The organism is Pseudomonas sp. H1_D05 (assembly GCF_054682705.1).
Genome location: NZ_CP162825.1, coordinates 4295045 through 4410076, shown reverse-complemented (window position 1 = coordinate 4410076; position 115032 = coordinate 4295045). Strand labels below are relative to the sequence as shown.

At 59.6% G+C, this 115032-nt stretch carries 103 protein-coding genes and 4 pseudogenes (2 of these 107 only partly in view); 65 read left to right on the top strand and 42 right to left on the bottom strand.

Translation table 11 applies throughout. The features are described from left to right. From AB4O11_RS19915 to AB4O11_RS19905, 3 genes are all read left to right on the top strand, one after another. Window positions 1-1912, top strand: partial view of a DNA topoisomerase III gene (locus AB4O11_RS19915; RefSeq protein WP_460128041.1) — the 3' portion only. It extends 32 nt beyond the left edge of the window; 1912 of the gene's 1944 nt are visible here — the last part of the coding sequence; its start codon lies off the left edge, out of view; its stop codon occupies window positions 1910-1912. Window positions 1913-1960: 48 nt separating this feature from the next. Continuing rightward, window positions 1961-2464 (top strand): GNAT family N-acetyltransferase, encoded by a 504-nt coding sequence (locus tag AB4O11_RS19910; RefSeq protein WP_460128040.1) that lies wholly within the window; start codon window positions 1961-1963, stop codon window positions 2462-2464. Window positions 2465-2974: 510 nt separating this feature from the next. Continuing rightward, window positions 2975-3304, top strand: a complete 330-nt coding sequence (locus AB4O11_RS19905; RefSeq protein ID WP_160039397.1) for a hypothetical protein — start codon at window positions 2975-2977, stop codon at window positions 3302-3304. Window positions 3305-3561: 257 nt separating this feature from the next. Here the strand turns inward: AB4O11_RS19905 and cynR are convergent, their stop codons facing one another. Continuing rightward, entirely contained in the window at window positions 3562-4449 is an 888-nt protein-coding gene (gene cynR / locus AB4O11_RS19900) for a transcriptional regulator CynR (protein WP_460128038.1), read from the bottom strand. Window positions 4450-4569: 120 nt separating this feature from the next. Here cynR and cynS point away from each other — a divergent pair, with 120 nt between their 5' ends. From cynS to AB4O11_RS19885, 3 genes are all read left to right on the top strand, one after another. Then, a complete protein-coding gene (gene cynS / locus AB4O11_RS19895) occupies window positions 4570-5037 on the top strand; it encodes a cyanase (RefSeq protein ID WP_093437115.1) in 468 nt (155 codons plus the stop codon). Window positions 5038-5117: 80 nt separating this feature from the next. Next, window positions 5118-5354, top strand: coding sequence for a DUF2790 domain-containing protein (locus AB4O11_RS19890; RefSeq protein ID WP_093437110.1), 237 nt, complete (start codon window positions 5118-5120; stop codon window positions 5352-5354). Window positions 5355-5366: 12 nt separating this feature from the next. Further along, window positions 5367-6026 carry a carbonic anhydrase gene (locus AB4O11_RS19885; protein WP_460128037.1) on the top strand — a complete coding sequence of 220 codons (660 nt, stop codon included), beginning with the start codon at window positions 5367-5369 and terminating at the stop codon, window positions 6024-6026. A 122-nt stretch (window positions 6027-6148) separates the two neighbouring features. On the opposite strand, the gene AB4O11_RS19880 is transcribed toward AB4O11_RS19885, so the two are convergent. Both AB4O11_RS19880 and glsB read right to left on the bottom strand, forming a co-directional pair. Further along, entirely contained in the window at window positions 6149-7651 is a 1503-nt protein-coding gene (locus AB4O11_RS19880; RefSeq protein WP_460128036.1) for an aldehyde dehydrogenase family protein, read from the bottom strand. A 207-nt stretch (window positions 7652-7858) separates the two neighbouring features. Continuing rightward, a complete protein-coding gene (glsB, locus tag AB4O11_RS19875; protein ID WP_186623487.1) occupies window positions 7859-8767 on the bottom strand; it encodes a glutaminase B in 909 nt (302 codons plus the stop codon). A gap of 138 nt (window positions 8768-8905) precedes the next feature. Between glsB and AB4O11_RS19870 the strand changes: the two genes are divergently transcribed. Beyond that, window positions 8906-9394: a GFA family protein gene (locus AB4O11_RS19870; RefSeq protein ID WP_099758672.1), complete on the top strand. Its 489-nt coding sequence runs from the start codon at window positions 8906-8908 to the stop codon at window positions 9392-9394. Window positions 9395-9576: 182 nt separating this feature from the next. Here the strand turns inward: AB4O11_RS19870 and AB4O11_RS19865 are convergent, their stop codons facing one another. The 3 genes from AB4O11_RS19865 to AB4O11_RS19855 form a co-directional block, all read right to left on the bottom strand. Beyond that, window positions 9577-10863 (bottom strand): ATP-binding protein, encoded by a 1287-nt coding sequence (locus tag AB4O11_RS19865; protein WP_116255393.1) that lies wholly within the window; start codon window positions 10861-10863, stop codon window positions 9577-9579. Beyond that, the gene (locus tag AB4O11_RS19860; protein WP_093437091.1) at window positions 10864-11571 is read right to left on the bottom strand and encodes a winged helix-turn-helix domain-containing protein; all 708 of its coding nucleotides are present in this window, start codon (window positions 11569-11571) and stop codon (window positions 10864-10866) included. A 132-nt stretch (window positions 11572-11703) separates the two neighbouring features. After that, window positions 11704-12315, bottom strand: a complete 612-nt coding sequence (locus tag AB4O11_RS19855; protein WP_093437087.1) for a MiaE family protein — start codon at window positions 12313-12315, stop codon at window positions 11704-11706. A 159-nt stretch (window positions 12316-12474) separates the two neighbouring features. On the opposite strand from AB4O11_RS19855, the gene AB4O11_RS19850 reads away from it, so the two are divergent. After that, window positions 12475-13338 carry a universal stress protein gene (locus tag AB4O11_RS19850; protein WP_093437084.1) on the top strand — a complete coding sequence of 288 codons (864 nt, stop codon included), beginning with the start codon at window positions 12475-12477 and terminating at the stop codon, window positions 13336-13338. A 160-nt stretch (window positions 13339-13498) separates the two neighbouring features. On the opposite strand, the gene AB4O11_RS19845 is transcribed toward AB4O11_RS19850, so the two are convergent. After that, entirely contained in the window at window positions 13499-13969 is a 471-nt protein-coding gene (locus AB4O11_RS19845) for a DUF1289 domain-containing protein (protein WP_064117650.1), read from the bottom strand. Window positions 13970-14437: 468 nt separating this feature from the next. On the opposite strand from AB4O11_RS19845, the gene acnB reads away from it, so the two are divergent. Continuing rightward, complete coding sequence (acnB, locus tag AB4O11_RS19840; protein WP_460131121.1) at window positions 14438-17047, top strand: bifunctional aconitate hydratase 2/2-methylisocitrate dehydratase; 2610 nt, start codon at window positions 14438-14440, stop codon at window positions 17045-17047. Between the two features lie 205 nt (window positions 17048-17252). Here acnB and AB4O11_RS19835 read toward each other — a convergent pair whose 3' ends face one another. The 4 genes from AB4O11_RS19835 to AB4O11_RS19820 all read right to left on the bottom strand — a co-directional run bounded on the left by AB4O11_RS19835 (window position 17253) and on the right by AB4O11_RS19820 (window position 20927). Next, entirely contained in the window at window positions 17253-18899 is a 1647-nt protein-coding gene (locus AB4O11_RS19835; RefSeq protein ID WP_460128032.1) for a SulP family inorganic anion transporter, read from the bottom strand. Window positions 18900-18978: 79 nt separating this feature from the next. After that, window positions 18979-20259: a serine/threonine transporter gene (locus tag AB4O11_RS19830; protein ID WP_460128029.1), complete on the bottom strand. Its 1281-nt coding sequence runs from the start codon at window positions 20257-20259 to the stop codon at window positions 18979-18981. A gap of 253 nt (window positions 20260-20512) precedes the next feature. After that, window positions 20513-20683, bottom strand: coding sequence for a hypothetical protein (locus AB4O11_RS19825; RefSeq protein ID WP_016982944.1), 171 nt, complete (start codon window positions 20681-20683; stop codon window positions 20513-20515). 49 nt (window positions 20684-20732) lie between these two features. Then, a complete protein-coding gene (locus tag AB4O11_RS19820) occupies window positions 20733-20927 on the bottom strand; it encodes a hypothetical protein (RefSeq protein WP_016982943.1) in 195 nt (64 codons plus the stop codon). Between the two features lie 242 nt (window positions 20928-21169). Here AB4O11_RS19820 and AB4O11_RS19815 point away from each other — a divergent pair, with 242 nt between their 5' ends. The 6 genes from AB4O11_RS19815 to AB4O11_RS19790 all read left to right on the top strand — a co-directional run bounded on the left by AB4O11_RS19815 (window position 21170) and on the right by AB4O11_RS19790 (window position 26154). Further along, the gene (locus tag AB4O11_RS19815) at window positions 21170-21553 is read left to right on the top strand and encodes a tautomerase family protein (RefSeq protein ID WP_460128027.1); all 384 of its coding nucleotides are present in this window, start codon (window positions 21170-21172) and stop codon (window positions 21551-21553) included. A gap of 459 nt (window positions 21554-22012) precedes the next feature. Continuing rightward, window positions 22013-22492 (top strand): DUF4822 domain-containing protein, encoded by a 480-nt coding sequence (locus tag AB4O11_RS19810; RefSeq protein WP_460128025.1) that lies wholly within the window; start codon window positions 22013-22015, stop codon window positions 22490-22492. Between the two features lie 15 nt (window positions 22493-22507). Continuing rightward, window positions 22508-22936 (top strand): hypothetical protein, encoded by a 429-nt coding sequence (locus AB4O11_RS19805; RefSeq protein WP_093437066.1) that lies wholly within the window; start codon window positions 22508-22510, stop codon window positions 22934-22936. Window positions 22937-23107: 171 nt separating this feature from the next. Then, window positions 23108-24076, top strand: coding sequence for a 2-hydroxyacid dehydrogenase (locus AB4O11_RS19800; RefSeq protein WP_093437063.1), 969 nt, complete (start codon window positions 23108-23110; stop codon window positions 24074-24076). A 220-nt stretch (window positions 24077-24296) separates the two neighbouring features. After that, window positions 24297-25364: a phosphotransferase family protein gene (locus AB4O11_RS19795; protein ID WP_093437060.1), complete on the top strand. Its 1068-nt coding sequence runs from the start codon at window positions 24297-24299 to the stop codon at window positions 25362-25364. 22 nt (window positions 25365-25386) lie between these two features. Beyond that, a complete protein-coding gene (locus AB4O11_RS19790; RefSeq protein ID WP_034152479.1) occupies window positions 25387-26154 on the top strand; it encodes an SDR family oxidoreductase in 768 nt (255 codons plus the stop codon). Window positions 26155-26280: 126 nt separating this feature from the next. Here AB4O11_RS19790 and AB4O11_RS19785 read toward each other — a convergent pair whose 3' ends face one another. The 6 genes from AB4O11_RS19785 to AB4O11_RS19760 all read right to left on the bottom strand — a co-directional run bounded on the left by AB4O11_RS19785 (window position 26281) and on the right by AB4O11_RS19760 (window position 34420). Continuing rightward, window positions 26281-26934 carry a trimeric intracellular cation channel family protein gene (locus AB4O11_RS19785; RefSeq protein ID WP_257358207.1) on the bottom strand — a complete coding sequence of 218 codons (654 nt, stop codon included), beginning with the start codon at window positions 26932-26934 and terminating at the stop codon, window positions 26281-26283. A gap of 1829 nt (window positions 26935-28763) precedes the next feature. After that, window positions 28764-29021 (bottom strand): DUF1652 domain-containing protein, encoded by a 258-nt coding sequence (locus AB4O11_RS19780; protein ID WP_460090514.1) that lies wholly within the window; start codon window positions 29019-29021, stop codon window positions 28764-28766. Between the two features lie 136 nt (window positions 29022-29157). Then, the gene (locus AB4O11_RS19775) at window positions 29158-30654 is read right to left on the bottom strand and encodes a helix-turn-helix transcriptional regulator (RefSeq protein WP_460128022.1); all 1497 of its coding nucleotides are present in this window, start codon (window positions 30652-30654) and stop codon (window positions 29158-29160) included. A gap of 188 nt (window positions 30655-30842) precedes the next feature. After that, window positions 30843-31736 carry a LysR substrate-binding domain-containing protein gene (locus tag AB4O11_RS19770; protein WP_093438857.1) on the bottom strand — a complete coding sequence of 298 codons (894 nt, stop codon included), beginning with the start codon at window positions 31734-31736 and terminating at the stop codon, window positions 30843-30845. A gap of 6 nt (window positions 31737-31742) precedes the next feature. Further along, on the bottom strand, window positions 31743-33956 hold the full coding sequence (locus AB4O11_RS19765; RefSeq protein WP_460128018.1) for a xanthine dehydrogenase family protein molybdopterin-binding subunit: 2214 nt from the start codon (window positions 33954-33956) through the stop codon (window positions 31743-31745). Next, a complete protein-coding gene (locus AB4O11_RS19760) occupies window positions 33956-34420 on the bottom strand; it encodes a (2Fe-2S)-binding protein (RefSeq protein WP_460128015.1) in 465 nt (154 codons plus the stop codon). Before AB4O11_RS19760 ends, AB4O11_RS19765 begins: the two co-directional genes overlap by 1 nt. 118 nt (window positions 34421-34538) lie before the next feature. On the opposite strand from AB4O11_RS19760, the gene AB4O11_RS19755 reads away from it, so the two are divergent. The 9 genes from AB4O11_RS19755 to AB4O11_RS19715 all read left to right on the top strand — a co-directional run bounded on the left by AB4O11_RS19755 (window position 34539) and on the right by AB4O11_RS19715 (window position 44574). Next, window positions 34539-35477, top strand: coding sequence for a LysR substrate-binding domain-containing protein (locus AB4O11_RS19755; protein WP_460128012.1), 939 nt, complete (start codon window positions 34539-34541; stop codon window positions 35475-35477). 442 nt (window positions 35478-35919) lie between these two features. Continuing rightward, complete coding sequence (locus AB4O11_RS19750; RefSeq protein ID WP_166220831.1) at window positions 35920-36849, top strand: amidohydrolase family protein; 930 nt, start codon at window positions 35920-35922, stop codon at window positions 36847-36849. A 4-nt stretch (window positions 36850-36853) separates the two neighbouring features. Further along, window positions 36854-37759, top strand: a complete 906-nt coding sequence (locus AB4O11_RS19745; RefSeq protein ID WP_460128009.1) for an amidohydrolase family protein — start codon at window positions 36854-36856, stop codon at window positions 37757-37759. A gap of 243 nt (window positions 37760-38002) precedes the next feature. Then, on the top strand, window positions 38003-39388 hold the full coding sequence (locus AB4O11_RS19740) for a UbiD family decarboxylase (protein ID WP_460128006.1): 1386 nt from the start codon (window positions 38003-38005) through the stop codon (window positions 39386-39388). After that, window positions 39385-40014, top strand: a complete 630-nt coding sequence (locus AB4O11_RS19735; RefSeq protein WP_460090509.1) for a UbiX family flavin prenyltransferase — start codon at window positions 39385-39387, stop codon at window positions 40012-40014. Before AB4O11_RS19740 ends, AB4O11_RS19735 begins: the two co-directional genes overlap by 4 nt. 88 nt (window positions 40015-40102) lie before the next feature. Continuing rightward, window positions 40103-41146 (top strand): CobW family GTP-binding protein, encoded by a 1044-nt coding sequence (locus AB4O11_RS19730; protein WP_460128002.1) that lies wholly within the window; start codon window positions 40103-40105, stop codon window positions 41144-41146. A gap of 251 nt (window positions 41147-41397) precedes the next feature. Continuing rightward, window positions 41398-42765 (top strand): nucleobase:cation symporter-2 family protein, encoded by a 1368-nt coding sequence (locus AB4O11_RS19725; protein ID WP_093438891.1) that lies wholly within the window; start codon window positions 41398-41400, stop codon window positions 42763-42765. A 13-nt stretch (window positions 42766-42778) separates the two neighbouring features. Then, entirely contained in the window at window positions 42779-44167 is a 1389-nt protein-coding gene (locus AB4O11_RS19720; RefSeq protein ID WP_460127999.1) for an amidohydrolase family protein, read from the top strand. A 215-nt stretch (window positions 44168-44382) separates the two neighbouring features. Then, the gene (locus AB4O11_RS19715; protein ID WP_095047481.1) at window positions 44383-44574 is read left to right on the top strand and encodes a hypothetical protein; all 192 of its coding nucleotides are present in this window, start codon (window positions 44383-44385) and stop codon (window positions 44572-44574) included. Between the two features lie 122 nt (window positions 44575-44696). Here AB4O11_RS19715 and AB4O11_RS19710 read toward each other — a convergent pair whose 3' ends face one another. Then, complete coding sequence (locus AB4O11_RS19710) at window positions 44697-45329, bottom strand: Vgb family protein (RefSeq protein WP_460127994.1); 633 nt, start codon at window positions 45327-45329, stop codon at window positions 44697-44699. Window positions 45330-45360: 31 nt separating this feature from the next. Next, on the bottom strand, window positions 45361-46572 hold the full coding sequence (locus tag AB4O11_RS19705) for a helix-turn-helix domain-containing protein (RefSeq protein WP_460127991.1): 1212 nt from the start codon (window positions 46570-46572) through the stop codon (window positions 45361-45363). A gap of 130 nt (window positions 46573-46702) precedes the next feature. Here AB4O11_RS19705 and AB4O11_RS19700 point away from each other — a divergent pair, with 130 nt between their 5' ends. From AB4O11_RS19700 to AB4O11_RS19690, 3 genes are read left to right on the top strand one after another with little or no spacing between them, the layout of a single operon-like run. Then, entirely contained in the window at window positions 46703-48946 is a 2244-nt protein-coding gene (locus AB4O11_RS19700) for a type VI secretion system Vgr family protein (RefSeq protein ID WP_460127988.1), read from the top strand. 3 nt (window positions 48947-48949) lie between these two features. Further along, window positions 48950-50236 (top strand): VRR-NUC domain-containing protein, encoded by a 1287-nt coding sequence (locus AB4O11_RS19695; RefSeq protein ID WP_460127986.1) that lies wholly within the window; start codon window positions 48950-48952, stop codon window positions 50234-50236. Window positions 50237-50250: 14 nt separating this feature from the next. After that, a complete protein-coding gene (locus AB4O11_RS19690; protein WP_099758653.1) occupies window positions 50251-51375 on the top strand; it encodes a DUF3396 domain-containing protein in 1125 nt (374 codons plus the stop codon). A 6-nt stretch (window positions 51376-51381) separates the two neighbouring features. On the opposite strand, the gene AB4O11_RS19685 is transcribed toward AB4O11_RS19690, so the two are convergent. After that, the gene (locus tag AB4O11_RS19685) at window positions 51382-51828 is read right to left on the bottom strand and encodes an NUDIX hydrolase (protein WP_099758652.1); all 447 of its coding nucleotides are present in this window, start codon (window positions 51826-51828) and stop codon (window positions 51382-51384) included. A gap of 438 nt (window positions 51829-52266) precedes the next feature. Here AB4O11_RS19685 and AB4O11_RS19680 point away from each other — a divergent pair, with 438 nt between their 5' ends. Then, window positions 52267-52698, top strand: coding sequence for a nuclear transport factor 2 family protein (locus AB4O11_RS19680; RefSeq protein WP_460127982.1), 432 nt, complete (start codon window positions 52267-52269; stop codon window positions 52696-52698). A gap of 164 nt (window positions 52699-52862) precedes the next feature. Here AB4O11_RS19680 and mqo read toward each other — a convergent pair whose 3' ends face one another. Further along, a complete protein-coding gene (gene mqo / locus AB4O11_RS19675) occupies window positions 52863-54509 on the bottom strand; it encodes a malate dehydrogenase (quinone) (RefSeq protein WP_093438917.1) in 1647 nt (548 codons plus the stop codon). A gap of 522 nt (window positions 54510-55031) precedes the next feature. Between mqo and AB4O11_RS19670 the strand changes: the two genes are divergently transcribed. Further along, entirely contained in the window at window positions 55032-55463 is a 432-nt protein-coding gene (locus tag AB4O11_RS19670) for a nuclear transport factor 2 family protein (protein ID WP_093438922.1), read from the top strand. A 175-nt stretch (window positions 55464-55638) separates the two neighbouring features. On the opposite strand, the pseudogene AB4O11_RS19665 reads toward AB4O11_RS19670, so the two are convergent. Then, window positions 55639-56232, bottom strand: a pseudogene (locus AB4O11_RS19665) (methyl-accepting chemotaxis protein); the annotation flags it as partial. Window positions 56233-56544: 312 nt separating this feature from the next. Next, a pseudogene (locus AB4O11_RS19660) lies at window positions 56545-57273 on the bottom strand (MCP four helix bundle domain-containing protein); the annotation flags it as partial. A gap of 226 nt (window positions 57274-57499) precedes the next feature. On the opposite strand from AB4O11_RS19660, the gene sodC reads away from it, so the two are divergent. From sodC to AB4O11_RS19635, 5 genes are all read left to right on the top strand, one after another. Next, window positions 57500-58021, top strand: coding sequence for a superoxide dismutase [Cu-Zn] SodC (gene sodC, locus AB4O11_RS19655; protein WP_460127981.1), 522 nt, complete (start codon window positions 57500-57502; stop codon window positions 58019-58021). Between the two features lie 140 nt (window positions 58022-58161). Continuing rightward, window positions 58162-59409: a hypothetical protein gene (locus tag AB4O11_RS19650; protein ID WP_460127979.1), complete on the top strand. Its 1248-nt coding sequence runs from the start codon at window positions 58162-58164 to the stop codon at window positions 59407-59409. Further along, entirely contained in the window at window positions 59406-59897 is a 492-nt protein-coding gene (locus AB4O11_RS19645; RefSeq protein ID WP_460127977.1) for a hypothetical protein, read from the top strand. The genes AB4O11_RS19650 and AB4O11_RS19645 overlap by 4 nt, the downstream gene beginning before the upstream one ends. Window positions 59898-60015: 118 nt before the next feature. Further along, window positions 60016-60330, top strand: coding sequence for a DUF2388 domain-containing protein (locus AB4O11_RS19640; protein ID WP_093438930.1), 315 nt, complete (start codon window positions 60016-60018; stop codon window positions 60328-60330). An 80-nt stretch (window positions 60331-60410) separates the two neighbouring features. Beyond that, window positions 60411-60812, top strand: coding sequence for a hypothetical protein (locus tag AB4O11_RS19635; protein ID WP_175559657.1), 402 nt, complete (start codon window positions 60411-60413; stop codon window positions 60810-60812). Here the strand turns inward: AB4O11_RS19635 and ligD are convergent, their stop codons facing one another. From ligD to AB4O11_RS19615, 4 genes are all read right to left on the bottom strand, one after another. After that, window positions 60813-63404 (bottom strand): DNA ligase D, encoded by a 2592-nt coding sequence (gene ligD, locus AB4O11_RS19630; protein ID WP_460127976.1) that lies wholly within the window; start codon window positions 63402-63404, stop codon window positions 60813-60815. A 17-nt stretch (window positions 63405-63421) separates the two neighbouring features. After that, window positions 63422-64375 (bottom strand): methyltransferase, encoded by a 954-nt coding sequence (locus tag AB4O11_RS19625; protein ID WP_093438941.1) that lies wholly within the window; start codon window positions 64373-64375, stop codon window positions 63422-63424. A gap of 11 nt (window positions 64376-64386) precedes the next feature. Further along, window positions 64387-65763 (bottom strand): iron-containing redox enzyme family protein, encoded by a 1377-nt coding sequence (locus AB4O11_RS19620; RefSeq protein WP_460127974.1) that lies wholly within the window; start codon window positions 65761-65763, stop codon window positions 64387-64389. 161 nt (window positions 65764-65924) lie between these two features. Further along, complete coding sequence (locus tag AB4O11_RS19615; protein WP_460127973.1) at window positions 65925-66695, bottom strand: tellurite resistance TerB family protein; 771 nt, start codon at window positions 66693-66695, stop codon at window positions 65925-65927. A gap of 259 nt (window positions 66696-66954) precedes the next feature. On the opposite strand from AB4O11_RS19615, the gene pcsA reads away from it, so the two are divergent. Next, entirely contained in the window at window positions 66955-67677 is a 723-nt protein-coding gene (gene pcsA / locus AB4O11_RS19610) for a phosphatidylcholine synthase (protein ID WP_007919592.1), read from the top strand. 148 nt (window positions 67678-67825) lie between these two features. On the opposite strand, the gene AB4O11_RS19605 is transcribed toward pcsA, so the two are convergent. Both AB4O11_RS19605 and AB4O11_RS19600 read right to left on the bottom strand, forming a co-directional pair. Beyond that, window positions 67826-68638: a class I SAM-dependent methyltransferase gene (locus AB4O11_RS19605; RefSeq protein ID WP_093438955.1), complete on the bottom strand. Its 813-nt coding sequence runs from the start codon at window positions 68636-68638 to the stop codon at window positions 67826-67828. A gap of 33 nt (window positions 68639-68671) precedes the next feature. Continuing rightward, window positions 68672-68944: a DUF4242 domain-containing protein gene (locus AB4O11_RS19600; RefSeq protein WP_093438958.1), complete on the bottom strand. Its 273-nt coding sequence runs from the start codon at window positions 68942-68944 to the stop codon at window positions 68672-68674. Window positions 68945-69169: 225 nt separating this feature from the next. On the opposite strand from AB4O11_RS19600, the gene AB4O11_RS19595 reads away from it, so the two are divergent. Continuing rightward, entirely contained in the window at window positions 69170-69631 is a 462-nt protein-coding gene (locus AB4O11_RS19595) for a GNAT family N-acetyltransferase (RefSeq protein ID WP_460127970.1), read from the top strand. A 16-nt stretch (window positions 69632-69647) separates the two neighbouring features. Here the strand turns inward: AB4O11_RS19595 and AB4O11_RS19590 are convergent, their stop codons facing one another. From AB4O11_RS19590 to AB4O11_RS19580, 3 genes are all read right to left on the bottom strand, one after another. Beyond that, window positions 69648-70859, bottom strand: coding sequence for a cytochrome c biogenesis protein DipZ (locus AB4O11_RS19590; protein ID WP_460127968.1), 1212 nt, complete (start codon window positions 70857-70859; stop codon window positions 69648-69650). 37 nt (window positions 70860-70896) lie between these two features. Continuing rightward, window positions 70897-71151, bottom strand: a complete 255-nt coding sequence (locus tag AB4O11_RS19585) for a hypothetical protein (RefSeq protein ID WP_186624848.1) — start codon at window positions 71149-71151, stop codon at window positions 70897-70899. Window positions 71152-71232: 81 nt separating this feature from the next. Next, on the bottom strand, window positions 71233-71496 hold the full coding sequence (locus AB4O11_RS19580) for a DUF2790 domain-containing protein (protein WP_460127965.1): 264 nt from the start codon (window positions 71494-71496) through the stop codon (window positions 71233-71235). Window positions 71497-71792: 296 nt separating this feature from the next. Between AB4O11_RS19580 and AB4O11_RS19575 the strand changes: the two genes are divergently transcribed. From AB4O11_RS19575 to AB4O11_RS19555, 5 genes are all read left to right on the top strand, one after another. Beyond that, window positions 71793-72533 (top strand): response regulator, encoded by a 741-nt coding sequence (locus tag AB4O11_RS19575; protein WP_007919579.1) that lies wholly within the window; start codon window positions 71793-71795, stop codon window positions 72531-72533. Next, on the top strand, window positions 72530-73837 hold the full coding sequence (locus AB4O11_RS19570; protein ID WP_099758642.1) for a sensor histidine kinase: 1308 nt from the start codon (window positions 72530-72532) through the stop codon (window positions 73835-73837). Before AB4O11_RS19575 ends, AB4O11_RS19570 begins: the two co-directional genes overlap by 4 nt. A 241-nt stretch (window positions 73838-74078) precedes the next feature. Then, window positions 74079-75422, top strand: coding sequence for a hypothetical protein (locus AB4O11_RS19565; RefSeq protein WP_460127963.1), 1344 nt, complete (start codon window positions 74079-74081; stop codon window positions 75420-75422). A gap of 7 nt (window positions 75423-75429) precedes the next feature. Continuing rightward, entirely contained in the window at window positions 75430-76260 is an 831-nt protein-coding gene (locus AB4O11_RS19560; protein ID WP_460127961.1) for a hypothetical protein, read from the top strand. After that, window positions 76247-77275: an NAD(P)/FAD-dependent oxidoreductase gene (locus tag AB4O11_RS19555; RefSeq protein ID WP_427119225.1), complete on the top strand. Its 1029-nt coding sequence runs from the start codon at window positions 76247-76249 to the stop codon at window positions 77273-77275. Before AB4O11_RS19560 ends, AB4O11_RS19555 begins: the two co-directional genes overlap by 14 nt. 1 nt (window position 77276) lies before the next feature. Here the strand turns inward: AB4O11_RS19555 and AB4O11_RS19550 are convergent, their stop codons facing one another. After that, window positions 77277-78029 (bottom strand): HvfC family RiPP maturation protein, encoded by a 753-nt coding sequence (locus AB4O11_RS19550; RefSeq protein ID WP_460127959.1) that lies wholly within the window; start codon window positions 78027-78029, stop codon window positions 77277-77279. Then, the gene (locus tag AB4O11_RS19545; RefSeq protein ID WP_460127957.1) at window positions 78022-78861 is read right to left on the bottom strand and encodes an HvfB family MNIO-type RiPP peptide maturase; all 840 of its coding nucleotides are present in this window, start codon (window positions 78859-78861) and stop codon (window positions 78022-78024) included. Before AB4O11_RS19545 ends, AB4O11_RS19550 begins: the two co-directional genes overlap by 8 nt. A gap of 351 nt (window positions 78862-79212) precedes the next feature. On the opposite strand from AB4O11_RS19545, the pseudogene AB4O11_RS19540 reads away from it, so the two are divergent. Together AB4O11_RS19540 and AB4O11_RS19535 are read left to right on the top strand one after the other, a co-directional pair. After that, window positions 79213-80260 (top strand): annotated as a pseudogene (locus AB4O11_RS19540) (class I SAM-dependent methyltransferase). Between the two features lie 54 nt (window positions 80261-80314). Next, window positions 80315-81157: an NAD-dependent protein deacetylase gene (locus tag AB4O11_RS19535; protein WP_460127955.1), complete on the top strand. Its 843-nt coding sequence runs from the start codon at window positions 80315-80317 to the stop codon at window positions 81155-81157. A gap of 324 nt (window positions 81158-81481) precedes the next feature. Here AB4O11_RS19535 and AB4O11_RS19530 read toward each other — a convergent pair whose 3' ends face one another. Next, window positions 81482-82369 carry a LysR family transcriptional regulator gene (locus AB4O11_RS19530; RefSeq protein WP_099758637.1) on the bottom strand — a complete coding sequence of 296 codons (888 nt, stop codon included), beginning with the start codon at window positions 82367-82369 and terminating at the stop codon, window positions 81482-81484. Window positions 82370-82662: 293 nt separating this feature from the next. Between AB4O11_RS19530 and AB4O11_RS19525 the strand changes: the two genes are divergently transcribed. Genes AB4O11_RS19525 through AB4O11_RS19515 form a run of 3 tightly spaced genes read left to right on the top strand, consistent with a single transcriptional unit; the run spans window position 82663 to window position 85244 of the window. Then, entirely contained in the window at window positions 82663-83361 is a 699-nt protein-coding gene (locus tag AB4O11_RS19525) for a CoA transferase subunit A (RefSeq protein WP_016983257.1), read from the top strand. A 24-nt stretch (window positions 83362-83385) separates the two neighbouring features. Continuing rightward, window positions 83386-84051, top strand: coding sequence for a CoA transferase subunit B (locus tag AB4O11_RS19520; protein WP_093439005.1), 666 nt, complete (start codon window positions 83386-83388; stop codon window positions 84049-84051). Between the two features lie 11 nt (window positions 84052-84062). Further along, the gene (locus AB4O11_RS19515; protein WP_186624840.1) at window positions 84063-85244 is read left to right on the top strand and encodes an acetyl-CoA C-acetyltransferase; all 1182 of its coding nucleotides are present in this window, start codon (window positions 84063-84065) and stop codon (window positions 85242-85244) included. A gap of 219 nt (window positions 85245-85463) precedes the next feature. Here the strand turns inward: AB4O11_RS19515 and cobF are convergent, their stop codons facing one another. Together cobF and AB4O11_RS19505 are read right to left on the bottom strand one after the other, a co-directional pair. Next, window positions 85464-86219 carry a precorrin-6A synthase (deacetylating) gene (gene cobF, locus AB4O11_RS19510; protein WP_460090470.1) on the bottom strand — a complete coding sequence of 252 codons (756 nt, stop codon included), beginning with the start codon at window positions 86217-86219 and terminating at the stop codon, window positions 85464-85466. Next, window positions 86219-86773 (bottom strand): histidine phosphatase family protein, encoded by a 555-nt coding sequence (locus AB4O11_RS19505; protein WP_460090467.1) that lies wholly within the window; start codon window positions 86771-86773, stop codon window positions 86219-86221. Before AB4O11_RS19505 ends, cobF begins: the two co-directional genes overlap by 1 nt. A gap of 331 nt (window positions 86774-87104) precedes the next feature. Between AB4O11_RS19505 and AB4O11_RS19500 the strand changes: the two genes are divergently transcribed. From AB4O11_RS19500 to AB4O11_RS19465, 8 genes and pseudogenes are all read left to right on the top strand, one after another. After that, window positions 87105-87959, top strand: a complete 855-nt coding sequence (locus tag AB4O11_RS19500) for a MurR/RpiR family transcriptional regulator (RefSeq protein WP_093439023.1) — start codon at window positions 87105-87107, stop codon at window positions 87957-87959. A 2-nt stretch (window positions 87960-87961) separates the two neighbouring features. Then, window positions 87962-88606 (top strand): cysteine hydrolase family protein, encoded by a 645-nt coding sequence (locus AB4O11_RS19495; RefSeq protein ID WP_460127953.1) that lies wholly within the window; start codon window positions 87962-87964, stop codon window positions 88604-88606. Beyond that, window positions 88603-89934 carry a type I glutamate--ammonia ligase gene (locus AB4O11_RS19490; protein ID WP_460127951.1) on the top strand — a complete coding sequence of 444 codons (1332 nt, stop codon included), beginning with the start codon at window positions 88603-88605 and terminating at the stop codon, window positions 89932-89934. Before AB4O11_RS19495 ends, AB4O11_RS19490 begins: the two co-directional genes overlap by 4 nt. After that, window positions 89918-90670: an N-formylglutamate amidohydrolase gene (locus tag AB4O11_RS19485; RefSeq protein WP_186624836.1), complete on the top strand. Its 753-nt coding sequence runs from the start codon at window positions 89918-89920 to the stop codon at window positions 90668-90670. Before AB4O11_RS19490 ends, AB4O11_RS19485 begins: the two co-directional genes overlap by 17 nt. A gap of 81 nt (window positions 90671-90751) precedes the next feature. Further along, the gene (locus tag AB4O11_RS19480) at window positions 90752-92101 is read left to right on the top strand and encodes an APC family permease (RefSeq protein WP_077572161.1); all 1350 of its coding nucleotides are present in this window, start codon (window positions 90752-90754) and stop codon (window positions 92099-92101) included. A gap of 118 nt (window positions 92102-92219) precedes the next feature. After that, window positions 92220-93237: pseudogene (locus tag AB4O11_RS19475) on the top strand (arginine N-succinyltransferase). A 61-nt stretch (window positions 93238-93298) separates the two neighbouring features. Then, on the top strand, window positions 93299-94333 hold the full coding sequence (gene astA / locus AB4O11_RS19470) for an arginine N-succinyltransferase (protein WP_093439043.1): 1035 nt from the start codon (window positions 93299-93301) through the stop codon (window positions 94331-94333). 167 nt (window positions 94334-94500) lie between these two features. Further along, window positions 94501-95370 carry an isocitrate lyase/PEP mutase family protein gene (locus AB4O11_RS19465; protein ID WP_007919546.1) on the top strand — a complete coding sequence of 290 codons (870 nt, stop codon included), beginning with the start codon at window positions 94501-94503 and terminating at the stop codon, window positions 95368-95370. Window positions 95371-95503: 133 nt separating this feature from the next. Here AB4O11_RS19465 and AB4O11_RS19460 read toward each other — a convergent pair whose 3' ends face one another. The 3 genes from AB4O11_RS19460 to AB4O11_RS19450 form a co-directional block, all read right to left on the bottom strand. Then, on the bottom strand, window positions 95504-95806 hold the full coding sequence (locus AB4O11_RS19460) for a hypothetical protein (protein WP_460127948.1): 303 nt from the start codon (window positions 95804-95806) through the stop codon (window positions 95504-95506). A gap of 404 nt (window positions 95807-96210) precedes the next feature. Further along, complete coding sequence (locus tag AB4O11_RS19455; protein WP_460127946.1) at window positions 96211-97449, bottom strand: M20/M25/M40 family metallo-hydrolase; 1239 nt, start codon at window positions 97447-97449, stop codon at window positions 96211-96213. Window positions 97450-97664: 215 nt separating this feature from the next. Further along, a complete protein-coding gene (locus AB4O11_RS19450) occupies window positions 97665-98738 on the bottom strand; it encodes a diguanylate cyclase (RefSeq protein ID WP_194934642.1) in 1074 nt (357 codons plus the stop codon). Window positions 98739-98915: 177 nt separating this feature from the next. Between AB4O11_RS19450 and AB4O11_RS19445 the strand changes: the two genes are divergently transcribed. The 10 genes from AB4O11_RS19445 to AB4O11_RS19400 all read left to right on the top strand — a co-directional run bounded on the left by AB4O11_RS19445 (window position 98916) and on the right by AB4O11_RS19400 (window position 113129). Further along, entirely contained in the window at window positions 98916-100370 is a 1455-nt protein-coding gene (locus AB4O11_RS19445) for a flavin-containing monooxygenase (RefSeq protein WP_460127944.1), read from the top strand. Between the two features lie 21 nt (window positions 100371-100391). Continuing rightward, on the top strand, window positions 100392-101318 hold the full coding sequence (locus AB4O11_RS19440) for an alpha/beta fold hydrolase (protein ID WP_460127942.1): 927 nt from the start codon (window positions 100392-100394) through the stop codon (window positions 101316-101318). 148 nt (window positions 101319-101466) lie between these two features. Continuing rightward, on the top strand, window positions 101467-102966 hold the full coding sequence (gene glcD / locus AB4O11_RS19435) for a glycolate oxidase subunit GlcD (RefSeq protein WP_460090453.1): 1500 nt from the start codon (window positions 101467-101469) through the stop codon (window positions 102964-102966). Beyond that, window positions 102966-104015 carry a glycolate oxidase subunit GlcE gene (gene glcE, locus AB4O11_RS19430; protein WP_460127940.1) on the top strand — a complete coding sequence of 350 codons (1050 nt, stop codon included), beginning with the start codon at window positions 102966-102968 and terminating at the stop codon, window positions 104013-104015. Before glcD ends, glcE begins: the two co-directional genes overlap by 1 nt. Window positions 104016-104017: 2 nt before the next feature. Then, a complete protein-coding gene (gene glcF / locus AB4O11_RS19425; RefSeq protein ID WP_460127938.1) occupies window positions 104018-105238 on the top strand; it encodes a glycolate oxidase subunit GlcF in 1221 nt (406 codons plus the stop codon). An 88-nt stretch (window positions 105239-105326) separates the two neighbouring features. Further along, window positions 105327-106709, top strand: coding sequence for a 2-oxoadipate dioxygenase/decarboxylase HglS (gene hglS, locus AB4O11_RS19420; protein WP_460127936.1), 1383 nt, complete (start codon window positions 105327-105329; stop codon window positions 106707-106709). 345 nt (window positions 106710-107054) lie between these two features. Continuing rightward, window positions 107055-107570, top strand: coding sequence for an Hcp family type VI secretion system effector (locus AB4O11_RS19415; RefSeq protein ID WP_007919523.1), 516 nt, complete (start codon window positions 107055-107057; stop codon window positions 107568-107570). A gap of 130 nt (window positions 107571-107700) precedes the next feature. Next, window positions 107701-109776: a type VI secretion system Vgr family protein gene (locus tag AB4O11_RS19410; RefSeq protein WP_460127934.1), complete on the top strand. Its 2076-nt coding sequence runs from the start codon at window positions 107701-107703 to the stop codon at window positions 109774-109776. Beyond that, the gene (locus AB4O11_RS19405; protein WP_158561672.1) at window positions 109773-110606 is read left to right on the top strand and encodes a DUF4123 domain-containing protein; all 834 of its coding nucleotides are present in this window, start codon (window positions 109773-109775) and stop codon (window positions 110604-110606) included. The genes AB4O11_RS19410 and AB4O11_RS19405 overlap by 4 nt, the downstream gene beginning before the upstream one ends. An 18-nt stretch (window positions 110607-110624) precedes the next feature. Beyond that, the gene (locus AB4O11_RS19400) at window positions 110625-113129 is read left to right on the top strand and encodes a LysM peptidoglycan-binding domain-containing protein (RefSeq protein ID WP_460127932.1); all 2505 of its coding nucleotides are present in this window, start codon (window positions 110625-110627) and stop codon (window positions 113127-113129) included. A gap of 79 nt (window positions 113130-113208) precedes the next feature. Here the strand turns inward: AB4O11_RS19400 and AB4O11_RS19395 are convergent, their stop codons facing one another. Continuing rightward, window positions 113209-114285 carry a formylglycine-generating enzyme family protein gene (locus tag AB4O11_RS19395; protein WP_460127930.1) on the bottom strand — a complete coding sequence of 359 codons (1077 nt, stop codon included), beginning with the start codon at window positions 114283-114285 and terminating at the stop codon, window positions 113209-113211. Window positions 114286-114531: 246 nt separating this feature from the next. Here AB4O11_RS19395 and AB4O11_RS19390 point away from each other — a divergent pair, with 246 nt between their 5' ends. Then, complete coding sequence (locus AB4O11_RS19390; RefSeq protein WP_460127928.1) at window positions 114532-114753, top strand: hypothetical protein; 222 nt, start codon at window positions 114532-114534, stop codon at window positions 114751-114753. 214 nt (window positions 114754-114967) lie between these two features. Here the strand turns inward: AB4O11_RS19390 and AB4O11_RS19385 are convergent, their stop codons facing one another. Next, a protein-coding gene (locus tag AB4O11_RS19385) for a formylglycine-generating enzyme family protein (protein WP_460127926.1) crosses the window boundary here: on the bottom strand, window positions 114968-115032 show its end. Its footprint extends 928 nt past the window's final position; 65 of the gene's 993 nt are visible here — the last part of the coding sequence; its start codon lies off the right edge, out of view; it ends in the stop codon at window positions 114968-114970.

The window sequence follows — 115032 nt, the reverse complement described above, 5'->3', positions numbered from 1 at the left end:
GGCCAAAGACATTGCGGCCGTGCTCGGCGCCAGGCGTCGGGGCGACGGTTGCTGGTTGGGAACAGACGTCACGGTGACCTGGTGCATCGGCCATTTGCTCGAAACAGCCCCGCCGGACGCCTACGACGCCCGTTACAAGCGCTGGGTCCTGGCCGATCTGCCGATCATTCCGGACAAGTGGAAAATGACCGTCAAGCCGCGCACCGCCAGCCAGTACAAAGCGGTCAAACGCCTGCTCGGCGAGGCCAGCGAGCTGATCATCGCCACCGACGCCGACCGTGAGGGCGAGATGATCGCCCGGGAACTGGTCGAGCACTGTCGCTATCGCGGGCCGATCCGGCGTTTGTGGCTGTCGGCGCTGGACGAAGCTTCGATCCGCAAAGCCTTGGCGACACTGAAGCCGGGGGCCGAAACCTTCAGCCTGTATCACTCGGCGCTGGGCCGCTCGCGGGCGGATTGGCTGATTGGCATGAACATGAGTCGACTGTTTACGCTGCTCGGTCGGCAATCGGGTTATCAAGGCGTGTTGCCGGTAGGCCGGGTGCAGACGCCGACCTTGCGCCTGGTGGTGGATCGCGACCGCAGCATCGCCGATTTCGTGCCAGTGCCGTTCTGGGCGATTGATGTCGATCTGCTGCATAACGGCATACCGTTTACTGCGCAGTGGCGTGCGCCGTCGGATGCCTGTGACGATCAGGATCGCTGCCTGAATCAGGCGTTGGCCCAACAAGCGGCGGCTGCGATCAGCAGCGCTGCCAGTGCCCGGGTGGTCAAGCTGAAAACCGAGCGCATGCGTGAAGTGGCGCCCCTGCCCTTCGATCTCGGCACCTTGCAGGAAGTCTGCTCGAAGAAACTCGGCCTCGGCGCGCAGGAAACCCTCGACATCGCCCGGGCGCTCTACGAAACCTACAAAGTCGTCACGTATCCACGCAGTGATTGCGGTTATTTGCCGCTGAGCCAGCACAGCGAGGCGCCGGGGATTCTCGCCGCGTTGCGGCAGGCCGATCCGGGCCTTGAGGCGCTCAACGGGTTTCTGGAGCCGCAACGCAAATCCCGCGCGTGGAACGACGCCAAGGTCAGCGCGCACCACGGCATCATTCCCACCGCAGCGGCGAAAAATCTTGAACGCCTGACCGGCAAACACCGCGCGGTCTACACGCTGATCCGCGCGCGCTATCTGGCGCAGTTCCTGCCCAATCACGAATACGATCGCACCCAGGCCGATTTCGATTGCGCTGGTGAAGCATTGCGTGCGGTCGGCAAGCAGATCATCGAACCGGGCTGGAAACGCGCACTGCCCGAGGCGCTGGCAGCGGCCAAGGGCCGCGAAGCACCGGTACCGCAAACCTTGCCGGCACTGACGCAAGGCGTTGAGTGCGCGGTGGCTGACGTCAAGTTCAAGGATCTGTGGACGCAACCGCCCAAACCCTACACCGAAGGCGATCTGATCAAGGCGATGAAAAACGTTGCCAAACTGGTGGAAGATCCGCTGCTCAAACAGAAGCTCAAGGACACCACCGGGATCGGCACTGAAGCGACCCGCGCCTCGATCATTCAGGGCTTGCTTGACCGTGGTTATCTGGTGAAAAACGGCAAAGCCCTCGCCGCTACCCCGGCGGCGTTCAGCCTGATCGACGCGGTGCCCCGCGCAATTGCCGACCCCGGCACCACAGCCATCTGGGAGCAGGCGCTGGACATGGTGCAAAGTGGCGAAATGAGTCTGGAAGAGTTCGTCACCAAACAGGCGGCGTGGATGAGCAAACAGGTGACGCGCTGTTCCAGTCTCAGCCTGACCATCAGCGGCCCGCCACCAGCCGGCAAAGCGGCGGCCCCGTGGAAGAAAAAACGCAAATCGACCCGTAGCAAAACCACGGGTACGACAAAACGCACAGCGAAACCGTCAGGCAAATAAAACCCGCTAGTGTTTCTGCAAGGCTCAGCACTTTCAGGAACCCGGCGCATGGCCAATATCGAACTGCACCCCGCTCAGCGCGATGAGCTGGATATCATCGAAAACCTCATGCAGTTCTACATGTACGACTTCAGCGAGTGGCTGCCACTGAAGCTCGCCGAGCACGGCTTTTTCTCGATCCAGCCGAAAATCGACTACTGGCGCCATCCGGCCACCCAACCGTTCCTTATTCGCGTCAATGGCGAACTCGCCGGCTTCGTGACCGTCGATAACGAAATCCACATCGCCGGGGCCGAACACAACATCGGCTATTTCTTCATCGCCCGACGCTTTCGTGGCCAAGGCGTCGCGCAGTTTGTCGTCTCTGCCCTCTTGAGCCAGATCCCCGGTCAGTGGCAGATTTTCCATATCGACGCCAACCTGCCGGCACAACGCTTCTGGGCTGGGCTCATCCCGCAATTGAGCGGCGGCGATTTCACCCGCCAGCAGCGCGAAGTGGACGGTTATCCGTGCACTTTCTACGTGCTGAATACGCCTTTTTCCGTCGCCTGAACGGATTCTTTCTCATTCCAAAACAGCTTTGTCCGACAATATGTAGTGAACAAAAATAATCACTACAAAACCGTTGACGGCGTCGTTTTGCTTTTGCATGATGAAGACGTTCCCCGATCGGGAACATCGGTAACACGCTTGAGCAAACTCGTCTGACCGCCGAGTTGTTTTTTCCGGATACACGCTGCCCACAAGGCAGATTGAAGAAGCTGACCTGGCCTGAACGTCCAGTACAAGGACGAGAAGCGCTGGCGAAAATTCTCAAGACGCTTGTGGCTGACACGGTAAATGTCGTCAAGGAGCCTCCCGGTTTTCGCTGCTTCTCCTCGTTGTGACGCTATTGCGTAGCAGTTATTCAACACGACTACATGCAACAGATGCACGACCCCGTACTTCACACGGGCGAGCGCTGACGTCCTGGTTTCGGTGCCAGGGATCAACTAACCGATGGGCTACCTGTATTAGCGAATCAACTTTGAAAGATCACCAGACTGGTCAAGGGGCAATATCATGAATCTGAACAATCAACCTACTATCGAAGAACTGGCTCGTATGTTCGCTGCGCAGAAAGACAGCCATGACAGCCATATTCTCTGGATCAGCAAGTCGGGTCAGGTGCATATCGACTGCCTGGCTACCCATGCTGACGAAGACGAGTTCGACCGCAACCATCAGAACCTGCTGGCCCGCCTGAAGATGTACCGCCGCGGCCACGGTTATGTTGGCAAGAAAGCCGCGGCCGACAAGGACTTCATCGGTAATGTTCTGCAAACGCTGAAACAGGCGTGGGATTCGATGCAGAACCACAACGAAGTTCGGGTGATTGATCGGTTCTGCTGAGTTAGTCATTAAATAATTGAAAGGCCTGCTTCCTTAAAGGAAGCAGGCCTTTTTTTGTTCGCTCGCATTGATATGGCGTGACTGGAATTGTGGCCCCTCACCCCAGCCCTCTCCCGAGGGAGAGGGAGCCGATCGAGTTGTATAAAATCATCCGTCAACCGGACACACCGAGTTGATTATGGATTCAGCAAAACACTTTCAGGTCGGCGTATTACTCCAACATCTCTCGGTCAGTCCCCTCTCCCTCAGGGAGAGGGTTAGGGTGAGGGGCTTCCCATGTCCAACACCAATTCCACAAACGCCACCGCCGCCGCACTGTGATAATTATTGCGCCGCCGCAACAACGCCGCTCCACGCTGCGGCGCCTCGCTCTCCACGCGCAACCGACGCAATGCCCGATCCTCCGTCGCAATCGCCTGCGGCAGCATCGTCGCCAGCGGCGAATGACGCACCACTTCCAGCAACGTACTCACCGAATTCACCTCGATCCGCACCTGCGGCGTAATCCCATGCTGACGAAAATACTCATCCACCGATAACCGCGTGATGAAGTCCGGCGCCAGCAAGGCAAAATCCAGTGAAGCGATATCCTCCGGTGTCAGCACCGCCACACTGTCATACAGCGGATGCTCCCGCCCGACCATGATCCCCAGCGTTTCGGTAAACGCCGGAATGCATTCGATATCAGCATTGCGCACCGGCGTAAACGCAATCGCAATATCCAGCGAGTCATCTGCCAGCCCCGCCTCGATGTCGTCCATCGACAGCTCGAAAATCTGCAGATGAATCCCCGGATAGCGCGCGGCAAAATCGCGCACCAATGGCCCGACCAGGTAAGCCATGAACGTCGGTGTCATCGCCAGACGCAACGTCCCGCGAGACAAATCCTTCACGTCATGCAACGCGCGCTTGCCCGCCTCCAGCTCCACCAGCACCCGTCGCGCGCATTCGATGTAGGCCTCGCCAGCATCGGTGGGTTTGACCGTTCGCGAGGTGCGATCAAACAGATTGACCCCCAGTGTCTCTTCCAGTTGGCGAATCTGCTGCGACAGGGTTGGCTGTGAAACATGCAACGCCTCGGCGGCACGGGTAAAGCCGCCGTGATCGGCAACGGCCAGCAGGTAACGCAAATGTCGCAGCAGCATGGCAACACCATCTATAGGAAGGACTTATGCGAAGCATTGTATATCGGTCTTGGACGCTATGGATGAATCGGCAGAAGATCAATCCCACACAGCAAGCCAACCCCTGAAAGGAGTGACACCATGCAACAGTCCCACGCCTACAACGACACCAGCCTGGCCCTGACCACCCGCATTCTCGACGCCAAGGCACGCAAAGATCTGTCGTGGCAGGATCTCGCCGATGACACCGGCCTGAGCCTGGCGTACGTCACCGCTGCCCTGCTCGGTCAGCACCCGCTGCCGGAAAACGCCGCCCAAGTGGTCGGTGACAAGCTGGAACTGAGCGCTGAAGACGTCGCGGCGATGCAGATCATCCCGCTGCGTGGCAGCCTCAGCGGTGTGCCGACCGACCCGACCATCTACCGCTTCCACGAGATGATCCAGATCTACGGCACCACCCTCAAAGCCCTGGTTCACGAGCAGTTCGGCGACGGCATCATCAGCGCGATCAACTTCAAGCTCGACATCAAGAAAGTCGAAGACCCGGAAGGCGGCTCCCGCGCGGTGGTCACCCTCGACGGCAAGTTCCTGCCCTTGCGTCCGTTCTGATCCGCACCGGCCCGCACCCTGCGTGCGGGCCAACCCACCCCAAATGGTTACCCGTCACCACTGCGTCTGGAGGCTGCCCCATGCAAAAAATTCTACTGATCCTGGCCCTGCTCGGCGGCTTTTCCGTCCAGGCATCTGCCGCTGACGAAGCCGTCGCCTATCGCTACGGCATGCAACTGGATATCGCCCAAGTGCTGAACATTACTCCGGTCGCCGATGTGTGTGGCGTGGTGCCGGTCGAGATGACGTATCTGGACAGCCACGGCGGCAAGCACATTCTTCAATACAGCGAATTCGGCAGCGGTTGCTCGAACTGAGAGGACAACACCATGAAAAACCTGATTGATGGCTTCCTGAAATTCCAGAACGAAGCGTTTCCGCAACGTACCGAACTGTTCAAACACCTGGCGACCACGCAACAGCCCGGCACGTTGTTCATCACCTGTTCCGACAGCCGTGTAGTGCCGGAACTGCTGACCCAACAAGAGCCCGGCGAGCTGTTCGTCATCCGTAATGCCGGCAATATTGTGCCGTCCTACAGCCCGCATCCGGGCGGGGTTTCGGCGACGGTGGAATACGCGGTGGCGGTGCTCGGCGTGACCGACATTGTGATCTGCGGCCATTCGGACTGCGGTGCGATGACGGCGATCGCCCAGTGCAAATGCATGGATCACCTGCCCGCCGTCAGCGGCTGGCTGCAGCATGCCGAGTCGGCGAAAGTGGTTAACGAATCACGACCGCATGCCAATGACGCGGCGAAATTGAGTTCGATGGTGCGCGAAAACGTGATCGCGCAACTGGCGAATATCCAGACCCACCCAAGTGTGCGTCTGGCTCAGGAAAAAGGCCTGCTGAATCTGCATGGCTGGGTGTATGACATTGAGACCGGTTCGATCGATGCGCTGTCCGCCGACCGCCGCACGTTTGTGCCGCTGGCCGAGCAACCAGCGACTTGCGCGATCCATGCACAAAGTACGCACGCCGCCTGAGCAACTGATCGTTCCCACGCTCTGCGTGGGAATGCCTCCGGGGACGCTCTGCGTCCAGTGACGCGGAGCGTCACGGGCTGCGTTCCCACGCAGGAGCATGGGAACGATCACAGACCACGGGATCAGCGTTTTATTGTGAGGTCGATCTGGGTCATCCGGCTACGAACAGTAAACACACCGTCACCGGAAAGAATCGCACTGCGCGCAAACAAGCGCCCACTCTCCCAGTTCGAAAGCCCCAACTCTGGTTTGTTGAGCGCGTACTGCCCATCGACCCAACGGGTAATGCCGTTGCCCACGAACGGCGCGTTGACCGCGTTGTAAAAGCGCTCCTGAACCTGCGCGTCTTCACTGATCAACGACACAGTGAACTGCGGGCTGTAGCGGTTGAACAGCGCAATCGCCTGATCCAGATCGTCAACGATCATCAGGCTGACTTCCGGGGTTTCTTCCCATTCCCACTCGCGGCCCAACGCCGATTCCGCCAAGGGTTCGGCCAGTGCTTCGGTCTGATAACCCTCGGCGCGATAGACCTCGACCGTCGCGTTCTGCCACTCGCTCGGCAAGCAACTTTCGCTGCCTTCGACGATGTGCAATTTGCAGCTCTGGCCACGCGCGGTGCCGGCCTGTTGCAATGCCTCAAGAAACAACGGCACCAGTTCCGACGCGCGATCACGCTGGATCAGGCAGACGTTCAACGTATTGCAGACTTTGCGATCCAGCGAGTTGCGCACCACGGCGGCGAAACGTGTGGCATCGGCATCACGATCAGCGATCAACCACGCGCCCCCCGTGCCGTGCAGGCTGACAGCGGTGCCAGCCTGCTGGGCGATACTGCCCAACTGACTGACCGCACGACCCGAACCGCGCGCCACCGCCAGCGACAAACGCCGGTCAGCGAACATCGCCCAACCGGCGGCATGATTGACGCTTTCCACCAACGACACCGCGCCGGCCGGCAGACCGGCATCGGCCAGCGCCGGGTTCAACGCATGAGTGACAATGGCCTGCGCGGTGCCCAACGCATCGCTGCCAATGCGCAAAACGGCGGTGTTGCCAGTGCGCAAGACACCCGCCGCGTCGGCGAACACGTTCGGCCGGCCTTCAAAGACAAACGCGACGATGCCCAACGGCGAAACCACTTGCTCGACCTTCCAGCCATCATGCTCAACGCTGCTGATGACTTTGCCGCGCGTGGCTGCGGCATCCCGCCAGGCGCGCAGGCCGGCGATCATGTCGCCACGCATGCGCTCATCGGCGAGCAATCGGGTGGTGGAACGACCGCGCGCCTTGGCCCGTTCGATGTCCGCGCGGTTGGCGGTTTCGATGTGAGCCCAGCACGCAGGGGTTTCCAGACGTTGCGCAAACAGGTCGAAAAACTGGCTGATGGCCTCATCGGACACCGCCGACAACGCCGTGAATGCCGCTGCCGCGCGCTCGATCGCTACCGACGCAGCTTGCTGATCCGCCACGGGAATCAACAGCAACTCGCCACTGACCTGCTCCACCAGCAGATGGTCTCCGGGCTGAAAGCGCGCGGCCAGTTCGGGGCTGACCACGGTGACGCGGTTACCAGCGAAAGGGATCGGCGTGCCAGCGACTAGACGTTCGAGCGCGAGAGACATGAAGCGGATTCACCATGCAGGGAGCGGCCGGAAAATGTATAGGAACACCCTCCCCCCAGGCAACACAAAACCCTTGTGGACAACAACATCCTGTGGGAGCGAGCCTGCTCGCGAAAGCGGTGGATCTGATACATCAATGTTGGCTGACCTGACGCCTTCGCGAGCAAGCTCGCTCCCACAGGGTTTTGTGGTGTTTGTGTGATCGGATCAGAAGACTGACCAGCCAATCCGCGCGCTAAGCATCTCCAACGCCGCCATGCCCGCCAGCGAGTTCCCGGCGGCATTCAACTCCGGCGACCACACGCACACCGTGAACTGCCCCGGCACCACCGCGACAATCCCGCCGCCGACACCGCTCTTGCCCGGCAAGCCAACGCGATAAGCGAAGTTGCCCGCTTCGTCATACAGCCCGCTGGTGGCCATGATCGAGTTGACCTGCTGGGTTTGCCGACGCGTGAGGATCTGTTCGCCGCTGTGTTTGCAGAAACCGTCGTTGGCCAGAAAGCAGAACGCCCGCGCCAGATCAATGCAGTTCATGCGCAACGCGCAGTGGCTGAAATAACTGCGCAGCACCGCTTCGACGTCGTTGTGGAAGTTGCCGAACGACTGCATCAGGTACGCCATCGCCGCATTGCGCGCGCGGTGCTGGTATTCGGAATCGGCGACTTTGCCGTCGATCATGATCTGCGGATTGCCTGACAGACGCCGGACGAAGTCACGCATCGACAGGGTCGGTGCGGCGAAGCGTGACTGGTTGATGTCGCAGATCACCAGCGCGCCGGCATTGATGAACGGATTGCGTGGCCGGCCGCGCTCGAATTCCAGCTGCACCAGCGAGTTGAACGGCTGCCCGGACGGCTCGTGTCCGAGGCGTTCCCAGATCGCTTCGCCGGAATGATCGATCGCCTGCACCAGGCTGAACACCTTGGAAATGCTCTGCACCGAGAACGGCGTATCGGCGTCACCGGCGCAATACATCTCGCCGTCGTTGCCGTACACGGCGATGCCCAGCTGATTGGCCGGCACGGTGCCGAGGGCAGGAATGTAATCAGCCACCTTGCCCTGCCCGATCAACGGGCGGACAGCGTCAAGAATCTCGTTCAACAGCGCTTGCATGCCGGGTTCCGAAGTCTCGCCCCATGGGATTGCGGGGACACTGGGGCTAGACGCTGCGCCCGCCCGTCGAATCACACCGGCCGCCATCGTGGTGAATGTTCTAGGCTCAACCGCACATCCAAAAACGGGAGAGCAACCATGCTACTCGAAGGCTCCTGCCATTGTGGCGAGGTCACATTCAGCCTCACCAGCGCCCATCCCTACCCTTATCAACGCTGCTACTGCTCGATCTGTCGCAAGACTCAGGGCGGTGGCGGTTATGCGATCAACCTTGGCGGCGACGCGACCAGCCTCAAGGTGCGCGGGCGCAAACACATCAGCATTTACCACGCGAAGATGAAAGACGAAGGCGACCAGCGCGCCCATCGCAGCACGGCCGAGCGGCATTTCTGTTCATTGTGCGGCAGCGGCTTGTGGCTGTTCAGCCCGGAATGGCCGGAACTGATCCACCCGTTTGCCTCGGCCATCGACACACCGTTGCCGGTGCCGCCGGAACATACGCATCTGATGCTCGGCTCGAAAGCACCGTGGGTGGAAATCGACGTTAAAGCGAAAGACAAACAGTTTGACGTCTACCCCGAAGAATCCATTGCCCAATGGCATGAACGCCTCGGTTTGACCCGCTGACCGCGTAACTCCAGGCTCCCCCCTGGAGTGAGCCTGCTCGCGATAGCGGTGGGGCAGTAGCAAAAATACGGATTGGACTTACCCCTTCGCGAGCAAGCTCGCTCCCACAATGATCTCTGGCGTTCACAAATCCAATGTGGGAGCGAGCCTGCTCGCGAAGGGGCCGGCACAGGGCAGCGCATTCAATCCAGATGCGCCCAAGTCATCCGGAACGACGCCCCACCCCAAGGCGAATCGCCCACCTCAACCTGCCCGCCATGGGATTGCGACACCCGCCGCACCAGCGCCAGGCCCAAACCAAATCCGCCGGTACGGCGATCGCGGCTGGCATCCAGCCGCGAAAACGGTTCAAAGATTTTCTCGCGCCCATCCACCGGCACGCCCGGCCCGTCGTCGTTGACCCGCACCTGGTAATAATCGCCCGTGCGTTCCAGCGTCACCTCCACGCGCTGCTCGGCATAACGAATCGCGTTGCGCAGCAGATTGATCACCGCCCGCGCCATGAATCGCGGTTCGATGCGCACTGTGTCGATCCGGCAATCCGCGATCAGCAACTGCACGCCCGCCGCCTCTGCTTCAAGCGCCACGCTGCCAACTACGCTATCAAGCCAATTGGCGGCCTGGATGTTTTCGCGCTTGATCACCGTTGCGCCGCGCTCAAGGCTGGCGTAGGTCAGCAGCTCGGACACCATCTCCTCCAGTTCACCAAGGTCGGCGTACATGTCGGCGATCAGCTCGCGGTTCTGACTGGCGTCCGGCTGTTGCTTGAGCTGGTCGAGTTCAAACGACAGCCGTGCGATCGGCGTGCGCAGTTCGTGAGACACGGCATTGGTCAGCTCACGTTGATTGGCGATCAGCCCTTCGATGCGCGCCGCCATCAGATTGAAGTGTTCGGCCAGATCGCGAATGTTCGAGCGTTTCGACAATTGAATGCGCACCGACAGGTCGTTATCGCCGAAACGCTCGGCGGCCAGGCGCAGTTTCTCCAGATCACGCCAGTGCGGACGTACCCAGAAAAACAGCACGATGCCGATCAGCACGGCGATCATCAGGTAGGCTGCGGCGATGTAGAACGGCATCAGGCTCGGCTCGGCCGGCAAGCGGATGCTGAGCAACTGCGGCCCCTCGTCAATCGCAGAAATGTACTGGGTGTACTTGTCGCGGATCACCAACAGCCCTTTGGCCAGCTCGGCTTTTTCCTCGTCGCTCAGGGCCAGTTCAGAGGCGTCGACCAGCGTCAGCCCCAAACCGTAATGCGGGCGGATCGTTTCCAGCTGTTGTTCCCGGGCCGGGCCGTCGAGGTCGCGCAACTGCTGGCCCAACGTCCAGGCCTGGCCGCGCACGGCCTCACGGTTGTAGTCCTGCATCTGATAATCGAGCAAGGCATCAAAAGTGCGCTCGACCGTCTGCAAGGCCAGCACCAGACCCAACGTCATGACCAGAAACAGCCCGAGAAATAACCGCAGCATCTACAGCTCCCACGCGAACGGATTGAACAGATAACCCTTGCCCCACACAGTCTTGATACACATCGGCTCGCGGGGATTGTCTTTGAGCTTGTTGCGCAATTTGCTGATGTACACATCGACGCTGCGATTGAGCCCGTCGAAGGCAATCCCGCGCATGCGATTGAGAATGTCATCCCGCGACAGCACTTTGCCGGCCGCGCTGGCCAGCAACCACAGCAGCTCGAATTCCATGGTGGTCATTTCGATGACCTCGCCCGCCAGCCGCACTTCACGGCAACTGCGGTCGACGCTCAACTGACCGAACTCCATAAAACTCACCACATTGCTGTCCGGCACCTGCCGCCGCTGCAGCGCTCGCAGCCGGGCCAGCAATACCGGTGGCTTGATCGGTTTGATCACGTAGTCATCGGCGCCGGACTCCAGACCGAGGATATGGTCGAGGTCATCTTCCTTGGCCGTCAGAATCACGATCGGTGTGTCCGACACGCTGCGAATCTCCCGGCACACGTGCAGACCGCTCTGCCCCGGCAACATCAGGTCGAGCACCACGACTTTCGGTTTGAATTCGAGAAAGGCAGCCACGGCCAGATCACCGCGATGCACCGTGCGCACCTCGTAGCCGTGTTGTTCGAGAAAGTGGGCGATCAGCGCGGCGAGGCGCTCATCGTCTTCCACCAGCAGGAGTTTGCCAAAACCCAGGTTATCCATAACGACCGTCTGCCGCCCATGTGTGAAGTGGTCGGCATTATGGCGGCAATCGCGATGAAGGCGTTTGCTTCAGGCAGCAAAAACCGGCCGCTGGGGCCGGTTTTCAGTGATGTTTCATACTCTTAAGAGTTTTTAACAATCTTGTGCAGGCACACCGCTGTGGAAGCGGAATTCTTCGTCCGGCGACTCGATCAGTTCCTGCTCGGCGGCGCGGACCTTGTCGATGACCTGAGCAATATCCTTCGCATCGCCGTACTGATAGGCCAGTTTCAGATAACCCTGAAAATGCCGCGCCTCACTTTTCAGCAGGCCAAAGTAGAACTTGCCGAGTTCTTCGTCCAGATGCGGCACCAGTGCTTCGAAACGCTCGCAACTGCGTGCTTCGATAAACGCGCCGACCACCAGCGTATCCACCAGTTTCACCGGCTCGTGGCTGCGCACCACCTTGCGCAAGCCCGAGGCGTAACGACCGGCGTGGAGCTGGCGCAGTTCGATCTTGCGCCGTTTCATGATGCGCATGACCTGCTCGTGGTGCACCAGTTCTTCCCGGGCCAGACGCGACATCATATTGATCAGGTCGACGTGGGAATGGTACTTGGCAATCAGGCTCAGGGCGGTGCTGGCAGCCTTGAACTCACAGTTCTTGTGGTCGATCAGCAGGGTTTCCTGATCGGCCAGGGCGGCCTGAACCCAGGCGTCGGGGGTGCGGCAGCCAAGGAATTCGTGGATTTCGGGAAGGATCATGGGGCTCACGGTAAAAGGTGTTCGAGCGAAGGGCGCCGATTATACCGGCCTGTCCGCAGACCACCAGCGGCTGGCGTTGATATGCATCAAGTCGCGCACGATCGGACAGCAACTATAGTTGTGCAACGCCGTGCCTTTTCTTTGCTGGAGACTCCGCTCATGCAAGCCATTCGCAGCATTCTGGTGGTCATCGAACCCGAACATTCGGAAAGCCTGGCGCTCAAGCGCGCCAAATTGATCGCCGGCGTGACCCAGGCCCATCTGCACCTGCTGGTGTGCGACAAGAAGCACGACCACGCCGGCATGCTTGGCGTACTCAAAGCCGCGCTGATCGCCGACGGCTACAGCGTGACCACCGAACAGGCTTGGAACGAGAGCCTGCATGAAACCATCATCGAGGTGCAGCAGGCCGAGGGCTGCGGTTTGGTGATCAAGCAGCATTTCCCCGACAGCTCACTGAAAAAGGCCCTGCTGACCCCGGCGGACTGGAAGCTCCTGCGCCACTGCCCTACCCCGGTGCTGCTGGTGAAAACCGCCGGTTCGTGGAAGGACAAGGTGATTCTGGCAGCCGTGGACGTGGGCAATGCCGATGGTGAACATCGGCATTTGCACACGACGATCATTGATCATGGCTACGACATCGCCAGCCTGGCCAAGGCGCATCTGCATGTGATCGCTGCTCATCCATCACCGATGCTGTCGGCTGCAGACCCGACGCTGCAACTGAGCGAAACCATCGAGGCGCGTTACCGCGAGCAATGTCGAGCGTTTCAGGCGGAATTCGATGTCGATGATGAGCATCTGCACATCGAGGAAGGCCCGGCGGACGTGTTGATTCCGTTCATGGCGCACAAGCTGCAAGCGGCGGTGACCGTGATTGGCACGGTGGCGCGGACCGGGTTGTCAGGGGCGCTGATTGGCAATACGGCTGAAGTGGTTTTGGATGAACTGGAGAGTGATGTGCTGGTGCTCAAGCCGCAGGAGGTTGAGGATCACCTGGTGGAGTTGGCGGTGAAGCACTAAACAGCTCAAATTGAAATGCGATCCCTGTAGGAGTGAGCCTGCTCGCGATGGCGGTGTGTCATACGACAACAGTGTTGACTGACAGACCGCTATCGCAAGCAGGCTCACTCCTACAGAAAAACGCATTCCAAGTGTGGGAGCGAGCTTGCTCGCGAAGCTTTCAGGCGCCAAAGGCGTCTTTGAGGAATCCGGGGGCGATGTAGCGCTGATAATGCGCTTCCGACAGCAGGAAGAATTCCCGATCAATGGCATCGCGCAATTCCGGCAGGTTCCAGTCGCGAAACTCCGGCAGCAACACCATCCCGTAGGCTTCCAGATTAATGATCACCCGCGCCCCACGGGCAATCAGCTGATACGCCCAGCAATATTCCGACTGATGCGGCACGAAGCGGATCTTGCGCTGTTCCAGTTGCTCGCGCAGGCGCGCCGAATCGAAAATCTCGACCTTCGCCGCCATTACTTGTGACAGCAATTGCTCCAGACGCAACCACACCGCACGTTTTTCTTCCTCGTTGTAGCCATTCCAGTGGATCACTTCGTGGTGGAAACGCTTGCAGCCACGGCACACCAGATCACCGTAAACAGTGGAGCAGAGGCCGACGCAGGGGGTCTTGATGGTCTGATTGGGCATAAGGTAGGTAAAACACTGAAACGCGGAACAGGTCGGCATGTTAGCCCTTTGTCGGGCATTGATCACCCCTCAAACTTCAGGGTCACAGCCACGCGCGGCGTTTGCCCTGGCCACGCGCATTGCCACGAAAGTCCAATAGAGCCCGACTTACCTTTAAATTTTTTTTGCCGTAGAATCAGCCAGCCTTTTAAGGCGCCAATGTCCGTTAGAAGCTGTTTTCAAAGCGTCACGAGCACAGTCGTTCCTTCAGAGCGGTGTTGGCGAGGGATTTTTCCAGCGGGGAAAAATCCAGCGCCAACCCTCATCAGCTCCCCGTTCTGCAGGCGTAAAACTTTGAAAGCAGCTTCTGTAAGGAATTGCCGGTAATTCTGGCCGAACGACCCACAACGTCGTGAGGAGCATGAGTACGGCAATTTCGGGATGAGCGTCCCGGACACCCATTTGGGACCACTGATGAGGGTAATAACTGTGCTTGAAGCCTACCGCAAACATATCGAAGAGCGTGCAGCCCTGGGTATCGTTCCCCAGCCGCTTAACGCCGAACAAACAGCAGGCCTGGTCGAGCTGCTGAAAAACCCTCCGGCTGGCGAAGAAGAATTTCTCGTTGACCTGATCACCAATCGCATTCCACCAGGCGTGGACGAAGCGGCCTATGTCAAAGCCGGCTTCCTGTCTGCACTGGCCAAGGGCGAAGTTTCCTCCCCTCTGCTGGACAAAAAACGCGCTGTAGAACTGCTCGGCACCATGCAGGGCGGCTACAACATCGTCACTCTGGTTGACCTGCTGGACGACGCCGAGCTGGCGCCAGTCGCTGCCGCGCAACTCAAGCACACCCTGCTGATGTTCGATGCGTTCCACGACGTCGCGGAAAAAGCCAAGAACGGTAACGCTCACGCTAAAGCCGTGCTGCAATCCTGGGCTGACGGCGAGTGGTTCAAAAACCGTCCGACCCTGGCCGACAAGATCAGCCTGCGCGTGTTCAAGGTAACCGGCGAAACCAACACCGACGACCTCTCCCCTGCTCCTGATGCCTGGTCGCGTCCAGACATCCCGCTGCACGCCCTGGCCATGCTGAAAATGGCCCGCGACGGCATCGTTCCTGATCAGCAGGGCGCTATTGGCCCGATGAAGCAGATCGAAGAAATGCGCGGTCAAGGCTTCCCGATCGCCTACGTCGGTGACGTGGTCGGTACCGGTTCGTCGCGTAAATCGGCCACCAACTCGGTGCTGTGGTTCTTCGGCGACGACGTTCCTTACGTGCCGAACAAGCGTGCTGGCGGTTTCTGCTTCGGCAGCAAAATCGCTCCGATCTTCTACAACACCATGGAAGATGCCGGCGCACTGCCAATCGAGTTCGACGTTTCCAACATGAACATGGGCGACGTGATCGACCTGTACCCGCATGCTGGCAAAGTCTGCAAACACGGCACCGACGAAGTCCTGACCACCTTCGAAATGAAAACCCCAGTGCTGTTGGACGAAGTCCGTGCCGGCGGCCGTATCCCGCTGATCATCGGCCGTGGCCTGACCGAGAAGGCTCGCGCCGAACTGGGTCTGCCACCGTTCGACCTGTTCAAGAAGCCGGAAGCCCCAGCTGAAAGCACCAAGGGTTTCACCCTGGCGCAGAAGATGGTCGGCAAGGCTTGCGGTCTGGCAGAAGGCCAAGGCGTTCGTCCTGGCACCTACTGCGAACCGAAGATGACCACCGTGGGTTCTCAGGACACCACCGGTCCAATGACCCGTGACGAACTGAAAGACCTGGCGTGCCTGGGCTTCTCCGCTGACCTGGTGATGCAGTCCTTCTGCCACACCGCGGCGTATCCAAAGCCGATCGACGTGACCACCCACCACACCCTGCCTGACTTCATCATGACCCGCGGCGGCGTTTCCCTGCGTCCGGGCGACGGCATCATCCACTCGTGGCTGAACCGCATGCTGCTGCCAGACACCGTGGGTACCGGTGGTGACTCGCACACCCGTTTCCCGATGGGCATCTCGTTCCCGGCCGGTTCCGGTCTGGTTGCGTTTGCCGCAGCCACCGGCGTTATGCCGCTGGACATGCCGGAATCGATCCTGGTGCGCTTCAAAGGCAAAATGAAACCTGGCATCACCCTGCGTGACCTGGTTCATGCCATTCCTTACTTCGCCATCCAGAACGGTCTGCTGACCGTCGAGAAGAAAGGCAAGAAAAACGCCTTCTCCGGCCGCATCCTGGAAATCGAAGGTCTGGAAGGTCTGACCCTGGAGCAGGCGTTCGAACTGTCCGACGCCTCGGCCGAACGTTCGGCTGCCGGTTGCACCATCAAGCTGTCGAAAGAGTCGATCACCGAGTACCTGAACTCCAACATCACCCTGCTGCGCTGGATGATCGGCGAAGGCTACGGCGATGCGCGTACCCTGGAACGTCGCGCCCAAGCGATGGAAGCCTGGGTTGCCAACCCGGAACTGATGGAAGCCGATGCCGACGCCGAATACGCCGAAGTCATCGAAATCGACCTGGCCGACATCAACGAGCCGGTACTGTGCGCGCCGAACGATCCGGACGACGCCCGTCTGCTGTCCAGCGTTGCTGGCGAGAAGATCGACGAAGTGTTCATCGGTTCGTGCATGACCAACATCGGTCACTTCCGCGCTGCCGGTAAACTGCTGGATCAGGTCAAGGGTCAGCTGCCAACCCGTCTGTGGCTGTCGCCGCCGACCAAAATGGACGCTCACCAACTGACCGAAGAAGGCTACTACGGCATCTACGGCAAGGCTGGCGCGCGCATGGAAATGCCAGGCTGCTCGCTGTGCATGGGTAACCAGGCACGCGTTGAGCCGAACAGCACCGTGGTCTCGACTTCGACCCGTAACTTCCCGAACCGTCTGGGCGACGGCGCGAACGTCTACCCGGCTTCGGCCGAGCTGGCGTCCGTGGCTTCGATCCTGGGTCGCCTGCCGACCGTCGAGGAGTACATGGAATACGCTGGCAAGATCGACAGCATGGCGGCTGATATCTACCGCTACCTGTCCTTCGACCAGATCGCCGAGTTCCGTGAAGCTGCTGCGAACGCCAATATCCCGGTCGTTCAAGCCTAACGTTACAACGCACTGAAAAACGCCGCCCATCGTGAGATGAGCGGCGTTTTTTTATGCCTCACACATAGACCCTGTGGGAGCGAGCCTGCTCGCGAAAGCGGTGTGTCAGTCGATGTAACTATTGGACGATGAATCGCTTTCGTGAGCAGGCTCGCTCCCACATTTGATTCTTACCAGACAAGAGACCTGCATTTCCCCGATAGGGTTACGGGTTTAGTGTGAGGGCTTTCTGCACGGCGCCATCAACGCTCAAACCGCTGAGGATCACAGCGTTGGCCTGCACTTCAGGCAACGCCTCCAGCACCGCCAGCGCCTCATGCTTGAGCCGCGCCAGAATCAAACGCTTGCCTTCCTGATGCACCCGCACAAAGAACTCCTGCATCGCCTCAATGCTGGTGCCATCCAGGTCCGGCGTCTCCTCGAGACTCAGAATCACTGTATGCACCGGCATATCTGCATGGCGGATCAGCCGTAACGCTGCGCCCAGAATCCGCTCAACGTTGGCAAAGAACAACGCCTCACTGGGCCGAATGATCAGTACGCCAGGCTCCGTTTGCGCAACGGGATGACGCTGCACATCGACAAAATCGTGCCCGCCATCAATCCGCCCGAGCACTTGAATGTCCGCGGCCGACATCTGCTTGAGCATCAGCAGCACACTGATCGCCACCGAAACCAGCAGACCGTCCAGCACGCCCAATACCAACACGGCCGAAACCGCGCAGATCACCAGCACACGATCCCGGCGCCAGATGAAGTAGCGGCCCAGTGGCTGCAGACTCAAACCGCGACCCAGCGCATGCATGACAATCGCGGCGAGGATCGGCTCCGGGGTCAGGGCAATCCACGGCAACACCGTCAGCACGATGATTAACACCACCAACGCCGCCACACCGCCGGCCCAGCGTGACGTCGCACCTGCTGCTTCATTCGCCGAGGTCGCCGAGTACCCTGCCCCGGCCGGCATACCATGAAACAACCCGGAGAGCAGATTCGATGCGCCTAGCGCCAACAGATCACGGTTTGAGGTGACGCGGTCGCCATGCTTGAGCGCATACGCACTGATCGACCCGTAAGACTCCGCATACAGAATCATCACCAGCGCAAAACCCACCTCCCCCAGCCGTAGCCAGTCGGCGAATGGCAGCACCGGCAGGTTGGGAACTTCCAGGCTCAGGTCGATAATGCCGATCATCTGCACGCCGTACGCCGACAGATTCAACCATTGCCCGGCGGCGATGCCGATCACTACTACCAGCAAGCCACCGGGCACCCGCGGGAATCGTGAAAATACTCCGAGCAATACCAGTGCGAGGGCCGCAACAGCCGCGGCCGGCCAGTTCCATTGCGGCAGCTGTTCAAGTAATTGCGGGGCGAAGCGCACCAGATTGGCGTCGGTCAGATGCACGCCGACCACGCTGGCGACCTGTTTGAGAATGATGGTCAGCGCCAGGCCGAAGGCGAATCCGCGCAAAACCGGTTTGGCGATGAAAGAGGTGACACTGCCCAGACGAAAGAGCCCAGCCAATAGAAACAACCCGCCCGTGACCAACACCAGGCCGACTGCCAGGGTCGAGCGCAATTGCGGGTCACCATTGGCCAGCGTCGCCGTCGCCGCCGCCAGCACAGCCGCCGAAGAAGACGTCGCCGAGACAATCGCAAAGCGACTCGTACCGAATACCCCGTAGCAGAACAGTCCGGCAAACAGGGCGATCACCCCGGCCTGAGGCGCCAACGCGGCAATGGTCGAATACGCCACCGCTTCGGGCAGCAAGAGACCGGCTATCGATAGACCGGCGAGTACATCCCGCCAGCGATTGGGTTGTTCTACAGGTTGCGGGGCGCTCGACAATCCACTGTCTCCAGACGAAAAAAGCCGCTGCATACGTCGTATGCAGCGGCCACTGTAGCTGAGTATCTGGAGTTGTAGCTTACGCGGTCAGCGAATAAATCAACGCCGAAATCGCTACCAGGCCGACAGCCGTTACAAACACGTTCGAGGCCTGGCCGCGATAGCGGGCCATCGCTGGCACTTTACGGATTGCGTACATCGGCATCAGGAACAGAATCGCCGCGATCACCGGGCCGCCGATGGTTTCGATCATGCCCAGAATGCTCGGGTTCAGGGTTGCCACGATCCAGCACACCACCAGCATGAAGGCCGCCACGATGCGATCCAGCGCCTTGGCGCCCGGGCGCTTGCCGCTCTTGATAATCAGGCCTTTGAGACCTTCGCTGGCACCGATGTAGTGACCGAGGAACGATTTGGAGATCGCCACAAACGCAATCAACGGCGCTGCGAAAGCGATGGTCGGATTGCTGAAGTGGTTGGCCAGGTACGACAGGATCGACAGATTCTGCGCCTTGGCCTCGGCCAGTTGCTCCGGCGAAAGGGTCAACACGCAACTGAAGACGAAGAACAGCACCATCGCCACCATCAACAGGTGTGCGCGGGACAGGATCTGCGAGCTGCGCTCTTCAGCGTGGACACCATAACGACGCTTCTGATCGACCGCAAACGCCGAAATGATTGGCGAGTGGTTGAACGAGAACACCATCACCGGAATCGCCAGCCACAGTGTATGCAGCAACGCCGACGGTGCCGGCACGTGCGAAGCCGTGGCGAGAATGCCGCCGTTCCAGTGTGGAATCAGGTAAACGGCGAGGAACAGCAGCGCGACGATAAACGGATACACCATCAGGCTCATCGCTTTGACGATCGCCTGCTCACCGCAACGCACCACGGCCAACAGACCGAGGATCAGCAAGAACGACAGCAGCGCGCGCGGTGGCGGCGTGATGTGCAATTGATGCTCAAGGAAACTGGCGACCGTGTTGGTCAGACCGACGCTGTAGATCAGCAGAATCGGGAAGATCGCGAAGAAGTACAGCAAGGTGATCAGCGCGCCGGCCTTGATGCCGAAATGCTGCTCGACCACTTCAGTGATGTCGGCGCCTTCACGACCGGAAAGCACAAAGCGGGTCAGGCCACGGTGCGCGTAGAACGTCATCGGGAAGGCCAGCAGCGCAAGGACCACCAGCGGCCAGAAGCCACCCAGTCCTGCGTTGATCGGCAAAAACAGGGTACCGGCGCCGATGGCCGTCCCAAACAGTCCCAACATCCAGGTGGTGTCCTGGCGATTCCAGCTCGAAAGTTCAGCAGGTGCTGCTGCATCAAAGCGCTCTTCGACGCTATTGGCCTGATCATTCATCCGGTCGGATCTCCGCATTCCGGTCACTTGCCACTCGGTCAGACGCGTCGGAAAAAACCGACAGACATGCTCCGGCCGAAACAGGGGCGCGATTCTCCGCGATAAATGAGCAGAAGCAAAGACTTAGCTGAGGAATGGTTATGCGGAGCAGTTTAGAGGTGTGTCGTTTTTGAGAAAATAACTGTCGGCTTCAGGTAGGCGCCGTGTCGTTTTCTGGCAAGCTCCAACGTTTGATGCAGTCGCGAGGAATCGATCAGATTGATCGTGCCAGGATGAATCCGAGCGACATACAAAAAATGCCGAACGCCAGCATCCCCCAGATTGGATACATATCGTCCTTGTCCTTGATACGCATTCTTTCGACCGACTCATCGTACTCACGATCCGATAGTTCAATCATAGCCTTGCGGTCAAATGTGCTCATCTTGATTTCCTTTTGGGTCATGGGTCTGATTGTTGTGAAGCGTGAACACTCAAACCTTGAAAAAAACGCCTACTACTGCAGTGATTGCGGTCACCACTCCAGCCAATACCGCGAGTGGATAAAAACTCGTCTCTCTCTTTAGCTTTTTTGCTTCAGCCAGAAGCTTTTGTCTTTCCGCCACGAGTTTCCGTGTTTCATTCAGGAGCCTTTGGAGCTCCAGGTTTTCGCGATCGTCCTGAAGCATGCGCCTTCCTTGGCTATTGGCAGTGACTGGCGGGACTGCTTTGTGCCCTCATGATTTCCTAAATCATCTCGCGCCAGATAGCGGATGAATCCGGCGTTTTCGTAGGCAAAATCCGCGATTCAGGTAGGCAGCCTCATACAGAGACCTTTCAGAAAACACCTCGCGATCAAGTACCTGTGCCTTTCAATTTGGCCCACATGATCTAGCGTGAAATGAGTCCCCCTGCCCTGCGGAGCCTTCCCATGCCATTGGTTCGCGTCGACATCAGACAAAACCCCGACCCCAATTTCGCCAAACGCATCGGCGAGCAGATCTACGCCGCCCTGCGCAGTTGTATAGATGTGCCCGAGCACGACAACTTTCAGATCCTGACCGAGCACGATGGCCAGCACCTGGTCTACGATCCGCAATATCTGGGGATCCAGCGCAGCGACGGCGTGGTATTCATTCAGATCACCATCAGCGAAGGGCGCACAGTGGAGAAAAAACAGTTGCTGTTCAAAACCATCGCCGAGCGCCTGCACGCGCAGTTGGCGGTGCGCCCGGAAGACGTGTTCATCAATCTGGTCGAGGTGAAAAAAGAGAACTGGTCATTCGGCAATGGCATTGCCCAGTACGTCACCTGACCCCTAGCCAGCTAGCGGCCGAAGCGATCATCAAACATCACAAAGCAACCCTCGGCGCTGCCTTCGCACGAGTAATCGACAGTGCGGATGTCAGGTTTTAAAAGAAACGCTCCTTGGAATTGAGGCAACTTCGCTGGCTGCGGTTGCGTCAATCACGAATTTGTAACCTTATCCTCCGTCCTACAACTGCGTGTACTTCTCTAATGTCATCTGCGCTATGAATTACAGAAAGCACCAATAAAAAGCCCTTCGCTTATCGATACTTCAGAATACTCCTACAACCAAAAACACCTAATAAAACCACGACGAAATATTACCGAAATCCGAATAACAGTCATTTGTTACAAGCAACTACGCAGCCATTGAACAATCCTCTTTTTCAGGCCTATATTTTTCACGCCCTGAATGACGAAAGACCAATCGCAAACGACCTTCGAAGTTTGATAAAGAGGAAAAAGCATGCAAAAGCGCACGATCACCGGCCTGCTGTTGACCGGACTGCTTTTCACCCCGCTTGCCAGCGCTGATGTCCGCGAGCTGGCTTCTTCGCCGCGATGGCTGACTACCAAGGTCTACATCGATGGCGCTCCTGAAACAGACGTCAAGGCGAAGTATCCCGGCGTCGTAGGTATATCGACCTGGGATCCCGAGAGTAATCGATACGAGTTCTTTTACACCGACACAGGCGAGTCAAAGTACAACAAAGGCGGAGGCGGTTATTTCTTTGTCACCGGCAACCAGAAACAGCACATTCTGGTATCCGATATCGGTCCGACCAAAACAATTGTCAGGCGCCTGGAAACACTGAACAACAGTGAATTCACTTACTCTCGGGAAGTCCCCCGCGACATGATCGACAACAATCCACTTGTACGTATTCATGTCGTTCACGCGCCGTATACCGGCACCGTAGAAACCAAATCCGCCATCAAACAATAAAACCAGGAGTTCAACATGCAAAAGACAGTTAAAACCCTGCTGATGTCGACGTTGCTGGCCTCCACGGTGTATTGCGCCGGAGTCAGTGCGCAAGCTGCCACCCAACCCGCCACAAATACTGTTGCCACCGCCGACAATGCAATGATGCTGACCGTGTTTCTGAAACATGATCAGACCCGCCCGCTGAGCGAACTCAAGGCCCAGCTCACACAACAAGGCTTCTACAAGACCTTCCCCCCCGCCGGGGTCGAAGTGGTGAGCTGGAACATCATGATGGGCATTGGCCAAGTGGTGACCGTACGCTTCCCCGCCTCACGGCTGGCAGAAGTGAACCTCGCCCTGGAAAACACCGCATGGGGCAGTTACCGAACCGAGTTTTATCCAACCTATGATTTCAAGCCGATTGCCCTCGCAGAACAAACCAAAGCCCAAGCAGCCCAATGATGCCGACAGCACACCGGATCACCGGTGTGCTGCCTACCCTTGCTTCTTGCCCGAAGCCGTCCAGAATCAAAGCACCACTGCGTGAATGACAACGATTGCCAAGCCGCTGCGGATTCAGCACTCTGAAACGACTTTCGCGACCGACCCGCCGACGTTCACAGGAGCCGCGCAATGCCCGCAACCGTTCTGGTACTGGTTGAAACCATCAATGACTATTTGCCGATCCTCGAACATCAGGGTTTTCACCTGATCCTCGCCCCCACGCCGGCCGAGCGTGCGCAAGCCATCGCCACTCACGGCAGCCGCATCGACGCGGTGCTGACTCGCGGGCCGCTGGGCCTGACCGCCGATGAAATCACCGCCCTGCCCGCACTGAAAATCATCACGGTGATCGGCGCCGGTTACGAGCAGGTCGACCTGCAAGCCGCCAGTAACCGTGGCATTACCGTCACCAACGGCGCCGGGGTCAATGCCTCGTCGGTGGCCGACCATGCGATGGCGATGCTGCTGGCGCTGGTCCGGGATATCCCTCGTTGCGACGCTGCGGTACGCCGCGGTGAATGGCCGAAGATCATGCGCCCGTCGCTGGCCGGCAAACGCCTGGGGATTCTCGGGCTGGGCGCCGTGGGCATGGCGATAGCCAAACGCGCCCACTTTGGCTTCGACATGGAGATCAGCTATCACAGCCGCCAGGTGCGCAGCGATGTGCCTTACACGTTCTGCTCGACGCCGACCGAACTGGCACGGGCCTCGGATTTCCTGATCATCGCCACGCCTGGCGGCATCGGTACACAGCATCTGGTGACTCGCCCGGTGCTCGATGCGCTGGGGCCGAAAGGCTTTGTCGTCAATATCGCCCGCGCCAGTGTGATCGCCACGGCGGATCTGATCACAGCGCTTGAGCAACGCAAAATTGCCGGCGCCGCACTGGATGTGTTCGACCACGAGCCGCAAGTGCCGGATGCGCTGAAAACCCTGAGCAACGTGCTACTGACGCCACACGTCGCCGGTCTGTCACCGGAAGCCACTCAAGGCACGGTGGAGTTGGTGGGCAAAAATCTCGTGGCGTTTTTTTCGGGCGAACCGGTACTGACGCCCATTGCCTTGCCTCCGAAACTCAACAATCAGCGCGTGCACTGAAGCACACCGGACGACGTGTCGAGCGCTCGTCCCAGCCCTCCTTTTCGGTCACGGCATATCCGCAAAACCCTGGTTCACCGCGACTTTTCGCGCACATTCCCAAAGGTGATTATCGGGCAACACGCTAGCCTATAAGACCGACTCGCGCTTGTGGCGCCCCGAGCGCGCCATTAGATTAGCCAATGATGTCTGGCCTCCAAAATAAGCAGAAGGGATAAGCATGGCGCTTACTGACCAGTCCACCCGTATCCGCTCTGGCGAAGAACTCGATGCCAGCCTGATCGATCCGTACCTCAAGGCGCACATTCCAGGCCTGAGCGGCACACCTGCGATCAGCCAGTTTCCTGGCGGTGCGTCGAACCTGACCTACCTGCTGGAATACCCGGAACAGGAATTCGTCCTGCGCCGTCCGCCGTTCGGCCACAAGGCCAAGTCCGCCCACGACATGGGCCGTGAATTCCGCATCCTCAATCAATTGCGCGACGGTTTTCCGTATTGCCCGAAGGCCTACGTGCACTGCACCGACGAATCGGTGATCGGCGCCGAGTTCTACGTCATGGAGCGGGTCAAAGGGATCATCCTGCGCTCGGAGCTGCCGCCGGAGCTGGGCCTTGATTCGGCAAAGACCGAAGCCCTGTGCAAAAGCTTTATCGACCGCTTCGTCGAACTGCACCGCGTCGACTACAACGCCTGCGGCCTGGGCGATCTGGGCAAACCGGAAGGCTACGTCGCCCGTCAGATCAAAGGCTGGAGCGAGCGCTACGAAAAAGCCCTGACCCCGGATGCGCCGCATTGGGAAGCAGTGAAAGCCTGGCTCAACGACAAGATGCCGGCCGACCACCCGACCTCAAGTATCGTCCACAACGACTACCGCTTCGACAACGTCATCCTCGACCCGCACAACCCGATGCAGATCATCGGCGTACTCGACTGGGAACTGACCACCCTCGGCGACCCGTTAATGGATCTGGGCAACACCCTCGCCTATTGGATTCAGGCGGACGATCCGGCGCCGGTGCAACTGATGCGCCGCCAGCCAAGCCACGCGCCGGGCATGCTCACCCGCCGCGAGTTCGTCGATTACTACGCCGAACGTTCGGGCATCCAGATCGACAATTTCGACTTTTACTACACCTACGGCCTGTTCCGTCTGGCCGGCATCGTGCAGCAGATCTACTACCGCTTCTACCACGGCCAGACCCAGGACAAACGCTTCGCGCAGTTCATTCACATGAACAAACTGCTGGAGCAGATGAGCTTGCAGGTCATTGCGAAATCGAGCCTCTGACGGCCCACACCCAGGAACCCTTATGTCCAAGACTCAGTTGTTCGACCTCGACGGTAAAATTGCTTTCGTTTCCGGCGCCAGCCGTGGCATCGGTGAAGCCATCGCCAAACTGCTGGCCCAGCAAGGCGCCCATGTGATCGTGTCGAGCCGCAAGCTCGACGGCTGCCAGCATGTCGCCGACGCGATCATCGCCGCCGGCGGCAAAGCCACGGCCGTGGCCTGCCACATCGGTGAAATGGAACAGATCAGCCAGGTGTTCGCCGGGATCAAGGAACAGTTCGGCCGCCTCGATATTCTGGTCAACAACGCCGCGACCAACCCGCAATTCTGCAATGTGCTGGACACCGATCTGAGTGCGTTCCAGAAAACCGTTGACGTGAACATCCGTGGCTACTTCTTCATGTCGGTCGAAGCCGGCAAGCTGATGCGCGAAAACGGTGGCGGCAGCATCATCAACGTCGCGTCGATCAACGGCATTTCGCCGGGGATCTTCCAGGGCATCTACTCGGTGACCAAAGCGGCGGTGATCAACATGACCAAGGTCTTCGCCAAGGAGTGCGCGCAGTTCGGCATTCGCTGCAACGCGCTGCTGCCGGGTTTGACCGACACCAAATTTGCCTCGGCGCTGGTGAAGAATGATGCGATTCTCAAGCAAGCGCTGACGCAGATCCCGCTCAAGCGTGTGGCTGATCCGAGCGAAATGGCCGGCGCGGTGCTGTACCTGGCGAGCGATGCGTCGAGCTACACCACCGGGGTTGCGCTGAATGTGGACGGTGGGTTTCTGTCCTGATTTAAACGGCAAATGATTAACCCTGTGGAAGCGAGCTTGCTCGCGAAGGCGTAGTGTCAATCGACAATGATTTGGTTGACACACCGCATTCGCGAGCAAGCTCGCTCCCACAGGTCACTGCTTGAATCAGGCATCGAGGACTTTCGGTAACTGCCAGCCGAAATGCACCGACAGCAAACGCAACAGCAAACACGCCGCCCCCGCCAGCAACGCCGCCGCTACCGGCGAAACGCCCAGCCTGCGGCCGATGATCAACACCGCCGCACCGACAAACGCCGAACTCGCATACAAATCCGCCTGCAACACCACCGGTATCCGCGCCAGCACAATGTCGCGTATCACCCCGCCACCGACGCCGGTGATGGTGCCCATCAGCATCGCCACAAACGGCGTGATCCCGAAATTCAACGCTTTCTGCGCACCGGCCACGGCAAACAGCGCCAAGCCTGCTGCATCCAGCACAATCAGGGTTGAACCGGACCAGCCCAGCACCTGCTCATGAAAGGCAAACGCCAGCCCGCCCATGAAAAACGCCAGCGCCGGGTAGCGCCAATCGGCCACGGCATTGGGTGGCGTCGCACCGATCAACAAATCACGAGTCACCCCGCCACCGAGGGCGACGATAAACGCAATCACCATCACACCGAGCAAGTCGAGCTGACTGCGCATCGCCGCAATAGCGCCTTCCACGGCAAACACCGCAGTGCCGGCCAGGTCGGCCACCAGCACAATCCGCTCAACCCGGGACTGCCGCCCCGCCGGCGCTATTGCGTGACGCAACGGGTGGTCGTGATGTGTCGAGTAACCTGCCCGTCGGCGTACACGTCACCGGCGACCTCAGTGTTTTCGAGCACCTGACACGTGCGCTCCGGCGGTGGCGGCGGCGCTGCCGGTGGAGGGGGTGGAGGACTGGCGCAACCCGCCAACAACACTGTAAAGAAAGCCAACGGCAACACGCGTTTCCCAAGATTGTTCATAGGACGACCCGCGACAAATGGAAGAGCAACTCCCGCGACCGAACCGACCACGGAAGACCTGACCACTCATTCTTTATAGCCGAGCCCCCCGCAAGCGCCAGTGAATCGGCCGGATCGGGAGGAAGTGGCTGTCGATTTTGCGTTCGGATTCGAGAGGATTGGCAAATTGAAATGTGCTTTGCCTGATAGAGCCTCATCGCGAGCAGGCTCACTCCTACAATTGAACAGAGTACATCTGGCAGAGATTAGTCGGCTGGCTGGCCGCCTTCGCGAGCAGGCTCGCTCCCACAGTTGAACAGAGTACATCTGGCAGAGATTGGTCGGCTGTCAGGCCGCCTTCGCGAGCAGGCTCGCTCCCACAGTTGAAAAGAGTACATCTGGCAGAGATTGGTCGGCTGTCAGGCCGCCTTCGCGAGCAAGCTCGCTCCCACAGTTGGAACGAGTACATCTGGCAGAAATTGGTCGGCTGTCAGGCCGCCTTCGCGAGCAAGCTCGCTCCCACAGTTGAAAAGAGTACATCTGGCAGAAATTGGTCGGCTGTCAGGCCGCCTTCGCGAGCAAGCTCGCTCCCACAGTTGAAAAGAGTACATCTGGCAGAGATTAGTCGGCTGGCTGGCCGCCTTCGCGAGCAGGCTCGCTCCCACAGTTGAACAGAGTACATCTGGCAGAGATTGGTCGGCTGTCAGGCCGCCTTCGCGAGCAGGCTCACTCCTACAATTGAACAGAGTACATCTGGCAGAGATTGGTCGGCTGTCAGGCCGCCTTCGCGAGCAGGCTCGCTCCCACAGTTGAAAAGAGTACATCTGGCAGAGATTGGTCGGCTGTCAGGCCGCCTTCGCGAGCAAGCTCGCTCCCACAGTTGGAACGAGTACATCTGGCAGAAATTGGTCGGCTGTCAGGCCGCCTTCGCGAGCAAGCTCGCTCCCACAGTTGGAACGAGTACATCTGGCAGAAATTGGTCGGCTGTCAGGCCGCCTTCGCGAGCAGGCTCGCTCCCACAGTTGAAAAGAGTACATCTGGCAGAGATTGGTCGGCTGTCAGGCCGCCTTCGCGAGCAGGCTCGCTCCCACAGTTGGAACGAGTACATCTGGCAGAAATTGGTCGGCTGGCAGGCCGCCTTCGCGAGCAAGCTCGCTCCCACAGTTGGAACGAGTACATCTGGCAGAAATTGGTCGGCTGTCAGGCCGCCTTCGCGAGCAAGCTCGCTCCCACAGAACAGCCAAAGCAAAACAGCACAAATCGCGCATCGCTTGTGCTTCTCACCACTCAACAGGATGAGCGTTAGCTCGGCTGCAGCTCTTGATCTTGCCGTGCTGGCCCCTTCGGCAGGCTGAGTGGAGGGATTGATCCGGGGGTGGGAGCGCAGCGACCGTTTGGCGAAGCCAAACACAGCGAGAGGAGGTGCAGCGAAGCAAACCGTAGGCGCTGCGCCCGGATCGATCCCGGAGCGAAGGAACCCCGAGCCCCAGCGAGCGGGCCGAACGCCGGGGCCCAGCCTTTTGCTTACTTTTCGGCGTCTGGAAAAGTGAGTCGCTGTAAGAGCGAAACCGCCAGCCGCAGCACCCAAAGAAACGGATATCCACCCACCCCCCAAGAGCATGGTCTGCCCAAAGGCCGCCAAGCCTAAAAGCCCTAAGCCAAATCAGGATCCCGAAAAGAACGCAAAGTGTTGCTCTCCAACTCATACCGCAATTCTTCAATCAAAGCCTCAACCGACTCCCGCGTCCGCAGCGCATCAAGCTTCAACCCACTGATCACCAGATCCACCTGCCCCGACACCGGGTGATAAAGCTTCACCGTCAGCGAATGATCGCCGTCCACCAGACACTCACACGCCAGCGGCGAAAAACTGTGTTCAAGCTGCGTGCGCAACTGCGCAAGATTCATCATCAGACTGTTCCTATAACGACTGCGAAGGGCCGCGATCCCGAGCCAGAAAAAACTCGTATCGCACCCCGCCAGACTAAGAACAGCCGTCGACCGCCAACACCTCAATATGCACCTGATGAACTAGTGCATTTGCACCTCAGCGCTGGCCCTTGGCGCTCCACCCCCCGGAAAACAATCCACGCTCGCGCGCCCAGACAATCGCCTCACTGCGACTGTGCACATCGAGCTTGGAATACACCGTGGCGACATGATTACGCACCGTGTTCGGTGCCAGTTTCAGCCGCACCGCGATCTCCTTGTCCGCCAGCCCTTCACAGATCAACCCCAGCACATCACGCTCACGCGCCGTCAGATCGGTGAACGAAACGCTAGGCAGTTGCGGCGAGTTGACCTTTTTCACATTGGCCAGTTTCTCGATCAACGTACGGCTAAACCAGGAAGCGTCTTTCATCACCTCCTCAATCGCCGCCACCAACTCAAGCTCGGTACGCTTGCGCTCGGTAATGTCCATCAGCACCAGCAAATAGCACGGTGTGTCCTGAATATTCACAGTGTCGGCGGACAGCGCGCACTCGAGCAGATCCGCATCCTTCTTGCGCACCCGCACATCCACCCGATCGACTCGCCCGTTTTTCGCCAGCGCCGCCAGCAACCGCGTGCACGCGCCGCTGTCATCGATAAAGTCCAGCTGCGGCACGGTTTTGCCGAGCACGTCGTCGCTGTCATAAGCCAGGGTTTCGAGGAACGCCTGATTGACGTCGATCACCTGCTGTTCGTCAGCACTGCAAATCAGGATCGGCACCGGCGTCAGGCGAAACGCCTTGGCAAAACGCTCCTCACTCTGCCGCAACGCCACCTCGGCCTTGTGCCGCAGCTCCATGTCGACAAAGGAGAACAGCATGCAATCCTCATCGTTGAGCGTCAGCGGCTGGCCGGCCACGATCACCTGCTTGCTGCTGCCATCGGGCAGGCGCAGCTCGGCTTGCATCTGCGGGATGGTCGCGACGTCGCGCAGGCGCTGAATAGCCAGGTCCCGGTGTTCGGCCTGCTCGAAAATGTCGATTTCATAAGAGGACGTGCCAATCACCTGCTCGCGGGTGTACCCGGTCATTTCCAGAAACCCCGGATTGACCTTGATGTAACGCAGATCACTGAGCCGGCAGATCACTGCCGGTGCCGGGTTGGCGTTAAACGTCCTTTCGAAGCGCTGCTCGGCATTGGCCCAATCGGTGACATCGCTCATGATCAGCACCAGCGACTCGGGCTGCCCTTCGCGGTCCGTGAGAATCATGCTGCGCACGCTGTGCACCCAGATTCGCTCCGGGTCGTCGCTCGGCGACACTTCGATCAGCACGTCATTGAAACTCTCACAGCGCGCTACCCGGCTGATCGGGTAGTTTTCGGCGGTGATCGAGTGATTATTGCGATAGCGCAGGTTGAATTTCTTGGCGTATTCGTCGGCATTGTGGCCCAGATCGGTGATCCGTTTGACACCGTGCATGGCCAGCGCAGCTTCGTTGGCCCAGAGAATGCTCTGATCCAGCTCCAACAGGATCACCCCGTCGGACAGCCCGGCGATGATCTGCTGCAACTGGCGGCGGTTGGTTTCGGTGGTCAGGACTTCCTGGCTCATTGGATCTCCACAAGTGATACGGCCATGTGAAGAGTACGACCGCACGCGCTTGCGATCGTGCCAGCGTTAAATTCTTGCAACAACGCAAATCCCCTGTGGGAGCGAGCTTGCTCGCGAATGCGGTACTTCATTCAAAACATTTTTCGACTGTCACTATGCCTTCGCGAGCAAGCTCGCTCCCACAGGATTCAGTGTTGGCTTGAGGTTTCGACCAACTCGCGCAGCGTATCGAGAAACAGCTTGAGCACCGGCGAAGCATCGTCCGCCCGATAAGTGGCATACAGCGGCACCTCCGGCAACGCCGGGGTCAGGCGCCGGAACACCAACCCCGCCGGGGCCAGTTGCTCAATGGACGCCGGCAACAGCGCCACGCCAAACCCGGCGCGCACCAGACTCAGCAAGGTCTGCACCTCGATCACTTGTTGACGAATCTGCGGCGTGAACCCGGCCTGAATGCAGCACTGAAACAGAAAATGGGCGAACCGCGACTGCTTCAATTCCAGCGCCACAAACGGCTCCTGTGCCAGATCCGCCGGCGCCAGCACCGCGCGGCCAGCCAGCGGATGATCCGCCGGCATCACCACGTTGATCGGCTCGTAGATCAGCAGTTCATTGCGCAACTGTGGATCGTCATAGCCGACGCGAAACACACAAGCGTCGATGCGTTTCTCCTTCAACGCCTTGACCTGCGCCGCCGGGGTCATTTCATGCAAACGCCAGTTGACCTGCGGATAACGCTGGCGAAACAGGTGCAAGGCCTTGGGCAGCACGCCGACCATCACCGAACTGATCATGCCGATTTCCAGCTCACCAAGTTGTCCGCGCCCGGTCTGCCGCGTCAGGTCCAACGCCCGCTCAAGCTGTTCGAACACCAGCGGCGCCTGCTCCTTAAGCATCTGCCCCGCCGCCGTGAGTTCGACCCGATGATGGCTGCGCTCGAACAACGGCGTGCCGAGTTCCTCTTCCAGCAAACGAATCTGCTGGCTCAGCGGCGGCTGGCAGATATGCAGGCGCTCGGCGGCGCGACCGAAGTGCAGCTCATCGGCCAACGCCATGAAGTACCGCAGCAGACGCAGATCCATGACGGCTTACCCCAGACTCAGCGGCGTCGAACGCTGGCGTACGCCGGTCAGCGCGAACAAGGCATTGGCGATGGCCGGCACTACCGAAGGGCTGCCCAACTCGCCGACGCCACCGGGCTTACTCGGCTCGCCATTCAACACGACGATGTCGGTGGCCGGCATGTCGGACATGCGCATCACCCGGTAATCGTGGAAATTGCTCTGCACCACCCGGCCCTGTTTGATGTCGAGCCGATCGAACAACGCATGGCCAAGTCCCCACATCAGACCGCCGTAGATCTGTTCCTCGACACCGCCCGGCGAAACCGCCAGACCGCAATCGACCACACAGGTCAGCTTATCGACCTGGGCCTTGCCATCAACCGTTGCCACTCTCGCAACCACCGCAATAAAACTGGTGTAACCCTGGTTGGTGGCGATCCCCAGCGCCGTGCCCGGCGGCAACGTTTTGCCCCAACCGGCGCGCTCGGCAGCCTGCTTGAGCACGGCCACATGCCGTGGCCGCTCCTGCATATTGGCCAGCCGGAACGCCAATGGATCTTCGCCAGCGGCGTGGGCCAGCTCATCCATGAAGCTTTCCACGGCGAACACGTTGGGGATGAAGCTCACCGAGCGATACCAACCGCTGGGCACGTGGCTTTCATGCTTGACCCAGTTCAGTTCCAGGTGCGGTGGTCGATAGGCGAAGTCCCACGCGGTGATCGCCTCGGTGGTACTGTAATCCATATGGTCCGGCCGTTCGAAGTAACCCGGCTCCCACTGCTCCGGCGAGGCCGGCGACACCGCGTGCAGTTGCAGCGCGGTGAGTTTGCCCTGGGCGTCGAGCGCGCCTTTGACTCGATGCAAGGTCGCGGGGTGATTGAACAGCGCGTGCATTTCGTCCTCGCGACTGTTGAGCAGTTTCACCGGCACGCCGGTTTTCTGCGCCAGATACGCGACTTCGAACAACCAGTATTTAGCCTCCCGCGCGCCGAAGCTGCCGCCGGAGACCAATTCATGAATGGTCACGTTGGCCTTGTCGATGCCACACACGGTTTGCGCCGCTTCCAGTGCCGAGGACGGCACCTGCACACCGCCCCAGTAAGTGATCGCTTTGTCCTTGACGTGGGCGGTGATGCAGATCGGTTCCAGCGGGTTTTGCACCTTGTAGGGCACGGTGTAATCGGCTTCGATCAGCTTCGCCGCGCCTGACCATTGCCCGGCGACATCACCCTGGGCCATGGCTTTGACGGTTTGTGCTTGCGGATCGCCGATGGCCTTGACCTGCGCGCTGGAGAGTTGCTCGCTGTCGAACCCGGCCAAGGGCGAATCGCTCCATTTGATCGCCAGCAGATTGCGCCCCTGCTGTGCGGCCCAGAACGTATCCGCCAACACAGCGACACCTTCCTGATTGCCGCCGAGCACATCAGGGCGCCCCGCAATCGCCAGCACTTTGCGCACGCCCGGCACCTGCAACGCGGCCGCTGAGTCGACGCTGAGCACTGTCGATCCAACCACCGGCGCGCGCTGAATCACGGCGACCAGCATGTCTGGCAATTGCACGTCGATGCTGTACTTGAATTGCCCGCAGACCTTGGCTGCCGCATCACGTTTGTGGCGCAGTTTGCCAATGTATTTGAACTGCGCCGGATCCTTCAGCTTGACGTTTGTCGGGGCTGGCAGATTCGCCGCGACGCCGACCAGTTCGCCGTAACCGAGGCTGCGTTTGTTCGCAATGTGAACGACCCGACCTTCTTCGGTGGTGCAACTGTCAGGGCTGACTTTCCACTGCTTGGCGGCTGCCGTGATCAGTAGTGCCCGCGCCATGGCTCCGGCCATGCGCAGGCGCTCGTATTCCAGGGAAACACTGGTGCTGCCGCCAGTGGAAAAGACCTTCCAGACCGGATGAATGTAAGTCTCGAAAAACGGATCTTCCGGGGTGATGACCTGCACGGTCATCGGGTTGACGTCCAGTTCTTCCGCCACGCACGCGGCCAGCGCTGTTTGCGTGCCGGTGCCGGAGTCGTGCTTGTGCACCACCAGTTTCACCGTGCCGTCGGGAAAGATGCGCACCCAGGCATTGGGTTCGAATTCACTCGCCGGGGCCGGCGCTTTTGGGTCAGTCGCCGCCATGCCACCCGGCAGATAAAGGGCAATCGCCAAGCCCGAAGCAAACGTCGCCGCTTGCTTGAGAAACACTCGCCGCGGCAATTCTATGCGGCTGTCGTCGATAAGGCTCATCACGCCTCCTTCGGCGCATTCGCCGCGCGTTTGATCGCTTTGTTGATGCGCCCGTAAGTGCCGCAGCGGCAGATATTCCCGGACATCGCGTTGCGGATCGAATCATCGGTCACCGCCGCACCGGTGTTGAGCAACGCGGCGGCGGACATGATCTGCCCGGATTGACAGTAACCGCATTGCGGCACATCTTCGGCGATCCAGGCCAGTTGCAACGGGTGGTTTTGCGTCGGTGACAAACCTTCGATGGTGGTGATGCGGTGGCCCGCGACGGCCGCCGCCGGCAATTGGCAGGAACGCACCGCGACGCCGTTCAGGTGCACGGTGCAGGCACCGCACAGGCCCATGCCGCAACCGAACTTGGTGCCGGTGAGTTTCAGTTGATCACGCAGTACCCATAACAAGGGCATGGAGGAGGATGCTTCATCCAGCTCGCGTCGTTCGCCGTTAACCGTGAATGCAATCATTGTCAGGCTCCAAAAGAGCGGCCCGTCTTTGTGCGGGCCTGGTGGCCGATTATTGGAACCCCGGGCAAAACGCGGCCAGCGACGATTTCTGCCAACCGCTGTAAGCAGGACTAACAACATGTACAAGCGATACCCGTCGGTGCAGTCCATGAGCGCGTTTATCCACGCGGCGCGCAGCGGCAGTTTCTCTAGCGCTGCGCGCAAACTTGACCTGACCCACAGTGCGATCAGCCAGCAGATTCGTGCACTGGAAGATTTCATCGGCCAGCCGCTGTTCGTCCGTGAAGGTGGCGGCAGCAACCTGACCGATGCCGGGCAGTTGTTTGCCAGTGTGTTGTCGGATGGTCTGGCGCAAATCGACCGGGCGATTTCCTCGGTGAAGAACCGCAGCGTGGCGCAACGTTTGACCCTGGATGTCGACAGTGAACTGGCGCAAAGCTGGCTCAATCCGCGCCTGCCGCAGTTGCTTGATGGCTTGCCGGATTACGAGGTGACGCTGCTGTCGATGCCGCGCAGTGATCGCAGTACGTTTGAGCGAGTGGATCTGGCGTTGCGTTATGGCTATGGCGATTGGGACGACTGCGAGATGACGCAGATTTGTGGCGATCGGGTATTGGCGGTGGCTTCGCCAGAGTTGCTTGAACGCTATGGTTTGCAAGTGCCGCTTAGCCCGGCGCAGATCCTGCAGTTGCCGCTATTGGGGTATACGCGGCGGTCGTGGATTCCATGGCTGGATGCGGCTGGGATGACACCGACCGAACCGCCGGCGCGGGTGATTTTTGATAATGCGGCGAATCTGATTTCGGCGGCTGAGGCCGGCGTTGGCGCAGGGTTGGTGCGTGGATTACTGGCGGCTGATGCGTTGCGCAGTGGGCGATTGGTGGCGTTGAACGAGGCGCAGATTGCGGCGCATTACAACCTTTACGCGGTGTGGCCGCATGGGCAGGTTGAGCGTGTGGCGCCGGTGGTTGATGCGGTTAGGCAGTTAGTCCTGTGTACGCTTGAGAACCCTGCCCTCACCCTAGCCCTCCCGAAACGTCGGACCGCCCAGAGGTAGAGGGGACCGATCGGGGAATATTGGCGAATGACACCGACGTGCACCTCCTGCTGTGAATCCATAATCGATTCCATCTGACAGGGGAATGCTTCAGAAAATCGTCGACCTGAACCAGCCTCGCCGAATCCATAATCGCGTCGGTTTCTCAGGTCGATGCATCGCGAAAGACACCTCGGTCGGCCCCCTCTCCCTCCGGGAGAGGGCTGGGGTGAGGGTCGCTTTTGACCTGCCCATATCGAACAAGTATCACCACCGCGCCCAATTAATATTGTACGAACCCAACCCCGCCTTCCAATACTCGCCCTCAGCAACCACCCACCCGGGCCGGATGCGAACAGGCGAGGGAATGCGCGTGTCTTGCGCATAGCAACGGCCGATTGCCCGGGACGTGGATGCCGAGAGCCGCAAGGCTCCCTTCCCCGCTATCAGGAGATCGACTGCAATGATCATCGATATCAGCTGCTATCCCACGGATCTCGTGGACCTCGCCTGGAGGCATGACGGTGACCCGTTCACCGGCGAGCGTCTGCTGGAGATGATGGATGGCCCGTACATGGTCAACGGCAAGCCGCGCCGTATCGACAAAGCCTTCATCCAGCCACCGCAGGGCAACACGATTTACACCTGGACCGACGGCGAACTCTCGGGCCGCGAATCCATCGACGCCTACATGGCCTACACCCTGAAAATGGTCCAGACCTACCCGGACCGCTTCATCGGCTGCTTCGTCTACAACCCGCGCTGCGGTGTGGAAAACGGCGTCGAGGCGATTGAGCGCTACGTCAAGGAACACGGTTTCGGCATGGTGCAGATGCAGGCCAACATGCACGCCTACCGTCCTGACCGTGCCCTCGATTGGGTTCGCCCATGCTTCGAGAAATGCGCCGAACTGGGCATTCCGGTCAAGCTGCACACCGGCGACGGGCCTTACAGCATCCCGTCGGAATGGGTGCCGATGATCAAGGAGTTTCCCAACGTCAATTTCATCATGGCCCACTTCGGCGTGCAGACCGGCGGCGTCTATGTGTTCGAACCGATGCAATGGGCGATGGAGTTGCCCAACGTCTACTGCGAATCCGGCTGGTGCCTGCAATCGCGGATCGTCGAATTCGCCAAGGTCTTGCCGACGCACAAGATCCTCTTCGGCACCGACACGCCACCGAACGAACCGGGCATGTGGCTGCGCCTGCTCGAAGTGCTCTGCCACGAGCCGCCGCAAGGCCTGAACCTCGACGAGGACACCCTCGAAGACTACTTGGGCAACAACACCGCGCGAATGATCGGCCTCGAACCGACCCCGCCACCCCGTTCCGTTTCCGAAGCAGAGGCGCAACTCAAGCGTCCCGTCACCACTCAACTGGCCAGGAGCTGAACCGATGATCATCGACACCCATCTGCACCCTACCAACCTGGTCGACGAGGCCTGGCGCCACACCGGCGAACCGTTCACTGGCGAGCGCATGCTCAAGTTGATGGACGGCCCGTACATGATCAACGGCAAACCGCGCCGCATCGACATGGGTTTCATCCAGCCGCCACCGGGCAACACCGGTTATCGCGACGGCAACCGCCGGGGCCGCAAGGGCGTGCGCGATTACATGTCGTACATCGCCGAACTGTGCATGAAGTACCCGGATCGCTTTATCGGCAACTTCAACTTCAACCCGCGCTGGGGGCCGGAAAACGGTGCGGCGGAGCTGGAATTCCACATCAAGGAATACGGCTTCAAGATGCTCAAGCTGCACGCCAACATGCACGGCTATCGCCCGGATCGCGCACTCGACTGGTTGCGCCCGGCGATGAAGGTCTGCGCCAAGTACAACATCGTCGTGCTGATCCACACCGGCGATGGCCCGTACACGATTCCAACGATGTTCTACCCGATCATCCGCGAGTTCCCGATGGTCAATTTCATCATCGGCCACTTCGGTATCCAGACTGGTGGCAACTACTCATTCGAAGCGTTCTGGATGGCCATGGACACGCCGAACGTTTACTGCGAATCGGGCTGGTGCTTCCAGTCGCGGATCGTCGAATTCGCCAAGGAGCTGCCGCGCAACAAGATCGTCTTTGGCACCGATTCACCGCCGAACGAACCGGGCATGTGGCTGCGCGAACTTGAGGTGTTGTGCTCACCGGCGCCGCAAGGTCTGGGTATCGATGAGGATCATCTCGAAGACTACCTGGGCAACAACATCGCCCGGTTGTGCGGGATCGAACCGACGCCACCGCCCAAGGATCTGGTCGAGGCCGACATACGCCTGACCACCACCTATCTGTAGCCATACACAAAACCTGTGGGAGCGAGCTTGCTCGCGAATGCGGTGTGTCATTCAACAACGATGGTGACTGAATCAATGCCTTCGCGAGCAAGCTCGCTCCCACAGGGTTCGTTGCCAGAATTTAAAAGCACAGCGACTTTACAGGCACGAAGATGACCCGGCGTTCGCTCGACCGGCAGGCCAACGGCTGGCCGCGCGATCGCCCTCTCACCCCTGCGTGCCTGCTTTTTACGAGGTGACACCATGACCCGTTCGACGCTCGGCGATTCTCAGGACTTTCACGTGTTCATCGACGCCTATCGCCGTGAGTACCCGGACGATGTGCTGACTGTCACCCCAGCGATTTCCGCCGATCAGGACGTCACCGCCCTGGTCGATGCCCTCGCCGCCCAAGGTCGCGATCCACTGCTGATCTGCGAACACGTCGGCAACCTCGGTGTGCCGGTGGCGACCAATCTGTTTGCCTCCCGAACCCGCATTGCCCGGCTGTTCGGCGTCACTGCGGCGCAACTGCACGAAACCTTCCAGACCCGCGCCAACCAGCCCATCGCACCACGCTATGTGGAGAGCGGTCCGATCCTCGATGAGGTCTTCGAAGGCGAAGCGCTGGACCTGGCGCTGCTGCCGATGCTCAAGCATTTCGCCAGCGATCGCGGCCCATACATCACCAACGCAATCATCATCGCCGAAGACCCGCTGACCGGCATCGCCAACATGAGCTATCACCGCTCGATGCGCCACGCCCGGCAAGCGCTTGCGACCAGCCTGCATTCCCGTGGGCACTTGTGGCGGATGTTGCAGACCGCTCGCGAGCGTGGCGAAGAACTGCGCGTGGCGATGGTCGTCGGTGCGCATCCGTTGTTCATGCTCGCCGCTGCTGCGCGCTTGCCTTATGGCGCCGATGAACGTGCCGTCGCTGGCGGGCTGTTCGGCGCGCCGCTGGAGCTGGTGAAAACCCCACGCTACGGCATCGGTGTGCCGGCGTATGCCGAGTTCGTGCTGGAAGGTGCGATCGACCCGGCGGCATACGCCGAGGAAGGCCCGTTCGGTGAGTTCAGCGGTTACTCCTCGGATCGTTCGACCAACAACGTGCTGCGCGTGGATACGCTGTTAAAGCGCAAAGACGCCTGGCTGGTCGACGTCATGGGCGGCCGCTACGCCGAGCACCTGACCCTCGCCCGCCTGCCGCGCGAAGCGGAAATGAGCGAGAAACTGAAAGCGCGTTTCCCCGCCGTCACCGCCGTGCATTACCCCAATTCCGGCACGCACTTTCACTGCTACGTGGCGCTGGATCAGAGTCGCGACGGCGAGGCGCGGCAGATCATGCTGGCGCTGCTCGGCTGGGATCCGTACCTGAAAACCGTGATCGCGGTGGACAGCGACATCGACATCTGCGACGACAGCCAGGTGCTGTGGGCGCTGGCCACGCATTTCCAGCCGCATCTGGATATTTTTACCATTGATGGCTTGCCGGGCAGTCCGCTCGATCCATCGTCCTCAGTGAATGGCACCACCTCGCGGATGGGCCTCGATGCAACTCGCGGTTCCGGGTTTGACGGAATCAAGGCGCAGCTCGATCAAGAGGTACTCGAACGTGCGCGGGTTCTGCTCAAAGGACTTGAATCATGAACCGCCAGCGGATGGTGGTCGGTATCAGCGGCGCGTCCGGCTTCATCTATGGCGTGCGACTCCTGCAACTGCTCGCCGAGCTGAACATCGAAAGCCACCTGATCATCAGCCGTGCCGCGCTGCTGACCATGGCCCACGAAACCGACTACAAATTGGCCGACGTGACCGCGCTGGCCAGCCATTATCACCGCGCCGATGACGTCGCTGCCGGAATTGCCAGTGGCTCGTTTCGTTGCCTGGGCATGGTCGTCGCGCCGTGTTCGATGCGTACCTTGGCGGAAATCGCCACCGGCACGTCATCAGGACTGATCGGCCGCGCCGCCGACGTCACGCTCAAGGAACGTCGCACGCTGGTGTTGATGGCCCGCGAAACGCCGCTGACCCTCGCCCACCTGCGCAACATGACTGCCGTTACCGAGATGGGCGGGATCATCGCCCCGCCGGTGCCCGCCTTCTATGCCCGCCCGGAGAACCTGGCGCAAATGGTCGACCACAGCCTCGGCCGCGTGCTCGACCTGTTTGGTCTCGACTCTGGCACCGCACAACGATGGCGAGAACACCAGGGATCCTGTGGGAGCGAGCTTGCTCGCGAAAGCGTTGGAACAGTCGCCATCACTGCTGAATGACACACCGCCATCGCGAGCAGGCTCACTCCTACAGAAAAGCAGCATCACCCGAATTCAGTGTGCACCGGTCAATCAAAGGAGCCTCACCATGAACACCCCATTCAACGCCCCAACCCGCAACACCAAAATCCCCGTGACCATCCTCACCGGCTTCCTCGGCGCGGGTAAAACCACCCTGCTCAATTACATCCTCAAGGAAAACCACGGCCGCAAAATCGCCGTGATCGAAAACGAGTTCGGCGAAGTCGGTATCGACGGCGACCTCGTCCTCAGTTCCGAGACCGAAGAAATCTACGAGATGGTCAACGGCTGCGTGTGCTGCACTGCCGAGGTTCGCGAGGACCTGGTGCGCATCGTCCGCGAACTGGTGGCGCGGCCGGTGCGACTCGATCACATCCTCATCGAAACCAGTGGCCTGGCCGATCCGTATCCAGTGGCGCAGAGCTTCTTCATCAATGACCCGATCGCCGAAGAAGTAGAACTCGACGCGATCGTCACCATGGTCGACGCCAAACACATCGCTCAGCATCTGGAGGATCTGCAACTCGATGGCGTCGACAATCAGGCGGTGGATCAGATTGTCTGCGCCGACCGGATCGTCATCAACAAGGTTGATCTGGTCAGCAGCGACGAAGTGGAAATTCTGCGCGGCAAGATCCGTGGCTTGAACGCTACAGCGGATCTGGTGACCTCGACCCATGCGCAAATCGACCTGACGAAAATCCTCGGCATCGGCGCATTCGAATGCACGCAGAAGCTCATGGAAATCGGTGCTGAACCTGAGCACCACGACCACCACGCTCATCATCACGATGCGCCCGATCACGAACACGATCCAAGCGTGTCATCGGTGGGCATCGCCGTGGACGGCGCGGTCAACCTGATGGCCTTCCACCGCTGGATCAGCGAACTACGTTCCTCCCAGGCCGACAATCTGTACCGCATGAAAGGCGTGCTGGCGGTGGCCAACGAGGACCAGCGCTACGTGCTGCAAGGCGTGCACAGTCTGGTGGAATTCCGCGCCTCGACCGCGTGGGGCACGGAGCCCCGCTCGAGCAAGATCGTATTCATCGGCCGCGACCTCGACCGCGCGGCGCTGAACCAGGGCTTCGCCGCCTGCCTGGCAGGCTGAAACAAGGCATCGAAGCCGGTGGATGGCGGCTTCGCAGCACGAATGACTGATGTTCGCCACTTGGGGCTGCACAAGTCCCTGTGGGAGCGAGCTTGCTCGCGAAGAGGCCGTCACATTCAACCTCTCAGTTGACTGATATATCGCCTTCGCGAGCAAGCTCGCTCCCACAGGGTTCCACTGTGTCCTTGAGCTGATCAGCATCAGACGAATACCCCTCTCTACCGCATAAAAACAGCCAGAGGTGTTTCCCCATGTCGTCAGCCCCATCTCCAACGCAATCCGCCGCCACCGTGCACCCCGTCGACCGCATTTTACCGGTGCGACAGATGCTCACCCTCGGCCTGCAACACATGGCCGTGTCGTACATCGGCGCCATCGCCGTGCCGTTGATTGTCGCCAGTGCCTTGAAAATGTCCCATGCCGACACGGTGGTGCTGATCAGCACCACGCTGTTCTGCTCGGGCATCGCCACCCTGTTGCAAACCGTTGGTTTCTGGAAATTCGGCGTGCGCCTGCCAATTCTGCAAGGCGTGGCGTTCAGTAGCGTCGGCCCGGTGATCGCCATCGGCAGCAACCCGGAGGTGGGCTTTGCCGGAGTCTGCGGGGCGGTGATCGGAGCCGGGTTGTTCACCATGCTGATGGCGCCATTCGTGGGTCGATTGCGGCGATTTTTTCCGCCGGTGGTGACCGGTTGCATCGTCACCGTGATCGGCTTGCAGCTGTTCCCGATTGCCTATGAATGGGTCGGCGGCGGGCGCAACGCGAGCAACTTCGGCGCCCCGGCGTTTCTCGGTGTGGCGGTGGTGGTGTTGCTGACGATTCTGCTGGTCAACCGCTACGGCAGCCCGCTACTGCGCAACATGGCGGTGCTGATCGGTATGCTGATCGGTGCAGGCCTCGCGTATGGCCTCGGCATGGGCAGTTTCCACAGCGTCGAAGAAGCGCCGTGGCTGACCGTACCCTACCCGTTCTATTTCGGTCTGCCGACTTTCAGCCTGATCCCCATCGCGACCATGGTGGTGGTGATGATCGTGCAGATGGTCGAGTCGATGGGGCTGTTCGTGGCCATCGGCGACATCGTCGAAAAACCGGTGGAAGACAAACAGGTGATCAACGGCCTGCGCGCCAACGGCCTGGCCAGCACCATCGCCGGGATGTTCGCCGCGTTTCCCTTTATCGCCTTCATGGAAAACGTCGGCCTGGTGATTCTGACCGGCGTGCGCAGCCGTTGGGTGGTCGCAGTCAGCGGCCTGCTGATGTGCTCGATTGCCCTGGTGCCGAAGGCCGGCGCAATAATCGCCTCGATGCCGACCGCTGCCCTCGGTGGCGCTGGCATTGCGATGTTCGGCGTGGTCGCGGCGGCGGGAATTCAGACCCTCGCCAAAGTCGACTACGAGCGCAATCGCTACAACGTGCTGATCGTCGGTTTCACCATCGCCGCCGCGCTGGTACCGGTGCTCGCGCCAACCTTGTTCAAACAACTCCCCGAGTGGTCGCAGCCGTTCCTGCACAGCAGCGTGGTCATCGCCTGTCTGGTGTCGGTGCTGCTCAACGCCGCGCTGAATGGCGTCAGTGTGGCGGAAACCACCGCCAGCAAATCCGCCTCGCACATCCTTTAGTTTGGAGCTGCCCATGACTCGACTTCAGAACATCCTGATCAAGCACCCGGTCGCGGTGATGACCGGCCTGCGCGGCCCCCGCGCGCGGGCCGGTGCCGTGGACATCCGCGTGGTCAATGGCCGTATTGCCGAAATGGCTGCGAACCTTGAGCCACAACCCGGCGAACGGGTGATCGACGCGCGCAACTGCGTGGTCTATCCGGGCTGGATCAACACCCACCACCACCTGTTCCAGAACCTGCTCAAAGCCGTGCCCGAAGGTTTGAATCAAGACCTGCAAGGCTGGCTGGCCAGCGTGCCCTACCCGCGCCTCAACCGCTTTACCCCGCAACTGGCGCGGATCGCCGCGCGGTTGGGCATGGTCGAATTGCTGCTGTCCGGCGTCACCACCTGCGCCGATCACCATTATCTCTACCACGCCCACGGCAGCACCGAGACCGGTGATCTGCTGTTCGATCTGGCGGATGAGTTTGGCCTGCGCCTTGTCCTGTGCCGTGGCGGCGCGCTGGAGTCGGCGAGCGCCCATCCGGGCTTCTCGAAAACCGCGCTGCAACCGGAAAGCCTTGAGCAAATGGTCGGCGATATCGAACGGTTGAAATCGCGGTACCACCAGGACACCCCGGACGCGATGCGCCGCGTGGTGGTCGCCCCGACCACGCCAACGTTCTCGCTGCCGCCAACCCTGTTGCGCGAACTCGCGCACACCGCTCGTGGCCTCGGCTTACGCCTGCACACGCACTTGTCGGAGACACAGAACTACGTGAATTTCTGCCGCGAAAAATACAATTGCCTGCCGGTGGAATTCGTCGCCGAACACGAATGGCTCGGCCCGGACGTCTGGTTCGCCCATGCCGTGCATCTACAACCCGGTGAAATCCGTATGCTCGCGCAGACCGGCACCGGCGTCTCCCACTGCCCGGTGAGTAACGCTCGGCTGGGCAGCGGCGTGGCGCCTGTGCCGCAGATGTATGAGGCCGGCGTGCCGATTTCCCCGGGAGTGGATGGCGTAGCCTCCAATGAGTCCGGGAGCATGGTCGGCGAAGCCAACACTGCATGGCTGATCCACCGCGCAGAACAAGGCGCCTCGGCGACCACGGTGGAAGATGTCATTCACTGGGGCACGGCGGGCGGCGCGCAAGTGCTGGGCCTCGGCGCCGTTGGCACACTTGAAGTCGGTCAGGCGGCGGATCTGGTGATCTACAGCCTCGACCATCCACGCTTCTATGGCTTCCACGACAGCGCCGTCGCGCCCGTGGTAGCGGGTGAACCGATTACGGTGAAATACAGTTTGGTGGGCGGCCGCGTGGTCGTGGAGAACGGCGTGATTCCGGGCCTGGACATTGAACGCATGCGCGCCGAAGCATGGGAAGGTGTGCAGCAACTGATGGACGTCGACGACTGATTCCAATCCACCACAACTTCAATGTGGGAGCGAGCCTGCTCGCGAAGGCATATTGTCAGCCACTGCAACATTGACTGATCCAACGCTTTCGCGAGCAGGCTCGCTCCCACATAAAGCCGTCGCATTCGCGCCTTTCGGCTTTCTCGACTAACGTTATTACCTCATCGGACAGAGCCCCTGCCCGCAATACAGGGCTCTTTTTCAAGGAGAGACTGATGACGTCGCGTCGCAACATCGAACAGACCTACCGCACCTGGTCCAGCCCGATTCTGCTGGAGCTGAAAAAACGTGAACACCAAATGGCGCCGGTCGAGCGTCAGGCCCTTGAGAATGTCCTGGTGGAAAGAAGGTTGCTGGACATCGGCGGCCCGGAGGGTATTGAACGTCGTCGCAACAGCGGTGGCTGACGCTGCGCTTTCGCGAGCAGGCTCGCTCCCACAGGGTTTGAAGTCGTTCACAACATTTGTGTTCATCCGCAATCACTGTGGGAGCGAGCCTGCTCGCGAAGAGGCCCGTGTAGGCGTCTCCATCATTTGGGCCGACGCACCGCCCTCACCCGCCCAGTGTCTCCGCCGCCGCAATAGAAGCGATCAGCTCCGTCGGCCTCCAGCCCCGAAACACCCGAGCCCTTTGGCATCTTCAGCGACTCGATAACCTTGCCATCCTGCGAATCGATCCGCCGCAGCTCACTCTCATCATCCTCCCAAGTGCCATGCCACAACGCACCCTCCACCCAGGTCACCCCGGTGACAAACCGGTTCGACTCCAACGTACGCAGGATCTCGCCGGTCTGCGGATCAATCTGATGAATCTTGCGCTCGCGATACTGCCCGACCCATAACGAGCCATCCGCCCAGGCCATGCCTGAGTCGCCGCCATTCCCCGGGGCCGGGATGGTGTGGAGCACGCGCCCCGTGGCCGGATCGATCTTGTGGATGCGGCGGTCGGCAATCTGGTACAGGTGCTGGCCGTCGAACGCAGTGCCGCCGTCGGCGCCAACCTTGATCGTGCGCACGGTTTCGCCACTGGCCGGATCCAGTGCATTGAGCTGGCCGTCGCTGGCGAACCAGACCTGCTGGCCATCGAATGTCACGCCGTGAATGCCTTTGATGTCATCAAAAGGACCGTACTCGCGAAGGACTTCTGCATTTGAGTGTTTCATGGCAACTTCCTCGTGGATGTGTGGCTCCAGCCTAGCCATTGCCCAGTGACACCGGGAGTAACAAGATCGTCGCGAAACCCGGTAGCGGTGGCGTCATCCAACGCCGCGCCCGGCCGACACCGAACGCCTGCACTTTGTCCGCCCGCGCCAGAGCCTCCAAGGCGCGTTGCACCTGGCGCTGGCTGTTGCCCAAAGCCAATGCCAGCGCTGAACTCGACCAGGCCTCGCCGTCGGCAAGCAAGGCCAGCAACGCCGCGTATTTGTCTTCAACCGGCAACGTCAGCAACGCCACGTCCTCGGCCACCAGCGCAAAGCCCCTTGGCGTTGCGGCGATATTCGCCAGTGGCTTCAGTGCCGCACGCAAGCGGCCAATTTCGACCCGCAGGCGAGCACGGTGCGATTCATCCGTGAGGGGCAAACGAAAAGCCTTGGCGAACAGCGTTTCGCGCGCCACATCGTCCGGCCAGGCTTGCGCAAGTAATCGAGCAAGATTGAACAGCACCGGCCGCGTGGCCAGCGCCACCGTCATGCCGGCACCGCGCACGCTGTATCGGCAGGCATCGACGATCAGTGTCGACGAGTTGAACAAAGCTTCAACCTGCGCCAGATTCACCCGTTGCGCCTGACCGGCAACGATCAGCCGCGCTGCCGGCGCAGCGAGCATGTGACTGGCGTGATCGACCTCGGCGCTCAGTGCGGTGATCCCGGCCTGTTGCGCCGCAGCCTGCGCCCGAGCCAGCGCCGCACTGGCCTTGTGTGCCTGGACCCGACGCACGGCGATTCCGGCGGCGATCAACTCATGAGCAGTACGCAGCGCCGGCGGCAACGGCGCCGGGTCAGTTTCACCCAGCAACGTTTCGGCCTCATCCAGTTCGCCGATCAACAGCAACCGGCGAATCTGCAAATAGCGCGCGTGCGCCGCGTTCACGCCGTCACCGTGCTCCTGCAAGACGCGCCGCGCCGCCTCCAGCGCCTTCACCGGCCAGCCCAGATCCCGCGCTGCCAGCGCCACCTCGGCCTCGGCGACCACACAACGCGCCCGCGACAGCGGTTCATTGCTGCCGAACGCCTTTATCGCCCGTTGCAACAACGCCTTGGCGCGGGGCAGATCACCGAGCTGAGCCATGGCAATTGCGCGCAGGGCCAGCGCCGGCGGATCCTCACGCAGAGCGACGTAGTTCAACGCGCCTAGCGGGTCACCAGCAGACAGCGCGCGGCCGGCGGCGTTGATCAGCGAATCCATGGCTCGTCCGTCCCTCGGTGGCTGAATCGTGAGCTGAGTCTGATCGCTGATTATGGCGCGTTTGGACGCTTGATCGGCTGTTTCAGTTGTTGCAACATCGGCACAGCTTTTCCAATGGATGGAGTCGAGCATGCTGGATGCAAACGCTAGCCACATTACCTTCACTGTCGAAGGCGCCAACGCCGACCTGCAAGTCCTCAGCTTCACCGGTAGCGAAGCCCTCAACCAACCGTTCCGTTTCGACCTCGAACTCGTCAGCGCCCGCCCCGACCTCAATCTCGAAGAGCTGCTGCACAAGCCCGGCGTCCTGACTTTCGGTCCGACCGGCGAAGGCAAGATCCACGGTCTGGTCTATCGCATCGAGCAAGGCGACTCCGGCAAAACCCTGACCCGTTACAGCCTCAGCCTGGTGCCACAACTGGCCTACCTGCGGCATAACCACGATCAGCAGATTTTCCAGCAACTGACCGTGCCGAAGATCATCGCTCAGGTGCTGGAAGATCGCGGCATTCTTGCCGACGCCTACAGCTTCCAGCTCGGCGCCGAATACCCGGAACGCGACTACTGCGTGCAGTACGACGAATCCGACCTGCATTTCATCCAGCGCCTGTGCGAAGAAGAAGGCATTCACTTCCACTTCCAGCACAGCAGCAGCGGCCACAAACTGGTGTTCGGCGACGACCAGACGGTGTTCCGCAAACTGAAACCGGTGAGCTACCAGCAAGACTCCGGCATGGCCGCCGACAAACCGGTGATCAAGCGCTTCAACCTGCGCCCGGAAACCCGCACCACCCGCGTCAGCCGCCGCGATTACGACTTCGAGAAACCGAAGATCCTCCCCGAAGGCGCGGTCAAAACCGAGTTCGCCCCGGACCTTGAGGACTACGACTACCCCGGCCGCTTCACCACCCGCGAGCGCGGCAAATTCCTTTCCACCCGCGCGCTGGAACGCCATCGCAGCGACTACAAACTCGCCGAAGGCAAAGGTGACGAACCAACCCTCACCAGCGGCCACTTCCTCACCCTCGCCGAACACCCGCGCGCCGAATGGAACGACCTGTGGCTGCTGCTGGAAGTCTTCCACGAAGGCAAACAACCGCAAGTACTCGGCGAAAACGTCACCAGCGACGTCACCGACCACAAAAGCGATTTCCACCAGGGCTACCGCAACAGCTTCCTCGCCACCCCGTGGGACGCGCACTACCGCCCTGCCCTCGAGCACCCGAAACCGAAAGTCCTCGGCAGCCAGACCGCCGTCGTCACCGGCCCGGCAGGCGAAGAAATCCACTGCGACCAATACGGCCGCATCAAAGTGCAATTCCACTGGGACCGCGACGGCCAGTCCAACGACAAAACCACCTGCTGGATGCGCGTCGCCAGCGGCTGGGCCGGCGCCGCGTACGGCGGCATCGCCATCCCGCGCATTGGCATGGAAGTCCTCGTCACCTTCCTCGAAGGCGATCCCGACCAGCCATTGGTCACCGGTTGCCTGTACCACAAGGAAAACGTCGTCCCCTACGACCTGCCGGCCAACAAGACCCGCAGCACCTTCAAGACCCTGAGTTCACCGGGCGGCAAGGGCTACAACGAATTCCGCATCGAAGACAAGAAAGGCGTCGAGCAGATCTACATCCACGCCCAGCGCGACTGGGATGAGAACATCGAGCACGATCAGAAGATTCGCGTCGGTAACGAACGGCACGACACCGTTGAAGCCAACACGCTGAGTGAGTTCAAAGTTGAAGAACACCGGATTACGCATCTGGATCGGGTTAGCGAAATGCGTGCGGATGATCACCTGACGGTGGGTGTGACGCAGCATCTGAAGGTGGGGACTGCGCAGTTTGTTGAGGCTGGGTCAGAAATCCATTACTACGCCGGCCAGAAGGTTGTGGTCGAAGGCGCAATGGAGCTCACGGCCAAGGCTGGCGGCAATTTCGTGAAAGTCGACGCTGGTGGCGTAACCATCAGCGGCGCCGAGGTGAAGGTCAACACTGGCGGCTCGCCTGGGGTGGGCAGCGGCATCGGGATTTTGGTGCCGTTGACTCCCGGCGCAGTTGACACCGATAAATTCGGCCAATTGCCTGACAGCGCGCCGCGCAGTCACAAGGCGCGCTACCTGTTGCTGGATGAGAAAACCGGTGAACCTCTGGTGGGCACCCCATATACGTTGAAGCTCGCTGATGGCACCCGAATTGCCGGTTATACCAACGAAGAAGGAAAAACCTTTCAGGCACTCAGCAGCAGCCCGGCAGAGGTCGAACTGCTGACACCTGTTCGCAAACCCGAGCCTGAAGAACCGTTGATCAGGGCCGGGGAAAGCGCACCCAAGGAAATGACCCTGGACTTCAAAAACGCCAACTCGGAGGGCTGAATCATGCCGGTCATGCAACCACCTCAAACGCCACAAGGCTGCACGAACACCAGTATCGAAGGTACGGTCAAACAAGCACCGCTGCCCAATCCTGATAACAAACCTTATCTGATGGAAAAAGCCAATTACGCATCGCGGTTTCCCAGATTAACGATAAAAAAAGCCAAAGATGGTGACTTCACCGGCATGGAGCTTAAACAGCTGGTAATGAGTGGATTGATTCGGGCAGATGAATACCGCTGGGATTTCAAATGGGATTACAAAGCTGAAGTCTGCTTCGACATGGCGTCCCTCCCCCCCAAACCATTCCTGAGTTCCTCATGGCTGGGCGATGACGTGAAGCCAGATCCCACGCGACGCCATTCACTCTTTCCATTCCCTAAAGGTTCAGTCAAAGGATTATTACGGCGTCCCGACGTTATCATCGTCAAGACACGCAGCTTACGTTGGCCGGGACAAGCTGGAACGGATCATCAAGGTGTTGCGCACCCGGATAATCTGGAGAGGCTAGTGGAAGTGAAGTTTCCCGGGGACGTCCTCGGTATGGCACAGCGAGAGGCTTATCTGGATATAGCAGGTGGCCCAAACCGTTTTTCTGTACTCGAAATCAATGATTGTCGAGATGACGGCGAGCGTGAACGCGACCGCGAATACAACAGACAACATAAGCCGACTGGTGAGTTCAACCCACAGCAATGGCCTGTTTTGCTGCCCCCGGCCGGAGGCCCGGGGCAAGCCCCAAGACCCGCTCCGGTACCTGTTCCCGCGTACGGCCCAACAGCGACACCCAGACCGGCGCGGGTCGAAAGCTGGACGCAACTTCAAGAGGCCGTTGAAGGGCTCTTGGAGCAAGGTGCTCAGGGCATTCGAAGGCTATCGCAAGAAATGCAACAACACCTCGAAGACGCCGCTACGTGGCTCGGAATCAAGGGTCAATGGATTAGACGTGAGTCTCAAAAAGCCTGGGAATGGGTCAGTGAAACAGGTGCGAAGATCGTTCGCTGGACGGATGAGCAACTCAGGGCTGCGTGGAAGGAAATTCAGCATTTCACCGACCTGACCTTGGAAAAGCTCAAGGAAATCGACTGGATGCAAGTATTGATTGACGTAGGAACAGTCGTTGCCACCGTTGTGGTGGCTTTTGCTATTGGAGCGGCACTGGTTGCTGCCGGTGTGCCTGCTGCTATCGTCGCAGCAATTTTGGTTATCGTTCGACTGGCTCAGCTTTCATGGGCCGTGCTGGTCACCATTTTGGGCGGCGCTGCTATCACTGCTGCGGCGACAGCCTGATAAAAGAGAGCTTTATGAATACATTGGAAAAACTGAGCGAACAAGCTCCAGACCTGACGTTTGAGCTACCCGATAACACCCCCGTTGTACGACTCGGGTTGATCGCAACCCTCTACTTCAAGGAAGGCTACTCGCTGCAAAGCAAGCGCAATGTCATGCAGTGCTTCACCCGATTCAAGGAAGAGTTCGGCCAGCATCTGAAGGGACAGTTCGACGACCGCTACAAGAAACTGACAGATTCCGGATTCAGCAAAACCCAGGAAAAAATCCGCGAGTCAGGGCCGAACGAACAATACGAATGGCACATCAGCAGCGCCGCAACCGCGAACGAAGCTGCTGCGTACAGCCTGTCCGCACTGAACTCGTTCGAGGTGCATGGCGATCAAAAACGCTCATACCTGAAGATGACATTGCCCTGGAGTTTCCTGAAAGAGCCCGATGGCGTCGCGCGCTTTCAAGAATGGCTGGTTTACTTGTGCGATCAGGTTGAAGCCGAACATGGCTACGGCGGACTTTCGAGCATACTGCCCTACGACTTCGATCGTTACATGCCCATGGAATTTCAACTGGCGCAGCAATATGTCGGTCTGGAAGTTGACTCAATGGTGCACAACTTCAAACGAGAACTGCTTGATCACATCAAAGGTGTCAACTGGTACACCATTGTTGGCACTCGATTTACCGAGCAACTGGGAGGCAAAGACGGATTACGCCACGCCTTCAGCGGACGTGGCGACGTCGAGATGCTGGATTATCAGGGCGGAGTGATCATTCGCGCCGGCGCTTTACCCGAACTGGGCGCTATCCATGAACCTCTACCCGTCACCTATGTAGCGGTGAACCGTGTTTTGAAACAGCTTCGTAATCCAAAACCCGATCAACTGCACACTTATTCACCCTACGGTAACTGCTTCGAACAAGACAGTACCGCGCGCTGGTACGCGCGATTCGACCAAGACGATGCGCATTCGAAAACTCCAGCACGAATAGAGGCCGGTCAGCCTTGTAGCGCCGCGGGTTATTGGTTCAGCCCTGCACAGGCAAACTCCCGACGTTACTTCGACTTGGGGGAAACCATGCCTGGGTTCAGTGGCTCGAATTGGGGCGATACGCTTTGGTATTGGTCGGGGGAAGCGTGAGTGAATTCATCCGAGCAATCCGGCGCTTTTCAGCAGCTCCTGCAAGCCATTCGGCACCAAAGGCGCCTGCTCGCTGAAGCTTGAGCTGTCATGCCAGCGTGCAGTGAAGGGCGCGCCGTCGCTTTCATGGCCATCGATCTGTGCGTTGTCGTAGACGCCCTGATCGACGAACGTCGCGTCGTATACCTGGACAATTTCGTGACCCGGTTCGCCGTTGTAGACGAAGAGGCTTTCGAGTGTGCCGAGCAGACGCACGTCACTCATGGACAGGCCCAACTCCTCCTGCACTTCGCGCACGATTGCTTCGGCGCTGGTCTCGCCAAATTCAATACCGCCGCCAATAGGCCGAAAGCAGGTTTGCTGGCTGCCCGGGTCGCGAAATTCGTTAACCAGAATTTTGCCGTTGTGATGAAAAACGCAAAGTGCGAGCGCGCGAATGCGGTGTTCGGCCATGACTGAAGTCCATTTACAGGTGTGGGGGCGCGGCATTTAAACATGCTTTGCGCGACACACCCGTGGACGTCACTGGAAAAGGGTCGCTTCAGACCGGAGAAATCGTTGCGAGCAGGCCGATCAGAATGGTCAGTGTCAGAAAGCCACCCAGAAAAAACGCCATCTTGTTCATGTTGCTCTCCTCAATGCTGAGCTTGCGGTGCACTGGGCGCTTCGGGATGAAGGACTACCGCGAGTGCCGAACCGTGGGGCTATTTTGAGCGGATGACTGAGCTGGTAACAGAGGCAGATCCAGTGAAAAAATACGGATCAGATGCGCATCTGATCCGCATGGGCCATGGGCCGATATTCAGATCGCGGCACAAGGGTTCAATTTCGGCGAGGTTGATCTAGAGTCATTGCCGTCGCGACAACAACAAGAAAAATCCTGGAGTGAACATGACCGACCTGAACCTGCAACCCAACGTCGCCGCATCACTGGGCAAATGGCACGAAATGATCCGCACCGGCGACCTCAGCGCCTTGCCCGGCCTGCTCGACCCGCAAGCCGTGTTCCGCTCGCCGATGGCGCACACGCCTTATCCGGGCGCGCCAGTGGTGTCGATGATCCTCAATACCGTGTTCGAGGTGTTTGAAGAGTTCACCTATCACCGTGAGCTGGCGACTGCCGATGGCTTGAATGTGATTCTGGAGTTCAGCGCCAAGGTGGGTTCGAAGGAGCTGAAAGGCATCGATATGATTCGCTTTGATGAGGGCGGGAAGATTGTCGAGTTCGAGGTGATGGTTCGCCCGTTGAGCGGATTGCAGGCGTTGGGTGAGGAGATGGGACGGCGGCTCGGTGCTTATCTGGCGTCCGCCAAAGCCCTGTAGGAGCTGCCGCAGGCTGCGATCTTTTGATCTTGATCTTTCAAAAGCAAGATCAAGATCAAAAGATCGCAGCCTCGTTTCACTCGACAGCTCCTACAAAACTATTTGCCATAAAAAAGCCCACTGACCGTCGCCGGTTCAGTGGGCTTTGTGTGTCAGGCGTTTAGTTACAGCGCCATGTCACGTGCAGCGTTTTCCTTCGGAGCTTCAGCTTTTTCAGCTGCAGGTGCGGCCGGGGCAGCAGCCTGACCGATCACTGGAGGTGTCGGCAGTTCGAGGATCTTGGCGGTGTAAGCCCACTCTGCAGCCACTTTGGCTGGATCGTTGTTCAGCTGAGTGCCGTAGCTTGGAACGATCTGGTGCAGCTTGGTTTGCCACTCTGGGGTCGCGACTTTGTCTTTGAAGACTTTCTGCAGCACGCTCAGCATGATCGGTGCAGCGGTCGACGCGCCTGGCGATGCGCCCAGCAGGCCGGCGATGGAACCGTCTTGTGCAGCAACGATTTCGGTGCCCAGTTTCAGCACGCCGCCAGCGGCTTCATCACGCTTGATGATTTGCACGCGTTGGCCGGCTTGCCACAGGCGCCAGTCTTCGGCTTTGGCGTTCGGGAAGTATTCCTTCAGCGCGTTCAGACGGTCTTCATCCGACAGCATCAGTTGGCCAGCCAGGTACTCGACCAGCGGGTATTCCTTGATGCCGACCTTGGTCATAGGCCAGATGTTGTGGGTGGTGGTGCTGGTCAGCAGATCCAGGTACGAGCCTTCTTTCAGGAACTTGGTGCTGAAGGTCGCGAATGGGCCAAACAGGATGACGCGCTTGCCGTCCAGAACACGGGTGTCCAGGTGCGGAACGGACATCGGTGGTGCGCCAACCGACGCTTTACCGTAGGCCTTGGCCAGGTGCTGTTCAGCGATGGCCGGGTTATCGGTCACCAGGAACGAACCGCCAACCGGGAAGCCAGCGTATTCCTTGGCTTCAGGAATGCCCGACTTCTGCAGCAGGTGCAGTGCACCGCCGCCAGCGCCGATGAAGACGAACTTGGCATCGGTTTCGGTTTTAGTGCCGTCTTTCAGGTTTTTGTAGCTGACGCGCCAAGTGCCATCGGCATTCTTGGTGATGTCCTGGACTTCGCTCGACAGTTTCAGATCGAAGTTAGGCTTGGTTTGCAGGTACGCAGCGAACTGGCGGGTGATTTCGCCGAAGTTCATGTCGGTACCCAGCGGGCTCCAGGTGGCCGCGATTTTCTGGTTCGGGTCACGCCCTTCCATCATCAGCGGGACCCACTTCTTGATCACAGCCGGGTCTTCGGAGTACTGCATGCCGGCGAACAGCGGGCTCGCTTGCAGGGCTTCGTAGCGCTTTTTCAGGAACTTGATGTTGTCATCGCCCCACACGAAGCTCATGTGCGGCGTGGTGTTGATGAACGAGCGAGGGTTCTTCAGAACGCCTTGCTGAACCTGCCAGGCCCAGAACTGACGGGAGACCTGGAACGCTTCGTTGATCTCGACGGCTTTCGGGATCGTCACGTTGCCTTTGTCGTCTTCCGGGGTGTAGTTCAGCTCAGCGAGCGCCGAGTGACCGGTACCGGCGTTGTTCCAGCCGTTGGAGCTTTCCAGGGCGACGCCGTCGAGGCGCTCGACCATTTCCATCGACCAGCTTGGCTCCAGCTCATTGATCCACACACCGAGGGTGGTGCTCATGATGCCGCCGCCGATCAGCAGGACGTCGACTTTCTTTGCTTCGTCAGCATTGGCGGATGTCATCCCCATCGCCAAAGCCAGACCCAGCAGGGCTGTGTTCACTTTCTTAAACATCTGTTGCACCTATGATAAAACGCCTTCCGCCCGCCGCTGTTATCTGTATGCGATCCGCTTTGATGACGCTCAGGCTCGCGTCGCAGATTCCGGCACACTTCAATTTTGACGGGTGGGCACACAAGGCCGACATGCTGCATCGACCTCAGTTAATGTCCCTTCTGAACTGACTTCTTATCATTATTGGCTCAGCTACTTGAGCGACAGGGATTCCGTCAGCCCGCCCGAAGGCAAGCAAACTGAATAAGGTCAAACCAAGTTGGCGCGAAGAATATCACGTCAGGGCAAACCCGCGCGTCTGTTCCCGACTTGAGAGTCTTTTTCCGCTCAGGGACTTATCGGCCGCCAGTCGCTGAACATGACCCTCTGATGAGTGCGTCGACGCAAACCATCCTGCATTCAAGTGTAGTTGCCCAGACATTGAGTACTTTTGGGCAGTGCCTTGCTCAAGCATTATCTGCTACGTTGTACGACGACTGACAAATCAGTCGTCAACCCCATAACAACAAGGAAACAACCTCAATGACCAAGACCCGACTCCTGATCGGCTTTCTCTGTGCCTTCAACGGTTACGCCATGGCCGCCTCTGCCCCGGCGGAAAAAGACGTTGCCCAAGCGGTGGATCATCTGACCCAGGCGATGCTGCACAAGGACATTGCCGAACTGAACGCGCTCACCGCACCCAACCTGACTTATGGCCATTCCAGCGGCAAGATCCAGGATAAGAAGGAGTTCATCGCCGACATCGAAACCGGCAAGAGCGCGTTCAAGACCCTGGAAATGCAGCACCAGACCATCACCCTGTCCGGCGACACCGCGCTGGTCCGCCACCACTTTTCCGCACAGGCGTTGAAGGGGACCGAGGTGGTGCCGACGGAGATCGAGAACTTTCAGATCTGGCAGAAGCAGCATGGCAAGTGGTTGCTGGTGGGGCGGCAGGCGTTCAAGTTCTGATTGTGGTGAATTTATCCAGCATTAGTGTTGGCTGAATTGACCTCTTCGCGAGCAAGCTCGCTCCCACTGTGTTCGGTGGCGCAGCGAATATTGCATTTACACCACGAAACCTGTGGGAGCGAGCTTGCTCGCGAAAGCGCTAGCCCGGCCAACACAAATACGATGGATTTCACCACTACAGCCGAAACCGATCCACCGACTGCGCCAACTGCCCCGCCAGACTCGACAACTCATCGGTGGTATTCGCCGTTTGCCCGATCACCCGGCTGTTGCCTTCGGACATCCCGGCAATCATTTCCACCTGATGGGCGATCTCGTTACTGGCCTGGCTTTGCTCGCCAATCGTGCGAGTGATGTCGTTGACCAGTTGCGTCGTGCTCAACGTCGCATCGAGAATTTCGCGGATGGCCCGCTCGACATCCGCCGTCACCGCCATGCCCTTGTCGACCTGCGCGACACCCGCCTCCATGCTGCTGACCGCCTCGCGGGTGCTGTGTTGAATGCGCGCGACCATTGCCGCGATTTCCTGGGTTGAGGCACTGGTGCGCGCCGCCAGACTACGCACTTCGTCCGCGACCACCGCAAAACCCCGACCCTGCTCACCGGCACGGGCCGCTTCAATGGCGGCATTGAGCGCCAGCAGATTGGTCTGGTCGGCAATGCTCTTGATCACCTGAATGATGTTGAAAATGGCTTCGGATTCCTGATCCAGCGTGCGGATCACCTGCGCCGACTGTTGTGCTGATCGGGCGATATCGTCCATGTCGCTGACCACTTGATGAATGACACCGCCGCCCTCCTTGGCCAGGGTTTCGGCCTGACTGGCCATGCTCAGTGCCCGTTCGGCGTGGCGGGTGATTTCCTCGATGCTCGCGGTCATCTGGCTGGCGGCGGCGGCCATGGTGCCGGCGGCGACGCTTTGTTGCTGGCTGCTGTCGGCGACCTGATGGCAGCCGTGGCTGAGTTGCTCGCTCATGCCACTGACGCCGTGAGCATTGCGCCGCACCACGTCGATCATGTTGCGCAAGTCGCGCTGCATGGTTGCCAGTGTGCGTATCAGAGTACTGGCTTCGTCCTTGCCGGATGGCTCGGTGATCGGCTCGCTGAGGTTGCCGTGGGCGATGCTTTCGGCGATGCGACTGGCGGTCTTCAACGGCCCCATGATGCTCAGAATCACCCAGCGTCCCTGAATCAACAGCAGCACAAGACTGGCGATCAACACCACACCGAGCGCAACGTTGGCGCTGTGGATGGCTGATTCGGTTGCAGCGCTGGTCTGCCGCGTATTGGACTCGATCAACTCGCTCAACGCGGCCATTTGTTCTTCAAGCTGGCCAAACGCCGTGTTGAAGGTGTCCAGTTCCTGTTGAGCCGCATCAGGGTTGTCCAGCGCCAGCCCGACAATCCGTTCGCCCGCGTTGATGTAGGTATCGAGGCTCGGTTTGATCTGCTCCAGCGCCGTGCGCAATGCCGGATTGATCGGTAACTTGAGGTTTTCCTCGAGCACCTCACGAAAATGCCCGGCATGCTCGTTGATCGAATCGCGCACCTCGCTTGCCGTGCTGGTGCTTTTGCCCAGCCCGACCAGCATCGCCGAGTAGACATCGGCGCGCAGGGCGTCGTGCATCATGTCGGCTTCCATGTGGTTGCGCAGCGCGCTCATGCTGACCGCGTTATCGCTGACCGCCGAGGCCATCCGCTGATTGCCGACGTAACTGACCAGACTCACGATCAAGGCTGTCAGCAGACTTGTCACAATCAGCAACACTAAACGCAGTTTGATCGACACCTTGGTTTTCTCCTTGGCCATGCGCCGCAAGCGCCTGTCAGACCTTCAGTTAAGCCTATTTGTGCAGGTCTGTCGGGCCAGAGCGTGTCAGCAGCTGTCGGCACGAAGCCTGAATGCCACAAAACTTTCGGATTGCGCGGCAAGTCTCACTTTTCAACGCGCCCGGCCAACGCCTTCACCGCCAGTTAATGCCGGCAGGCTATTGAGTCCGTCGCTTTGAACACTCATGCAGCAAAAGGAGACGCCTATGAAACGCGCAATGTGGTTGGGTTTGCTTGGCACTTTGGCCATCGGCAGCGCCCAGGCGGCGACAGAAAAAGTCGCCATCAACCTGGTCAGCGCCGACGGTGCACCACAAGCGATCGGTTCGGTCACCATCAGCGAAACCGCGTATGGCTTGTTGTTCACCCCGGATCTGAAGTCCCTGCCGGCCGGCATCCATGGCTTCCACGTGCATGAGAACGGCAGTTGCGAAGCCGGGATGAAGGATGGCGTGAAAGGTGCTGCACTGGCCGCTGGCGGGCATTTCGATCCGCAGAAAACCGGCAAGCACCTCGGCCCCTACGCCGACGGCCATCTGGGTGACTTGCCAGCGGTTTACGTGACGGCAGACGGCATCGCTAATTATCCGGTACTGGCGCCGCGTCTGAAAAAGATCTCCGAGATCACGGGCCACGCGCTGATGATCCACGCCGGCGGCGACAACCACGCCGACATGCCCAAACCACTGGGCGGTGGCGGTGATCGCATGGCTTGCGGGGTGATCTGAATAGCTCGTACTCAGAGCACTAGATATCTGGGCGGCATCACCGCCCGGATTTACTCTCTAACGCTTACCTCTCCACTTTCTCCCTCTGCCTGATATGCTGCTGCGCATTACGTAAAGGCACATCTATCTGGGAGTATTCGATGACCCGACTACGCGTCAAGCATTTTGGACCTATCCGAGAAGGGATGAAGAATGATGGCTGGATAGAGTTCAAACGCGTGACCGTGTTCGTGGGCAATCAGGGCTCCGGTAAAAGTACGCTCGCCAAGCTCTACTCAACCTTCTCGTGGATTGAGAAGGCATTGGTGCGAGGAGACTACGATCAGAAATGGTTCGAGCGAAAGAATCGTCTGACCAAGCCTTTTTTAACTTATCACCGTCTCGAGAATTACATTTCTGCAGGTCAAACGGCGTTAACTGAAATCGACTATGAAGGCGACGCCTTCTCGATCAGCTACGCAAATGGGCAATTGCATATTACAAAAGCAAAAACGGCTGGATATCACTTACCACAGATCATGTATGTGCCGGCTGAACGAAACTTCATTTCCTATGTAAAACACCCCCGGGAGTTGAAGCTGTCTTCTGAGTCTCTGAAAGAGTTTCTCACTGAGTTTGATAATGCCAAGGCCAGTATCAAGGATCCTTTGCCACTGCCCATCAACAACGCAGAACTTGAATACGACAAACTGAATGACACCTTGAACATCCGGGAGTCTGACTACAGATTGAAGCTGGCAGACGCGTCCAGTGGCTTCCAGTCTGCAGTCCCCCTTCACTTGGTCAGCCAATTCCTGGCCAATAGTGTTCAGGAGCGCATCGAGGATCGTCAGGAATCGATGAGCGCTGGTGAGCTTGAGCGTTTCCGCAAGGAAGCAGCAAAAATTCTTGCCGAACCCCTTACAGTAGAGCAGCGGCGGGCGCTCATCTCTACTCTCTCATCACGCTTCAATAAAACTGCTTTTATCAACATAGTCGAAGAACCGGAGCAGAACCTCTTTCCCCGATCTCAGTGGAGCGTTTTGCAAAGTCTTTTACAGTTCAACAATCAAGGTAAACACAATCGGCTGGTCCTCACCACGCACAGCCCTTACGTAGTGAATTACCTGACCATCGCCGTACAAGGCAAACTTTTACACGATAAAATCACCAAGAAAAAACTTGAAAAGACATGGTTTGAAAAACTTGATGCAGTTGTCCCTTTGCATGCATTGATAAACGCAAAAGACCTTGCAATTTATCAAGCAGATGAGAGAACCGGCCGTATCGAAAAACTGCCTGTGATTGAAGAAATCCCTTCGGATAATAATTATCTGAATGAATCACTGCGTGCGGGTAATGATTTGTTTGATCGTCTCCTCGACATTGAGGAGGCTCTAGGGGAGTGAATTTTCTTGATGCAGGTTGCCAGTCTGGTCCCTTCATGGAGCTCGAATTCGGACTCTGTGATGATCAAAACACCCAAGCCTATGTTGACGTATCAGGCGGCAAAAAATGGAGCGCCACCGTCAAAAATCCGAACCAAAAGGCGGTCACCTTTACGGCCATTGATAAATGCGTGATCAAAGACGGCGAAGAAGAAGGACGAGGTCGCTGTGATTGCATGCTTACAACTGAAAAAGCCCTCTATCTAGTCGAATTGAAGGATTGGAGACGCGGTGGATGGAAGAGTCATGCCTGCGATCAGCTGGAATCAACCATTCACTTCCTCGCAGAGACGCACGGCGAGCAGTTTCTGGAAAATTTCAGCCCTAAGAAGGCCTATGCCTGCAACCGGAAAAGCCCCTTCGTTGAAATAGATAACCAACTGAAAAAACGATTTTCCAGACTCTATCAGTTCCGAATCGACATTCAGGGCACTATAAAAATTGAGTGACCGCAGGCTTCACCCGGTTTACCTCACAGATACCTTCGATGGAACTCCCGCCGCGCGCGCCCCTCTCACATTATGTAATCCTTCCCTTTTTGCTTCGCGCTTGTGGAGGAACACCGTCATGCGCAAGTTAGTGCTCGTTTCTTCTTTACTCTTATGCCTGCCGGTCGGTTCGGCGTTGGCCCGCGTCGATGCGGGTGATGTCGCCACCTCGGCGGGTGTCTCCGCGTCGCTGTACTCGACCTTCAAGGATCACAAAATGGTGATTCCGGCCCGTGACGACTTGTCTGCATTTGTCGCCAGTGGCGGGGCCATTCGTGGGGTTTATCTTGAATCGGTGCTGCAACAGGCTCGCCAGGAAAATCCTGGACTCAATGCCAGTGATGAAGATCTGGCCAACGCGATTCTGGTGCATTACGAAGGCCTGAATCAGTAGCCGTCACGGAAAACGCAGCCGATGGATGGCTGCTGAAGGCGCATAGGCAAAACTGTCCGACGGCCTCTATGATGGAGGCCATGACGACTTCTGTGCCCTTGCGCTCCCCCTGCCCGCCCGGCGCCTGCATTTGCGGGCGCGATCCGTTGCTGGAGACGCCCGGCGCGGATTTGCGCATCCTGCGGCTGACCCGAGAGGAAGAAAAACGCCTGCTCGCTCGCCTCGAAATGCTCAAAGACCTGAATGACCTCAAACATCTGCAACAGCGCATGTTCGAGCAATTGGGGATTCGCGTCGACGTCGCTCCCGGTTTCAACGAAGTGCGCACCATGCGCGGGATCGCTATTCAAATCGACGAGTTACCGGGCCTGTGCCGCAAGACACGTGCAGCGATCCCGGCCGCCATTCGCCGCGGACTGGAAAACCACCCGGAAATCGCCTTCGAATTGCTCAACGCTCACGACTTGCTACGCGACACCTGATCACTTTTTCAGCCCCGGGCGTTTGCGCATTTCGGCGGTGATGCTCTGGCGGGTTTTCTTCATGTCGGCCCACGGCTCGTCACCGACCTCAGCCAACCGCTCATGAACGTTGTGCACGTTCCACTGATTGCCGCCCTTGAGCTCGGCGACCTCTTCGCGAAACAGCGGCACCGACACCGGCAAGCCTTCGCGGGTGCGCGCGGCGTAAGCGCAGATAGTGGTGGCGCCCAGACCGTTGCGCAGGTAATCGATAAAGATCCGCCCGACGCGGTTTTTCGGCCCGGACACCGCAGAAAAGCGCTCCGGCAACAGCTTGGCGATATGACTGACGATGGCGTGGCTGAAGTCCTTGACCTCGTCCCAACCGAGTTTGCGGGTCAGCGGCACCACCAGGTGAATACCCTTGCCGCCGCTGGTTTTGAGAAACGCCTTGAGGCCCAGTTCATCAAGTACGGTCAATGTCAGTGCCGTCGCTTCGACCATGCTTTTCCATGGCAGTGCCGGATCCGGATCGAGGTCAAGAACGAAGCGATCGGGCTTGTCCAGATCGACCGTGGTCGCGTTCCAGGTGTGCAGTTCGACGGTGCTCATCTGTACCGCGCCGATCAGCGCCTCGGCATTGTTGATCAGCATCACCGGTTGCCCGGTGACGTCTTTGTCCAGCGTGGTAATGCCGGGGATCGCCAGGCGTTCGGCGTTCTTCTGGAAAAACAACTCACCGGCGATGCCGTCCGGCGCGCGCACCAATGCCACCGGACGATCCTTGAGCTGCGGCAGAATCCATTCGGCAACGCTGGTGTAATACTCGGCCAGTTGCATCTTGGTGGTGCCGCTGACCGCGTCGATCACGCGATCCGGGTGAGTGATGCGCACCTTGCCGTTGGCCAGTCCGAGCTGCGACGGCGCGGTTTCTGCGCTGCTCGCCGGGGCTTTTTTCGGCGCTTTCTTCGTGGCTGATTTCTTCGCTGCAGTCTTCACCGGTTTCGCTCGCTCCTCAGTGATGCCCTTGGCCGGTTTGTCATCGCGCAAGCCATGGAACACGGCGTGGCGCACCGAACCGTCCTTGGTCATTTCGGCGAATGCGACTTCCGCCAGCAGTTTCGGCTTGAGCCAGTGCACGCCTTTGACCTCGAAGCCGCTGGGTGGATTGACCACCGCCGGCTTCTTCACCTGCAACGGTTTGAGTTGAGCCAGAATGCTTTTCAACGTCGACTCGTTGAAACCGGTGCCGACTTTGCCGGCGTAGCGCAACTCGCCGCTGTCACGATCATGCAGCCCCAGCAGCAACGCGCCGAAAGCACTGCGCGAACCTTTCGGATCGGTGTAGCCGACGATGACGAATTCCTGGCGATGTTTGCACTTGAGCTTGATCCAGTCACTGCTGCGCCGCGATACATAGGGCGAGCCGAGGCGTTTGCCGATCAGGCCTTCCATCTGCATCTGGCAGGCGCTATTGAGCAGCGCATCCGGGGTTTCGTCGAAGGCTTCGGAGAAGCGCAACAACGGTTGCTCATGACTGCCGAGCACCGTGGCCAGCGCAGCGCGACGTTCCTCGACCGGCACTTCACGCAGGTCGACACCGTTGAGATACGGCAGATCGAACAGGTAGTAGAGAATGTTGCCGCTGCTTCCAGCTTCAAAAGCATTTTGCAGGGCCTGAAAGTCCGGTACGCCGTGTTCGTTGGCGACGATCATTTCGCCGTCGAGCCACGCCGATTCCAATCCCAGCGCGGCCAGGGCGGCGGCCTGTTGCGGCAATTTGTGCGTCCAGTCATGACCGTTGCGAGTGAACAGTTGCACCTGATCATGATCGATGCGCGCCATGATCCGGTAGCCATCGAATTTGATCTCGTAACTCCACTGCCCTTCCGGCGCGCTGTCGACCAGCGTTGCCAGTTCCGGTTTCAGTTGTGCCGGCAATTTGGCCTTGTGCGCACCGGTGAGCTTGCCGGTCGCGGCTTTGCGCGTCTTGGCCGGGGGCTTTTTCAGCGGTTTGCTTTGCTCGGCGGCCAGTTTGGGTTTGCCCACTAACGTGCGTTCGCTCAGCACACTGTCCGGTTCGGCCACCAACACGTCGTAATCATCCTGCGGCCGCGCGGCGTTATCCTGATGCTTGATCAAAAACCATTGTTCTTTTTTGCCCGGCATGTGCGTGCGCACCAGGTTCCAGATACCGCCGAGCTTCTCGCCTTGCAGCTCGAACTTGAGCTTGCCCTTGGCGTAGGCCTTGTGCGGATCTTCCAGCGGAATCCACACGCCACGATCCCAAACAATCACATCACCGGCGCCGTAATGCCCTTGCGGAATGCTGCCCTCGAACGTTGCGTAATCCAGCGGATGATCCTCGACATGCACCGCCAGCCGCTTGACCTTGGGGTCGAGTGACGGCCCTTTTGGCACCGCCCAGCTCTTCAGTGCGCCATCGAGTTCCAGGCGAAAGTCGTAATGCAGGTGTGAAGCGTCGTGCTTCTGGATGCAGAACTGCAAAGCATGCTCGGCAGCGGTTTTACCTCCCGAGCGCTTGACGGCAGCCGGTTCCGAGGTCGCCGAAAAATCGCGCATGCGGTTGTAGTCGTCGAGGTTCCTGTTCATCGTGCACCTGCCTTGTTTCAGCCCATTCGGGTCACGGTCAGCGCCACCACTGCGATGCGGTCGACCCGTTGATAGCCGGGGTTGAGCAGTTCTTCGCCAAAAACATCCGGGTCGAGTTCGCGGTACGTCCAGCCGAAACGTTTTTCATCGAGGCGTGGCAGCACGGTGTCGAGAAACGGATCACGACCATCGACCATCGCCACACCGGTGTAGAGCAGCAGCGAGCCACCAGGCGCCAATCGATTCAAGGCCTGTTCGACGATACGCAGCGAAAGCCCTGCCCCCAGCGTCCCGCCACCGTGGCGATAGGCGCGTTCCGCCGGGTCGGCCATGTACGGCGGGTTGGCGACGATCAGGTCGAACTCGCCGTCGACGCCCTGCAGCAGATCACTGGCACGCACTTCAACGTTGGCGACTTCCGCCAGTGCCGCATTGATCGCAGTCAGACGCAACGCCGCAGGGTTGATGTCCAGCGCCAGCACCTCTGCCTCGCGACGGGCCCGGCCGATCAGAATCGCACCGACGCCAGCGCCGCAGCCGATGTCCACCGCGCGATGAATCGGCGCGAAGTTCTGCTGCAGGTGGGCGTGGATCAGTTGCGCAAAACGGTAGGTGTCGGGGCCGAAAAACACCGCGTCAGCGGCCTCGGTGGGAAATGCCGAATGGACGAACAGCAAATCATCCAGACTCGACCAGCGTACCCGACTCTTCAGCTCACCTTCGTAGTGATCAATGATCTGTGCGTCTTGCAGTTGCCGCTGTTCATCGGCTGACAACAACCCCGGCGTGAACGGACGCGACCAGCCGAACACATCGCGCAAAGAGTCGGCCATCTGGCCCTCGTCACGCTGGTTGACCCGTTGATGGGTCAACGGCGTCGGCGTGGTGAACCGATATCCGTCTGCCAACAAGCGCCGGCCCAATTGCAGCAGCACGAGGTCGTTGGGGCAGAGTTGTTCTTCCTGATTCATCGGCGGTGTCCTTAAGGCAAGCGGGATTTAAGTTCGATAAAACGCCGGGTGGCGAGCAGCCCGGCCGGGTGTGCATGGCGGGCCGGGGCGAGCCAGGGGATCAAAATCGCCATTTGCGCCGAGGCATCCTGACCTTGCAGCGCGGTGTTGAGCGCCTGTACGTCGGGGTCCTGTGCAAGCCCTTCGATGGGCGCTGCGGTCTGACTGTGCCGCCGAACGGGTTTCGCTTTATCCGACGGCGTCCAGTCGCCGGCAATCCAGTCGTGCACCAGTTGTTTTTCGTAGGCATTGAACACGCCAAACATCGCCGCACCGTCGCCCGCGATCAGTTGCCAAAAACGGCTGGCCTGCGGGTCTTCGTGGCGTTTGATCCAGCCTTTGTTCTGCAACGCTTGAAGAAATCCGGGCAATTGCTCCGGTGCGGCCAGCCACTGATTGACGGTCTGCCCTTCGAAACGGCAGTAATCGGAATGCATGTGTTGGGCGAATGGGCACTTGCGCTCGAGCATCGCCAGCAATTGCTGCTCAAGGTCGAAGCCTTCAATGATTGCGCGGCTGCCCTGCCCCAGATCGTTGAGCCGATAGCCCAGCGCTACCCGGCGCTGAAACTCAGCGCGATCGGCCTCAAGCGGCAGCAGGTCAAGCGCCGCCTGCACGGCTTTTTGCGCATGGCCGGTGCTGGCGTTGTCGATGGTCACATGGAGGGTGAAATAGTACGGATCGATCCCCAGTTCACTGAGTTCGTAACTGCTGATCAACAGGTGCAAGGGCAGTTGTTCGTAGCCGAGGTTGTAGCCGATCACCTCGGGCAGATAATCAGCACCACAGACACCGAGGGCCAGTTGTATCGCGCCTTGCAGGTAGCGTTCATCGTCGATGGCGCTGCTGTCCTGCAGATCGTGCTCGGCGAGCAATTTCTGGTAAATCACCACGTGGTTCTGCGCCGGATTGCCTTCGCCCAGCTCTTCCAGAAAGGTTCGCAGCAGGCCCTGGAAACGTGGGTCCTGCCAACGCGGCAACAGACCATAGAGCCAAGCGCCGTCGACCAGTTTGGTCGGTGCCACCGCTTGCAGGAAATACAGCGCCTGCGCCTTGCCACGGAAAAATTGCCGAGGCCCGCCGGCCTTGCGCTGCTGCAGATAGTCGGCGTATTGCCGGGCGACATCGGCGCAATGTTCGGCCACCCAGGCGTGCCACGTTGCCGGGTCTTCAGGCAACGAATCGCTAAGTTGCGCGGCGTGTTGCAGTTGCTCCTGCAAAAACGCCTGCGCAAGGACTTGGGAATCGTCATCGCGCAACAACGCTTCATAGACCTGCCGCATGTTCCCGGCGGCGTTGATCAGGTGCGGTTGGGCAGGCGCGGCTTGCAGGGGTGTCAGGACAGTCATGGCAAAATTCTCGGTCGGTTGGCAGGGCGCTGTTCCACACGCCTCTACAGCAGCAGAGAGGCAGCGCCTGCGAAAAATTCAATCGACGTAAAATTGCCCGGACGGACGGCGAAGCAGCTCCTTGGCGGAGCTGCAGGTGGTTATGATTTTTTGCCGTTACTTCAGGCCTGGCCTTTGGCCCGCTGTTCCAGATGCACCTGCAAACCCGGGTCGATCTGCAATGCTGCTACCAGTTCATCCAGATAACGCCGCTCGGCGTCCTGCTGGTCATCCACGAGGATCACGCTGACCAGATACATTTCGGCGGCCATGGCCGGATCGCCTTTGGCCGCCTGCGCGACTTCGTTGGCGTCCAGCGGTTTCGAGACTTCGTCCTCAAACCATTGCTGCAATTGTGGGTCGTCGGTGTGTTTGCTGATTTCCCCACTGATTATCTGTTGTTCCCGGACGTCGATCTCACCGTCAGCCTTGGCCGCCGCGATCAACGCGCGCAATACAGCGTGGCTGTGCTCCTCGACTTCCGGGCCGGCAAGCAGATTGGCCGTTTGCGGGATTTGTTGCGGTGCCGAACTCGCCTGGCTGCGTTGCCACGCCTGATACGCCTGGAAAGCCATCATGCCCAGCGACGCGAGCGCCGCATAATTGGTCCCGCCGGAACGATTTTGCGTGCTGCCCCCGCCGCCCAGCGCCCCACCCAAAGCGCCGCCAAGTCCACCACCGGCACCGCCGCCGAGCAAACCACCGAGCAAGCCGCCCAAGCCGCCAAGTCCACCGGCAGATCCGCCGCCGCTGGCCGCGCCCGAGCCGCCACCGAGCAGTCCGCCCAGCAACCCACCTAAACCACCCAAACCATCGCCAGCAGACGCTGAAGATTGTTGTCCCGCCGAGGCTTGGCCTTGCAGCAGTTTTTCGAGCAAATCGCTGGTGTTCATGACGTTATCCTCAGGCATTGGCAGTGACTGCGTCTGGCAACGATAGACCCCTTAAGCCATAGCGCCAGCACCGTTTGGCTGACGCTCGAAGCCTTGACGGATTTCGCCCGCGTATTTTTTCGCCGGCCAGCTAAGATTGATCAGTGGTGAACCTTATCCCGGCCAGACCGGTCGATAGCTGCAACCCCGACCCGGTTTGCCGGCGCCCTGCTACTCAAGGGTGATACCCGGCTTGCTTCACTTTCTGGAGAACGCCCCCGTGATATCGACCGTACACATCGCCAGGCTCAAAGCATGGGGCGCCCATGGTTTTACCGCGACTGGCGTGGTCACAGCCTTCCTGGCCACCCTCGCCCTGCTGGAAAACCAGCCGACCCATTGCCTGATGTGGCTGGGCGTGGCGCTGATTGTCGACGGCCTCGACGGCGCACTGGCGCGCAAGGTCAACGTGCAATCGGTGCTGCCGAGCTTCGACGGCTCGATCCTCGATCTGGTGATCGATTACCTGACATACGTGTTCATCCCGGCGCTGTTCATCTATCGCTACATTCCGTTGCCCGACTACACCCTGCTGCTGACCGTGTCGCTGATTCTGGTGTCGTCGCTGTTCTGCTTCTGCAACGTCAACATGAAGAGCAAGGACAACTACTTTGTCGGCTTTCCGGCGGCGTGGAATGTGGTCGCCTTGTGCCTGTACATCATCGGACCGGGACCGTGGATCACCTTCCTGACGGTGATCGGCCTGGCGTTGCTGACGGTGACGCGAATGAAGTTCCTGCACCCGTTCCGCGTGCGCCGGTTCATGCCGATCAACATTGCGGTGACGGCGATCTGGCTGCTATGCAGTCTGTCGCTGGTGCTCAACCATCCGGTGATCAACCCGTTGGTGATGGGCTTGTGGTTGCTGATGTCGGCTTACTTTCTGGGGATCTGCATCTGGCGCACGGCGCTGGAGTGGTTTGATCGGCCGCAGGTGAAATAGGCTCAACTACCAAAATACCTACCCCTGTGGGAGCGAGCCTGCTCGCAAAGACGGAGTGTCAGACAACATCTTTGTTGAATGACACAGCGCTTTCGCGAGCAGGCTCGCTCCCACAGGGATCTCCATCGTTAAGAAAGTCGGGGGTGAATCAGCGCTTAGTAATCACCACCTCCAGATACTCGCTCGGCACTACCAGCGAACCCTCTCCCGCCCGATTCAACCGATTGAGCAGATCCGCCAGATCACTCTCCAGCGCCTGCCCGCTCTCCGGCGGTAATGCCGCAAAGGCCTTATGCACCGGCCCATACCAATGGCGAAAGATGTCGATGAAATGCGCCGCCGAGCGATAGCGGAAATTGAAATCGCGCCGTGTCACCCGCAGCAGAAAATCACGGTCATCGAAATGTTTGTGCAGCCAGGCATCGGAGCCCCAATTCGAGGGAGGCTGGGCACCAGCCGGCGGTGGCAGATGCCGGCCCAAAACCTTGAACATCTGCCCAACAAAACCTTCCGGCGTCCAGTTGGCCAGACCTATCCGCCCACCACGGCGACAAACCCGGCCCAACTCGGCCGCAGCCGTGTCCTGATCCGGCGCGAACATCACACCAAAGGTCGACAGCACCGCGTCGTAACTCTCATCGGCGAACGGCAGTGCCTCAGCATCGGCAACCTGAAACGTCACGTCCAGATGCTCCGCCCGGGCCCGATCCTGGCCGCGTTCCAACAAAGCCGCGATGTAGTCGGTCGAGGTGACCTGGCAGCCACGGCGCGCCGCCGCCAGCGTCGCATTACCGTTGCCGGCAGCGACATCCAGCACCTCTTCATCGCACCGCAGGTCACAGGCTTCGGCAAGGTTTTCGCCGACGATTTGCAACGTCGTGCCAATCACGGCGTAGTCGCCACTGGCCCAGGCGACTTTCTGGCGTTCCTTCAGGGCTGTCAGATCAATCGGGGTACTCATAAGAGTGAACTCCGCTGCGGGTGGGGTCGGTAATCATTCGGCCGTCGTCGGATCGATGACCGTCATCACTCGCGCCACACTGTTGGCAGGAAATCCTCCAAGCCTGGCGTGTTCGCGTACCTGCTCTTCGTCAGGCGCGATGTACACGCAATAGATTTTGTCGGCAGTGACATAACTCTGTAGCCACTGCACCTGTGGCCCAAGTTCGCGCAACACCTGGCAGGACGTTTGTGAGACGTTTTTGAGTTCGGCTTCGGACAGCTTCCCGGCCCCTGGAATCTCGCGTTCAATCACGAATTTCGGCATGGCAACCTCGCGCTCTTGTCATGGGGCAAGGCCGGCTGTGACCCTGCTCAGGCACTATCGCGCCGAGATCGCTCGGCGTCCCTGCCAATCGTCTGGCAACCCCGTAAAACCGGGGGTTTGCCGATGAGCGGTGGAAATCTGTAAAGCGTCTGGAACACCTGGAAGATTGCCAACGTTCGAGGATTGGTTTCTGATGCCCGCTCGCTTCTGGAACGGACTCTACCGATGTCACTGAAACTCGATTGGCTCGCGCATCACATGCACCACAGCGACCGTTATGCTCAATGGATCCACCAGCAATTCCCCTACGAATACATCGACCAACCGCTGGCTGAATGGCAGCGTGAATTTGCCGAGGGCCAAGGCAATGGCGACTGGTCCTGCCTGATCGCCATGGACGGTGAACATCTGGTCGGCGGCGCGGCGCTGGCACGCGATGACCTCGCCCTGCGCCCTGATCTTGGTCCTTGGCTGGCCTGCGTGTTCGTCAGTCCTGAAGCGCGCGGGCAAGGCCTGGCAGAACGCTTGGTTGAAGGGATTTGTCAGGAGGCGAAAGAGTGCGGGTTTGCGCGTTTGTATCTGCATACGCAGACCAAGCGGGACTACTACGCCAAACGCGGCTGGCAGGTCCTGGAGCGTTTTCGCGCCTGGGACAATGAACAATGGCTCATGGTCCGCGACCTCTGAGCCAGTGGTTTGCTGATCACGCCGCAGGCGCCTTAGCCTCCTCCAGCAACTGCTGAATCATCTGCTCCTGCGCCTCGTAGCGACCTTCGCCGAAGTGGCTGTAACGCACCTGCCCCTTGGCGTCGATCAGGTAATGCGCCGGCCAGTACTGGTTATCGAAGTTACGCCAGATCGCGTAGTTGTTGTCGATGGCCACCGGGTAGGTGATGCCGAGCTTTTTCACCTGGTCCTTGACGTTGTCGATGATCCGCTCGTAGCCGTATTCCGGGGTGTGCACGCCGATCACCACGAGGCCGTCCTTCTCGTACTTCTTCGCCCAGTCCTTGACGTACGGCAGGGTGTGCTGGCAGTTGATGCAGTCGTAGGTCCAGAAATCCACCAGCACCACTTTGCCGCGCAGGGCCTCTGCGTTCAGTTCAGGCGAATTCAACCATTGCACGGCGCCAGCGAGTGACGGCATCGCGCCTTTGCCCTCCTCCATCGGCGAGTCCGCGCGGACTTTGCTGATGAAGTAGTCGACCACTTTCGGCACGTTTTCCAACACGCGTTTCTCGACACTGGCGACGCCTTCAGAGGAGGTGTTGGCCAACAAGGTTTTATCGAAGCCGGTGGCAATCACCGCTGCCGTCGCCAGTACCGCAACCCCGGCACCACGACGCAACCAACCGGTGAACGGGATCGACGGTTTCAAACGGTTGACCAGCCCGCGCCCGGTGAAGATCAACGTGCCCAGCGACAACGCACTGCCGGCGCCGTAGGCCAGCAGCAACAGGCTGGTCTGCGCGTTGGCGCCTTGCAGCATGGCACCGGTAAGAATCACCCCGAGAATCGGTCCCGCGCACGGTGCCCACAGCAGTCCGGTGGCCACGCCGAGCATGATCGAACCCATCGGCCCGGCCTTTTTCCGGGTGTCCGGGTCCAGACGATTGCCGAGCATCACCAAGGGGCGTGTCAGCCAGCCGCCGATGCGCGCCGAGATCAGCGAAAGGGCGAACACGCTCATCACGATCAGCGCGACGTAACGGCCACTGTTGCTGGCCTGGATCACCCATTCGCTGCTGACCACGGCGAGGCTGGAGATCAGCGCGAAGGTCAGGGCCATGCCGCCGAGGGTCAACAGTATCGAAGCGCGACTGCGTTGCGCGCCGGCAAACAGAAACGGCACCACCGGCAAAATACAGGGGCTGAGCACGGTCAGCAGACCGCCGAGAAATGCGATGAGGTACATAGTGAGTCACCCTTGATCAATGATTGTGACGAGCCGTTCAGACGCTCTGGCTTTCCAGCCATTGGCTCTGCGGCGTACGGCTGGCGCCGTTCTCGGCGAACATCTGCCCTTGTGGCGTGCGGCTGGAGCCGTCCGCTGCAATCAGGCCGGCGCTGCCCTGCTGGGCCACCGGCGTCAGTTGGAAGCAGGTGCTGCTGTGGCAGCTATGCTGTTCAACCGCAGCGTTGGCATGGGCGGCGACGCCGGCCAGGGAGAAAGCGATGGCGGTGAAAAAGCGCGCGACGTTGTTCATGGTGTTGCTCCTTCTATGAAGAGTTGGCTTAGTTGCCGTGTTGGCCTGGTTGCCGTTGATGGCTTGGTTCCCGTTGGTGACTCAGTTGTCGTTGTTGCAGCCGTCGGCAAATTTGCTGTAATCGAGTACGCGGGTTTTGCCGGCAGAATCGAGGTAGATCATGCGCGCCTCGACGATGCCGCAGGACACCGAGTTGTCCTGTTTCAGCGAGATGACTTTCTGGATATCCAGGTGGGTGCCGTAGGTGTAGGTTTGCGCGGTGACAGCGGCTTCGGCCCGGGCCGAGAGCGTGCAGATGTTCAGCGCGGCAAACAGGCAGGCGGCGATTACGGATTTGTTGTTCATGGCGTTTCCTCAAGGCTTCAGTGGGGTTTGAGCCGAGGCGATCTGTGTGGGCCTCGATGGAGCCTATTTGAGGCTCGCGAGGTATCGCCTCTGTGTCAGGAACAGGCGCGTTTCAATCGCTGTGTATCCTTGCCATCGGGGGATACACAGCGATACAAAACCCTGAAAAAATCGCGTTTTTGCGTCCCCGTGTATCCGTTGTGACGGCAGATACACTGCAATACAAAGGCAGGCAGGCGGCCCACCGCAGGCTCGATACACTGCACGGCAGTCCCTTTTGATAGAGGTTTGCACCGATGGATCATGTCGATCACATTCTCATCGTCGACGACGACCGCGAGATCCGTGAACTGGTGGGCAACTACCTGAAGAAAAACGGCCTGCGCACCACGGTGGTCGCCGATGGCCGGCAGATGCGCAGCTTTCTCGAAGCCAACACTGTCGACCTGATCGTGCTCGACATCATGATGCCCGGCGACGATGGCCTGCAGTTGTGCCGCGAATTGCGGGTGGGTAAACACAAGGCCACGCCGGTCCTGATGCTGACCGCGCGCAACGATGAAACCGACCGCATCATCGGCCTTGAAATGGGCGCCGATGATTACCTGACCAAACCGTTCGCCGCCCGCGAATTGCTCGCACGGATCAACGCTGTGCTGCGCCGCACGCGCATGCTGCCGCCGAATCTGGTGGTCACCGAGGCCGGGCGCTTGCTGGCTTTCGGCCGGTGGCAACTGGACACCTCGGCCCGTCACCTGCTGGACAAGGACGGCACCATGGTCGCCCTCAGCGGTGCCGAATATCGCTTGCTGCGGGTCTTTCTCGATCACCCGCAACGGGTGCTCAGCCGCGACCAACTGCTCAATCTGACCCAGGGCCGCGACGCCGATCTGTTTGACCGCTCGATCGACTTGCTGGTCAGCCGTTTGCGTCAGCGCCTGCTGGATGATGCGCGCGAGCCGGCCTACATCAAGACCGTGCGCAGCGAAGGTTACGTGTTCTCGCTGCCGGTCGAGATTCTCGGGGCCCCGGCATGAGCGTCAATCTGCACTGGCCGCGTACCCTCGCCTCGCGCCTGTCGCTGATTTTCCTGATCGGCCTGTTGCTCGCTCAGGCGCTGTCGTTCGGTGCGCAGTATTACGAGCGTTACCAAAGCGCCAAGAACACCATGCTCGGCAATCTGGAAACCGACGTCTCGACCTCGATTGCGATCCTTGATCGCTTGCCTGCCGAAGAGCGCCCTGCCTGGCTCGAGCGTCTGGCGCGAAAAAATTATGGCTACCTGTTGAGCGAAGGCGAACCGGGCACACCGATCGAGGCCAGTGATGTGCCGGTGGCGGTCACCTCGATCACCGAAGCCATCGGTGAACGTTATCCGCTGACCTTCACCGATATTCCCGGGCCGAAGAAACACTTTCAGGGCCATTTGCGCCTGAGCGACGGCAGCCCGGTGACCATCGATGTGCGCCCCGCCATGGTCCCGCTATCGCCCTGGTTGCCGGCGGTTCTGCTCGGCCAACTGGCCTTGATGATCGCCTGCACCTGGCTGGCCGTGCGTATCGCGATCCGTCCGCTGACCCGCCTGGCCAACGCCGTGGAAACCCTCGACCCCAACGCCCACCCGATCAACCTCGACGAAAGCGGCCCGAACGAAGTGGTCTACGCAGCACGGGCGTTCAACACGATGCAGGCGCGCATTGCCGCTTATCTCAAGGAACGCATGCAACTGCTGGCGGCGATATCCCATGACCTGCAAACGCCGATCACGCGGATGAAACTGCGCGCCGAACTCATGGACGATTGCGCCGAGAAAGACAAACTGTGGAATGACCTCAACGAGATGGAACACCTGGTTCGCGAAGGCGTGGCGTATGCGCGCAGCATCCATGGTTCGACCGAAGAAAGCCGCCGCACCAACATGGATTCCTTCCTCGAAAGCCTGGTGTTCGACTATCAGGACATGGGCAAGCAGGTGCAACTGGTCGGCAAGAGTGCGGCGGTCATCGACACCCGCCCTCATGCGTTGCGCCGGGTTCTGGTGAACCTGACCGACAACGCGCTGAAATTCGCCGGCGCCGCCGAAGTCTGGGTCGAAGCCAACAAAGGAAACCTGGCGATCACCGTTATGGACCGCGGCCCGGGCATCGCCGACGCCGAACTGGCGCAGGTGCTGCAACCGTTCTACCGCGTGGAAAACTCGCGTAATCGCGATACCGGCGGCACCGGGCTGGGACTGGCGATTGCCCAGCAACTGGCCATGGCGCTCGGTGGTTCGCTGACGTTGAGCAATCGCCAGGGTGGCGGGCTGTGCGCTGAACTGAAGCTGCCGCTGCATCCATAAACGCTTTAACGGCGCCTGTTTAAACGCTACCGACCGATACCGGTCGGTAGCCTGCACACCGCCGCGCCAATGCCTACAACTTCATCAGAATCCACTGACTGTGCGCCTTGGCTGATGCGCTTATGGTTGTGTTGCCCGTTTCGCACTGTTCACCATTGGTCGCCACTGTCAGATCTGACAGTAGCAAGTCAGCGCCGGGCTACGGTTCCATGACAATTGGCCCAACCTGTCGAGGCGCAACATGACTCTGCTCGAATCCGTTACCCACGTGTGTACGCGCCTGGCGCCCGGCGGCTGGCATTCGCTGATGCTCGCCCACGGCCTGGACTTGCTGGCTGAACCGCTGGCGGCGGAACTGCACAAGCCCCTGAAAATCGACCGGTCAATACCCGGATTTACCGATTTCGCAACGACCGGCAGCCGGGCGATCGAGGCTGGCGCACCGGCGCACAGCCTGCTGTATCACGCGCTGGCCTCGCCAAACGTGCTCAGCGATGAAAGCGGCCAGACATTACAGCTGTTCCCCACTGCCGCCGAGATCGAGACCGTGCTCGACTATGTCTACAGCGTCAGTCCGCCCACGCTCGACAGCCTGCGCGACAAAGCCCGGGGCGCGCCGTTGGCGGTGGTCGCGTTTGCCAGTGAATATCGCTGCGCCGCCGACACCGTGCATGGCCGGCATGCCGACCTGTGCTTCTCGCGTACCGGTATCGCCCGCGTCGGCACCGCCCCCCCGTGCTATGACGCAACGCTGCGCAGTTTCCTGCCCTTCGTCGACGATGACCCGCACGGCATCCGGGTGATGCCAGTGCGCTACAGCGCCTACATTGCCGTGCAACTCAAGGGCGATGCGGAGCGCTTCGGGCCGATGGATTTTCAGGTGGACCTCGACCCCGGACTGGATTTCTGGGTGCCCGTGCACAAGCTGTTCAATGGTTCGCAGTGCCTGGAGGGGCTGAACCTGACGGTGACGCTGGGCAACCACCAGATCAACGAAAAACTGCGGCATGTCCATTTGCGCCACAGCGGTACCGGTTGGCAGGAACCGCAGATCAGCCAGCCACCCTTCGTCGTCACGGAAAATCTTGCGCATTGGGCCTCGACTGTAGATCTCGGCCCCGGTCTGCTGGTGCCTGAAGCCAGAGCCCGGCTGGTGGCGCCCGTCGAATATCAGGGGCAGCCCTTGTCCTTTGTGCTGCCGGCCAATACCGGCGGCATGGTGCACGGACGTCACCGGGTCGAAGCGGATGGCAGCATCGAAGACCTGAACGAGCATGAAGGTGTCGAGGCGTTGGTACGTCAGGGCGGTTATCGCGCCTTGCATTATCAGGACGGCACTGCCGATGGCTGGGTGTTGCCACGCTGCCCGATGCTGGAAAACCATTTGCCGGCCGTCGCCGCCTATTCGCTGATCGGCCCTCCGGACTTCTATCCGTTATGCAGTCAACGCAAGCTGTTGCACTGGGTCAGCGACGAACCAGCGTTACCAAGTACCGGTCTCTGGCACGCCCGACTTGAAGCGCTCTCCAACGTACGCTACTGCGCCAACCTCGATCTGCAGGATCAACTGTTCTCCCCCGACTGACCGAGGGGTGAGCGCCATCGTTGCCCTCGCCGATCAAACCGACACGGTGCAATCCATTGCCCGGCTACCACCGTCATCGCGGCCGACCTCGCTGCCCGACGGCGCCGCCGGGGTGTTCGGGCCTGGCTGGGAGGTCGGCTGGGTTCGCCAGCGCACGGCAGACGACGAATGGATCAACGTCCTCGCCGGCTATCAGATGGCCAGCCCGTTTCCCGAGGATGCGAAGATCTGCGCAGCGCTAGGTTCTTTCTGGCCTGGCGTGGCACCGGATTCGGCACGGGTCTTTGAGCCGCGCTCGACGCTGCACAGCATCATTCCCCTGACCGATGAGGAAATCGGCATGGGCGGCGTGGCCTGGGATAATCAGCGCGGCCCGCAACTGATCACTCAAGACGATCGGCTGATCGTCCAGTACCACGCGTACGCCCATGCCGATTACACACAGGTGGCCCTCGATGGCCAGTTCTCCCTGAGCACGACCGGCCACACTGCGCAAACCATCTATCAGCAGCGCGTGCGTTCGATGTATCGCGTGTACCGTGCGCTCGGCGCCGCCAGCGATAAATCCCTGCGCAATGCCTGGCCACTGTTGTCGTTCGTTGACGTGCAGCGGCCGAACGCGGAACTGGACAGCGCGCAGGCGCAAGCCGGGCAGCTCCTCGACGGCTGGGTGCAGCGCTTTTTGCTGTACAAGCGCGGTGCCGTGCAGATCCCTGCAAGTGATTTCAGGTTGCGCCACGTCGAAGTCGAAGAGCTGGTGATCTTGCTGCTCAGCGCCGATGCAATCCTGATCAAACGCGACACCCTGCCATGGCGGGTCGCCCATGAAACATTTTGATGTTGTGGTCGTCGGCGCCGGCCCTGCGGGCTGCGCAACGGCAATCAGTTGCGCCCGTCACGGGCTGCGCGTGGCCTTGATCGAACGGCAGGCGTTCCCCCGGTTTCGCCCCGGCGAAAGCCTGCATCCGGGCATCGAACCACTGCTCCGACAACTGGGGGTCGCCGAGCAGCTGTGTGGCCGCGGGGCCCGGCGCTTTGACGGCCACTGGGTGCACTGGAACGGTGCGCCGCGCTTCAATGTCTTTGGCGCCGATGATCGCGGCGCCTGGCAGGGTTTTCATCTGGAGCGGGCGCAACTGGACGCGGCGTTACTGGCGCAAGCGGCCACGTTAGGGGTGGAGATCAGTCAGCCCTGCCGGGCACGGCGAGTGCTGACTCAGGCCAATCGGGTGATCGGCGTGGAGACCGACAGCGCACGCCTTTACGCGACCTGCCTGATCGATGCCAGTGGCGCTTGCGACTGGCTCGCTCGCCAACTCGGTCTGCCGGTTCGCCACTGTTCACCGCCGCTGGTGGCGCGTTACGGCTACTTGCAAGGTCACAGCGCAACCTATGCAACAACCGCGCACTTGCTGGCCGATCCTGACGGATGGACCTGGATCGCCCAGGTCGAGCCGCAGTTGTTGCACTGGACGCACCTGACGTTCGAGAACAACAGGCGCTCGACGAGGCTTCCCGAGGCCCTGCAAGCTTTGCCAGCCGTAGGGCGGATACGCGGCGCCGATGTAACCTGGCGCATCACCCCGGCCGTCACCGGTGCTGGTTATTTTCTGGTGGGCGATGCCGCCAGCCGGCTCGACCCGGCGTCCTCCCACGGCGTGCTCAAAGCGTTAATGAGCGGTATGCAAGCCGCGCAAGCCGTAGCGGATGGTCTGCGCCAACCGGCCTTGCAAACCGCGGCGCAGGCGCAATATCGCCAATGGCTGAACGCTGGATTCGCACGCGATGTGGCGCACCTGCGCGACTTCTATCGTCTGCATCCCTGCCCACCGTCGTGGCTGCCTGCGGCATGACTTACAGGACGCTGGCGAGCACGCCCTCCTGGTGAAACTGCCGCAACAACGCCGATCCGCTGTCCATGAACGTTTCGGTGTCGGCCACCCCTGCTTCTATTGCCAGATCTTGCAATTGCTGGCGGCCATCAAGGTCAGGAAACGCTTCAATGCGCTGTAACAGGCGCCAGGCCAGCGGGCTCAGCTCGGAAAACTGCACATTCCAGTCTGCCGTGCGCCGCACCAGCAACAGGGTCGGATGCGCCGGCGGCGTGGCGGGCTGATGGTTCGGATCAAGTGCATGCACCGGCCACACATACGCCAATGGCCAGGCCAGTGCCGAGATCTGCAGCGGACGCTCCAGCAACAGCGCCGGATCGCTTGGCGGCAGCGCCTGAGCATCGGACTGCTGCAAGATCATCTCGACCCATTCGTAATGCGCCAGCTCCAGCAGAAACGCCGGCCACTCGCCCTCGCGCAACACCTGCGGTGGCGACGCGAGATAGTTGAGAAACGTTTCGGCAATCTCGCCAAACTTTGGGGTCTGCGCCCGCCACTCGCGCAAAAAGCCTCGTACCAGCAGGCTCCAGCGTTGTTCCCCGATGATCCGGATCAACACCGGAAACGTGCCGCTCAACAATTGCGAAACGTTGTTGAACACCAGATCGCGATAAACGTTGACCCGCGCCACGTTCATGTCGGCCGGTGGCGATTGATGTTCAGGATCGCGCAAATACCGGGTCAGCGCCTGTTGTTGCAGTATCAGGTTATCCACGAGGGCGACCTCCGGTTTGCAAATGGCGAATGGTCTGCAACTCGGCGACCAGTTCGGAAAATGCCGGGAAATTGAAGTCCCGCTCAAGCAACGTCGGCTGCGCGCCAAACCGCCTATAAGCCTCCGCCAGCAGAGACCACACGACCGGTTTGACTGAGGCACCATGGGTGTCGATTTTCAGCGTGTCGGACTCATCGAAATGCCCCGCCACATGCATCCCGACCACCCGGTCCGGCTCGATACCGGCGAGGAAGGTTTGCGGATCGAAGCCGTGGTTGATCGCGTTGACATAGACATTGTTGACGTCCAGCAGCAGGTCGCAATCGGCCTCGCGCAACACGGCATTGGTGAAGCTCAGCTCGTCCATGTCCTGACGCGGGGCGGCATAGTAGGAGACGTTTTCCACGGCCAGGCGCCGGCCGAGAATGTCCTGAGCCTGACGGATCCGCGCGGCAACGTGCTGCACCGCTTCTCCGGTGAACGGCAACGGCAGCAAGTCATACAGATGCCCGTCATCGCTGCAGTAACTCAGGTGCTCGCTGTACAGCGGCACGTTGTAATGGTCGAGAAACACCCGGACCTCCTGCAAGAATCCGACATCCAGCGGCGCCGACCCGCCCAGCGACAGCGACAAGCCGTGACAGGACAACGGATAGCGCTCGGCCAGTTCGCGTAACGCCGCACCGTGCGCGCCGCCGACTCCGATCCAGTTTTCCGGGGCGACTTCGAGAAAGTCGAAGGCGCCGCTACGGGCAGCCTGCAGGTCTTTCAGCAGACCACGGCGCAGGCCGAGGCCAACACTGGGTGGCATTGATGAGGGCGGCGTATGCATGGGATGTACCTCAGCAGTGGGTTTGGCACATTTGAGCCGCCGGATGTATTGCGGTTGTGTGCAGATGACCGGGCATTTGCAGCCCTGTGTGTCCCACCATCACGGCGATACACAGTGATACAGATTCTCTGCCGATCAATATTGTGGGAGCGAGCAGGCTCGCTCCCACAGGTTTTCGTTGCTCACAAATCCAGCGACACGCCCGGACCGGGGCTAGACTCCTTTATTACCCAGTCGAGGGGGACGCAGGACGTCAGCCGTGCCCTGCCCAACTCCGTGACCACCGCCCGGTGGCGCACGCCTCGACCCTCGACGCCGCCGGACCGTGATCCTGTTTCAGGAGCACACATGATGGATGAGGCGAAGCTCAACCAATTCATGGGCAAACTGGTCAACGACATGGGCGGCGCGGCGATGCTGGCCAATGTCATCGTCGGCGAAGAACTCGGGCTGTACCGGGCAATGGCCGACAGTCAGCCGATCAGTGCCGATGCCCTCGCTGCCAAAACCACCTGCAACCCGCGTCTGGTGCGCGAATGGCTCAGCGCTCATGCGGCGTCCGGCTACATGGAGCACCACGACGGTCAGTTCCGTTTACCTGAAGAACAGGCACTGGCCCTGGCCGTTGAAGATTCCCCGGTGTATGTCGCTGGTGGCCTCGGGGTGGTGGCATCGTTTTTCCACGACAAGGACAAACTGGTCAAAGCCATGCGCGGCAACGGTGCCCTGCCACTGGGGCGATCACCACCCGTGCATGTTCACCGGAACCGAGCGGTTCTTCCGGCCCGGCTACAAGGGCCACCTGATCGCCGAATGGCTGCCGGCGCTGGACGGCGTGGTAGCCAAGCTTGAGCAAGGCGCGAAAGTCGCCGATATCGGCTGCGGTCATGGCGCCTCGACCGTGATCATGGCACAGGCGTTTCCCAACTCGCGTTTCGTCGGCTATGACTATCACGCGCCCTCGATCACCGTCGCCACCCAGCGCGCCGAGGAAGGTGGCGTCAGCAGCCGGGCGAAGTTCTTTCAGGGTTCGGCGAAAAGCTACCCCGGCGACGACTACGACCTGATCTGCTATTTCGACTGCCTGCACGATATGGGCGATCCGGTCGGTGCCGCCCGTCACGCCTATGACTCGCTGAAAGACGATGGCACGGTGTTGCTGGTCGAGCCGTTCGCCAACGACACGCTGGACGACAACATCAACCCGGTCGGGCGGCTGTTCTATGCGGCTTCGACGTTTATCTGCACACCAAACTCGCTGTCGCAGGAAGTCGGCCTGGGCCTGGGCGCACAAGCAGGGGAAATGCGTTTGCGCAAGGTGTTTACCGAGGCCGGTTTCAAGCAGTTCCGCCGGGCCACGCAAACGCCGTTCAACCTGATTCTGGAGGCACGCAAGTAACCCGCGCGGGTCGCGTGCTAACCTGCTGGCACTGCCCATTTCGGAGCGCTGACCATGCTCGACAGCCCGACCCGCGAACACCTCGACACCTTGCAAGAGGTGATGGCCGATGGCGACTTCCTCGTCCTGACCGGAGCCGGCATCAGCACGCCGTCGGGCATTCCGGATTACCGCGACAGCGACGGTGTGCGCCGTGGCCGGCAGCCGATGATGTACCGGGAGTTCCTCGCCGCCCCCGAGTCGCGCCGCCGCTACTGGGCGCGGGCCATGCTGGGTTGGCCGAGGGTGCGTCAGGCGCAGCCGAATGCCGCGCACCAAGCGTTGGCCAGTTTGCAGCGCCATGGGCTGATCCACGGTTTGATCACTCAGAACGTCGATACCCTGCACGATCAAGCCGGCAGTCACGATGTGATCGAACTGCACGGCAACCTGCATCGCGTCCTCTGCCTGGACTGCGGCCAGCGCAGTGAGCGCGATTCGATTCAACAATTGATGGAAATGCACAACCCGTATCTGGCCGGGGTCGATGCAGTCCAGGCGCCGGATGGCGACACCCTGCTCGACCCGGCCTTCGAAGCGCGCTTTCAGGTGCCGCGCTGCCCGCATTGCGCTGGCGAGCGGATGAAACCGGACGTGGTGTTTTTCGGCGAGAACGTCGCGCAGCCCACGGCGGCAAGGGCGATGGCGGCGGCAGAGAATGCAGCGGGGATGTTGGTGGTGGGGTCTTCGTTGATGGCGTACTCGGCGTTTCGCCTGTGCCGGGTGATTGCCGATCGTGGCAAGCCGTTGATTGCGATCAATCTGGGCAAGACCCGCGCGGATGATTTGCTGGATTTGAAGATTGAAGCGTCGTGTGAACAGCTTTTGCCGTTGTTGGTTGAAGTGCTGGATCGGTGAGTTGCTGCACTTTGTGTTCGACTCAGGACCCAAGCCCCTCACCCTAGCCCTCTCCCAAGGGAGAGGGAACTGACCGAGTTGTCAGGCCTGGATACGGCGACCTGAAAATGCTGAGTCGAGCCCACAAGCTGAATACCCCACGATCAGCTCCCTTTCCACCTCGCCCTAGCCCTCTGCCAGGGGGAGGGAACTGACCGAGTTGTCAGGACTTAATACTGCGACCTGAAAATTACGAGTCGAACCCATTTTTTGAAATGCCCCCGATCAGCTCCCTTCCCCCTCGCCCCCCTTGGGGGAGAGGGGGTTGGGGTGAGGGGGTAGATCTCACAGTCGCCCGAGATCTTCAGCCTTGAGAATATCGAACAATGCCTGCGCCGCCGCCGACAGTTCATTGCCCGGCTCAGTCAGCACGCCGATGGCCCGCTGCACCGAGTCATCCAGGGTCAGGCAGTGGGCGCCGAGCTCCTGCATCTGCTCGGCGCACAACGCCGGCACGGCACTGACGCCCAGACCGCTGGCGACCATCCGCCCGACCGTGGCCAGTTGATGGCTTTCAAATTCCACCGGCAACTTCATGCCTCGCGCCTGCAGGTGCTCTTCGAGCATCACTCGCACCGTCGAAGGCCGCTGCAAGGTGATGAACGGCTCCTGCAACAACGTCTGCCAATCGATCTCGTCGCGCTGCGCCAGCGGCGAATCCTTCGATACCACCGCGACGAAGCGATCCACGTACAACGGCGTAAACGTCATCGAAGTGTTTTGCATCGGCTCGAACGCCACGCCCAGTTCCACCTGACGGTCACGGACCATTTCCAGCACTTGCTCATTGATCACGTCATTGACCGTGACGTTGACGTTCGGGTAGCGCGCACGAAACGTCTTGAGGATCGGCGGCAGCAGGTTGCCGGCAAACGACGGCATCGCCGCCAGCGTCACCCGCCCGCGCTGCAAACTGAAGCGTTGGCGCATTTCGTCTTCGGCGTTATCCCAGTCGGCGATCAGCCGCCGCGCCAGCGGCAGCAAGGATTCACCTTCCGCAGTCAGCGCGACATTGCGTGTGTTACGACTGAACAGGCGCCCGCCCAGGCCCTCTTCCAGCGCTTTGATGGTCAGGCTCAACGCCGATTGCGACAGGTGCAGACGCTCGCAGGCCACGGCGAAGCTCAGGCTCTGTGCCACGGCGAGGAAGGCGCGGATCTGTTTGATGGTCATACTCGCTTCGCTCCAGTTGTAAGCTACAAGCGTTAAGCGGCGAGCCATGATGATCGTTCCCACGCTCCTGCGTGGGAACGCAGCCCGTGACGCTCCGCGTCACTGGACGCGGAGCGTCCCTAGAGGCATTACCACGCGGAGCGTCAGGAACGATCAAAGCAGCACGCCATAACGCGATTATTGAGTTTTATCTATCAATCAACATTAAAAATCAACTTAACAAATATATCCTCCAGCGAGACACTCCAACCATTCGGCTAGCCAGCCGCCCGCAAATAATAAAAGAGGTGCATATGGCAGGTTTCGACAAGCGCGTGAGTTCCTACGAGGAAGCCCTGGCCGGGCTTGAGGACGGCATGACCGTTATCGCCGGCGGCTTCGGTCTGTGCGGCATTCCGGAAAACCTGATCGCCGAGATCAAACGCAAAGGCACCCGCGACCTCACCGTCGTTTCCAACAACTGCGGCGTCGACGGTTTCGGCCTCGGTGTGCTGCTCACCGATCGTCAGATCAGCAAAGTCATCGCCTCCTACGTCGGCGAAAACAAGCTGTTCGAAGAACAACTGCTCAAAGGCGACATCGAAGTCATCCTGACCCCGCAAGGCACCCTCGCCGAGAAGATGCGCGCAGGCGGCGCCGGCATTCCGGCCTTCTTCACCGCCACCGGCGTCGGCACCCCGGTCGCCGAAGGCAAGGAAGTACGCGAATTCAAAGGTCGTAAGTACCTGATGGAAGAATCCATCACCGGCGACTTCGCCATTGTCAAAGGCTGGAAAGCCGACCACTTCGGCAACGTCATCTACCGTCACACCGCGCAGAACTTCAACCCGCTGGCGGCTACCGCCGGCAAGATCACCGTGGTTGAAGTCGAAGAAATCGTCGAACCCGGCGAACTCGACCCCTCGCAGATCCACACCCCGGGCATCTACGTCGATCGGGTCATTTGCGGCACGTTCGAAAAACGCATCGAACAGCGCACCATCCGCAAATAATTCAGGCTGACGGAGAATAAAACCATGGCACTTACCCGCGAACAAATGGCTCAGCGCGTCGCCCGCGAAATGCAGGACGGCTTTTATGTGAACCTCGGCATCGGCATTCCGACCCTGGTCGCCAACTACATTCCCGAAGGCATGGAAGTCATGCTGCAATCGGAAAACGGCCTGCTCGGCATGGGTCCGTTTCCGACTGAAGACACCATCGATGCCGACATGATCAACGCCGGCAAACAGACCGTGACCGCACGCATCGGCGCGTCGATCTTCAACTCCGCCGAATCATTCGCGATGATCCGTGGCGGTCATGTCGACCTGACCGTGCTCGGCGCGTTCGAAGTGGACGTCGAAGGCAACATCGCCTCGTGGATGATCCCCGGCAAACTGGTCAAGGGCATGGGCGGTGCGATGGATCTGGTGGCCGGCGCCGACAACATCATCGTGATCATGACCCACGCGTCCAAGGATGGTGAGTCGAAACTGCTATCCAAGTGCAGCCTGCCGCTGACCGGCGCCGGGTGCATCAAGCGCGTGCTGACCGACCTCGCCTACCTGGAAATCGAAAATGGCGCTTTTGTCCTCAAGGAACGCGCACCTGGCGTCAGCGTCGAGGAAATCGTCGCCAAAACCGCTGGTAAACTGATCGTCCCGGATCACGTACCGGAAATGCAGTTCGCTGCCCAGTGAGGAATTCGAAAATGCAAGACGTCGTAATTGTTGCCGCCACGCGCACCGCGATCGGCAGTTTCCAGGGCTCCCTGGCCAGCGTGTCCGCGGTTGATCTGGGCGCGGCGGTGATCCGCCAGTTGCTCGAACAAACCGGTCTGGACGGTGCGCAGGTCGATGAAGTGATCATGGGCCAGGTGCTGACCGCTGGCGCCGGCCAGAACCCGGCGCGTCAGGCCGCGATCAAGGCCGGCCTGCCCCACGCCGTGCCAGCAATGACCCTGAACAAGGTTTGCGGTTCGGGCCTCAAAGCCCTGCATCTGGGTGCGCAAGCGATCCGTTGCGGCGACGCTGACGTAATCATCGCCGGCGGCCAGGAAAACATGAGCCTGTCCAACTACGTCATGCCGGGCGCACGCACCGGTCTGCGTATGGGCCACGCGCAAATCGTCGACACCATGATCAGCGATGGCCTGTGGGATGCGTTCAACGATTACCACATGGGCATCACCGCCGAGAACCTCGTCGACAAATACGAGATCAGCCGCGAACAGCAGGACGCCTTCGCCGCAGCCTCGCAGCAGAAAGCCGCCGCCGCGATTGAGGCCGGTCGCTTTGTCGATGAGATCACCCCGATCCTGATCCCGCAGCGCAAAGGCGATCCGGTTGCCTTCAAGGTTGATGAACAGCCGCGTGGCGACACCACTGCCGAATCCCTGGCGAAACTGCGCCCGGCATTTAAAAAGGACGGCAGCGTCACGGCCGGCAACGCTTCGTCGCTGAATGACGGCGCCGCTGCGGTCATCTTGATGAGCGCCGAGAAAGCCAAAGCCCTCGGTCTGCCGGTTCTGGCGAAAATAGCTGCCTACGCCAACGCAGGTGTTGATCCTGCAATCATGGGCATCGGCCCGGTTTCGGCGACTCGCCGCTGCCTCGACAAGGCTGGCTGGAACCTCGGTCAACTCGACCTGATCGAGGCCAACGAAGCCTTCGCTGCGCAATCGCTGGCGGTGGCCAAGGACCTGCAATGGGATCTGGACAAGGTCAACGTCAACGGCGGCGCCATCGCGTTGGGCCATCCGATCGGTGCATCGGGTTGCCGCGTGCTGGTGACCCTGCTGCATGAAATGATCAAGCGTGATGCGAAAAAGGGTCTGGCGACCCTGTGCATCGGCGGCGGCCAAGGCGTGGCGCTGGCGCTGGAACGCGTATAACCAGAGTTCAACAGTGAATGGCGGATCCACGACATCCGCCGCTTGCTGGCAACAAAAAACCCGGTGCAACTTGCGTTGCACCGGGTGTTTTTTTGCCTGTTCGAAATGTGCGTTGAATGTTCCGGCGCCTTCGCGAGCAAGCTCGCTCCCACATTTTGAAATGCGTTCCCCTGTGGGAGCGAGCTTGCTCGCGAAGGGGCCTTACCGGCCAGTGAAAATCTAAGGCTTGCGCAACAAATACGTATCCATGATCCACCCATGCTCGGCCCGCGCCGCCTTGCGCACCCGCTCGATCTCATCCGCAACATCCGACAGCCTGCCACTGATCAGAATCTCATCCGGCGTGCCCAAGTAGGCGCCCCAATAAATCCGGGTCTGCTGATCGGCCACCCGCTGATACGAATCCTCGGCATCGAGCATCACCACCAGACTGTCCGCATCACTCACCTGCCCTGCCGCCAAACGCCGCCCGGTGGTGATTTCGATGGAACGACCGATGGTGTTCAACGGCACCTTGTGCTGCGCCGCCAACGCCTGAACGCTAGTGATCCCGGGGATCACCTCAAACTCGAAGGCGCACGCGCCCGAGGCCAGAATCGCCTGGAGGATGCGCACGGTGCTGTCGTACAGCGCCGGATCGCCCCACACCAGGAAACCGCCGCACTGACCGTCAGACAATTGGTCATTGATCAGGCGTTCGAAGGTCTGCTGCTTGGCGCGGTTCAGCTCATCAACACTGGCGGCGTAGTCGACATCGCCGCGTTCGCGCTCCGGACTGTGGGCCTCGACGAAGCGATAGTCAGGGTTGTCGATGTAGCGCTCACAAATCTCGCGGCGCAGGTCGATCAGCTTGTCCTTGCTCTGGCCTTTATCCATCAGAAAGAACACGTCGACCCGATTCAACGCCTTCACCGCCTGCATCGTGATGTAGTCGGGATTGCCGGCACCGATGCCGATCACCAGCAGTTGTTTCATCACAAAGCTCCTTTAAGACACAGGCGCCAGCGCCCGGTGAAGCGCAGTTCGAGCAGCGACAACGGTTCGACATCGATGTCATGCAACGCCGAACCGCGCAGCACGTGGATCAGCGCGGCGCGGATGACAAACGGATGCGTCACCGCCACGACATGTCCCGACGTGCCTTGCAGGTTAGCTAGCCAAGTCGCCACGCGCTGGCACAACTGCGCCGTTGACTCACCGTCATGCGGAGTGGCGTGGGGATCGTCCAGCCAGGCCTGCAGCGCGGCGTCTTCCGAGGCTTGCAGGGCTTTGATCGACTGGCCATGCCAGCGTCCCCAGTCACAATCGCGCAGCGCCTCATCAATCTGCGCGTCGGTGCCAAACCAAGCCGCTGTCTGGCGCGTGCGCAACTCCGGCGCGCAAATCAAGCGTCGCGCGGCGTCGAAACGCTCGGCCAATTCGCACGATGCCAGTTGGCTATTTTCAACAGGTTCATTCGTAGGAAAACACGCCAATTTCTGTGCGACGGTTCGCGCATGGCAAATCAATGTCAAACGAGTGGTCTGCACAGGGATCGCTCCGGTGGGCCTTCATGAAAAACAGCGGCGCAAAGCCGTTCTATCGGCAATTGTGCCGTAAACCGAGGGCTGCAGGGTTGTTGCATCGCCCCGGCAAGTGCGGACAAAAGCAAAAATACGGCAATCTCTGACACTATCGTGGGCGATGGACTACAAGCCCCGTCGAAGTCCGTGTGGCCCTTGTTATACAGGCGTCTCGCCCCATTTCGGGGCCTTTTCAACACGCTGAAAAATTCACTAGACATGTAACGTCAGTTACATAAATACTGTTTTGACGGATTATGAAGCGAATTCAACACCCCCTCATCCAGCAGGAGCCCGGATGCCCCCTCTTAGAGACCTGATCACCGATCCCGGCCTGGATCTTACGCCGTCGGAGCGCAAAGTCGTTCGCGCCTTGCTTGATCAGTATCCCCGCAACGGTCTGGGGCCGATGGCGCGTCTGGCCGAACATGCCGGCGTCAGCGATCCGACCATCGTGCGGCTGGTGAAAAAACTCGGTTTCGGTGGTTACGCCGAATTCCAGGATGCCCTGCTCAGTGACATGGACCACCGCCTGCGCTCGCCGCGCACGCTGTTGCAACCGCGCGCCCATCAACACAGGGACGACGCCTGGAGCCACTATCTGGGCGACAGCCATCGCCTGCTGGTCGAAACCCAATCGCTGACCCAACCCGAAGACGTGCGCATTCTCACCGACTGGCTGCTCGATGCCCGTCATCAGGTGTATTGCTTCGGCGGGCGCTTCAGCAGCCTGATGGCCACCTACCTGCTCAATCACCTGCGCTTGCTGCGCCCCGGTTGCTTTGCCCTGGAAGACAACGCGCAACTGCCTGATCGCTTGTTTGATCTGCAACGCCAGGATGTGGTGTTGCTGTTCGACTACCGCCGCTACCAGACCCAGGCCTTGCGGGTCGCCAGTGCGGCGAAAAACAACAACGCACGCGTAGTGTTGTTCACCGACATCTATGCCTCGCCGCTGCGTGAACTGGCCGATCTGATCATCAGCGCGCCGGTGGAATCGGCTTCGCCGTTCGACACCATGGTGCCAGCGCTGGCTCAGGTCGAAGCACTGATCGCCTGCCTGACCTTGCGCACCGAAAACCTCGCCGATCGCCTGGAAGGCATCGATGCCCTGCGCAATGACTTCAACACCCACCTGCTGGAGGATAAATAAGGATGTTCAGCCTTCCCCACCGCTCGCCGCGGGACTTGCCGTTTGTCACCGATCACACCGCACTGTTGCTGGTGGACATGCAGCGTGCCTGGCTCGAACCGCAGTTCGACGCGCACCTCAACGGGCCTGACGCCGAGTATTTCCTGACCCGTGCACACATGCAGGTGGTGCCCAACCAACGTCGTTTGCTCAGTGCCTTTCGCGAAACGCGGCAGAATGTACTGCACACCATTATCGAAAGCCTTACGGCTGATGGCCGTGACCGCTCGCTCGACCACAAACTCTCGGACATGCACCTGCCCAAAGGCAGCGCGCAGGCGCGGATCATTGAAGACCTGAGCCCGGTGGAAAACGAAATCGTCCTGCCGAAGACCTCGTCCGGGGTGTTCAACTCGACCAACATCGACTACGTGCTGCGCAACCTCGGAACCCGTCACTTGATCATCGCCGGCATCGTCACCGACCAGTGCGTGGACATGGCCGTGCGCGACGCCGCCGATCGCGGCTATCTGGTCACCCTAGTCGAAGACGCCTGCGCCACCTACAGCGACGAACGCCATCACGCCTGCCTGAATGCGATCAAGGGTTACTGCTGGATCACCGACACCGACACCGTGCTCGCCCGCCTGCAGGAGATGCAGCCATGAGCACGCGCCTGACGCCGCTGCCGATGACCACGCTGGTCACCACCGACCTGATCGGCATCACCCGTGGCCGCTCGTTTCCCACTGATGAACTTGAGCATTATCAAGCCGCCGGGTGCGGCTGGGTGCCGGCCAACAGCGCGTTGACGCCGCAGGACATCATTGCCTCGACCAATCCGTGGGGCGCCTATGGCGATCTGCGGTTGATTCCCGATCTGGGCAGCCGCGTCACCGTCGGCAACGGCCCGGACGCCGACGCACCGGCGCTGGATTTCATCCACGGCGATATCCGCGAAACCGATGGCCGCCCGTGGGGCGCCTGCCCGCGTACGCTGTTGCGCGATGAAATCGAGCGATATCGCGATGCGCTGGGCTTGCAGGTCAACGCCGCGTTCGAACACGAATTCAACCTGCACGCCGGTTTCGCCGAGCATCTGGCATTTTCCCTCGAAGCCCAGCGTCAGGGCGCCGAGTTCGGTGGCTGGCTGCTCAGCGCCCTGCGCGCCGGCGGTGTCGAGCCGGAAATGTTTCTGCCGGAATACGGCAAGCATCAATACGAAATCACCTGTCGCCCGACGCTCGGCGTAGCGGCGGCCGATCGTGCCGTCAACGTGCGCGAGATTACCCGCGAGATCGCCCGGCAAATGGGTCTCGACCTGAGCTTCGCGCCAAAAACTGCCGCCGATGCGGTGTGCAACGGCGTGCACCTGCACGTCAGCCTGCTCGATCTGGCCGGTCAACCGATGCTTTACGACGCCGGCACCAGCAACGGTCTGTCGAGTCTCGGCCAGCATTGGGCGGCGGGGATCCTGCATTACTTGCCGGCCCTCTGTGCCTTCACCGCGCCGACGCCGGTGTCGTACGAGCGCTTGCAGCCGCATCACTGGAGCGCCTCTTACGCTTGTCTGGGTCAACAGAACCGCGAGGCGGCGCTGCGCATCTGCCCGACCGTGACCCTCGGTGGCAAATCCGTGGCCCAGCAGTTCAACCTCGAATTCCGCGCCATGGACGCCACCGCCTCGCCGCATCTAGCCATGGCCGCGCTGCTGATCGCCGGACGTCTGGGCATCGAACAACGCCTGGCACTGAACGCGATCACCGATGAAATTCCCGATTCACTCAACGACGAGCAACGCAAGGCCCGGGGCATCATCGCCCTGCCCGCCTCGCTGGCCCAGGCGCTGGATTGCCTGCGCAACAGTGGCGCCTTCACCGAATGGCTGCCCAAGCCGCTGCTCGACACTTACTACGCCCTGAAAACCGAGGAACTGGCGCTGACGGAACAGCTCTCGCCCGCTGACTTGTGTGAGCACTATGCACGCCTGTACTGAATCCGCCGAGCTGGGGTTGTACACCCGACCGGCCTACAACCTGAGCCGCGCCGACTCCGCGCACCCGTTGATTCTGGTGTGCGAACACGCTAGCCGCTACATCCCCGAGGCCCTGAACAACCTGGGCCTGGACGAGGCCGCCGCCGCTGAACACATCGCCTGGGACATTGGTGCGCTGCAACTCGCCGAACAGTTATCGGAAAGGCTCGGCGCAACCCTGTTGAGCGCCAATTATTCACGCCTACTGATCGATCTGAACCGGCCACGCCACGCCCCGGACAGCATTCCGGCGCAGAGCGAAATCTATCAGGTGCCGGGTAACCGCGAGCTGGACGAAGCCACCCGCGAGTACCGCCGCCAGACCTTGTTCAAACCGTTTCACACGCGCTTGCAAACGTTGATCGACGAACGTGTGGCACAGGGCCAAGCGGTGCGTGTGGTGGGGATTCACAGTTTCACCCCGGTGTTTTACGGCCAGCCGCGACCGCTGGAGGCCGGGGTGCTGTTCGGTCAGGCCAAGGCCTACGCGCAACGCCTGCTCGACGGCCTCGGCGAGCATCCGCTGAAAGTGGCCGGTAATCAGCCGTACAAGATCGATCCGCTGGGCGACATGACCGTGCCGGTGCACGGCGATGCCCGTGGCCTCGACTCGGTGCTGATCGAGGTGCGCAACGATTTGCTGCGCAGCCCCGAAGCCGTATCGCGCTGGGCCGGATACCTCGCGCCTTTGCTGTAATGAATGAAAGACTGCTGACGCTGTAAACGATGGATCGATAACAACTAAAACGACCGACTGGCTGACAAGGAGTTGCGCTTCATGGAAATTGAAGAATTCGGCTACAAGCAAGAGTTGAAACGTAGCCTGACGCTGACCGACCTGGTGGTATACGGGATGATCTTCATGATCCCCATCGCCCCGTTCGGTGTGTATGGCTACGTCAACGCCGAGGCACCGGGGATGGTGCCGCTGGCGTACATCATCGGCATGGTGGCGATGCTGTTCACCGCGCTGAGTTACGGCAGCATGGCCAAGGCTTTTCCGATTGCCGGTTCGGTCTATTCCTACGCGCAGCGTGGCCTCAATCAACACGTCGGCTTTATCGCCGGCTGGCTGATGCTGCTCGATTACCTGCTGATCCCGCCGCTGCTCTACGTCTACGCGGCGATGGCCCTCAACCATTTGTACCCGGACATTCCGAAAGTCGGCTTTATTCTGGCGTTTCTGGTCAGCGCGACCTTCGTCAACCTGCGCGGCATCACCTTCACCGCACGGATGAACATCATCTTCCTGCTCGCGCAACTGGTGGTGCTGGGGATCTTCCTGTTCTACGCCTGGAATGCCCTGCACAACGGTGGCGGCAACGGCGAGCTGACCCTGGCGCCGCTGTATCACGCGGAAACCTTTAACTTCGCCCTGCTGATGCAAGCGGTGTCGATTGCGGTGCTGTCGTTCCTTGGCTTCGATGCGATCTCGACACTCGCTGAAGAAATCAAGGGCGATCCGGGCAAGAGCGTCGGTAAAGCGGCGCTGATCACGCTGGTAGTCATGGGGGTGATTTTCGTTGCACAAACCTGGATCGCCACCGACCTGGCGGCAGGCATGGGCTTCAAATCCGCTGACACTGCGTTCTATGAAATCGCCGAAATCGCTGCCGGCAGCTGGCTGGCGACCCTGACCGCTGTAGCGACGGCGCTGGCCTGGGGCGTGGCTGTAGCGATCACCTCGCAAGCCGCTGTCTCGCGCCTGCTGTTCGGCATGGCCCGCGACGGCAAGTTGCCGAAAGTGCTGGCCAAGGTGCACCCGAAACACAACACGCCTTACCTGAGCATCTATCTGGTGGCGGTGCTGTCGCTGGTGATCTGCTACCTGTTCATCAACTCGGTCGACACCCTGACCTCGCTGGTCAACTTCGGCGCGCTCAGTGGCTTCATGCTGCTGCACCTGACAGTGATCAACTACTACTGGCGTCGGCAGAAGTCCGGCCAGGTGGTGCGTCACCTGATCTGCCCGGTCATCGGCTTCATCATCGTCGCGGCCATCATGTACAACATGGGCGTCGATGCGCAGAAGCTCGGCCTGATCTGGATTGCCCTGGGCCTGGTGTATCTGTTCTTCCTGAATAAACTCGGCGCCAGTACTGCGCTGCCTGACCCGAGCAACGGCTGACAAGAAAAAGAGCGGCGTCTGACAACAAATCAGGCGACCGCCGATTTATCGCGTGGACACCGACAGTGATAGTCAGGTTTGGCGACATCGCCGAACCTTTTGATACAGGAGTACATCCATGCTGGTCTTACGCCCAGTCGAACAGACTGACCTGCCCCAGCTACAACAATTGGCCCGCGACAGTCTGGTGGGCGTGACCTCCCTGCCGGACGACAGCGAACGCCTGCGCGCAAAAATCGCCGCGTCATGTGCATCGTTCGCTAGCGCAGCGGCGGCCCACGGCCCGGAGAATTACTTCTTTGTGCTGGAAGACCTGGACGACCAGCGTCTGGTTGGCTGCTCGGAGATTCTGGCGACGGCGGGCTTCGACGAGCCGTTCTACAGCCTGCGCAATCGCCATTTCACCAGTGCATCCCGCGAACTGAACATTGAACACGGCGTACCGGCGCTGTCGCTGTGCCATGACCTCAACGATCACACGCTGCTGCGCGGTTTTCACATCGACGCCAATCTGGTGCGCACGCCGTTTTCCGAGTTGCTGTCACGGGCGCGCCTGTTGTTCATCGCCGCCCATGCGCCGCGCTTTGCCGAGGCGGTGATCACCGAAATCGTCGGCTACAGCGACGAGGAAGGCCATTCGCCGTTCTGGGATGCGCTGGGCAAACACTTCTTCGACCTGCCCTACGCGGAAGCCGAACGCCTGTGCGGGCTGCAGAGCCGCACGTTTCTCGCCGAACTGATGCCGCAATATCCGATCTACGTGCCGATGCTGCCGCAAGCCGCGCAGGACTGCATCGGGCGCATCCACCCGGATGGCCGAGGAAGCGTTCGACATCCTCGAGCGTGAAGGCTTCGAAACCAACAGCTACATCGACTTGTTCGACGCCGGCCCGACCCTGTATGCGCGCACCAGCAACATTCGTTCGATCGCCCGCAGCCAGACGGCAACGGTGCAGCAAAAACCCCAAATCGATGCCCGCGGTCGTTATCTGCTGAGCAACGACGCGCTGCACGGCTTCCGGTCGATCATGGCCGAACTCGATTACCAGACCGATCAACCGCTGTCCCTCACCCCTGCAATGTGTGCGGCGCTGAACGTGACCGATGGCAGCCCGATCCGGCTGATTGCCCTGTGAAACCCGCCCGGTTGCGCAGTCAACGACAGTGCCCGAACAGGCGCGCAGAAGGAGTTACAGCATGATTGTCCGTCCGGTCAAAGTCAGCGACCTGCCTGCCTTGCTCGCGCTGGTACAACAGGCCGGCCCGGGGTTCACCACCCTGCCGGCCAACGAAGATCGCCTGTCCCACCGGGTCCGTTGGGCGCAACGGGCGTTCGCCGAACAAGTGGAACGAGCCGACGCAGACTATCTGTTTGTGCTCGAAGACGACGACATGCGCGTGGTCGGCGTCAGCGCTCTGGCCGGGGCGGTCGGCCTGCGTGAGCCGTGGTACAACTATCGGGTCGGGTTGACGGTGAGTTCGGCGCCGGATCTGGGCATTCAACGGCAGATCCCGACACTGTTTCTCAACAACGAACTCACCGGCCAATCGGAGCTGTGCTCGCTGTTTCTCGGCCACGACCAGCGCCACGGCAGCAATGGCCGCTTGTTGTCGCTGGGGCGATTGCTGTTCGTTGCCGAGTTCCCGCACCTGTTCGGCGAGAAGATGATTGCCGAACTGCGCGGCAGTGCCGATGAACACGGGTGTTCGCCGTTCTGGGACAGCTTGGGCCGGCATTTCTTTCAGATGGACTTCAGCCATGCCGACCACTTGTCCGGGCTGGGCAACAAATCGTTCATCGCCGAACTGATGCCGCGCCAGCCGCTGTACACCTGCCTGCTCACTGAACAGGCCCAGGCGGCAATCGGCCAGGCGCACCCGAATACCGAGCCGGCGCTGAAGATCCTCCAGGCCGAAGGGTTTACCCACAAAGGCTACATCGACATCTTCGACGGCGGCCCGGTGATCGAAGCGCCCGTGCGCAATATCCGCACCGTGCGCGAGAGCGTCGAGCTGGCTCTGAGCCTCGGCAGCCCCGACGAACAGGCGCCGCTGTGGCTGATTCACAACCGCCGTCTGGAGAACTGCCGCATCACCGTCGCTCGCGCCCGCCGGGTCGGCAGCAGCCTGGTGATCGACCGCCTCACCGCCAAGCGCCTGCAACTGCAACCGGGCAATTCGGTACGCGCGGTGATGCTGCCCAATCAACAGCAACAGGCGGTGGCGGCCTGACGGTCACCACCCCAAAAAGGTAAATCCTTTCAGCAAAAGAGTCCGCGACAACCTGTCCCTTGCAAATTCGTCATGATCCTTGACCCATTCGCGTGATAGCCTTTTCATTCTTCGGCGTTGACACCTTTGTTCAAGCCCTTCCATTCCTTTGTATTGGTGGAACTCGTATGACCAGGCTTTCCCATCAAGATTTGCGCCGTAACTTCCGTCAACTGCTGGCTTCCGACACCTGCTATCACACGGCTTCGGTGTTCGATCCGATGTCCGCACGGATTGCCGCTGACCTCGGTTTTGAAGTGGGGATTCTCGGCGGTTCCGTGGCCTCGTTGCAGGTGCTCGGTGCCCCGGACTTTGCCTTGATCACCCTCAGCGAGTTCGCCGAACAGGCCACCCGCATCGGCCGCGTCGCCCAATTGCCGGTGATCGCCGACGCCGACCACGGCTACGGCAACGCCCTCAACGTGATGCGTACCATCGTCGAGCTGGAGCGCGCCGGCGTCGCCGCCCTGACCATCGAAGACACCTTGCTGCCGGCGCAATTCGGGCGCAAATCCACCGACCTGATCACCGTTGCCGAAGGCGTCGGCAAGATCCGCGCGGCGCTGGAAGCCCGGGTTGATACGGAAATGGCGATCATCGCCCGTACCAATGCCGGCATTTTGCCGAACCAGGAAATCATCAGCCGCACTCGCCAGTACCAGGCGGCCGGGGCTGACGGCATCTGCATGGTCGGGATTCAGGATTTCGATCAGCTTGAGCAAATCGCCGAACACCTGACCGTACCGCTGATGCTGGTGACCTACGGCAACCCGGCGCTGCGCGACGACAAACGTCTGGCCGAACTCGGTGTACGCGTGACCATTGATGGCCATGGTGCTTACTTTGCGGCGATCAAAGCGACGTATGACAGCTTGCGTGAACAGCGGCAGATCTTCACCCAGGCCTCCGACCTGAGCGCGACCGAGTTGACGCACACCTATACACAGCCGGAGGAATACATTCTCTGGGCCAAGGAATACATGAGCGTCAAGGAGTGATGCGCACGCTTCACCGGCCCTTTCGCGAGCAGGCTCGCTCCCACAGTGGATCTTGGTTAAACACAACATTCGTGTTCGACACCGATCAAATGTGGGAGCGAGCCTGCTCGCGAAGGCGTCCGCCGCTACACCGCTAAACCGGCGTCTTGTAAGCCTCTTCCCGCTGCACCGCCCGCGCCTGAATCACATTCAGAATCGCACAGCCCTCGCGCATCAACAGATGAACCGCGCTGGTCACCCGTGTCAAATCACAATCGGAAATGCCCTCGAGGTTGAGGCTGGCAAAGGTGTCGGCCAGATCGCGCACAACCACAAACCGGTGCATCGCACAGGCGGCCATGTCGCTGAGTTCTGAGTGGGTGTTAAGGAAGAGCACCGGGGATTCGGCGTCGTAGGTGTCGATGGGGAGGAAGCGGGGCATTACTTGGTCGGTCATAGAGTTCACTCCAAATAGGGGTCAGGTGCTGTATTCGACCGGCCAAGATCGTCGCAGATTTTTCTGCGAGCCGAGACTATAAGAGCCGCGCTCAACGGCCGCAATGAGCGCTTCTGTCTGACTTTTCGGTATTTTTTGTACGCCGTTCGCGACTTCCATTTTTCCCACAAAAGCCCCTCACCCTAGCCCTCTCCCAGAGGGAGAGGGAACCGATTGGGGGATGCTCGGGAGCTTCGTCGACTTGTGACACCGCGCTGAATCCGATTTTGAATTCAAAGTTAATCTTTCAGGTCGCCGTGTTAATCACAAACAACGTGGTCAGTCCCCTCTCCCTCTGGGAGAGGGTTAGGGTCAGGGCAAATGCACCTGACACCCCACCCGCATCAGTCACACCACAAACCCACTCACCGCGGTTTGGCCAACTCCATAATCATCCGCGACAACAGATAAATCCGCGGCGCCACGCTCGCTACTTCGGCGTATTCCTCCGGCGTGTGGATATTGCCGCCGACAATCCCGAAACCATCCAGCGTCGGCGTGCCAACCCCGGCAGACAAACTCGCATCCGCCGCGCCGCCACTGCCCTCCTCGGTCAACTTGCGACCAATCTCGCCATAAATCCCTTGAGCCATCGCCATCAGGCGATCCGACTCAGGCGTTTGCGGCATCGGGGGCAAGCCGCGTTGCAATGAAGTCTTCACTTCCGTCTCAGCAATCAACTTGTCCTGCGACACCCGCGCCAGATCCTTTTCGATCCGGTCAAACTCCTCCGGCACCGCCGCGCGCACGTCGGCCTTGGCGGTGGCTTGATCGGGAATCACGTTGGTGCGGTCGCCGGCCTTGAGCACGGTGAAGTTGATGGTGGTCTTCTTCGCCTCATCGCCGAGTTTGCCCAACTGCAGAATCTGGTGCGCCGCTTCCATCGCGGCGTTGCGCCCCAGTTCCGGGGCGACGCCGGCGTGTGCGGCTCTACCCTTGACCTCGACCAGCGCCGTCGCACTGCCCTTGCGCCACACCACCAGGCCATCGGCCGGGCGGCCCGGCTCAAGGTTGAGGGTCACGTCGTGCTGTTTGGCGGTTTTCTTGATCAGATCGGTGGCGACGTCCGAGCCGGTTTCCTCGCTGGCATCAAGCAGGAAGGTGATTTGCGCATAGTCCTTGAAGTCGAGGTTTTTCAGGACTTTCAGTGCATAGATCCCGGCGACGATGCCGCCCTTGTCATCCATCACCCCTGGCCCGTAAGCGCGGCCGTCCTTGATGTGGAACGGCCGCTCGGCCGCCGAACCTTCCTTGAACACCGTGTCCATGTGCGCCATCAGGAGGATTTTCGCCTTGCCGGTGCCTTTCAGCGTCGCCAGTACATGGTTGGATTTTTCCGGCGTGTTCGGCACCAGTTCGATGGTCGCGCCGAGTTTTTTCAACTCATCGATGGCGATGTCGCTGACTTGCTTGAGGCCTGGCTCGTAACCGGAACCGGAGTCGATATTGACCAGCCGTTCCAGCAATTTCAGCGCTTCTGGCTGGTATTGCTCGGCATCAGCGAGCACTTGTTTGTGCGGTTCGGCAAAGGCGTAGGCAGCCGAGAAGGCGAGAGACAGGCCGAGGCTAGCGGCCAGCAGGGAGCGAGAAAATGAGCACGTCATGAAGCGATCCTTGTTTCGCGTCGGGGGGGATTTAACCGTACCCGACATCGGCGCGAGGCTCTACACCGAATGCGACACTGATCTAACCGACAACACACAACCCCCTGTGGGAGCGAGCTTGCTCGCGAAAGCGGTGGATCAGTCAACATTGATACAGCCTGGCAGGACGCCTTCGCGAGCAAGCTCGCTCCCACAGGGGATCTACGGTGTAGCGGTCAAACCGAATCCAGCAACGTCTGCCGGGACTTGTCATCGCAATTGCAGATCACCCGGTTACGCCCGCTGGCCTTGGCCTCGTACAACGCCTGATCGGCATCATTGAGCCAGCGTGTTGCGTCGGTGTGCGCCGGATCGTACGCCGCCAGGCCGATGCTCAAACTGACCTTCAATGCCGGATTCTGCTCATACCCCAGAATCGCAAAACGCTCACGCAACGCCTCCATGGCTTGCGCGGCGTTGAACAGCGGCAGATCCGGCAAAATCACGCAGAACTCATCACCGCCATAACGCCCGGCAACGTCCGTCGCCCGCAGGTTTTGTTTAAGCAACTTGCTCAGTTGGCGCAACACGATGTCGCCCGCGACATGGCCGTAAGTGTCGTTGATCGCCTTGAAGTGATCGATGTCGATCAACGCAATTGCAGCGCCCTGCTTCTGCCGCTTGCAGCGCTGAAAAGCGATCTCCAGTTGATCCTTCCAGGCGCCATGATTGAGCAGCCCGGTCAGGCTGTCGGTGCGGCTCAAGGCGAGCAATTCGCGTTTATGCAAGCCAAGCGTGTAGGCCTGACGAAAGCAGATCCAGCCCAGCGCCAAGGGGTACAGCAGCAGTAACGGGAAACAGGCGTACATTTGTGCAGGCGTAGTTTGCGGAATGAATGCCGGAGCAAACACCACCAGCCCGACGCCGACCCCGAGCAACTGCGCCGCAGAGCCTGCCAATAGAAAACGTGAACCACCGATTGCGACGTTGTTCATTGCCATCATCGAAATGGTCGTGGCAGTGGGCAGCGGATTGAAATGCATGGCGGCAAGCCAAAAGCCGCCGAAAAAAGCGTCAATCAACAGATTGCGGTGTTCAGCGTGGTAAGGAACCCGGGCGCGGCGCGCCCATTGAAACGCCAGATGCGGCCAGATCAGGCCATTGAAGAACATCAGTGCCCAGACCCACAGCGGCGGATCGAGCGAGTACATCGACACGCTCACGCACACGAGCCCCAGAATCAACCCGAGGATGCGCGACGTATAAAGCCTCCTGGCCAATGAAAGTCCCTTTCCTCCGGTATTTCCCATAAGGACCTCGATCACGCACACCGCAGGACGGATGTGCTGGAAGTCTAACAGGGCGACGTTAAATAGCCATCACCGGCCAGCGGGCTGAATAGCGCGACATCAGGACCGCACACAGGGCAAATATTTGGCTATACATGAAAGGAGCAAAATGGAAAAAAAACTATAAGAAGGAGACCCATGCACACCTATCACGTGTTGATCATCGGCAGCGGTTTTGGCGGTCAATGTGCTGCGGTCAACCTGCTCAAGGCCGGGATCGACGATTTTCGCCTGCTGGAGCGACGGGACTTCTTTGGCGGCACCTGGTGCCAGAACACCTACCCCGGCGCGGCGGTGGACGTGCCGTCGCCGCTGTATTCGCTGTCGTTCGCGCCGTACCGCTGGTCGCAGATGTTCGCCGGACAGGCCGAACTGCAGCGCTACACCGAGCATGTCATCGAGCAGTTCGGTTTGCGTGAGCGCGTGGAGCTGGAGGCCAATGTCGCGCGCGTCGAATGGGACGACACGGAAAAACGTTGGGCCGTACACACCGGAAGCAAAGGCACCTTTTATGCGCAGTTCCTGATCAATGCCACCGGACCATTGAGCCAACCGGTCATCCCACACTTTCCCGGCCAGGATCGCTTTCAAGGCAAGACGTTTCATACGAACAACTGGGATCACAGCTACGACTACCGCGCTAAACGCGTGGCCATCGTCGGCAGCGGTGCCAGTGCGGTGCAGGTGATTCCGGCGATTGCGCCGCAAGTCGATCACCTGCACGTGTTTCAGCGCACGCCACACTGGGTGCTGCCCCGCGCCGATCGTCAGTTCGGACCGCTGCAACGCTGGCTGCTCGGTCTGAAACCCGCCTACAAATTATTGCGCTGGCTGATTTACTGGCAATTCGAAACCCGCGTCATCGCGTTCAAATACTCGAAAGCGGCGATTCACATGGTCCAGCAGCACGCCCTGCGCTTCCTCAAACGCCAGGTGCCAGACCCGGCGCTGCAAGAAAAACTCACCCCGGACTTCACCATCGGCTGCAAACGGGTGCTGGTGTCCAGCACCTATTACCCGGCGCTGAGTCGCGCCAACGTCACCTTGCATACCCGCGAGCAAGGCATTGCGTCCATCGACGAAACCGGGATCAACACCGAGGACGGTCAGCACATCGATGTTGATCTGATCGTCTGGTCGACCGGTTACGACGCCACCGACGGGGTGATTTCCTACCCGGTCAGCGGAAAAAACGCCGTGCAACTCAGAGAGGTCTGGGCGCAATACCCGCGCGCCTATCTGGGCACCAGTCTGCCGGACTTTCCCAACCTGTTTATCGTCACCGGCCCGAACACCGGCATTGGGCACACCTCGGCGCTGTTCATCATCGAATCGCAGATGAACTACATCCTTGACTGCATTCGTACCGTGCAGGCGAAGGGTCTGCGCAGCATCGAAGTGCGCCGTGAAGCGGAACGTACCTACACTGAGATGATTCATCGGGAGATGGAGCGCACGGTCTGGAAGTCCGGCGGCTGCCACAGTTGGTATCAAAGCAAGAGCGGTCATGTGATCGCGATGTTTCCCGGCTTCAGTTTCAGCTACCACCGCTTGACCCGAGCGCTGAAACCGGCCGACCACATTCTGTCCTGAACACGTAAAAGGAAGACGTCGATGCTTTTGCTGTTTGTCGCCCTCGCGGTTTTCGTGGCCTGGAGCTGGTTGAGTTATCCGGCGGTCGGTCATTGGCTGTACGACCTGAACATGGCCATCGAGGCCAAGTTGTACAAATTGCACAAGATCGAAGTGCCGATCGCCGAGATGACCGTCTCGACTTGGCAGGGCGGGCCGTATGAAGCGGCCAGCGCGATTCTGATGCTGCATGGTTACAGCGGCGACAAGAACCTGTGGCTGCGCTTTTCCCGGCACTTTGTGCGCCAGTATCGGGTAATCATCCCGGACCTCGCCGGCCATGGTGAAACCGGCTTCAAGGCGGGCGGCGGCTACGACATTCCGTTGCAGGCCAAACGCATGATCCAGTTGCTCGACGTTTGCGGCGTGGAGAAAGTCCATGTGATCGGCAACTCGATGGGCGGCTACATCGCCGCGTGGCTGGCGGCGACTTATCCGGATCGCATCGCTTCGGTGGCACTGATCGACCCGGCGGGCGTCACCGCACCCGAGGCCAGCGACATGGAGCGGCATCTAGCGCGCGGGCATAACCCGTTTCTGATCAATTCGCGGGAAGAGTTCCAGCAGTTCTACGCGATGACCATGGCCACGCCGCCATGGGTACCCAAATTGGTGCTGGACGCCATCGCCCAGCGCTACGAACAACAACGCGATGAACTGGAAGAGATCTTCCGCGATTTTCGCGCCAGCCCGCCGATGGAGCCGAAACTGGCCGACATCAAGTGCCCGGCGCTGTTGCTCTGGGGGCGCAAGGATCGGCTGATCGACGTCAGCAGCGTGCCGGTGTGGAGCAAGGGCATCGCCAATTTGCGTGTGGATGTCTGGGATCACGTCGGGCACATGCCGATGGTTGAACAGCCGGGGAATACTGCGCGCCTGTATCGCGAGTTTTTGGGGAGCCAAAGATGACAATGCACTCTGCCCCTGCCCCTGATCGTTCCCACGCTCTGCGTGGGAATGCAGCCCGTGACGCTCCGCGTCACTGGACGCGGAGCGTCCCTAGAGGCGTTCCCACGCAGAGCGTGGGAACGATCACGCGAGAAATCGGTAGGTCGAGATGAACATTCTTTATGACGAGCGCCTCGACGGTCCGTTGCCGCAGGTGAACAAGGCCGAATTCCTCAAGGCATTGCAGCAAGCGCTGCCTGATCTGGATATTCTGTGGCGCGAGGAAGAACTCAAACCCTACGAATGCGACGGTCTCTCCGCCTACCGCACCACGCCGATGCTGGTCGCCCTGCCCCGACGACTTGAGCAAGTGCAAATCCTGCTCAAACTCTGCCATGAAAAAAACGTCCCGGTGGTTGCCCGTGGTGCCGGCACCGGGTTGTCCGGCGGCGCCTTGCCGCTGGAGCAAGGCTTGCTGCTGGTGATGGCGCGCTTCAACAACATCCTGCACATCGACCCGGCCGCGCGCACCGCGCGGGTTCAGCCGGGGGTGCGCAATCTGGCGATCTCCCAGGCAGCGGCGCCCTTCGGCCTGTATTACGCGCCGGATCCATCCTCGCAGATCGCCTGTTCGATCGGCGGCAACGTCGCCGAAAATGCCGGCGGTGTGCATTGCCTCAAGTACGGTTTGACCGTGCACAACCTGCTGAAAATCGAAGTGCTGACCATCGAAGGCGAACGCCTGACCCTCGGTTCGGACGCCCTCGATTCAGCGGGTTTCGATTTGCTCGCGCTGTTCACCGGCTCCGAAGGTTTGCTGGGGATCATCACCGAAGTCACGGTCAAACTGCTGCCCAAACCGCAGGTCGCGAAAGTCCTGCTGGCCAGTTTCGATTCAGTGGAAAAGGCCGGCCGCGCCGTCGCCGAAATCATCGCGGCGGGGATTATTCCCGGCGGTCTGGAGATGATGGACAACCTCGCCATTCGCGCCGCCGAAGATTTCATCCACGCCGGTTACCCGGTCGACGCCGAGGCGATTCTGCTGTGCGAACTCGATGGTGTCGAAGCCGATGTCCACGATGATTGCCAACGGGTGCGCGAGGTCATGACCGCGGCCGGCGCCACCGAAGTGCGTCAGGCCCGCGACGAAGCCGAGCGCGTGCGTTTCTGGGCCGGGCGCAAAAATGCCTTTCCGGCCATCGGTCGTTTGTCACCGGACTATTACTGCATGGACGGCACCATCCCGCGCCGCGAATTGCCCGGGGTTTTGCAAGGCATCGCCCGCCTCAGCGAAGAATACGGATTGCGCGTGGCCAACGTATTCCATGCCGGCGACGGCAATATGCACCCGCTGATCCTGTTCGACGCCAATCAACCCGGCGAACTGCACCGCGCCGAAGCCTTGGGCGGCAAGATCCTCGAACTGTGCGTGCAGGTCGGCGGCAGCATCACTGGCGAACACGGCGTCGGCCGCGAGAAAATCAACCAGATGTGCGCGCAGTTCAACAACGACGAACTGAGTCTGTTTCACGCAGTAAAAGCCGCGTTCGACCCACAAGGCCTACTCAATCCCGGCAAGAACATTCCGACCCTGCACCGCTGCGCCGAATTCGGTGCCATGCACATTCACGCCGGGCAATTGCCGTTCCCCGAACTGGAGCGTTTCTGATGGCTGACGTCGATGCCGCCGGCGCCTTGCTTGATCAGGTCAACGAAGCGCGGGCCAACGCCACTCCGTTGAAGATTCAGGGCGGCAACAGCAAAGCCTTTCTCGGCCGCGAAGTAGCCGGTGAAGTGCTCGATACCCGCGCCCACTGCGGCATCGTCCGTTATGAACCGACCGAACTGGTGATCACCGCGCGCGCCGGCACGCCGTTGTCCGAACTCCTCGCGGCGCTGGACGCTGTTGGACAAATGTTGCCGTGCGAGCCGCCGGCATTCGGTGAAGGCGCCACCGTCGGCGGCATGATCGCCACGGGGTTGTCCGGGCCACGACGGCCGTGGTCTGGCTCAGTGCGCGACTTCGTCCTCGGCACCCGAGTCATCACCGGCCTCGGTCAGCACCTGCGTTTCGGCGGCGAAGTGATGAAGAACGTCGCCGGTTATGACCTGTCGCGGTTGATGGCCGGCAGTTACGGCTGCCTCGGCGTGCTCACCGAAGTGTCGCTGAAAGTCCTGCCGAAACCGCGCCAGTGCCTGAGCATTCGCCTCGACATGGAATGCGCGCGGGCGCTGGCGAAGCTTGCCGAATGGGGTCAGCAACCGTTGCCGATCAGCGCCGCGTGCCACGATGGCCAGAGCCTGTATTTGCGGCTTGAGGGCGGCGAAGGTTCGGTGACGGCGGCGCATCAACGCCTCGGGGGTGAGCCGTTGGATTCAGGGTTCTGGCGGGATCTGAATGAGCAGCGTCTTGCGTTTTTCAACGAAGGTTTGCCGCTGTGGCGCTTGTCGTTGCCGAACAATCTCGGGCCGCTGGATCTGCCCGGCGAGCAACTGATCGACTGGGCCGGCGCGCAACGCTGGCTAAAATCCGACGTCGAGCACTTACATATTCTTGCTCAGGAACTCGGCGGCCATGCCACCTGCTTCACCCACGGCGCCAGCTCTTCGCCGTTCCAGCCGCTGGCCTGGACACTGCTGCGCTATCACCGACAACTCAAGGCGCAACTCGACCCGCAAGGGCTGTTCAACCCCGGGCGCATGTACGCGGAGTTCTAGCCATGCAAACCACCCTCAGCGAACAATCGCGCCAGTTGCCCCGCGCCGCCGAGGCAGAAAAGATTCTGCGCACCTGCGTGCATTGCGGCTTTTGCAACGCGACCTGCCCGACCTATCAGTTGCTCGGTGATGAACTCGATGGCCCGCGCGGGCGCATCTACCTGATCAAGCAAGTGCTCGAAGGCGCACCCGCGACGGCGCAGACACAACTGCATCTGGACCGCTGCCTGTCGTGCCGCAACTGCGAAACCACCTGCCCGTCCGGCGTCGACTATCACAACCTGCTCGACATCGGCCGCGCGGTGGTCGATCACGCGGTGCCACGTCCGGCCGCGCAACGCCTATTGCGCGAAGGGTTGCGCGCATTGGCGCCGAATCCGGGGTTGTTCAAAGGCTTGCTGCGGGTGGGCACGACGTTTCGGCCGCTGTTGCCGCGCTTGCTGGAAAGCAAACTGCCGCAGCATCTGCCGTTTTCCGGTTTGCGCCCTGCCCCGCGCCATGCCCGGCAGGTGTTGTTGCTTGAAGGCTGCGTACAGCCGGGGTTATCGCCAAATACCAATGACGCCACGGCGCGGGTGCTGGATCGCTTGGGCATCAGTGTCACCCCGGTGGCCGAGGCCGGGTGTTGCGGCGCGCTGGACTATCACCTCGACGCGCAAGCCAAAGGCCTCGACCGCGCCCGGCAGAACATCGATGCCTGGTGGCCGCACCTGCAAAACGGCGCCGAAGCGATTGTGCAGACCGCCAGCGGTTGCGGCGCATTCATCAAGGATTACGGGCATTTTCTGGAAGACGATCCGCTGTATGCGGCCAAGGCCCGGGAAATCAGCGAGCGGACGCTGGATCTGGTGCAGATACTCGCGCAGGAACCGCTCGAAAAAGTCTGCGCGGCGAGCGAGCGGCGGATTGCCGTGCATTGCCCGTGCACTTTGCAGCACGCGTTGAAATTGGGCGGCGCGGTGGAAGCCGTGCTGACACGCCTGGGTTTCAATCTTACCGCCGTGCCCGACGGCCATTTGTGCTGCGGCTCGGCAGGTACGTATTCGCTGACACAACCAGTGCTGGCCCGGCAACTGCGCGACAACCGCCTCAACGCGCTGGAGAGCGGCCGGCCTGAGCTGATCGTCACCTCAAACGTCGGCTGTCAGAGCCATCTGGCCAGCGCCGGGCGCACGCGGGTGATGCACTGGATCGAACTGGTGGATCAGTCGTTGGCAGAATGAAGTTCGTAGGATTCTTCGTTTGCCCGCGTGCGAGAAGGCTGCGATCTTTTCCCTCATCCACTCCGTGACCGTGGCAGGAATTTTTTTCATGACTGTGCAGCCGTTCGTCAGCCCCGACCTGATCCGCCAACGCTTCTCCAAAGCGATGTCCGACATGTACCGCGAAGAAGTGCCGCTGTACGGTGCACTGATGGAGCTGGTGGAGCAGACCAACCGCGAGGTGCTGGCCCGTCAGCCGGATATCGCCGAGCAGCTCAACAGCACCGGTGAAATCGGGCGGCTGGACATGGAGCGTCACGGCGCGATCCGCGTGGGCACTGCCACGGAGTTGGCCACCCTTGCCCGCCTGTTTGCGGTGATGGGCATGCAACCGGTGGGCTATTACGACCTGACCCCGGCGGGCGTGCCGGTGCATTCCACGGCGTTTCGCGCGGTGCATGAAGAGGCGCTGCAAGTCAGCCCGTTTCGCGTGTTCACGTCGTTGTTGCGCCTGGAGTTGATTGAGGATGCGCAACTGCGCGCCTTTGCAGAATCGGTATTGGCCAAGCGTTCGATCTTTACCTCGGAGGCGTTGCGCCTGATCGCGCAAGCTGAAACCGCAGGTGGTTTGAATGAAAGCGAGGCCGAGGCATTCGTCCTGCAGGCACTGGAAACTTTTCGCTGGCATCACAGCGCTACGGTGACTGCTGCGCAATATCAGACGTTGAGCGCGCAACATCGCTTGATCGCCGACGTCGTGGCGTTCAAAGGCCCGCACATCAATCATCTGACGCCGCGCACGCTGGACATCGACCGCGTCCAGGAACAGATGCCAGCCCATGGCATCACCCCGAAAGCCGTGATCGAAGGCCCGCCGCGCCGGCAGTGCCCGATCCTCTTGCGCCAGACCAGTTTCAAGGCGCTGGACGAGCCGATCGCCTTCACCGATCAGAACCAGACCCGTGGCAGCCACAGCGCGCGTTTCGGCGAGATCGAACAGCGCGGCGCGGCACTCACGCCCAAAGGCCGGGCCCTGTACGACCGCTTGTTGAATGCCGCACGCGATGAACTCGGCGACTTCCCCAACGAAGCCAACGCCGCACGCTACAACGCGCTGATGGCTCAGCACTTTGGCGAATTTCCTGACAGTGTCGAGGGTATGCGTGAACAAGAGCTGGCGTACTTTCGCTATTTCGCTACGGAAAAAGGACTGGCTGCTGGAGGGCTTGGGCAGTCGTCTCTGGAGGACTTGTTGCGCGATGGCTATGTGAAAGCGCAGCCGTTGGTGTACGAAGATTTCCTGCCAGTGAGTGCGGCGGGGATTTTTCAGTCGAACCTAGGCGATGCCGCGCAGGCGCATTATGGCGAGCATTCCAATCGGCAGGCGTTCGAGCAGGCGCTGGGGCGCGCGACCATTGATGAGTTGGGATTGTATGCGGCGACGCAGCAGCGTTCGATTGATGAGTGTCTGACACAACTTGCGATCTTTTGATCTGAAAATCTTGAAGCAGCCGCCTCGACCAAATGATGGCGCGTGGCCATTGTGCGCAAGAAGTTGCGCACTTGTTTTGTAAAAAAGCCTGATAAAACCGCTGAGAGCCACGTCGTACAAGGCCTGCAGCCAAGTGCGCAAGAAGTTGCGCAGTACTGCGCAACTTCTTGCGCACTTTTGCCTTGAGCGAGCGCTTTATTTCGCACAAGCGCCTGAAAAATCAGACAAACACCCCGGCCCGCATGGCCCGCACAATTGTTGGCACGCTCCTTGATAACAGTCAGGCACCCACCGGGCGATTTCGCCTCCCGGGCACCTTAAATTATTCCGCAAGGAGAGCACCCCATGGCAACACCAGCGTACATGTCGGTTACCGGCGAAAAACAAGGCCTGATCACTGCAGGCGCTTTCACCGCTGACTCCGTAGGCAACACCTACCAGGAAGGCCACGAAGACCAGGTTATGGTTCAGGCTTTCAGCCACGACGTGATCATCCCGCGTGACCCACAATCCGGTCAGCCAACCGGTCAGCGCGTTCACAAGCCAGTTGTGATCACCAAGGTCTACGACAAGGCTTCGCCACTGCTGCAAGCTGCTCTGACCTCCGGCGAGCGCATGAGCGAAATCGTTATCCAGTGGTTCCGTACTTCTGCTCAAGGTACCCAAGAGCACTACTACACCACCAAACTGGAAGACGCGATCATCGTCGCCATCAACAACAAAATGCACAACTGCCAGGATCCAGGCAACTCGCACTTCACCCACCTGGAAGAAGTGCAGTTCACCTACCGTAAAATCACCTGGACCCACGAAGTATCCGGTACTTCGGGTTCCGATGACTGGCGTGCTCCAGTCGTTTAATTACGGCTGATCGTTACAAGCATCGGCCAGCTCTGCTGGTCGATGTTGTTTTCGCCCTCCAGAATTTCGCGTAAGTTGAGCCGTTTTGCGGTCGTCGACTCACGCCGCTGTACAGCACGAGGAACAAGGGATGTTCGCGCCGGCCAATGAAACTCACTTTGCCCTGACCATCGAAGGTCTTTCCGCTGACTTTCAGGTATTCACCCTGCAAGGCCGCGAAGCCATCAGCCAGCCTTTTGTGTTCGAGGTGGAGCTGGTCAGTGAGCAGCCGTCGCTGGACCTCGAAACCCTGCTGCACAAACCGGCCTTCCTGCAACTGTCGCCCGACGGCAGCGGCATCCACGGCCAGATCTACCGCGCCGCGCAAGGCGATTCGGGTAAACGCCTGACCCGTTATTCGGTAACCCTGCGTCCGCAATTGTCCTACCTGGCGCATCGCGTCAACCAGCGCATCTTCCAGAACCTCACCGTGCCGAAAATCATCGGCATGGTCCTCGAAGAGCACGGCATCCAAAGCAACGCCTACGAATTCAAGACCGGTTCGATTTATCCCGAGCGCATCTACTGCGTGCAATACGATGAATCTGACCTGCATTTCATCCAGCGCCTGTGCGAGGAAGAAGGTATTCATTACCACTTCGAGCACACGGCGACGGCGCACAAACTGGTATTCGGCGATGACCAGACGGTGTTCCCGAAACTCAAGCCTGTGGCCTATCAACAAGACTCCGGCATGGTCGCCAGCGAGCCGGTGATCAAGCGCTTCGACCTGCGCCTGGAAACCCGCACCAGCCGCACCACCCGCCGCGATTACGATTTCGAAAAACCGCGCCTCACCCTCGAAAGCGAGAACCGCGGCGACGCCCTGCCCGACCTCGAAGACTACGATTACCCAGGTCGTTTCATCGACCGCGAGCGCGGCAAACACCTGGCCAAACGCGCCCTCGAACGCCATCGCAGCGATTTCAAACTGGCTGAAGGCAAGAGCGATCAACCGTTGCTGGTCAGCGGCCACTTCCTCGCCCTGACCGCGCACCCGAAAGCCAAATGGAATGACCTCTGGTTACTGACCGAAGTCCTCCACGAAGGCAAGCAGCCGCAAGTCCTCGAAGAGTCGGTAACCAGCGACACCACTGCACTCAAAGACGATTTCCATCAGGGCTATCGCAACCGCTTCCAGGCCACCCCGTGGGACGTGCCGAACCGCCCGCCCCTGCGCCACCCGAAACCGCGCATCCTCGGCAGCCAGAGCGCCGTGGTCACTGGCCCGAAAGGCGAAGAGATCCACTGCGACGAATACGGCCGCGTCAAAGTCCAGTTCCACTGGGACCGCGAAGGCGAAGCCGACGACAAAACCAGCTGCTGGCTGCGCGTCTCCAGCGCCTGGGCCGGCGCCCAGTACGGCGGCATCGCCATCCCACGCATCGGCATGGAAGTGCTGGTGACCTTCCTTGAAGGCGACCCCGATCAACCGCTGATCAGCGGCTGCCTGTACCACAAGGAAAACACCGTCCCCTATCCACTGCCTGCGAACAAGACCCGCAGCACCTTCAAGACCCTCAGCTCGATGGGCGGTGGCGGCTACAACGAACTGCGCATCGAAGACAAAAAAGGTCAGGAACAGATCTACCTGCACGCCCAGCGCGACTGGGACGAAAACATCGAGCACGACCAGAAAATCCGCGTCGGCAACGAACGCCACGACACGGTCGAGCAAAACAGCTACAGCGAATTCAAGGCCGAAGAACACCACACCGTCTACGCCGACCGCAAAGTCGAAGCCCGCGCCAACGACCACCTGACCGTCGGCGTCAATCAGCACATCAAGATCGGCACCGGCCAGTTCATCGACGCAGGCCAGGAAATCCACCTCAGCAGCGGCATGAAAGTGGTGATGGAAGCCGGCAGCGAGCTGACCCTGATCGGCGGCGGCAGCTTCATCAAGATTGATGCTGGTGGTGTGACCATGAGTGGGCCGGTGATCAATATGAACTCCGGTGGTAGCCCGGGGAGCGGCACGGGGGCGGCGCCGTTGTTGCCGGGGCCGTTGAAGCAGGCGGATGCGGATAAAGCTGGGCAGGTCGTGAAACCCTCCCTCGGCTCCTTCAAGGTTCAGTCAAAAGCTGGCGTGTTACTACCGACCCCGTCATGTCATCTGGATGCGACAGGTTGCTGCCCTATTCACCAACCGGGTGCGTCAGCATGATTGTCTCCATCGCGTCACCCTTCGAACAGTCTGCCGCATCCGGTGTTATGTGCCTGATTCTGGATCGCAGTTTTGATACGGATCTATTGAACCACCTGTTTCAAGATGAAGCATATTTCCGGCCCGAATGCATTCCACTGTTTACTAACACACCGTATGCCGACCTGCAGCCCGCGGGCCCCTATGTGGTCGTGTACCCGGAAAAACAATCAGCAGCGACCTATGCCAGTAAGTTACTGAAACAGTTCGACGCTGGATGTGTTGCTTGGTTAGAAAGTCCCTCCTTGCTGGATCAGGCTATTGAACACTGGCGCAGCCTGCTGACAGTGAGAACCGATGAAGACCCGCTGCAAATGATGCGTTTTTTTGATCCGCGCTGGATGGAGCCATTACTGCTTTCGCTCAGTGAACCCGAAAAAGCCCAGTTTCTCGGACCATTCAGCGGTCTCGCATGGAGAAACGAGATCGGCTGGCGGTATTACGCCAAGTCGCCCCAAAGCCAGAAGAATGTGGCTCAGCCTCCCGCTTGGTTGTACCTGAGCCCGGAGCGTCAGGCGTTGATTGAGCAGAACCGGTTGAAGGTCATAGCGACCCGCTTTGCTACCGACTACCACGAAGTTTTACCCGCAGAAGGCAGCATCGAGTTCGTTTACCGCCAGTTACTGGCCGGAAGAGACCAGGGCTATGACCAAATGGCTGATCAAGAGCGATGGCTTCGTTTAGCCATCCAACGCGGGGACAGCTTCTGGGATAGCCCCCCCGCCGCCGAATTGCTAGCACATGAAGACATCGCACTGGGCGACAAGCTGACCCAACTGGAAAGTCTGTAATCACAAGGACGACGAGCAATGAGCAACACTTACACCGTTAAGAGCGGCGACACTCTTGGCAGCATTGCCGCCGCCAACAAATGCTCTGTGGCTGATCTACGGGCCCTGAATCCGATCATTACCGACCCCAACCACATCAAGATCGGTTGGGCGTTGAAGTTGCCTGCGGCCAAGAGCCTGCCAGCGCCCAAGCACGCCGATAACCAGAGCACAACGGCCGTCAAAGGTGCCGTCGAGTGCAAGGACGAACTGGTCGATATCATCCATATCACCGGTGAAAAGCACTTCTACATACTGACGGAAAAAGAGTCGAACGCACTCAAGCAGCAGTCCGACCTCGTCAAAAAACTGATGGATGAGCTACATCAAAATCTCGCCAGCGCGACCGAAGCCAGCAAGTGCGCCAAACACAAAGATCCTCAGGCTTCTTGCTCCTGCACGAGTTGCGTTAAAGACAAGTGGAACGCCAAGGCAGAAGAAGCCGGCCTGTTACAGCGCTCCCCTCCCGTGGAGGCAAAACCGAAAACCGTCATCGAGCGCAAGGAAGATCTGCAGGGCCAACTGGCGACCGTGCAAAAGGCCCGCGATTGGTATAACCGTTACACGCCCCAGCCGGCCTTTGAAGGCAACTATCTGGAAACCAATTGGGAAGGCTTGCGAGACAAAAAGGTCGCCGAACTGAACGCCGAAATACAATCGCTGCGGACCCGGATCGCCGCGCAAGGCAAAGCCGAAGCTGGCGACAGTTCCACCAGTGCTAACGGGGCGGCCCCTGACATCAAACATGGGAAGGGCCAAGGCACTGATATTCAGAAGGGCAAACAGATAAAAACCGGTATCACTCCGGTCGAATACATTTCCTTCCGTGATCCGACCCGGCGTCACTACATCCCGGTTCGGGATCGGGAGCGGTTCACATGGAGTGTCAAGGTCCCTACCACAGTGATGCAAGGCAAGCCGTTCGATAAAAATCTTGCCAAAACGCTGATCAAGGATATCCGGACGGCTGTTTCCGATGGCCGCAAAACCAGCCCGCTCGGAAGTCTGGAAGCCAAGCTCACCTCATGGACGAGCAAAGAGGACAATTTACTCAACGCACTCCACAAAGAGTGCTCCTGGACCTCCAATGAGGCTGACTCGGCGATATACGCAGTCTCCGCTGAGGCTCACGCCTTTCGCTTTGCCGCCACCGCCAGTGCAGGGATCAATAGCTGGGAACCAGGCAAGGGCAATGTCGAAATCGGCGTCAAAGGCAGTGCGGCGATCTCATTGGCCGAAGGCTCTGCAGCGATAAAGGGTTTTTTCCCCGACCAGGGTGGGTATGTGGTGCGCATGCCTTACCGCAATGCCGAAGGTAAGGAAGTCGTCAGCGATATCGGTGTCTTCCGACTCGAAGGCAAGGTGGAGTTGTCGTGTTTCGTTGGAGCAACGGCGCAAGGTCAGGCCGGTGTCAAAGCCCAATACAAACCAAAGGAAGCGGAAGCCTCCGGTGCGACCGCTTTTCTAAGCACCCCCGATATTGCAGTCGACAAACGACGCGGCGGCAGCCTAGGGGTGAAGGGTAATGCTTTCGCCGGCGTGCAAGGCGGCGGCACTTTGACAGGCACATTGAAGTGGCTTGATTCGACCAAACTAGGGGTAGGAAAAATCGTCGCAGGACAGGCAAACGATAGCGGCAGCACTGATTGGTCGAGCCTGGTTGAAATCAAGGCTGAAGGGAATGTGGCTCTGGGTATTGGGGCGGGTTTTGATTTTGGTATTGAGATCAGTGCAGACCGTTTGGCGATCAACTGCAAAGCCAGCCTGGTTTTTGGACCTGGAGCGGGTGGTGGTTTCGGTACTTCTGTGGACCTTGAGAAGATTGGTGATTTGATCTATGTGTTCTGCAATGCTCTATCTAAAGCAGACTTCCACTACCAGTTGGCGGTAACGAAAGACGCTTTCAATTATATGGCACAAGGGCTTTTCAGGATCACGACGCAGCCCGGACAAATCGCGCAAGAAGCGTTCTCGAAGGGAGCTGAAAACATGAGAGACTGGTGGGCCGATAGAGAAGGAACTAAGCAGGAAGCGCAAAAACTGGCGACATACTTGCTAAAAAACCAGTCAGTTATAGTTAACAAAAAGAGAATCCCACTCAGCAGCTTACCGCCAGAAACAATCGGCCCCATGGTGTATCTATTAACTGAAAGCTTTGTAGAAAGCTGGGCAGAAGAGCAAGAAAAAGCAGTCGTACTTTTATTATCCCATTTGCGCAGTTGGCGGCATTTCATTGAGGTCTTAGAACACTGCTCAAAAGATGGCAGCAAGGTCAACTCCATAAACAGTCTAAACCGTTTAAATATGCTTCTTGACGGGGCAGAGCAACAGCAATTCAATAGCTTTATTAAAACCTTAGCCGTAAACACTGATACATCGGCATTGGATTATGGAGCACTTGCGTGGAGCCCAGGCCCTTCATGGCGGAAAGAAAGAACACTTCTCGCAGCAAAACGCAGTGATCACTTCGAAGGCCTTGTTTAAGCAAAGGCGCCAAAGGCGCCTTTAAAATATCTAAATAAAAACAGCCAGCTCTAAATACACAGAAAGACTTACCATCATCCTATAATTTTTGATCTGACTGGATAGAGCAACGAAAGCTTGTTCCGCCAGAGTATCGATCACTGGACGGATCTACTGCCCAACGACGAACAAGCGGCGCAGAAGATAATGGCGCCTCCAAAACGGTTGACCCGCGCCGAATTCGTTTGAGACCAGTGCTTGGGCCTTTGGGGTTTTCTAGAGGGGAGTTCTCATAGTAGTCTTTGCTGTACCAGTCATTTACCCAGTCAGTCGAATTTCCAGCAACGCCATAAATACCTAATGGGCTTGGAGCGAACCTACTAATCGGAAAATTATTCCCCTCATCATCAAGTGGAAAATTCTTCCCATAATCAAGACTTCCGCTATCAGTTGGAAAAAGTATATGCTGCCCTCTATTACGGGCCGCGTATTCCCACTGTGCTTCTGATGGCAAATCAACAGCGTACGCGCTTAATTCTCCAAGCCATTCACAGTAGTCTTTTGCCTGCTGCCAACTCTGAGTCGGAGCTGGCAAGTCCGGTTGGTAGCGAAACTTTAAATCCTCACGCTTACGTTTTTCAGCGTCAAAAAGAGGCAACCCTTTTGCAGTAAAAAACACATCAAATTCACCCAGCGAAACCTGGAACTTTGAGAGGTAGTATGAGGTGAGCGTGACAGGATGAACAAAATCATCATCACCATTACGACTGATATTACAAAGCTGCTCCGGCTCCTGCCCACAGGGCCAGGCACACACATCCTTTTCGTCGTATTCGCAAGCCCAGCCGAAGTCCCCCATATCAAACTGGCCGCCTTCGACGAACACCATATTGTCGATCGACTGCACAACCGTTTTGAGCACCTTGTCACGCATTTCGCTGGATAAGGCAGGATATTTCGTCTTGATCGTCGTCGCGATGGACGCCACCTTTTCAGGAGAGAGGCTCTTGCTGCTAGGTAGGGGACCGGATTCGGCCTCGCAGCCGACCAGGAACAGCATGGCTGGCAGGGCAAGTACAAACTGACGTAACACAGGCAATATCCTTATAGGGTGCGTCAAAGTGTAAACTTTACCATTCCCTACGATGACAACAAACTGCTGAAACGGGCTGGGCATGCTTACCGAAGCTCCCCCTTTGGCAGGCGGAGACTTTTGGTCGCCTCCTGAGGTGGCAAGCTCTATCGATGACTGCGTTTTGTCCTGCACATGCATGGCAAGCTCACCCAGCTCACCCAGCTCACCAGTGCCCCAACAGCATTCCGCAAGCACCGTGAAAAGACCACGCTTTCTCGAAATTAAGCGTCGCGTGCCTCCGAATAAACCCAAAATAACCGACACCGCCACTTTGCCGGAGAAGTAAAAGTGCTAACCGATGAACAAGCTCGCGTATTACTCAAAGAGCTGATCGAAGAATATCTCAAGGAAAACGACCCAGGTTACGACCATATGATCGAAGTCGTTGAGAATCCATCGCGGCAAATCCCGTTCAGAGGAATACTTGAAGGCATTCTACGTTACAACAAGGTTCAGCGCACCCAGCAAGAACTTGAACTGATGAATGACCTTTTGTACATGTTTGAGTAAGTCAGCCCATCTTTGACAATCAAACTACGCGCAGATTACAAGCATCCAGTTGTAGTAAGCACTCGAAAGCCGACGGAAGCCGTCGGGGACAGACTACGTTTTCGTTCTTCTAGCATGGTCTACCCGCGAATTACTCTGTAATCGCTGCAAAAAGAAGCGACTTATATGACGGATCAGCTTAAAAAAACGCACTCAAGGGCGCCCTTAATCAAGCCTACAATGGTGCACTTGTTTGAATTGCACACCGAAAACCAGTATCACTAGCATGATATTTCTGCA

Excerpts from the sequence above, each read along its gene's own strand:
- AB4O11_RS19730 (WP_460128002.1), top strand. The coding sequence starts at position 40,103 with ATGAACACCCCATTCAACGCCCCAACCCGCAACACCAAAATCCCCGTG.
- AB4O11_RS19525 (WP_016983257.1), top strand. The coding sequence starts at position 82,663 with ATGGCAGGTTTCGACAAGCGCGTGAGTTCCTACGAGGAAGCCCTGGCC.
- AB4O11_RS19535 (WP_460127955.1), top strand. The coding sequence starts at position 80,315 with ATGCTCGACAGCCCGACCCGCGAACACCTCGACACCTTGCAAGAGGTG.
- glcF (WP_460127938.1), top strand. The coding sequence starts at position 104,018 with ATGCAAACCACCCTCAGCGAACAATCGCGCCAGTTGCCCCGCGCCGCC.
- AB4O11_RS19870 (WP_099758672.1), top strand. The coding sequence starts at position 8,906 with ATGCTACTCGAAGGCTCCTGCCATTGTGGCGAGGTCACATTCAGCCTC.
- AB4O11_RS19820 (WP_016982943.1), bottom strand. The coding sequence starts at position 20,927 with ATGCTTCAGGACGATCGCGAAAACCTGGAGCTCCAAAGGCTCCTGAAT.
- AB4O11_RS19520 (WP_093439005.1), top strand. The coding sequence starts at position 83,386 with ATGGCACTTACCCGCGAACAAATGGCTCAGCGCGTCGCCCGCGAAATG.
- AB4O11_RS19625 (WP_093438941.1), bottom strand. The coding sequence starts at position 64,375 with ATGAATCAGGAAGAACAACTCTGCCCCAACGACCTCGTGCTGCTGCAA.
- AB4O11_RS19415 (WP_007919523.1), top strand. The coding sequence starts at position 107,055 with ATGGCAACACCAGCGTACATGTCGGTTACCGGCGAAAAACAAGGCCTG.
- AB4O11_RS19515 (WP_186624840.1), top strand. The coding sequence starts at position 84,063 with ATGCAAGACGTCGTAATTGTTGCCGCCACGCGCACCGCGATCGGCAGT.
- AB4O11_RS19555 (WP_427119225.1), top strand. The coding sequence starts at position 76,247 with ATGAAACATTTTGATGTTGTGGTCGTCGGCGCCGGCCCTGCGGGCTGC.
- AB4O11_RS19850 (WP_093437084.1), top strand. The coding sequence starts at position 12,475 with ATGCAAGCCATTCGCAGCATTCTGGTGGTCATCGAACCCGAACATTCG.
- AB4O11_RS19685 (WP_099758652.1), bottom strand. The coding sequence starts at position 51,828 with ATGGCCGAACACCGCATTCGCGCGCTCGCACTTTGCGTTTTTCATCAC.
- AB4O11_RS19490 (WP_460127951.1), top strand. The coding sequence starts at position 88,603 with ATGAGCACGCGCCTGACGCCGCTGCCGATGACCACGCTGGTCACCACC.
- AB4O11_RS19795 (WP_093437060.1), top strand. The coding sequence starts at position 24,297 with ATGGCGCTTACTGACCAGTCCACCCGTATCCGCTCTGGCGAAGAACTC.
- AB4O11_RS19885 (WP_460128037.1), top strand. The coding sequence starts at position 5,367 with ATGAAAAACCTGATTGATGGCTTCCTGAAATTCCAGAACGAAGCGTTT.
- AB4O11_RS19595 (WP_460127970.1), top strand. The coding sequence starts at position 69,170 with ATGTCACTGAAACTCGATTGGCTCGCGCATCACATGCACCACAGCGAC.
- sodC (WP_460127981.1), top strand. The coding sequence starts at position 57,500 with ATGAAACGCGCAATGTGGTTGGGTTTGCTTGGCACTTTGGCCATCGGC.
- AB4O11_RS19780 (WP_460090514.1), bottom strand. The coding sequence starts at position 29,021 with ATGATGAATCTTGCGCAGTTGCGCACGCAGCTTGAACACAGTTTTTCG.
- AB4O11_RS19855 (WP_093437087.1), bottom strand. The coding sequence starts at position 12,315 with ATGATCCTTCCCGAAATCCACGAATTCCTTGGCTGCCGCACCCCCGAC.
- AB4O11_RS19485 (WP_186624836.1), top strand. The coding sequence starts at position 89,918 with ATGCACGCCTGTACTGAATCCGCCGAGCTGGGGTTGTACACCCGACCG.
- AB4O11_RS19725 (WP_093438891.1), top strand. The coding sequence starts at position 41,398 with ATGTCGTCAGCCCCATCTCCAACGCAATCCGCCGCCACCGTGCACCCC.
- AB4O11_RS19615 (WP_460127973.1), bottom strand. The coding sequence starts at position 66,695 with ATGAACACCAGCGATTTGCTCGAAAAACTGCTGCAAGGCCAAGCCTCG.
- AB4O11_RS19465 (WP_007919546.1), top strand. The coding sequence starts at position 94,501 with ATGACCAGGCTTTCCCATCAAGATTTGCGCCGTAACTTCCGTCAACTG.
- AB4O11_RS19775 (WP_460128022.1), bottom strand. The coding sequence starts at position 30,654 with ATGAGCCAGGAAGTCCTGACCACCGAAACCAACCGCCGCCAGTTGCAG.
- AB4O11_RS19495 (WP_460127953.1), top strand. The coding sequence starts at position 87,962 with ATGTTCAGCCTTCCCCACCGCTCGCCGCGGGACTTGCCGTTTGTCACC.
- hglS (WP_460127936.1), top strand. The coding sequence starts at position 105,327 with ATGACTGTGCAGCCGTTCGTCAGCCCCGACCTGATCCGCCAACGCTTC.
- AB4O11_RS19905 (WP_160039397.1), top strand. The coding sequence starts at position 2,975 with ATGAATCTGAACAATCAACCTACTATCGAAGAACTGGCTCGTATGTTC.
- AB4O11_RS19705 (WP_460127991.1), bottom strand. The coding sequence starts at position 46,572 with ATGGATTCGCTGATCAACGCCGCCGGCCGCGCGCTGTCTGCTGGTGAC.
- AB4O11_RS19600 (WP_093438958.1), bottom strand. The coding sequence starts at position 68,944 with ATGCCGAAATTCGTGATTGAACGCGAGATTCCAGGGGCCGGGAAGCTG.
- AB4O11_RS19865 (WP_116255393.1), bottom strand. The coding sequence starts at position 10,863 with ATGCTGCGGTTATTTCTCGGGCTGTTTCTGGTCATGACGTTGGGTCTG.
- AB4O11_RS19545 (WP_460127957.1), bottom strand. The coding sequence starts at position 78,861 with ATGCATACGCCGCCCTCATCAATGCCACCCAGTGTTGGCCTCGGCCTG.
- AB4O11_RS19650 (WP_460127979.1), top strand. The coding sequence starts at position 58,162 with ATGACCCGACTACGCGTCAAGCATTTTGGACCTATCCGAGAAGGGATG.
- AB4O11_RS19700 (WP_460127988.1), top strand. The coding sequence starts at position 46,703 with ATGCTGGATGCAAACGCTAGCCACATTACCTTCACTGTCGAAGGCGCC.
- AB4O11_RS19760 (WP_460128015.1), bottom strand. The coding sequence starts at position 34,420 with ATGATTGCATTCACGGTTAACGGCGAACGACGCGAGCTGGATGAAGCA.
- glcE (WP_460127940.1), top strand. The coding sequence starts at position 102,966 with ATGGCTGACGTCGATGCCGCCGGCGCCTTGCTTGATCAGGTCAACGAA.
- AB4O11_RS19755 (WP_460128012.1), top strand. The coding sequence starts at position 34,539 with ATGTACAAGCGATACCCGTCGGTGCAGTCCATGAGCGCGTTTATCCAC.
- AB4O11_RS19790 (WP_034152479.1), top strand. The coding sequence starts at position 25,387 with ATGTCCAAGACTCAGTTGTTCGACCTCGACGGTAAAATTGCTTTCGTT.
- AB4O11_RS19620 (WP_460127974.1), bottom strand. The coding sequence starts at position 65,763 with ATGACTGTCCTGACACCCCTGCAAGCCGCGCCTGCCCAACCGCACCTG.
- AB4O11_RS19680 (WP_460127982.1), top strand. The coding sequence starts at position 52,267 with ATGACCGACCTGAACCTGCAACCCAACGTCGCCGCATCACTGGGCAAA.
- AB4O11_RS19810 (WP_460128025.1), top strand. The coding sequence starts at position 22,013 with ATGCAAAAGCGCACGATCACCGGCCTGCTGTTGACCGGACTGCTTTTC.
- AB4O11_RS19720 (WP_460127999.1), top strand. The coding sequence starts at position 42,779 with ATGACTCGACTTCAGAACATCCTGATCAAGCACCCGGTCGCGGTGATG.
- AB4O11_RS19750 (WP_166220831.1), top strand. The coding sequence starts at position 35,920 with ATGATCATCGATATCAGCTGCTATCCCACGGATCTCGTGGACCTCGCC.
- AB4O11_RS19710 (WP_460127994.1), bottom strand. The coding sequence starts at position 45,329 with ATGAAACACTCAAATGCAGAAGTCCTTCGCGAGTACGGTCCTTTTGAT.
- AB4O11_RS19400 (WP_460127932.1), top strand. The coding sequence starts at position 110,625 with ATGAGCAACACTTACACCGTTAAGAGCGGCGACACTCTTGGCAGCATT.
- AB4O11_RS19480 (WP_077572161.1), top strand. The coding sequence starts at position 90,752 with ATGGAAATTGAAGAATTCGGCTACAAGCAAGAGTTGAAACGTAGCCTG.
- AB4O11_RS19580 (WP_460127965.1), bottom strand. The coding sequence starts at position 71,496 with ATGAACAACAAATCCGTAATCGCCGCCTGCCTGTTTGCCGCGCTGAAC.
- AB4O11_RS19445 (WP_460127944.1), top strand. The coding sequence starts at position 98,916 with ATGCACACCTATCACGTGTTGATCATCGGCAGCGGTTTTGGCGGTCAA.
- AB4O11_RS19715 (WP_095047481.1), top strand. The coding sequence starts at position 44,383 with ATGACGTCGCGTCGCAACATCGAACAGACCTACCGCACCTGGTCCAGC.
- AB4O11_RS19670 (WP_093438922.1), top strand. The coding sequence starts at position 55,032 with ATGACCAAGACCCGACTCCTGATCGGCTTTCTCTGTGCCTTCAACGGT.
- cobF (WP_460090470.1), bottom strand. The coding sequence starts at position 86,219 with ATGAAACAACTGCTGGTGATCGGCATCGGTGCCGGCAATCCCGACTAC.
- AB4O11_RS19800 (WP_093437063.1), top strand. The coding sequence starts at position 23,108 with ATGCCCGCAACCGTTCTGGTACTGGTTGAAACCATCAATGACTATTTG.
- AB4O11_RS19455 (WP_460127946.1), bottom strand. The coding sequence starts at position 97,449 with ATGACGTGCTCATTTTCTCGCTCCCTGCTGGCCGCTAGCCTCGGCCTG.
- AB4O11_RS19690 (WP_099758653.1), top strand. The coding sequence starts at position 50,251 with ATGAATACATTGGAAAAACTGAGCGAACAAGCTCCAGACCTGACGTTT.
- AB4O11_RS19530 (WP_099758637.1), bottom strand. The coding sequence starts at position 82,369 with ATGACCATCAAACAGATCCGCGCCTTCCTCGCCGTGGCACAGAGCCTG.
- AB4O11_RS19815 (WP_460128027.1), top strand. The coding sequence starts at position 21,170 with ATGCCATTGGTTCGCGTCGACATCAGACAAAACCCCGACCCCAATTTC.
- glcD (WP_460090453.1), top strand. The coding sequence starts at position 101,467 with ATGAACATTCTTTATGACGAGCGCCTCGACGGTCCGTTGCCGCAGGTG.
- AB4O11_RS19590 (WP_460127968.1), bottom strand. The coding sequence starts at position 70,859 with ATGTACCTCATCGCATTTCTCGGCGGTCTGCTGACCGTGCTCAGCCCC.
- AB4O11_RS19845 (WP_064117650.1), bottom strand. The coding sequence starts at position 13,969 with ATGCCCAATCAGACCATCAAGACCCCCTGCGTCGGCCTCTGCTCCACT.
- AB4O11_RS19765 (WP_460128018.1), bottom strand. The coding sequence starts at position 33,956 with ATGAGCCTTATCGACGACAGCCGCATAGAATTGCCGCGGCGAGTGTTT.
- AB4O11_RS19695 (WP_460127986.1), top strand. The coding sequence starts at position 48,950 with ATGCCGGTCATGCAACCACCTCAAACGCCACAAGGCTGCACGAACACC.
- AB4O11_RS19830 (WP_460128029.1), bottom strand. The coding sequence starts at position 20,259 with ATGAATGATCAGGCCAATAGCGTCGAAGAGCGCTTTGATGCAGCAGCA.
- astA (WP_093439043.1), top strand. The coding sequence starts at position 93,299 with ATGATTGTCCGTCCGGTCAAAGTCAGCGACCTGCCTGCCTTGCTCGCG.
- AB4O11_RS19450 (WP_194934642.1), bottom strand. The coding sequence starts at position 98,738 with ATGGGAAATACCGGAGGAAAGGGACTTTCATTGGCCAGGAGGCTTTAT.
- AB4O11_RS19460 (WP_460127948.1), bottom strand. The coding sequence starts at position 95,806 with ATGACCGACCAAGTAATGCCCCGCTTCCTCCCCATCGACACCTACGAC.
- AB4O11_RS19740 (WP_460128006.1), top strand. The coding sequence starts at position 38,003 with ATGACCCGTTCGACGCTCGGCGATTCTCAGGACTTTCACGTGTTCATC.
- AB4O11_RS19890 (WP_093437110.1), top strand. The coding sequence starts at position 5,118 with ATGCAAAAAATTCTACTGATCCTGGCCCTGCTCGGCGGCTTTTCCGTC.
- AB4O11_RS19570 (WP_099758642.1), top strand. The coding sequence starts at position 72,530 with ATGAGCGTCAATCTGCACTGGCCGCGTACCCTCGCCTCGCGCCTGTCG.
- AB4O11_RS19395 (WP_460127930.1), bottom strand. The coding sequence starts at position 114,285 with ATGCCCAGCCCGTTTCAGCAGTTTGTTGTCATCGTAGGGAATGGTAAA.
- ligD (WP_460127976.1), bottom strand. The coding sequence starts at position 63,404 with ATGAACAGGAACCTCGACGACTACAACCGCATGCGCGATTTTTCGGCG.
- AB4O11_RS19860 (WP_093437091.1), bottom strand. The coding sequence starts at position 11,571 with ATGGATAACCTGGGTTTTGGCAAACTCCTGCTGGTGGAAGACGATGAG.
- mqo (WP_093438917.1), bottom strand. The coding sequence starts at position 54,509 with ATGTTTAAGAAAGTGAACACAGCCCTGCTGGGTCTGGCTTTGGCGATG.
- AB4O11_RS19500 (WP_093439023.1), top strand. The coding sequence starts at position 87,105 with ATGCCCCCTCTTAGAGACCTGATCACCGATCCCGGCCTGGATCTTACG.
- AB4O11_RS19575 (WP_007919579.1), top strand. The coding sequence starts at position 71,793 with ATGGATCATGTCGATCACATTCTCATCGTCGACGACGACCGCGAGATC.
- cynS (WP_093437115.1), top strand. The coding sequence starts at position 4,570 with ATGCAACAGTCCCACGCCTACAACGACACCAGCCTGGCCCTGACCACC.
- AB4O11_RS19585 (WP_186624848.1), bottom strand. The coding sequence starts at position 71,151 with ATGAACAACGTCGCGCGCTTTTTCACCGCCATCGCTTTCTCCCTGGCC.
- cynR (WP_460128038.1), bottom strand. The coding sequence starts at position 4,449 with ATGCTGCTGCGACATTTGCGTTACCTGCTGGCCGTTGCCGATCACGGC.
- AB4O11_RS19605 (WP_093438955.1), bottom strand. The coding sequence starts at position 68,638 with ATGAGTACCCCGATTGATCTGACAGCCCTGAAGGAACGCCAGAAAGTC.
- AB4O11_RS19640 (WP_093438930.1), top strand. The coding sequence starts at position 60,016 with ATGCGCAAGTTAGTGCTCGTTTCTTCTTTACTCTTATGCCTGCCGGTC.
- AB4O11_RS19410 (WP_460127934.1), top strand. The coding sequence starts at position 107,701 with ATGTTCGCGCCGGCCAATGAAACTCACTTTGCCCTGACCATCGAAGGT.
- glsB (WP_186623487.1), bottom strand. The coding sequence starts at position 8,767 with ATGCAAGCGCTGTTGAACGAGATTCTTGACGCTGTCCGCCCGTTGATC.
- AB4O11_RS19440 (WP_460127942.1), top strand. The coding sequence starts at position 100,392 with ATGCTTTTGCTGTTTGTCGCCCTCGCGGTTTTCGTGGCCTGGAGCTGG.
- AB4O11_RS19880 (WP_460128036.1), bottom strand. The coding sequence starts at position 7,651 with ATGTCTCTCGCGCTCGAACGTCTAGTCGCTGGCACGCCGATCCCTTTC.
- AB4O11_RS19770 (WP_093438857.1), bottom strand. The coding sequence starts at position 31,736 with ATGGATCTGCGTCTGCTGCGGTACTTCATGGCGTTGGCCGATGAGCTG.
- AB4O11_RS19745 (WP_460128009.1), top strand. The coding sequence starts at position 36,854 with ATGATCATCGACACCCATCTGCACCCTACCAACCTGGTCGACGAGGCC.
- AB4O11_RS19565 (WP_460127963.1), top strand. The coding sequence starts at position 74,079 with ATGACTCTGCTCGAATCCGTTACCCACGTGTGTACGCGCCTGGCGCCC.
- AB4O11_RS19735 (WP_460090509.1), top strand. The coding sequence starts at position 39,385 with ATGAACCGCCAGCGGATGGTGGTCGGTATCAGCGGCGCGTCCGGCTTC.
- AB4O11_RS19910 (WP_460128040.1), top strand. The coding sequence starts at position 1,961 with ATGGCCAATATCGAACTGCACCCCGCTCAGCGCGATGAGCTGGATATC.
- AB4O11_RS19405 (WP_158561672.1), top strand. The coding sequence starts at position 109,773 with ATGATTGTCTCCATCGCGTCACCCTTCGAACAGTCTGCCGCATCCGGT.
- AB4O11_RS19805 (WP_093437066.1), top strand. The coding sequence starts at position 22,508 with ATGCAAAAGACAGTTAAAACCCTGCTGATGTCGACGTTGCTGGCCTCC.
- AB4O11_RS19635 (WP_175559657.1), top strand. The coding sequence starts at position 60,411 with ATGACGACTTCTGTGCCCTTGCGCTCCCCCTGCCCGCCCGGCGCCTGC.
- AB4O11_RS19825 (WP_016982944.1), bottom strand. The coding sequence starts at position 20,683 with ATGAGCACATTTGACCGCAAGGCTATGATTGAACTATCGGATCGTGAG.